The sequence below is a fragment of the Streptomyces sp. NRRL F-5630 genome (assembly GCF_000719475.1).
Lineage (GTDB): Bacteria > Actinomycetota > Actinomycetes > Streptomycetales > Streptomycetaceae > Streptomyces.
The window spans coordinates 1-114,162 of the sequence record NZ_JOGO01000004.1 but is presented as its reverse complement, the minus strand read 5'-3'; the positions used below and the strand labels follow the sequence as shown (position 1 = coordinate 114,162).

General features: G+C 73.5%; 93 protein-coding genes and 1 pseudogene (1 of these 94 only partly in view). 54 read left to right on the top strand and 40 right to left on the bottom strand.

Features of this window, described 5'->3' with window-relative positions:
- The 4 genes from IF99_RS0103055 to IF99_RS0103040 all read left to right on the top strand — a co-directional run.
- Positions 1-791 carry the 3' portion of a DMT family transporter gene (locus IF99_RS0103055; RefSeq protein ID WP_030994730.1) on the top strand. 160 nt of this gene lie to the left of the window's left edge, so only the last 791 of its 951 coding nucleotides appear in the window; its start codon lies off the left edge, out of view; its stop codon occupies positions 789-791.
- 92 nt (positions 792-883) lie between these two features.
- Positions 884-1,735 carry a class II fructose-bisphosphate aldolase gene (locus tag IF99_RS0103050; protein ID WP_030994729.1) on the top strand — a complete coding sequence of 284 codons (852 nt, stop codon included), beginning with the start codon at positions 884-886 and terminating at the stop codon, positions 1,733-1,735.
- A gap of 562 nt (positions 1,736-2,297) precedes the next feature.
- Positions 2,298-2,540, top strand: a complete 243-nt coding sequence (locus IF99_RS0103045) for a hypothetical protein (protein ID WP_030994728.1) — start codon at positions 2,298-2,300, stop codon at positions 2,538-2,540.
- Between the two features lie 490 nt (positions 2,541-3,030).
- The gene (locus IF99_RS0103040) at positions 3,031-3,717 is read left to right on the top strand and encodes a DUF2238 domain-containing protein (RefSeq protein ID WP_030994727.1); all 687 of its coding nucleotides are present in this window, start codon (positions 3,031-3,033) and stop codon (positions 3,715-3,717) included.
- A gap of 40 nt (positions 3,718-3,757) precedes the next feature.
- Here the strand turns inward: IF99_RS0103040 and IF99_RS0103035 are convergent, their stop codons facing one another.
- On the bottom strand, positions 3,758-5,086 hold the full coding sequence (locus IF99_RS0103035) for a cation:proton antiporter (protein ID WP_051703338.1): 1,329 nt from the start codon (positions 5,084-5,086) through the stop codon (positions 3,758-3,760).
- A gap of 441 nt (positions 5,087-5,527) precedes the next feature.
- Here IF99_RS0103035 and IF99_RS0103030 point away from each other — a divergent pair, with 441 nt between their 5' ends.
- The 6 genes from IF99_RS0103030 to IF99_RS0103005 all read left to right on the top strand — a co-directional run bounded on the left by IF99_RS0103030 (position 5,528) and on the right by IF99_RS0103005 (position 13,998).
- Entirely contained in the window at positions 5,528-7,252 is a 1,725-nt protein-coding gene (locus tag IF99_RS0103030) for a diacylglycerol kinase family protein (RefSeq protein WP_030994725.1), read from the top strand.
- Positions 7,253-8,206, top strand: coding sequence for a YihY/virulence factor BrkB family protein (locus IF99_RS0103025; RefSeq protein WP_030994724.1), 954 nt, complete (start codon positions 7,253-7,255; stop codon positions 8,204-8,206).
- Between the two features lie 3 nt (positions 8,207-8,209).
- Positions 8,210-9,001, top strand: coding sequence for a phosphatase PAP2 family protein (locus IF99_RS0103020; protein ID WP_030994723.1), 792 nt, complete (start codon positions 8,210-8,212; stop codon positions 8,999-9,001).
- A 319-nt stretch (positions 9,002-9,320) separates the two neighbouring features.
- Positions 9,321-10,838 carry a catalase gene (locus IF99_RS0103015; protein WP_030994722.1) on the top strand — a complete coding sequence of 506 codons (1,518 nt, stop codon included), beginning with the start codon at positions 9,321-9,323 and terminating at the stop codon, positions 10,836-10,838.
- Between the two features lie 212 nt (positions 10,839-11,050).
- The gene (locus tag IF99_RS0103010; protein WP_030994721.1) at positions 11,051-12,058 is read left to right on the top strand and encodes a YdcF family protein; all 1,008 of its coding nucleotides are present in this window, start codon (positions 11,051-11,053) and stop codon (positions 12,056-12,058) included.
- A gap of 212 nt (positions 12,059-12,270) precedes the next feature.
- Complete coding sequence (locus IF99_RS0103005) at positions 12,271-13,998, top strand: RecQ family ATP-dependent DNA helicase (protein WP_030994720.1); 1,728 nt, start codon at positions 12,271-12,273, stop codon at positions 13,996-13,998.
- Between the two features lie 96 nt (positions 13,999-14,094).
- Here the strand turns inward: IF99_RS0103005 and IF99_RS0103000 are convergent, their stop codons facing one another.
- The 3 genes from IF99_RS0103000 to IF99_RS0102990 all read right to left on the bottom strand — a co-directional run bounded on the left by IF99_RS0103000 (position 14,095) and on the right by IF99_RS0102990 (position 17,879).
- On the bottom strand, positions 14,095-14,961 hold the full coding sequence (locus IF99_RS0103000) for a DeoR/GlpR family DNA-binding transcription regulator (protein ID WP_051703337.1): 867 nt from the start codon (positions 14,959-14,961) through the stop codon (positions 14,095-14,097).
- 147 nt (positions 14,962-15,108) lie between these two features.
- Complete coding sequence (locus IF99_RS0102995) at positions 15,109-16,467, bottom strand: gluconate:H+ symporter (RefSeq protein ID WP_030994718.1); 1,359 nt, start codon at positions 16,465-16,467, stop codon at positions 15,109-15,111.
- Entirely contained in the window at positions 16,464-17,879 is a 1,416-nt protein-coding gene (locus IF99_RS0102990) for a homoserine dehydrogenase (RefSeq protein ID WP_030994717.1), read from the bottom strand. The genes IF99_RS0102995 and IF99_RS0102990 overlap by 4 nt, the downstream gene beginning before the upstream one ends.
- Positions 17,880-18,143: 264 nt before the next feature.
- Here IF99_RS0102990 and otnK point away from each other — a divergent pair, with 264 nt between their 5' ends.
- Positions 18,144-19,490 (top strand): 3-oxo-tetronate kinase, encoded by a 1,347-nt coding sequence (otnK, locus tag IF99_RS0102985; protein WP_030994716.1) that lies wholly within the window; start codon positions 18,144-18,146, stop codon positions 19,488-19,490.
- Complete coding sequence (locus tag IF99_RS0102980; protein WP_030994715.1) at positions 19,487-20,125, top strand: class II aldolase/adducin family protein; 639 nt, start codon at positions 19,487-19,489, stop codon at positions 20,123-20,125. The genes otnK and IF99_RS0102980 overlap by 4 nt, the downstream gene beginning before the upstream one ends.
- A gap of 112 nt (positions 20,126-20,237) precedes the next feature.
- On the opposite strand, the gene IF99_RS0102975 is transcribed toward IF99_RS0102980, so the two are convergent.
- On the bottom strand, positions 20,238-20,639 hold the full coding sequence (locus IF99_RS0102975; RefSeq protein ID WP_030994714.1) for a VOC family protein: 402 nt from the start codon (positions 20,637-20,639) through the stop codon (positions 20,238-20,240).
- Positions 20,640-20,769: 130 nt separating this feature from the next.
- Positions 20,770-22,809: a glycosyltransferase gene (locus IF99_RS0102970; RefSeq protein WP_030994713.1), complete on the bottom strand. Its 2,040-nt coding sequence runs from the start codon at positions 22,807-22,809 to the stop codon at positions 20,770-20,772.
- A gap of 275 nt (positions 22,810-23,084) precedes the next feature.
- On the opposite strand from IF99_RS0102970, the pseudogene IF99_RS30515 reads away from it, so the two are divergent.
- Positions 23,085-23,923 (top strand): annotated as a pseudogene (locus IF99_RS30515) (TIGR03084 family metal-binding protein).
- 208 nt (positions 23,924-24,131) lie between these two features.
- On the opposite strand, the gene IF99_RS0102960 reads toward IF99_RS30515, so the two are convergent.
- The 6 genes from IF99_RS0102960 to IF99_RS0102935 all read right to left on the bottom strand — a co-directional run bounded on the left by IF99_RS0102960 (position 24,132) and on the right by IF99_RS0102935 (position 31,015).
- Complete coding sequence (locus IF99_RS0102960) at positions 24,132-25,736, bottom strand: sensor histidine kinase (RefSeq protein ID WP_030994712.1); 1,605 nt, start codon at positions 25,734-25,736, stop codon at positions 24,132-24,134.
- Positions 25,733-26,476 (bottom strand): response regulator transcription factor, encoded by a 744-nt coding sequence (locus tag IF99_RS0102955; protein WP_030994711.1) that lies wholly within the window; start codon positions 26,474-26,476, stop codon positions 25,733-25,735. The genes IF99_RS0102960 and IF99_RS0102955 overlap by 4 nt, the downstream gene beginning before the upstream one ends.
- An 89-nt stretch (positions 26,477-26,565) precedes the next feature.
- On the bottom strand, positions 26,566-28,266 hold the full coding sequence (locus IF99_RS0102950) for a CotH kinase family protein (protein ID WP_030994710.1): 1,701 nt from the start codon (positions 28,264-28,266) through the stop codon (positions 26,566-26,568).
- The gene (locus IF99_RS0102945) at positions 28,266-28,949 is read right to left on the bottom strand and encodes a DUF4956 domain-containing protein (RefSeq protein ID WP_030994709.1); all 684 of its coding nucleotides are present in this window, start codon (positions 28,947-28,949) and stop codon (positions 28,266-28,268) included. Before IF99_RS0102945 ends, IF99_RS0102950 begins: the two co-directional genes overlap by 1 nt.
- Entirely contained in the window at positions 28,946-29,929 is a 984-nt protein-coding gene (locus IF99_RS0102940; RefSeq protein ID WP_030994708.1) for a polyphosphate polymerase domain-containing protein, read from the bottom strand. The genes IF99_RS0102945 and IF99_RS0102940 overlap by 4 nt, the downstream gene beginning before the upstream one ends.
- A gap of 291 nt (positions 29,930-30,220) precedes the next feature.
- The gene (locus IF99_RS0102935; RefSeq protein WP_030994707.1) at positions 30,221-31,015 is read right to left on the bottom strand and encodes a DeoR/GlpR family DNA-binding transcription regulator; all 795 of its coding nucleotides are present in this window, start codon (positions 31,013-31,015) and stop codon (positions 30,221-30,223) included.
- A 94-nt stretch (positions 31,016-31,109) separates the two neighbouring features.
- Here IF99_RS0102935 and IF99_RS0102930 point away from each other — a divergent pair, with 94 nt between their 5' ends.
- Positions 31,110-32,351, top strand: a complete 1,242-nt coding sequence (locus tag IF99_RS0102930) for an MFS transporter (protein ID WP_030994706.1) — start codon at positions 31,110-31,112, stop codon at positions 32,349-32,351.
- 222 nt (positions 32,352-32,573) lie between these two features.
- Here IF99_RS0102930 and IF99_RS0102925 read toward each other — a convergent pair whose 3' ends face one another.
- Positions 32,574-33,242: an enoyl-CoA hydratase/isomerase family protein gene (locus IF99_RS0102925; RefSeq protein WP_030994705.1), complete on the bottom strand. Its 669-nt coding sequence runs from the start codon at positions 33,240-33,242 to the stop codon at positions 32,574-32,576.
- Between the two features lie 228 nt (positions 33,243-33,470).
- On the opposite strand from IF99_RS0102925, the gene IF99_RS0102920 reads away from it, so the two are divergent.
- Positions 33,471-34,679, top strand: a complete 1,209-nt coding sequence (locus IF99_RS0102920; protein ID WP_030994704.1) for an FAD-dependent monooxygenase — start codon at positions 33,471-33,473, stop codon at positions 34,677-34,679.
- A 177-nt stretch (positions 34,680-34,856) separates the two neighbouring features.
- On the opposite strand, the gene IF99_RS0102915 is transcribed toward IF99_RS0102920, so the two are convergent.
- From IF99_RS0102915 to IF99_RS31575, 8 genes are all read right to left on the bottom strand, one after another.
- The gene (locus tag IF99_RS0102915) at positions 34,857-35,123 is read right to left on the bottom strand and encodes a hypothetical protein (protein ID WP_078654967.1); all 267 of its coding nucleotides are present in this window, start codon (positions 35,121-35,123) and stop codon (positions 34,857-34,859) included.
- On the bottom strand, positions 35,107-35,766 hold the full coding sequence (locus IF99_RS0102910) for a TNT domain-containing protein (protein ID WP_030994702.1): 660 nt from the start codon (positions 35,764-35,766) through the stop codon (positions 35,107-35,109). The genes IF99_RS0102915 and IF99_RS0102910 overlap by 17 nt, the downstream gene beginning before the upstream one ends.
- A gap of 144 nt (positions 35,767-35,910) precedes the next feature.
- The gene (locus tag IF99_RS0102905) at positions 35,911-36,555 is read right to left on the bottom strand and encodes a peptide deformylase (RefSeq protein ID WP_030994701.1); all 645 of its coding nucleotides are present in this window, start codon (positions 36,553-36,555) and stop codon (positions 35,911-35,913) included.
- 31 nt (positions 36,556-36,586) lie between these two features.
- The gene (locus IF99_RS0102900; protein WP_030994700.1) at positions 36,587-37,762 is read right to left on the bottom strand and encodes a cytochrome P450; all 1,176 of its coding nucleotides are present in this window, start codon (positions 37,760-37,762) and stop codon (positions 36,587-36,589) included.
- Positions 37,763-38,013: 251 nt separating this feature from the next.
- Complete coding sequence (locus tag IF99_RS0102895; protein WP_199806445.1) at positions 38,014-38,712, bottom strand: GTP-binding protein; 699 nt, start codon at positions 38,710-38,712, stop codon at positions 38,014-38,016.
- Positions 38,693-39,061 (bottom strand): DUF742 domain-containing protein, encoded by a 369-nt coding sequence (locus tag IF99_RS0102890; RefSeq protein WP_030994698.1) that lies wholly within the window; start codon positions 39,059-39,061, stop codon positions 38,693-38,695. The genes IF99_RS0102895 and IF99_RS0102890 overlap by 20 nt, the downstream gene beginning before the upstream one ends.
- Positions 39,058-39,477, bottom strand: a complete 420-nt coding sequence (locus IF99_RS0102885) for a roadblock/LC7 domain-containing protein (protein ID WP_030994697.1) — start codon at positions 39,475-39,477, stop codon at positions 39,058-39,060. The genes IF99_RS0102890 and IF99_RS0102885 overlap by 4 nt, the downstream gene beginning before the upstream one ends.
- A gap of 133 nt (positions 39,478-39,610) precedes the next feature.
- A complete protein-coding gene (locus IF99_RS31575) occupies positions 39,611-42,208 on the bottom strand; it encodes an ATP-binding protein (RefSeq protein WP_030994696.1) in 2,598 nt (865 codons plus the stop codon).
- A gap of 429 nt (positions 42,209-42,637) precedes the next feature.
- Between IF99_RS31575 and IF99_RS0102875 the strand changes: the two genes are divergently transcribed.
- Positions 42,638-43,363: a CDP-alcohol phosphatidyltransferase family protein gene (locus IF99_RS0102875; protein WP_030994695.1), complete on the top strand. Its 726-nt coding sequence runs from the start codon at positions 42,638-42,640 to the stop codon at positions 43,361-43,363.
- On the opposite strand, the gene IF99_RS0102870 is transcribed toward IF99_RS0102875, so the two are convergent.
- Positions 43,344-43,817, bottom strand: coding sequence for an adenylyltransferase/cytidyltransferase family protein (locus IF99_RS0102870; protein ID WP_030994694.1), 474 nt, complete (start codon positions 43,815-43,817; stop codon positions 43,344-43,346). The genes IF99_RS0102875 and IF99_RS0102870 overlap by 20 nt on opposite strands.
- Before the next feature lie 237 nt (positions 43,818-44,054).
- Between IF99_RS0102870 and IF99_RS0102865 the strand changes: the two genes are divergently transcribed.
- The 3 genes from IF99_RS0102865 to IF99_RS0102855 are packed head-to-tail and all read left to right on the top strand — an operon-like array spanning position 44,055 to position 48,192.
- On the top strand, positions 44,055-45,260 hold the full coding sequence (locus IF99_RS0102865; protein ID WP_030994693.1) for a glycosyltransferase family 4 protein: 1,206 nt from the start codon (positions 44,055-44,057) through the stop codon (positions 45,258-45,260).
- Complete coding sequence (locus tag IF99_RS0102860; protein ID WP_030994692.1) at positions 45,257-46,951, top strand: tyrosine-protein kinase domain-containing protein; 1,695 nt, start codon at positions 45,257-45,259, stop codon at positions 46,949-46,951. Before IF99_RS0102865 ends, IF99_RS0102860 begins: the two co-directional genes overlap by 4 nt.
- Complete coding sequence (locus IF99_RS0102855) at positions 46,948-48,192, top strand: hypothetical protein (RefSeq protein ID WP_030994691.1); 1,245 nt, start codon at positions 46,948-46,950, stop codon at positions 48,190-48,192. The genes IF99_RS0102860 and IF99_RS0102855 overlap by 4 nt, the downstream gene beginning before the upstream one ends.
- A gap of 301 nt (positions 48,193-48,493) precedes the next feature.
- Here the strand turns inward: IF99_RS0102855 and IF99_RS0102850 are convergent, their stop codons facing one another.
- Positions 48,494-50,008 carry a hypothetical protein gene (locus tag IF99_RS0102850; protein WP_030994690.1) on the bottom strand — a complete coding sequence of 505 codons (1,515 nt, stop codon included), beginning with the start codon at positions 50,006-50,008 and terminating at the stop codon, positions 48,494-48,496.
- 186 nt (positions 50,009-50,194) lie between these two features.
- Here IF99_RS0102850 and IF99_RS0102845 point away from each other — a divergent pair, with 186 nt between their 5' ends.
- Positions 50,195-50,734 (top strand): WcaF family extracellular polysaccharide biosynthesis acetyltransferase, encoded by a 540-nt coding sequence (locus IF99_RS0102845; RefSeq protein ID WP_030994689.1) that lies wholly within the window; start codon positions 50,195-50,197, stop codon positions 50,732-50,734.
- Positions 50,731-51,843, top strand: a complete 1,113-nt coding sequence (locus tag IF99_RS0102840; protein ID WP_030994688.1) for a glycosyltransferase — start codon at positions 50,731-50,733, stop codon at positions 51,841-51,843. Before IF99_RS0102845 ends, IF99_RS0102840 begins: the two co-directional genes overlap by 4 nt.
- Before the next feature lie 67 nt (positions 51,844-51,910).
- Here the strand turns inward: IF99_RS0102840 and IF99_RS0102835 are convergent, their stop codons facing one another.
- The 3 genes from IF99_RS0102835 to gmd all read right to left on the bottom strand — a co-directional run bounded on the left by IF99_RS0102835 (position 51,911) and on the right by gmd (position 56,674).
- The gene (locus IF99_RS0102835) at positions 51,911-52,609 is read right to left on the bottom strand and encodes a hypothetical protein (RefSeq protein ID WP_030994687.1); all 699 of its coding nucleotides are present in this window, start codon (positions 52,607-52,609) and stop codon (positions 51,911-51,913) included.
- Positions 52,610-52,703: 94 nt separating this feature from the next.
- Complete coding sequence (locus IF99_RS0102830; protein ID WP_234340564.1) at positions 52,704-55,436, bottom strand: LamG-like jellyroll fold domain-containing protein; 2,733 nt, start codon at positions 55,434-55,436, stop codon at positions 52,704-52,706.
- 224 nt (positions 55,437-55,660) lie between these two features.
- The gene (gmd, locus tag IF99_RS0102825) at positions 55,661-56,674 is read right to left on the bottom strand and encodes a GDP-mannose 4,6-dehydratase (protein WP_030994685.1); all 1,014 of its coding nucleotides are present in this window, start codon (positions 56,672-56,674) and stop codon (positions 55,661-55,663) included.
- A gap of 158 nt (positions 56,675-56,832) precedes the next feature.
- Between gmd and IF99_RS0102820 the strand changes: the two genes are divergently transcribed.
- Entirely contained in the window at positions 56,833-57,774 is a 942-nt protein-coding gene (locus tag IF99_RS0102820) for a GDP-L-fucose synthase family protein (protein WP_030994684.1), read from the top strand.
- 58 nt (positions 57,775-57,832) lie between these two features.
- On the opposite strand, the gene IF99_RS0102815 is transcribed toward IF99_RS0102820, so the two are convergent.
- On the bottom strand, positions 57,833-59,302 hold the full coding sequence (locus tag IF99_RS0102815; protein WP_234340563.1) for a sugar transferase: 1,470 nt from the start codon (positions 59,300-59,302) through the stop codon (positions 57,833-57,835).
- Between the two features lie 415 nt (positions 59,303-59,717).
- Between IF99_RS0102815 and IF99_RS0102810 the strand changes: the two genes are divergently transcribed.
- The gene (locus IF99_RS0102810; protein ID WP_030994682.1) at positions 59,718-61,295 is read left to right on the top strand and encodes a glycoside hydrolase family 71 protein; all 1,578 of its coding nucleotides are present in this window, start codon (positions 59,718-59,720) and stop codon (positions 61,293-61,295) included.
- Between the two features lie 172 nt (positions 61,296-61,467).
- Positions 61,468-63,375, top strand: coding sequence for an ABC transporter ATP-binding protein (locus tag IF99_RS0102805; protein WP_030994681.1), 1,908 nt, complete (start codon positions 61,468-61,470; stop codon positions 63,373-63,375).
- A gap of 601 nt (positions 63,376-63,976) precedes the next feature.
- On the opposite strand, the gene gndA is transcribed toward IF99_RS0102805, so the two are convergent.
- Positions 63,977-65,416: an NADP-dependent phosphogluconate dehydrogenase gene (gene gndA, locus IF99_RS0102800; protein WP_030994680.1), complete on the bottom strand. Its 1,440-nt coding sequence runs from the start codon at positions 65,414-65,416 to the stop codon at positions 63,977-63,979.
- 291 nt (positions 65,417-65,707) lie between these two features.
- Here gndA and IF99_RS0102795 point away from each other — a divergent pair, with 291 nt between their 5' ends.
- Positions 65,708-67,024, top strand: a complete 1,317-nt coding sequence (locus tag IF99_RS0102795; RefSeq protein ID WP_030994679.1) for a transglycosylase family protein — start codon at positions 65,708-65,710, stop codon at positions 67,022-67,024.
- 108 nt (positions 67,025-67,132) lie between these two features.
- Here the strand turns inward: IF99_RS0102795 and IF99_RS0102790 are convergent, their stop codons facing one another.
- The gene (locus IF99_RS0102790) at positions 67,133-68,017 is read right to left on the bottom strand and encodes a DMT family transporter (RefSeq protein WP_030994678.1); all 885 of its coding nucleotides are present in this window, start codon (positions 68,015-68,017) and stop codon (positions 67,133-67,135) included.
- A gap of 446 nt (positions 68,018-68,463) precedes the next feature.
- Between IF99_RS0102790 and glgA the strand changes: the two genes are divergently transcribed.
- From glgA to IF99_RS33875, 5 genes are all read left to right on the top strand, one after another.
- Positions 68,464-69,636 carry a glycogen synthase gene (gene glgA, locus IF99_RS0102785; protein WP_030994677.1) on the top strand — a complete coding sequence of 391 codons (1,173 nt, stop codon included), beginning with the start codon at positions 68,464-68,466 and terminating at the stop codon, positions 69,634-69,636.
- Between the two features lie 147 nt (positions 69,637-69,783).
- Entirely contained in the window at positions 69,784-71,010 is a 1,227-nt protein-coding gene (locus IF99_RS0102780; RefSeq protein WP_030994676.1) for a glucose-1-phosphate adenylyltransferase, read from the top strand.
- 368 nt (positions 71,011-71,378) lie between these two features.
- The gene (locus IF99_RS0102775) at positions 71,379-72,866 is read left to right on the top strand and encodes an SDR family NAD(P)-dependent oxidoreductase (protein ID WP_030994675.1); all 1,488 of its coding nucleotides are present in this window, start codon (positions 71,379-71,381) and stop codon (positions 72,864-72,866) included.
- 333 nt (positions 72,867-73,199) lie between these two features.
- A complete protein-coding gene (locus IF99_RS33880; protein WP_158716575.1) occupies positions 73,200-73,373 on the top strand; it encodes a hypothetical protein in 174 nt (57 codons plus the stop codon).
- A gap of 126 nt (positions 73,374-73,499) precedes the next feature.
- The gene (locus IF99_RS33875) at positions 73,500-74,021 is read left to right on the top strand and encodes a hypothetical protein (RefSeq protein WP_030994674.1); all 522 of its coding nucleotides are present in this window, start codon (positions 73,500-73,502) and stop codon (positions 74,019-74,021) included.
- Positions 74,022-74,129: 108 nt separating this feature from the next.
- Here IF99_RS33875 and IF99_RS31965 read toward each other — a convergent pair whose 3' ends face one another.
- Both IF99_RS31965 and IF99_RS0102760 read right to left on the bottom strand, forming a co-directional pair.
- Positions 74,130-74,354 (bottom strand): hypothetical protein, encoded by a 225-nt coding sequence (locus IF99_RS31965; protein ID WP_199806443.1) that lies wholly within the window; start codon positions 74,352-74,354, stop codon positions 74,130-74,132.
- Between the two features lie 44 nt (positions 74,355-74,398).
- Positions 74,399-75,388 (bottom strand): helix-turn-helix transcriptional regulator, encoded by a 990-nt coding sequence (locus IF99_RS0102760; protein WP_030994673.1) that lies wholly within the window; start codon positions 75,386-75,388, stop codon positions 74,399-74,401.
- 157 nt (positions 75,389-75,545) lie between these two features.
- On the opposite strand from IF99_RS0102760, the gene IF99_RS0102755 reads away from it, so the two are divergent.
- The 3 genes from IF99_RS0102755 to IF99_RS0102745 all read left to right on the top strand — a co-directional run bounded on the left by IF99_RS0102755 (position 75,546) and on the right by IF99_RS0102745 (position 78,213).
- A complete protein-coding gene (locus IF99_RS0102755) occupies positions 75,546-75,968 on the top strand; it encodes a VOC family protein (RefSeq protein ID WP_030994672.1) in 423 nt (140 codons plus the stop codon).
- A gap of 111 nt (positions 75,969-76,079) precedes the next feature.
- Positions 76,080-77,111 (top strand): aldo/keto reductase, encoded by a 1,032-nt coding sequence (locus tag IF99_RS0102750; RefSeq protein ID WP_030994671.1) that lies wholly within the window; start codon positions 76,080-76,082, stop codon positions 77,109-77,111.
- A gap of 7 nt (positions 77,112-77,118) precedes the next feature.
- Complete coding sequence (locus IF99_RS0102745) at positions 77,119-78,213, top strand: winged helix DNA-binding domain-containing protein (RefSeq protein WP_030994670.1); 1,095 nt, start codon at positions 77,119-77,121, stop codon at positions 78,211-78,213.
- A 215-nt stretch (positions 78,214-78,428) separates the two neighbouring features.
- On the opposite strand, the gene IF99_RS34245 is transcribed toward IF99_RS0102745, so the two are convergent.
- On the bottom strand, positions 78,429-79,757 hold the full coding sequence (locus IF99_RS34245) for a hypothetical protein (protein WP_030994669.1): 1,329 nt from the start codon (positions 79,755-79,757) through the stop codon (positions 78,429-78,431).
- A 309-nt stretch (positions 79,758-80,066) separates the two neighbouring features.
- The gene (locus tag IF99_RS0102735; protein ID WP_030994668.1) at positions 80,067-81,155 is read right to left on the bottom strand and encodes a LacI family DNA-binding transcriptional regulator; all 1,089 of its coding nucleotides are present in this window, start codon (positions 81,153-81,155) and stop codon (positions 80,067-80,069) included.
- Between the two features lie 341 nt (positions 81,156-81,496).
- On the opposite strand from IF99_RS0102735, the gene IF99_RS0102730 reads away from it, so the two are divergent.
- From IF99_RS0102730 to IF99_RS0102680, 11 genes are all read left to right on the top strand, one after another.
- The gene (locus IF99_RS0102730) at positions 81,497-82,774 is read left to right on the top strand and encodes an extracellular solute-binding protein (RefSeq protein WP_030994667.1); all 1,278 of its coding nucleotides are present in this window, start codon (positions 81,497-81,499) and stop codon (positions 82,772-82,774) included.
- 95 nt (positions 82,775-82,869) lie between these two features.
- Positions 82,870-83,880, top strand: coding sequence for a carbohydrate ABC transporter permease (locus tag IF99_RS0102725; protein WP_030994666.1), 1,011 nt, complete (start codon positions 82,870-82,872; stop codon positions 83,878-83,880).
- A 22-nt stretch (positions 83,881-83,902) separates the two neighbouring features.
- The gene (locus tag IF99_RS0102720; protein ID WP_030994665.1) at positions 83,903-84,820 is read left to right on the top strand and encodes a sugar ABC transporter permease; all 918 of its coding nucleotides are present in this window, start codon (positions 83,903-83,905) and stop codon (positions 84,818-84,820) included.
- 94 nt (positions 84,821-84,914) lie between these two features.
- Complete coding sequence (locus IF99_RS0102715) at positions 84,915-86,627, top strand: glycoside hydrolase family 13 protein (protein WP_030994664.1); 1,713 nt, start codon at positions 84,915-84,917, stop codon at positions 86,625-86,627.
- 400 nt (positions 86,628-87,027) lie between these two features.
- Entirely contained in the window at positions 87,028-87,969 is a 942-nt protein-coding gene (locus IF99_RS0102710) for a DUF6777 domain-containing protein (RefSeq protein WP_234340562.1), read from the top strand.
- Positions 87,970-88,138: 169 nt separating this feature from the next.
- A complete protein-coding gene (locus IF99_RS0102705; protein ID WP_030994662.1) occupies positions 88,139-90,298 on the top strand; it encodes a SpoIIE family protein phosphatase in 2,160 nt (719 codons plus the stop codon).
- A 90-nt stretch (positions 90,299-90,388) separates the two neighbouring features.
- Positions 90,389-91,252: an Fpg/Nei family DNA glycosylase gene (locus IF99_RS0102700; RefSeq protein ID WP_030994661.1), complete on the top strand. Its 864-nt coding sequence runs from the start codon at positions 90,389-90,391 to the stop codon at positions 91,250-91,252.
- Positions 91,253-91,516: 264 nt separating this feature from the next.
- A complete protein-coding gene (locus IF99_RS0102695) occupies positions 91,517-92,275 on the top strand; it encodes a LytR/AlgR family response regulator transcription factor (RefSeq protein ID WP_030994660.1) in 759 nt (252 codons plus the stop codon).
- Between the two features lie 254 nt (positions 92,276-92,529).
- Positions 92,530-93,000, top strand: coding sequence for a hypothetical protein (locus tag IF99_RS0102690; RefSeq protein ID WP_030994659.1), 471 nt, complete (start codon positions 92,530-92,532; stop codon positions 92,998-93,000).
- A complete protein-coding gene (locus tag IF99_RS0102685) occupies positions 92,997-94,526 on the top strand; it encodes a cation acetate symporter (protein ID WP_030994658.1) in 1,530 nt (509 codons plus the stop codon). The genes IF99_RS0102690 and IF99_RS0102685 overlap by 4 nt, the downstream gene beginning before the upstream one ends.
- Complete coding sequence (locus IF99_RS0102680; protein ID WP_030994657.1) at positions 94,523-95,737, top strand: histidine kinase; 1,215 nt, start codon at positions 94,523-94,525, stop codon at positions 95,735-95,737. The genes IF99_RS0102685 and IF99_RS0102680 overlap by 4 nt, the downstream gene beginning before the upstream one ends.
- Before the next feature lie 52 nt (positions 95,738-95,789).
- On the opposite strand, the gene IF99_RS0102675 is transcribed toward IF99_RS0102680, so the two are convergent.
- Positions 95,790-96,290, bottom strand: a complete 501-nt coding sequence (locus tag IF99_RS0102675) for a hypothetical protein (protein WP_030994656.1) — start codon at positions 96,288-96,290, stop codon at positions 95,790-95,792.
- Between the two features lie 94 nt (positions 96,291-96,384).
- The gene (locus IF99_RS0102670; RefSeq protein ID WP_078654974.1) at positions 96,385-97,008 is read right to left on the bottom strand and encodes a sigma-70 family RNA polymerase sigma factor; all 624 of its coding nucleotides are present in this window, start codon (positions 97,006-97,008) and stop codon (positions 96,385-96,387) included.
- Positions 97,009-97,294: 286 nt separating this feature from the next.
- On the opposite strand from IF99_RS0102670, the gene IF99_RS0102665 reads away from it, so the two are divergent.
- Positions 97,295-98,536, top strand: a complete 1,242-nt coding sequence (locus tag IF99_RS0102665; RefSeq protein WP_030994654.1) for a CapA family protein — start codon at positions 97,295-97,297, stop codon at positions 98,534-98,536.
- A gap of 89 nt (positions 98,537-98,625) precedes the next feature.
- On the opposite strand, the gene IF99_RS0102660 is transcribed toward IF99_RS0102665, so the two are convergent.
- Positions 98,626-99,087 carry a universal stress protein gene (locus IF99_RS0102660; protein WP_030994653.1) on the bottom strand — a complete coding sequence of 154 codons (462 nt, stop codon included), beginning with the start codon at positions 99,085-99,087 and terminating at the stop codon, positions 98,626-98,628.
- Between the two features lie 119 nt (positions 99,088-99,206).
- Here IF99_RS0102660 and IF99_RS0102655 point away from each other — a divergent pair, with 119 nt between their 5' ends.
- Positions 99,207-100,103, top strand: coding sequence for a polysaccharide deacetylase family protein (locus tag IF99_RS0102655; protein WP_051703336.1), 897 nt, complete (start codon positions 99,207-99,209; stop codon positions 100,101-100,103).
- Between the two features lie 51 nt (positions 100,104-100,154).
- Here the strand turns inward: IF99_RS0102655 and IF99_RS0102650 are convergent, their stop codons facing one another.
- Entirely contained in the window at positions 100,155-101,087 is a 933-nt protein-coding gene (locus tag IF99_RS0102650; protein ID WP_030994651.1) for an alpha/beta hydrolase family protein, read from the bottom strand.
- Between the two features lie 121 nt (positions 101,088-101,208).
- On the opposite strand from IF99_RS0102650, the gene IF99_RS0102645 reads away from it, so the two are divergent.
- Entirely contained in the window at positions 101,209-101,670 is a 462-nt protein-coding gene (locus tag IF99_RS0102645) for a MarR family winged helix-turn-helix transcriptional regulator (protein ID WP_030994650.1), read from the top strand.
- A gap of 6 nt (positions 101,671-101,676) precedes the next feature.
- Here IF99_RS0102645 and IF99_RS0102640 read toward each other — a convergent pair whose 3' ends face one another.
- On the bottom strand, positions 101,677-102,324 hold the full coding sequence (locus IF99_RS0102640) for a class F sortase (protein ID WP_030994649.1): 648 nt from the start codon (positions 102,322-102,324) through the stop codon (positions 101,677-101,679).
- Positions 102,325-102,781: 457 nt separating this feature from the next.
- On the opposite strand from IF99_RS0102640, the gene IF99_RS0102635 reads away from it, so the two are divergent.
- The 3 genes from IF99_RS0102635 (at position 102,782) to IF99_RS0102625 (ending at position 107,115) form a co-directional block, all read left to right on the top strand.
- On the top strand, positions 102,782-103,327 hold the full coding sequence (locus IF99_RS0102635) for a hypothetical protein (protein WP_030994648.1): 546 nt from the start codon (positions 102,782-102,784) through the stop codon (positions 103,325-103,327).
- A gap of 819 nt (positions 103,328-104,146) precedes the next feature.
- Positions 104,147-104,959 (top strand): SAM-dependent methyltransferase, encoded by an 813-nt coding sequence (locus tag IF99_RS0102630; RefSeq protein ID WP_030994647.1) that lies wholly within the window; start codon positions 104,147-104,149, stop codon positions 104,957-104,959.
- Positions 104,956-107,115 carry a putative bifunctional diguanylate cyclase/phosphodiesterase gene (locus IF99_RS0102625; RefSeq protein WP_030994646.1) on the top strand — a complete coding sequence of 720 codons (2,160 nt, stop codon included), beginning with the start codon at positions 104,956-104,958 and terminating at the stop codon, positions 107,113-107,115. Before IF99_RS0102630 ends, IF99_RS0102625 begins: the two co-directional genes overlap by 4 nt.
- Before the next feature lie 133 nt (positions 107,116-107,248).
- Here the strand turns inward: IF99_RS0102625 and IF99_RS0102620 are convergent, their stop codons facing one another.
- Positions 107,249-108,163 carry a LysR family transcriptional regulator gene (locus tag IF99_RS0102620; RefSeq protein WP_030994645.1) on the bottom strand — a complete coding sequence of 305 codons (915 nt, stop codon included), beginning with the start codon at positions 108,161-108,163 and terminating at the stop codon, positions 107,249-107,251.
- A gap of 83 nt (positions 108,164-108,246) precedes the next feature.
- Here IF99_RS0102620 and IF99_RS0102615 point away from each other — a divergent pair, with 83 nt between their 5' ends.
- Genes IF99_RS0102615 through IF99_RS0102605 form a run of 3 tightly spaced genes read left to right on the top strand, consistent with a single transcriptional unit; the run spans position 108,247 to position 111,654 of the window.
- Complete coding sequence (locus tag IF99_RS0102615) at positions 108,247-108,954, top strand: succinate dehydrogenase (protein WP_051703335.1); 708 nt, start codon at positions 108,247-108,249, stop codon at positions 108,952-108,954.
- Position 108,955: 1 nt separating this feature from the next.
- Positions 108,956-110,908, top strand: coding sequence for a fumarate reductase/succinate dehydrogenase flavoprotein subunit (locus tag IF99_RS0102610; protein WP_030994643.1), 1,953 nt, complete (start codon positions 108,956-108,958; stop codon positions 110,906-110,908).
- Complete coding sequence (locus IF99_RS0102605; protein ID WP_030994642.1) at positions 110,905-111,654, top strand: succinate dehydrogenase/fumarate reductase iron-sulfur subunit; 750 nt, start codon at positions 110,905-110,907, stop codon at positions 111,652-111,654. The genes IF99_RS0102610 and IF99_RS0102605 overlap by 4 nt, the downstream gene beginning before the upstream one ends.
- Positions 111,655-111,885: 231 nt before the next feature.
- Here the strand turns inward: IF99_RS0102605 and IF99_RS0102600 are convergent, their stop codons facing one another.
- Positions 111,886-112,899: an alpha/beta fold hydrolase gene (locus IF99_RS0102600; protein WP_420705638.1), complete on the bottom strand. Its 1,014-nt coding sequence runs from the start codon at positions 112,897-112,899 to the stop codon at positions 111,886-111,888.
- Positions 112,900-113,140: 241 nt separating this feature from the next.
- Here IF99_RS0102600 and IF99_RS0102595 point away from each other — a divergent pair, with 241 nt between their 5' ends.
- Positions 113,141-114,037 carry an IclR family transcriptional regulator gene (locus IF99_RS0102595; protein ID WP_078654965.1) on the top strand — a complete coding sequence of 299 codons (897 nt, stop codon included), beginning with the start codon at positions 113,141-113,143 and terminating at the stop codon, positions 114,035-114,037.
- Positions 114,038-114,162: the final 125 nt, after the last annotated feature.

Sequence of the window (114,162 nt, the reverse complement as noted above, 5' to 3'; positions counted from 1 at the left end):
TCGCGATGCGCGGCAACAGGTTCGACCGCCGGCCGATCGCCGCCGTGTACGGACTGATCGCGGGACTGACCGGTGCGGGCGGGCAGTTGCTGCTGTTCCACGCGCTCGCCAACGGCCCGGCGTACCTGATCTTCCCCCTCGTCTCGCTCTCCCCGGTGGTCACCGTCCTCATGGCGATGGTGCTGCTGCGCGAGCGGATCAACCGGCTCGCCCTCGTGGGTGTCGTCGCGGCGCTCGCGGCGATCGTGCTGCTCAGCATTCCCAGCGGCAAGGACGACGCGAACTCGCACGGCCCGTGGCTGCTGATGGCCATCCTGATCTGCGTCGCCTGGGGCGTGCAGGCGTTCTGCATGCGCAAGGCCGCGGTGGTCGGGGTCAACGACGCGACGACCTTCGGCTGGATGACCATCAGTGGACTGCTGCTGGTGCCGGTGGCGTTCGTGATGATGGGCGATTTCCCCTCTGGTGCCCCGTGGCAGGCGCCCGCGCTCACCGCGGTGACGCAGGTCCTCAACGCGGTCGGCGCGCTGTTCCTGGTCATGGCGTTCAGCCGGGGCAAGGCCACGGTGGTCGCCCCCGTCACCAACGCGCTGGCACCCGTGCTGACCATCGTGCTGTCCCTCGCGGTCTACCAGACGCTCCCCAACGTATGGGGCACCCTCGGCATCGTGCTGGCCCTCGCGGGCTCGACCCTGATGGTCTACAGCGACGAGAAGAGCGGCGAGAACACCGTGGCCCCGGGGGCGGTGGACGACGGCGCGGACGTGACTCCGGCCCCGCAGAAGTCCTGACCCCCTGGCCGTACCGGCCGCACGACGCAGTGGTACGGGCCGCCCACCGGCCCGTACCCACCGAACCGACATGAAAGCGAGGGGACTCCCTCATGCCCCTGGTTCCCACGCGCGAACTCGTCTCGAAGGCCGCAGCCGCGGGCCGGGCCGTCGCGGCGTTCAACGTGATCACGCTGGAGCACGCCGAGGCGATCACCGCCGGTGCCGCCGCCGCGGGCGCCCCGGGGGTGATCCTGCAGATCAGCGAGAACGCCGTACGGTTCCACGGCGGCCGGGTCGAGCCGATCGCGCGGGCAGCGGCCGAGGTCGGCAAGGGCTGCGACGTGGATGTCGCACTGCACATGGACCATGTGACGGACATGCGGCTGCTGCGCACGGCGGCCGACGCGGGGTTCTCCTCCGCGATGTTCGACGCCGGGGCGCAGCCGTACGCCGAGAACCTCGCCGCCACCCGCGCCGCGGCCGAGTGGGCCCACGGGGCGGGACTGTGGCTGGAGGCCGAACTCGGCTATGTGGGCGGCAAGCCCGACGCCCCCGCGAGCGCCCACGCGGCCGGGGTGCGCACCGACCCGCGGGAGGCGGCGCGCTATGTCGCGGACACCGGCGTGGACGCCCTGGCCGTCGCTGTCGGCAGCAGCCACGCGATGACCCAGCGCTCCGCGACCCTGGACCACGCGCTCATCGAACGCCTGAGGGAGGCCGTGCCCGTGCCTCTGGTGCTGCACGGTTCGTCGGGCGTCGGGGACGAAGAGCTGCGACAAGCCGTCCGGGCGGGCATCGTGAAGATCAACATCGGTACCGCGCTCAACGTCGCGTTCACCGGCGCGGTCCGCGAGGCGCTGGCGGCCCGGCCCGACCTGACCGACCCCCGCCCCTACGTCGCCCAGGGCCGGGACGCGATGGCGGAGACGGTCCGGGTCCTCCTCGGTGTGGTGAGTGGCTGAGCGGGCCGGCTTTCCCTGGTGCGGGAGCTGCCGCGCCGCGCCACGAAGGACGCCTTGCTGATCGGGGAAGAGGTTTCCGCCAGTCCTGCGGCGGCTGGAGCGAGACCTTCACCGACACACGGCCGCAGGGTGTCCAGCTCCGGCAGCGATGACCATGACACCGGCGACCCCCCGCGTTCGGGGTGAACGTCCCCTGTGCAGTCGTGCGGGCTCTCGTGAGCCGCACGACTGCTTCCGTCGAGCGGAGGGCGCTATGGGCCGTGCCGGACGGCGTCGCCTCCTTGGTTGTGCCCGCGATGTGACAGCCGTCAGGGGTGTGTAACAAGCCTTCGCCGCCTCTGGGGTGGAGGTTCGCAGGTGTGATCGACTGCGAACGCCTCGGGGATCCCCGTGCGCACACCACATGGGGTCGCACACGTGTGACCGTGTCGGGCGCGAGGCGTGCACGCACACCGTGCCGCACAGGACCGCACCACCGCCGCGCGAACGCGTGGTGGCTCGCGCTCACCCCCCACGGGCAGGTGCCTCCGGGCACGCACCCCCAGACGAAACGGAGCGAAGAATGCGCAAGTCCCTTCAGAAGATGGCAGTCGTCGGGGCCGGCCTCCTGGCGTTCTCCGGCATAGCTGTCGGCGTGGCGCAGGCGACACCGCGTCAGGGCGCCGACATCCCGGGCAAGGGCACGATCCAGGACTGCATCAACTGGGGCAACGCCCTGCAGGCCAACGGAACGATCGTGGGCTTCGCCTGCATGGAGGACGAAGGCGGCAACTCCTGGATGCTGACCCCTGACTACGCCAACTGACCTAGCCGCGCGCGGCGTCGGGTCAGGTGGAAAGGTGAACGCGCTGTCTCGGGGCTGGGCGGTCGCCCTCCGGCATCCGCCTCCGTGAGGTAGCGGTTCGGCTTTCTCCGCCGTCCGGTCCGGCTGGATTCGTGCCGGACCGGACGGGCTCCCCGACCGTCCGTGTCCACGGGCAGGCCCGGTTCCGGAGAGAACGGGCCGGCAGGTCGTCGGCGGGGAGGGGCAGGGGCCAGTCCTCGACGTGGCGCCCTTCCGCCTGCGCCGGTAGAAGCTCGCGTCGCGCCCTCAAGCAAGAGCGGGCGCACGGTGAGGTACGGGAGCCCCCGGGGATCGCGCGCCTGTGCGCGGCGGGCGCGGGAACGCTCCTGGCTTCCGCTCTCACTCACTCCGACCGGGCGGTGCGACGCGGTGGTCTGAGTGCGCGTACTCATGAGGCCGGTGGGCGCGGGACCCGAGAGTGGGGGTCCGCCCCGAACACGAGGAGTTGGCGATGACCGCCACCCGCCCCGCCGCCGCCCCCGTTTCGACGCCGGAGGCGAGTCCGTCGCCTCGGCGCCGCCTGCCGGCCGTCCTCGCCGTCGCGGTGAGCGCGGCGCTCCTCGCGTCGCGGTTCGGCGCGGCCGATCCGGCCACCTGGGCGCTGGAGACGGTGTGGGTGATGGCGGGCCTGCCACTGGCGGTCCTGACGCGCCGTCGCTTCCCGCTGAGCGACCTGCTCTGCGGGCTGCTGGCGGCGCACGCGCTGGTCCTCATCGTGGGGGGCCACTACACCTACGCGGAGGTGCCGGCGGGGGACTGGGTGCGTGACTGGCTCGGATGGGAGCGCAACCCGTACGATCGCTTCGGCCACCTCGTGCAGGGTTTCGTCCCGGCCATCCTGGTGCGCGAACTCCTCGTCAGGACCTCCCCGTTGCGTGGCAGCCGCTGGCTGGCGCCGCTCACCGTCTGCGCCTGCCTGGCGTTCAGCGCGGTCTTCGAGATGCTGGAATGGCTCGCCGCGGTCACCGGAGGCGAGGCCGCCGACGCCTTCCTGGGCACACAGGGGGACGTCTGGGACACGCAGTGGGACATGTTCTGCGCTCTGATCGGGGCCACCGGTGCCCTGCTGCTCCTGAGCCGTGTCCACGACCGGGCCCTCGTCCGTCTGCGCCGGGACAGGCCGGGCGCCGCCTCCTGAGCGAGGCCGTCGCGTCGCCCGGCCGGTTCCGGCTGCCTTCTCACCGCCGCTGCTCGTGCGGCGTGAGGCTCCGGTCCGCGGAGTCCGGCGCGGCCTCGGACGTGCCCCGCGAGGCCCGCGCATCACGGCGGTCGAGGTAGCGCACCACCGGCGTCGCGAGGACACCGTGGAGCAGTACGGACACCACCACCGTGAAGGTCACCGTCGCCCACAGCTCCGCGGCGGGGGCCGCCACGTGCGCGTGCCCGAGGGCGTAGGAGAGGTAGAAGAACGAGCCGATACCGCGAATGCCGAAGAAGGCGGTGACGATTCGTTCGCGCCGCTCGGCAGCGGTGGAGCGCAGCGAGAGGTAGCCGGTGACCGGACGGATGACGAGAAGCAGGAGCAGGCCGAACACCGCGCCGCGCCAGGTGAGAGCGGCGAGGCCGCCCTGGGCGAGGAATCCGCCGACGAGGAAGAGGACGAGGGCGGTCAGCAGTCGCTCGATCTGGTCCATGAACGAGTGCATGACGCGGTGGTAGCCGTGGGTGCGCTCCGCGGCCCGCAGGCTGAGGGCGGTGGCGAAGACGGCGAGGAAGCCGTAACCGTGCAGCACTTCGGTCAGGCCGTAGGAGACGAAAGCCACGGCGAGCGCGACGAAGCCCTCGCTGCGCTCGGAGACGCGCAGGGAGGCCGGGCGGGCCCGGAAGATGAGCCGGCCGAGGAGGACCCCGATCCCCGTTCCCACGAGCGCGCCGACGGTGATCCGCAGGAGCACGTCGTAGCCGACCCAGTGCGCCGTCCAGCTCCAGGACCAGCCGGTGGCCGAAGCGGCGGACAGGGCCAGCGCCGCCATGACGAAGGGGAAGGCCAGCCCGTCGTTGAGCCCGGCCTCGCTCGTGAGCGCGAAGCGGGTCTCGTCCTCGTCGAACTCGGCGTCGGTCGGCTCGCCCACCCGCACCTCCCCGGCGAGCACGGGGTCGGTGGGGGCGAGGACACCCGCGAGCAGGAGCGCCACGGCGGGCGCCCAGCCGAGCAGCCCCCAGCCGGCCACGGTGGCGGCCAGGACGGTCACGGGCATGGCCACGCCCAGGAGCCGCCACGTCGTGGCCCAAGTACGCCTGCCGAACGGCCGGTTGATGGCAAGCCCCGCGCCCATGAGGGCCACGAGGACACACACCTCCGTGAAGTGCTCGACCACGGGGCCGGAAGCGACGGGGTCCAGCGTGGGCAGCGGGTCGAGCGGCAGCAGGAAGACCACGAAGCCCAGACCGAGGAAGACCATGGGCATCGATATCGCCCACCGTCTCAGCAGCGTGGGCAGCATCGCCGCCCCGAGGGCGCCGAGACCGAGCAGTCCGTAGGTCAGGTCTGTGCCCGAGAGATCCATGCGCGTACCCACCTGATGTGTCGACAGCGGAACGAGAGCGAGCGGCCCGCGTCCTCGCGCGTACGCGCCCGGGCCGAGGGATGATCACCCAGGCACCCGGTACCCCTGGTGGTGTGACGCACGCCCGCCGCGGCCGATGACCCGCTCGCGCGACCGGACGACAACTGGGCCTCCCCGCTCGGCGAGCCGACGACGGGTGCCCGTGGGCGCGGGTGCGACGGGCCGGGGGAGGGGCACGGAGGGCGGCGGCGCCCCCACCTGGGCCCCGGCGTCCCCGCGAACCCGCCCGTCACACGGCGCGGCCCCCTCCCGCGCCCCTCAGCGCCCTTCCTGCGAACCGGTCGGCCTGAACCGGCCCCGGCAGGGGCAAACGGCTGAGGACCGGCGGAAGAGAGCCGGCCGGGAGCGCGCCCGGACGGGCGCCGAATGTGGGGGGTACCGATGTCCGTATCCGTGCCGGCGAGACCGGCCGACGAGCGCACACCTCGCGCGGGGTTCACGCTGCCGCGCGGCAGCGCGGGTGCCCTGGGCCGTCTCGGGGTGCTGACCGCCACCCAGGCGGGGCTGCTCGTCGGCGCCGGGCTGCTCATCACCGGACCGGCGAAGCACGTGTGGCCGATGACCGCCGAGGACGCGATCGACGAGGGGCTGGAGGAGATACGCACCAGCACTCTCACCACCGTCTCCTCGGTCGCCTCGGAGGGCGGCAACACGCTCACCGTGATCATCGGCACGCTGCTCGTGTGCCTCGGGCTGCTGCTGATCCCCCGGCTGCCGCGGTGGCGCCAGGCGGTCTTCCTCGCCGTCGCCGTCTCCACCCAGGCGCTCGTCTTCCTCGTCATCACGCTCTGCGTGGACCGCGAGCGGCCCGACGTGCACCGCCTCGACGCCTCACCCCCCACCTCCTCCTACACCTCCGGGCACACCGGGGCGGCCACCGCGCTCTACACCGGTCTGGCCGTCCTCGTGCTGACCCGGATGCGGTCGCCCTGGCGCCGGGTGCTCGCCGGTCTCCTCGTGCTGCTGCCGCTCCTCGTGGCCCTGGCCCGGCTCTACCGCGGTATGCACCACCCGACCGACGTCGTCGGCGGGCTCGTCAACGGCCTGATCTCGGTGGCCGTCGCCGCCCGGCTCCTGCTCGTGGACGCCACCGTGGCCGCCGCGCCGCACGCGGCGACCGAGGCCCCCACCGGCACGCCCGCCCTCGCCGAGGGCACGGTCTTCGTCGTTCACAACCCCTCCGTGACCGGCGCGGGCGCCCGCGAGGAACTGCGCGCCCTGCTCGGGCGGCACGGCAGGAATGACGTCGAGTTCCTGGAGACCACCCCCGAGGACCCCGGCCCCGGCCAGGCGCGCGAGGCGGTCCGCCGGGGGGCGGCGCTCGTCGTCGTGTGCGGCGGCGACGGGACGATACGGGCCGTCGCCGGGGAACTCGCCGACACCGGTGTGCCGCTGGCCCTCGTACCGAGCGGCACGGGCAACCTCCTCGCCCGCAACCTCGGTCTGCCCCTCGACCCCGCCAAGGCCCTGGAGTCCGCCCTGACCGGGCGCACCCGCCGGGTCGACCTCGGCCGCGTCGAGGGCGACGGGCTGCCTCCCACCGGCTTCGCCGTCATGGCCGGAGCCGGGCTCGACGCCGCCGTCATGGAACGCACCGGGGACCGCGCCAAGTCCGCCCTCGGCTGGCCCGCCTACGTCCTCGCGGGGATGGAGGAGATCGGCGGCGGCCGTACCGAGGTGACGCTGCGCCTGGACGGCGGCCCGGCGCTGCGCCGCGAGGCGCGCATGGTCCTCGTCGCCAACGTCGGCACCCTCCAGGGCGGCGTCCGGCTCCTCCCGCAGGCCAGCCCCGAGGACGGCCACCTCGACCTGCTGGTCCTCGACCCGCGCGGCGCCGGCGGCTGGCTGCGCGCCCTGCGCACCCTGCTGAGCCACAAGGACGGCGCGGCGGCGGGGCAGGAACTGCCGCCCGTCGAGTACTTCCGCTTCCGGCACGCCGAACTCACCTTCGCCACCCCGCAGCCGCGCGAGTACGACGGCGAGAGCGCCGCGCGCGGCACCCGGCTGACGGTCTCCGTGCTCCCCGGCGCGCTCACCGTCCTCGTCCCGCGCGAGAAAGGGGCCGCGCCGGACACGCCCCCGGCGACGCGGGTGGTGACCGAGTAGATGGGCACCGTCTCGAAGGTCCCGGTGACACGGGACATGACCGGTGAGGAGCTGTCCGCCGACGAGGCGCTGGCCGCGCTGCGCCGCTACGGACGCTGGCAGCTCGTCAGGGACTCCTTCGTCCGCTTCCGGTACGCGGACGGCTTCACCAACGCGCGCGCCCTCGCGCTCCAGACCGTGCTCGCCGTCATCCCGCTCGTCATCGCCTTCGTCGGCCTCTCCACCTCGCTGCACACCGAGAACCTGGGGCGGCTCGCGCAGCTCACCCTCCACAGCGTCGCGGCCGGGCCCAGCACCCAGGTCGTCGACGAGGCGCTGGAACGCGGCGAGCACGCGGCGGGCGACGGCGACGAGATCGCCCTGTGGTTCGGCGCGATCTTCTCGCTCGTCAACGTCACCACCGCGATGTGCCAGATCGAGCGCGGCGCCAACCGCATCTACGGCAACGAGCGCGACCGCCCCTTCCACCTCAAGTACGGGCGCGGCCTCGTCATGGCCCTCACCGCGGGCCTCCCGCTCGGCCTCGGCTTCGTCGTCATGATCGCGGGCGGCGACCTCGCCGCCGCGGCGAGCACCGTCTACGGGCTCGGCGGGCAGGCCCGCACCGTGTGGGAGTACGGGCGCTGGCCCGTCGGGCTGCTGCTCGCCCTCATCGCCGCGAGCGTCGTCTTCCGCAGCGCGCCGCGCCGCAAGCAACCCGGGTACACCTGGCTCGCGTTCGGGGCCGGCGTGTACCTGAGCCTGTGGACCCTGCTGACCTGGCTGCTGAGCCTGTACCTGCGCCTCAGCGGCTCCTTCGACACCGTGTACGGGCCGCTCAGCGCCTTCATGTCGCTGCTCCTGTGGGCGTACCTCACCTCGGTGGCCCTCTTCCTCGGCCTCTCCTTCGCCGCCCAGCTCGAAGCCTCCCGCGCCCATGTGCCCGGACCCGTGCAACCAGATCCCGGAGTGTGACCCGTGTCCTTGCCGCGCCGCCTCGCCGACCGCTACCGGCGGCCCGCCGACCGCAGATTCGGTGTCCGGCTGCTCGGCGCCGCCGCCGTCACCGCGCTCGCCGCCGTGCCCTTCGGGCTGCTCGTGGTGCTCGTGGAGACCAAGTGGCAACCGCTGCACAGGGTCGACGCCGGTGCGGCCGGCCGGCTCAACCGCCTCGCGCTCGACCACCCGGCGTGGACCTCGGCACTGCGCTTCCTGTCGGACCACGTGTGGGACCCGGTGACGCTGCGCCTCGCCGTCGCCGTCCTGACCTGCTGGCTGCTGTACCGGCGGGCGTGGCGGCTCGCCGCCTGGTCGGGGGTCACGGCGGTGGCCGGGGGGGTCGTGGGACTGCTCGTGAAGCTCGCCGTGGAGCGGGCCCGCCCCGTCTTCCAGGACCCGGTGGCGCACGCGCCCGGCTACTCCTTCCCCTCCGGCCACGCGATGACGGCCACGACCTCCTTCGCCGTCCTCGTTCTCGTCCTGCTGCCCTTGGTGCCGCGCGCGTGGCGGCCCGTGTGCTGGGCGGTCGGCGTCGTCTCCGTCGTCGGAGTGTCCTTCACGCGGGTCGCGCTCGGCGTGCACTGGTTCAGCGACGTCGTCGGCGGCTGCCTGCTCGGCCTCGTGGTCGTCGCGGCGACCGCCTGGGCCTTCCGGAGCTGGCGCGCCGACACCGGGCACACCGGCGAAGCGCTCAGGGAGGGCCTGGAACCCGAGCTCACCGAGCCGCACCCGGAGCCGGACCCGCACGAGAGCAGGCCCGTCGGCTCCTGAGCGCGGCGGCCGGGGGCTTCACCCGTCCTCGCCGAGCGGCCGCTCCCCGCCTGCGGCGCCGTGCACGCTCCGCCCCTGGCGTGCGGCGCGGTGCTCACGGCCCGCCGCGCGGCCGTCAGGCAGGGTGGGCGACCGCGCGGCCTCCTCGTCCCGTCCTTCCGGAGCGCCCCCGGCCGTCCCTCCCCGCTCCGCCCCGTCCGGGTGAACACATGGGCCCCGGATGTTTCGCTTCCGCTCCCGGCGGATACCCGCTCGGAGCGGCCTCCACCGCCTCCGGCGGAGCGGAGCGCCGCGCACGACAGCGAGGAGAGGCGGCCACATGTCCGACATCCCGGCGACGACCACGGACTCGGGTGCGCCCGTCGAGAGCGACGAGCACTCCCTCACCGTGGGAGCGGGCGGGCCGCTGCTGCTTCAGGACGGGTATCTGATCGAGCAGATGGCCCAGTTCAACCGGGAGCGCATCCCGGAGCGGCAGCCGCACGCCAAGGGCAGCGGCGCCTTCGGCCACTTCGAGGTGACCGGGGACGTGACGGCGTACACGAAGGCGGAGGTGTTCCAACCCGGGACGCGCACGGAACTGCTCGCCCGGTTCTCGACCGTGGCGGGGGAGCGGGGCAGCCCGGACACGTGGCGCGACCCGCGCGGTTTCGCCCTGAAGTTCTACACCTCGCAGGGCAACTACGACCTCGTCGGCAACAACACCCCGGTCTTCTTCATCAAGGACCCGATGAAGTTCCAGCACTTCATCCGCTCCCAGAAGCGCCGCGCGGACAACAACCTGCGTGACCACGACATGCAGTGGGACTTCTGGACGCTCTCGCCCGAGTCCGCGCACCAGGTGGCCTGGCTCATGGGCGACCGGGGCATTCCGCGCACGTGGCGGCACATGAACGGCTACGGCTCGCACACCTACCAGTGGAGCAACGCGAGCGGCGAGCGGTTCTGGGTCAAGTACCACTTCAAGACCGACCAGGGTCTTGAGTACTTCACCCAGGACGAGGCCGACCAGATGGCCTCGGCGGACACCGACTACCACACGCGGGACCTCTTCGAGCACATCAGGGACGGCGAGTTCCCGAGCTGGACGCTGTACGTGCAGGTCATGCCGTACGCGGACGCCGAGGGCTACCGCTTCAACCCCTTCGACCTCACGAAGGTGTGGCCGCACGGCGACTACCCGCTCATCGAGGTCGGCCGCATGACGCTCGACCGCAACCCCACCGACCACCACGCCGAGATCGAGCAGGCGGCCTTCCAGCCGAACAACTTCGTGCCGGGCATCGGCCCGAGCCCGGACCGGATGCTCCTGGGCCGCCTGTTCTCCTACGCGGACGCCCACCGCTACCGCATCGGCGCCAACTATCAGCAGCTTCCCGTCAACGCCCCGGTCGTCCCCGTCCACTCGTACTCCAAGGACGGCCAGATGGCCTTCCGCAAGACGACGGACCCGGTCTACGCGCCCAACTCCAAGGGCGGCCCGGCGGCCGACACCGAGCGCTTCGGCACCCCGCCGAGCTGGCACGCGGACGGCGAGATCACCCGCGCCGCCTATGTGAGCCATGCCGAGGACGACGACTGGGGGCAGGCGCACAAGCTGGTACGGGAGGTCATGGACGAGGCCGCGCGCGAGCGGCTCGTCGAGAACGTCGTCGGCCACCTGCTCAACGGCGTCACGGAACCGGTCCTGGAGCGCGCCTTCGCCTACTGGCGGAACATCGACGAGGAGACCGGCACCCGCATCGAGGAGGGCGTCCGCGCGAAGGCGGGGGAACGCGACCCCAAGGCGGAGAAGCAGGCCAACCCGGCCCGCGAGTCCATGCAGCACAAGGCCTGAGCCCACGCCCCTCCGGCCCCGCCACCCGCTCCGGGCGGCGGGGCCGTCCCACGCCCGGCCGCTGTGCCGCCCCGCGCCCGCTCGGCCCGTGTGAGCCATCGCGCGCCCGGCACCGCTGTGGTGCCCCCGGTCCGTGTCCGGTTGCCGCCCCCGGGGTCCGTGACCGGCCCCGGGCGGCTTACGCGACCGGCCGGCTTGCTTAGAATCTCCGCATGTTGGCCTACGCCCCCGCGGCCGTGACGTTCCTCGTGTTCTGCGTGGGGGTGCTCAGGGACCGTCGCCGCTTCAGCAACGCCGTCCTCCTCGGCCTGTCCGTCGTCTTCGCCCTCGCCGCCTGGTGCTTCACGCTCATACGCGACGACACCCTCGCCGGGCGGGACGTGGCGGTGGCGGCTGTCGTCGTCGGCGCGCTGTGCGTCCTCGTCCCCGCCCCCTTCCTCCTCGCCAACGGCGTCACGATGGTCCGCAAGGAGGGCCGCGGCCCGGCCAACCTGCTCTCCCTCCTCGCCGGGCTCGGGCTGCTCGCGCTCGCCGCGCTGCTCGTCACCGCCTTCGTCCTGCACGCCCGCACCCTGCTCGTCCTCGCCGGTACGGTCACCGCGATCGCCGGGTACTTCGGCTTCCTCTTCGCCTGCATGCTCGCCTACGCCTTCCTCTACGGGCACGTCCGCGTCCGCCGCAGGACCGACTACGTCGTGGTGCTCGGCGCGGGCCTGCTCGGCGGCGAACGCGTCTCGCCGCTGCTCGCCGCCCGGCTCGACCGGGGACTCGCCGCGCACCGCACGCTCACGAAACGAGGGCGTGAACCACTCCTGCTCCTCTCCGGCGGCAAGGGCGGCGACGAGGCCGTCTCCGAGGCGGAGGCGATGGCACGGTACGTGCGGGAGAAGGGCTTCCCCGAACGGCTGCTCGTGCGCGAGGAGCACTCCGCGACGACCGGCGAGAACCTCCGCAACAGCCACGCGCTCATGGCGAAGGCGAAGCCCGGCTACCGCTGCGTCGTCGTGACGAGCAACTACCACGTCTTCCGCACCGCCGTCACCGCCCGCCGCGCCGGTGTGCGCGGCCACGTCGTCGGGGCGCCGACGGCCTCGTACTTCTGGCCCAGCGCCACGATCCGCGAGTTCGTCGCCCTGCTCGTCGACTACCGGCGCACCAACGCGGCCCTGTGCCTCCTCCTCGTCCTCGGCGGGACGCTCGTGTGGTGGCTGAGCCGGTAGCGGGCGCGCGAGGACGAGCGACGCCCGCGAGACCGGCCGCCGCCGGAAGGCGGCCTCCGGCACCGAGGAGCGGCCGGCGGGCCGGACGGCGGGGACGCCCGGGAAATTTCCGCCGCGCGCGTCGTGCGCGGCCCGCCACCGGGTACACGCTCGGCGTCCTCGCCGGGGCTCACCGGACGGGGTCCTCGCCGCACCCGTACCAGGAGGCCCCGATGCCCCGCACCGCCCACCGCCCCTCCGTCCGCTCCCGGCTGAGCGCCGCCGCCCGTGAGGTCTTCGGCTGGGAGGAGTTGCGGCCCGCCCAACTCGGCGCCATGGAAGCCGTGATGGCGGGCGAGGACACCATCGTCGTGATGCCGACCGGCGCGGGCAAATCCGCGGTCTACCAGGTCCCGGGTCTCCTCCTGGACGGCCCCGTACTCGTCGTCAGCCCGCTCATCGCGCTCCAGCGCGACCAGGTCTCCGCCCTCGGCCGCAGCGCCGGGGCCCGCGCCTCGGCCGTCAACTCGGCGCAGCGGGCACGCGAGAACGCCCAGACCTGGGAGCGGGTACGCGAGGGCGCGCTCGACTTCCTCTTCGTCTCGCCCGAACAACTCGCCAAGCCCGACGTGCTCGCCATGGTCGGTGGCGCGGAACCGGCCCTCATGGTCGTGGACGAGGCCCACTGCGTGTCCAGTTGGGGCCACGACTTCCGCCCCGACTACCTCGCTCTCGGCCGCGTGCGCGAGCGGATCGGGCATCCGCCGCTCCTCGCCCTCACCGCGAGCGCCGCGCCGCCCGTGCGCGCCGACATCCTCCGCCACCTCCACATGCCCGGCGCCCGTGAGATCGTGGCCGGCTTCGACCGCCCCGAGATCCACCTCGAAGTCGTCCGGCACCAGGACGAGGAGGCCAAGCACCGCTGGGTCGTCGAGCGCGCGGCCGCCGAGGCGAAGCCCGGCATCGTCTACGCCGGGACCCGCAAGGAGACCGAGCGGTACGCGGAGGAACTCTCCGCGCTCGGCTTCTCCGGCGCCGCCTACCACGCCGGGATGACCGGCGCGGCCCGCTCCGCCGTCCACGACGCCTTCCACGCCGGGGAACTCGATGTCGTCGTGGCCACCTCGGCCTTCGGCATGGGCATCGACAAGACCGACGTGCGCTTCGTGCTGCACGCCTCCGTACCGGGCTCGCTCGACGCGTACTACCAGGAACTCGGCCGCGCGGGCCGCGACGGGCGCCCCGCCCGCGCGATCCTCGGCTACCGCCCCGAGGACCTCGGCGTCCAGCGCTACCGCGCTTCCGGCCACCCCGACGAGGCCGCGCTCGCCGCGTTCATGGACCGGGTCCGCGCCCACACGGGCCCCGTCCCGGCCACGGTGCTGCGGGAGGAGACCGGGCTGACCCACTCCGCACTCACCTCGCTCGTCCACCTGCTCGCCGAGGCCGGAGGGCTCCTCCTGGAGGAGGCGGGGATACGCGCGGTGCCCGGTGCGCGGAGGGACACCTGCGCGCGGGAGGCGGTGCGCCTCGCCGAGGCCCGTACCCGCCTGGAGCGCAGCCGCGTGGAGATGATGCGCGGCTACGCGGAGAGCGAGGGCTGCCGGCGACGGGTGCTGCTCGGCTACTTCGGCGAGGACCTCCCGGCGGGGGAGTGCGCGGGCTGCGACAACTGCGAGGCGCACGAGCGCGAGGACGAGACGCGGGGGCCCGCCGTCCTCGCCGGGACCGGCGGGCACCTCGCACAGGCCGACGAGAGCACCGCACCGGCCGACGAGACCGCCGCGGGCCCCGAGTTCCCGCCCGGCACCCGCGTCAGCCACCGCACCTGGGGCGAGGGCGAGGTCATGAGCGGCGAAGCGGACCGGCTCACCGTGCTCTTCGCCGAGGCCGGTTACCGGACCCTGTCGCTCGACGCGGTGCGGGAGCAGTCGCTGCTGACTCCGCTCGTCGGGGCCTGAGCGGCGGGCGCGCCCCGCGCGGGAAGACGGCGGCGAAGGGGGTGTCCGCGCCTGCCCGGACGGGCGGGGCGGTGCCGGTGGCCCCCTGGATCGTCCTCAGACGCTCTGTTCCGCGGAGGGCCGTTCGGCGGCTCCGCGCGGAGCAGCGGCCGGTGTGGACGGGTGCGGTTCCTCCGGCCGGACCAGGAGGAGTTCGGTGCCGCCCGCCCGGATGCCCTCGGCGGCGGCCTCCGCCAGGTCCTCGTCGGTGATGACCACGTCGAACGAGGTGAGGGGGGCGACGCGGTACTTGCCGAAGGTGCCGTACTTCGAGGAACCCGCCACGAGGACGGAGCTGCCCGCGCACTCCATGGCCGCCTCCTTGACCTCGACCTTCAGCTCGGAGGGGGTGGTCACCCCTCGCAGCCGGTCCCAGGAGCTGGTGCTGATGAAGGCCAGGTCGAGGGCGAGCTGGCGCAGGGTGCGGGCGGCGAGGCGGCCGACGCTGGAGCGGTTGGCCGGTTCGACCCTGCCTCCGACGTGGATGACGTCGAGGTGGGGGGAGGCCATGAGCAGGCCGGCGGTGGTGAAGTCGTTGGTCACCACTGTGAGCGACTCGCGGCGGGCGAGAAGCGGCACCATCGCCGACAGGGTGGTGCCCGCGTCCAGGTAGACGGTCATCCCGTCCCGGACGAGTTCCGCGGCGCGGGCCGCCATGGCCTGCTTCTGCGGTTGCTCGACGGCGGTCTTCGTCTGGTAACTGGGCTCGGTCTGCACCGGACTGGCGATGCGGACCCCGCCGGGGACGGAGAACACCAGTCCCTGGCGCTCCAGTTCCGCGATGTCGCGGCGGACCGTCATGTGGGAGACGCCGAAGAGCTGGGTGATCTGCTGGACGCTGAGCACCCCCTCCCGCCGCAGGTGCCGCACCAGCAGTTCGCGCCGTTGATCGGGGATCAGGGACGGGGCTGCCTCTTCGGCCATGGTGTTCTTTCCTCCTGTCGGCCGGACCCGGCCGGTGCCGGTCCTGATCGATTGTGCCGCCTCGGCCGGGCTGCCGTGCCCGGACGAGGCGGCGCGGGCCCCCGCGGTGGGGTGCGCCGTGGGGAGGGGGCCCGGGGCCGGGTCTCCTCAGCCGCCCACGAAGGTACTCAGGAGCAGGACACCGCCCAGGCTCAGCAGCGACTGGAGGGAGAGCATGAGGGTCCAGGTGCGGAAGGTCTGCGGCACGGTCAGCTGGAAGTACTCCTTGAAGAGCCAGAACCCGGAGTCGTTGACGTGCGACAGCATCACCGCGCCGGAGGAGGTGGCGAGCACCAGGAGCTCGGGCGAGAGCCCGGGGTAGGCGCCGATGAGCGGAGCGACGATCCCCGTGGCCGCCGCGACGGCGACCGTGGCCGAGCCGAGGCAGACGCGCAGCAGCGCGGCGACGAGCCAGGCCAGGATCAGCGGCGGGATCGACCAGTGGACCGCGTAGTCGGAGATGAGCTTGTCGATCCCCGTGGCGGTGAGCATGGCCTTGAGGCCGCCACCGGCTCCGAGGATGAGCACGATCCCGCCGACCGGCCCCAGCCCCTTGCCGGCCATCTTCTGGAGCTGGCCCAGGCCGAAGCCGGAGCGCAGGCCCAGCGCGAAGAAGGCGAAGACGACCGCGACCAGCAGGGAGATCACGGGGGAGTCGCACGCCTCGAAGAGCGCGTACGGGGCGGTGCCCTTGGCCGTGTGGGAGGTCCCCACGGTGCCTATCAGCATGAGCACCGGCGGCAGCAGCACGGTGATGAGCGCGAGCGTGAACGAGGCCGGGCGGCGGCGGTTCTCCGGCGCCGGGTCGGGCTCCGGCACCGGGCCACGGTCCAGGTCGGGGGCGGGGCCGAACCAGCGGCCGGCGACCTTGGTGAGCAGCGGACCGCTGAGGACGGCGATCGGGATGCCGATGATCAGGCCGTACATGATCGTCAGCCCGGTGCTCGCGTGGTACGCGGAGACGGCGAGTGTGGGGGAGGGATGCGGAGGCAGCAGCCCGTGCGAGATGTAGAGCCCGGCCGCCATCGGCAGCCCGACGTACAGCAGGTGGGTCTTGGTGCGCTTGGCGACCGCGTACACCAGCGGGACGAGCATGACGAAGCTGACGTCGAACAGGTGCGGCATCCCGATCAGCAGGGCCGCCGCGGTGATCGCCGTGGGCACCCACTTCACGGGCCGGGAGCCGATGAAGGCGGTCGCGATGCGGTCCGCGCCGCCGGAACCGAGAAGGATGCCGCCCAGGATGGTGCCGAGCCCGATGGTGGGGCCGGTGCTCTTGAGCGCGTCCCCGAAGCCGTCCTGGAAGTGCCCGACCGTGTCGGCGGGGCCGATGCCGGCCGCCAGCCCGAGGCCCAGCGCGGAGAGCATCAGCGCGAGGAAGGGGTGCAGCTTGGCCTTGGTGATGAGCAGGATGAGGACGACGACTGCCGCCGCGCCGAGGAGGAGGTGTTGCAGGTCCGTGCTCATGGCAGGGTCACCGTCGCCGTCGTGGCGGCGTGCGCGGACCGGGAGGCCAGGCCTTCGGTCCAGGCGGTGAGCAGGTCCGGCTCGGGGTCGGCGAGGTCCGCGATGCCGATCAGCTCACCGGCCGGCACGTCCCGCGCGAGGGTGGTGCCGGCGGCCAGGTAGAGAGGCGCGACACCGGCCGGCACCTCCTCGTCCCGCAGCAGGACGGCCTGCACCCCGGTCACGTCGTGGTGGTGGCCGCCCATGTCCAGGACGGTCCCGGCGGGCAGCTCGCGCCGCGCGCGCCCCGCGAGGACCGCGTGGGCGCGCGGGTCGGTGCCGCCGGAGGGCCGGTGGTGCAGGACGGCCGAGAGGAGGGAGACGGGGGTCTCGACGCCCATGAGGTGGTACGGCAGGTAGATCGCGGCGTAGCGGCCGTCACGGCTGAGCACGTGCCCCTTGCCCCGCAGGATCTCCCACGTCTCCGGATCGGTGGTGCGCACCACCACGAAGACGCCGCCGGCGAAGGACGCCTCGCCGGGCAGCCGCAGCGCCCGGAAGACATCGACGGCACCGGTCCGCTCCAGGACCCCGCCGTCCTCGCGCGGTGCGTAGATGTCGGCCAGCTCCGCGATGCGGGCCACGGGGTAGTGCAGCAGCTCCGTGTCGGGGCGGAAGCCGGTCTGGGTGGCGACGACCGCCATCTCGCAGTAGTCGGCGGTGGCACCCACCGGCAGAGCGGACACGGCCTCGGCCCGTGCGGCCAGCGTGGCGGGTACGTCCTCCCCCAGCTCCAGCAGGCCGTTCAGGCCGGGCGCGGGCACGGTGGTGTCCAGCTGGGTGACGGTCTCGGCGGCGGGGTCGAGGACGAGGTCGTACTCGCTCGACTTGCCCACGGCCACGATGTCCAGGCCCAGCAGCCGCGCCCAGGTGATCAGGCCGATCAGGTTCGCCGGCTGGTCGCCGTCCGCCGTCGTGCAGACGACGCCGTTCTCCTCGGCCAGGTCCGCCAGCTTGAGCCCCGCGACCGAGTCGACCTCCTTGCTGACCAGCGCCACGTGCCGCTTCGAGGTCAGCGCCGCACGCGCCATCGCGTACCCGTGCGCCGGGCTGCCGGTCGCCTCGACCAGGATGTCCCACTCACCGGCGCCCAGCAGCGCGCCGTCCGCGACGAGGGCGAGGGCGCCTTCGCGGCCCGCGGCCGCCACCTCGTCCTCGTCCTCGCACACCCGCAGCGTGTCCCGCTCGTAGCCCAGCTCGATCAGCATGTCCTTGAGCCGCGCCACCTCCCGGTCGCACAACACGGCGGGGACCAAGCGGTCGACGCGAAGGGTCTGGGACAGCAGGGTCCTCGCGAAGCCGCCACCGGCGCCGGACAGTGCGTAGCGCACTGTCCGGTCGCTGTCTTCGGCGAACAGATGGCGCAGGTTCATAGGGGTTTCTCCTCAGTGGTCGCGCTCGCGCACGGCGCAGGTGGCGCGTGGCGCGATGGCTCTGCTCCCGGTGACCGCTGAGCACCTCCGTCCCTGGGGCGGGCGAGTGCGGGCGTCACAGCCGAGCTGATTAACAACATGTATCAGGAGATCCCATACACGTAAAGACTGGTAACATAAATTCACATCACGCTGTTGGGGTGCCCTCTCTCCGGAGGGAGGCCGTCCTGCGACAGCACCTGTCCGCCCACGCAAGGAGCCCCGATGCCGACCCTCGGAGCCATCGCCGACGACTTCACCGGAGCGACGGACCTCGCCACCACGCTGGTGGCGCGCGGCTTCCGCACGGTGGTGACGGTCGGTGCCGCGCCTCTCGCCCCGCCCCCGGCGGGCGGCGGAGGCGCGGCGGACGCGGTCGGCCGCGCGGTGCGCGACGCGGACGCGGTGGTGGTGGCCCTCAAGTCGCGCTCGGCCCCCGCCGAGGAGGCCGTGAGCGACTCCCTGGCCGCGCTGGAGGGCTTGCGGGCCGCCGGGTGCGCACGCTTCTACTTCAAATACTGCTCCACCTTCGACTCGACCCCCCGGGGAAACATCGGTCCTGTGACGGACGCCCTTCTCGACGCCCTCGGGGTGACGGGTCCCACCGTCGTCGTCCCGTCCTTCCCCGCCACGGGGCGCACCGTCGTGGACGGGCTGCTGTACGTCCACGGCGAGCCGCTGGAGGACAGCCCGATGCGGCACCACCCGCTGACCCCCATGCGGGACTCCGACGTGGGCCGGCTCCTGCGTCCGCAGACCCGCCGTCCCGTCTCCCTGATCGCGCTGGGGAAGGTCCGCGAGGGCCCGGCGGCCCTGCGGGACGCCCTCGGCGTGCCGGAACTGTCCGGATCGCTCGTGGTGGTCGACGCCGTCACCGAGGAGGACCTGGGCACGATCGCCGCCGCGACCCCGGACCACCCGCTGGTCACCGGTGCCGCCGGTCTCGCCGCGGGACTTCGGGGCCCGCGCGTCACGGCGGCGGCACCGGGCCCGGACACGGCGAGAGCCCCGGCCGCGTCACGGCCCGGCGATCCGGCGCTCATCCTCTCCGGGAGCGCGAGCGCGGCGACCCGGGCGCAGGTGGCCCACGCGCGCGACGCCGGTCTCCCGTGCCGCAAGCTGGACCTGGACGCTCTGCGGGGGGACTTCGAGGCGGCCGTGGAGGACCTCGTCGCCTTCGCCCGGTCCTGCTGGGAGGAGTCCACCGACCGGCCGCCACTGATCTACGCGGTGGCCGACCTGGCCGACCTGGAGACGGGGGACCGTGACGCGGGGCCCGGAGGCGTTCCCGCCTCGGCGCTGGTGGAGAAGGCGCTCGCCGCCTGCGCGGAACGCCTCGTCGCCGCGGGGGCGCGCAGAGTCCTGGTGGCCGGCGGCGAGACCTCGGGAGCGGTCGTGACCGCCCTGGCGGTGCGGGCCCTGTCGATCGGGGCGCCGATCGCCCCCGGCGTCACCTGGGCGAGCGCGCGGAGCCGCGTGGACGGCCGGGAACACGGCGTGGACCTGGCCCTGAAATCCGGCAACTTCGGCGCCACCGAGATCTTCACAGAAGCATGGAGCACCCTCGCATGACCTCCCAGCGCGCCGCGCTCGCGGCAGCCGGCGCCCACCTCGCGGCGCTCGGGCTGAGCCCGGGCTCCTCCGGCAACCTCAGCGTCCGCGAGGGAGACCGCGTCTACATCACGCCCACCGGGACGGACCTGTCGCGCATCGACCCCGACGCGCTCACCGTCCTCGACCTCGACGGCGGCCTCGTGTCCGGCCCGCGCCCCTCCAAGGAGTTCCCGCTCCACACGGCCTTCTACCAGCGCGACGCGGAGGCGCGGGCCGTGGTGCACCTCCACTCCCGGCAGGCGACGGGAGTCTCCTGCTTGGAACCCTGGTCGGACAAGAGCGCCCTGCCGCCCCTGACCCCCTACTTCGTGATGCGCGTGGGCCAGACACCCCTGCTGCCCTACGCGCCGCCCGGGGACCGTGAGCAGGCCGCGCGGATGCGCGCGCTGCCCTTCCCCTTCCGCGCGGCGCTCCTCCAGAACCACGGCCCCGTCGTGACGGGCACGAGCGTGCGGGCGGCCGTCGAGACGATCGTGGAACTGGAGGAGACGGCTGGGCTCCTCCTCTCCCTGGGCACCCGTCCCGCGCGCTCGCTGACCACCGAGGAGGCCCGGACCCTGGCCCACCGCTACGGCTCCCCCTGGGAAGGCTGACCCCGGCCCCCGGCCGGCCGAGGCCGCGTGCTCCCCTCGCCGCTCGCACCACCGGAAGGCGCTCGGGACATGGGCCCTCGCCGCGCCCGCACCGCTCTCCCCGCGCCCGGATTCAGCCGGTGGCGACGAGTTCGACCTCGAAGCCGTCGCGGTTCTCCAGGTAGGCGGCGTACTGGTCGGGACCGCCCGCGTGAGGGTGGCGGTCGGGGAAGAGGAGGGTCCAGCCGTGCGTGAGCGCCTTGTCGGTGAGGGCGTCGACGGCGGTGCGCGGGCCCGCGTGGAAGGCAAGGTGGTTGAGACCGGGGGCGAGGCGGTCGTGACGCGGGCCGGAGAGGGCGGGGGACTGCTCGAAGACCAGGTACGTGCCGTCGAGACGCCAGCTCCGGCCGGCCTCCCACTCCTGATGGGGCGTGTAGCCGAGCGCTTCGAGGAGCCAGGCCCAGTCCGCGACGGCACGGGGCAGGTCGGGAACCCAGATCTCGACGTGGTGCAGGCTTCCGGGAGTGGGCGGCACGGCGGGCTCCTGTGACGGCTCGGGGAAGAAGTACGGGAACTGTACGGGCCGGGGCGGCACCCTGTCAGGGCGCCGCCCGCTCCGGCGATGCGACGCCCTCCGGACCCTCGACCGCCGCCCCCCGCCTGCGCTACGGCGTGCGCACCTCGAAGGCCAGGTTGTGCGCGCCCGTGAAGAAGACGCGGGACTCCGCCGTTTCGTCGTGGCGGGCCGCCGGGATGATGTCCGTCTTGTTGCGGTCGATGATGTCGCCGCCGATGCGGCCGAGCGAGACCGGCACGTCGTGGGCCGGGACGCGGAGGTAGAGGTCCCAGCGGGTGTGCGGGGCCGCCGCGGGTCTCGCGGGCGGGAGCGTGAAGACGAGGCCCGCGCCGTCCGGGCTCACGGGGAGACTGAAGTCACCGGATTCGCCCTGGCGCGAGACCGCCACGACGACCGCGCCCGTCGCGGGCACGGGCAGTGCGGCGCGTACTGTCGTCCCCTCCTCGCCCACCGTGATCCGGGTGACCTCCGCGTGCGCGGGGCGCCGCCAGGCGCGTACGGCGAGGAAGCCGTCCACCGTCGCGTACGGCAGCGCGCTCACCGTCTCGCCGTCCGCCGCCGTGAGCGGCGGGCGCCCCACGCGCCGGGCGCGCTCGGCGACCTCGCACACGAGCCGCTTGCGCCCCCGCGTCGCTCCGCGCGGCACGAGGTAGCAGTCCCAACGCCCCTCGGCGAGCGGGTGCGTGAGCGGGTCGAGCGTGACGCGGACCTCGCTCGCGCGCCCGGCCGGCAGCGGGACGCGCACCTCGCGGCCCTTCGGGTCGCGGCGCAGCCGGACGAGCAGGTCGAGTTCGCCCCAGGGGAGGGAAGTGGCGGGGAAGCGGAACACGATCTCGCCGTCCGCTCCCGAGCGCGCCGAGGCGAGCGGGCGGGTGTCCGCCGCGCGGCGGGGCGGTGTCGTCCGTACGGGGCGGAGAGCGGCACGCAGCCTGCGCCACCACGGGACGGGGGCGGCCTTGGCGGGGGCGCGGCGTCCGGCGCCCAGCGCGTGGAAGAGGTCCTCGTACCGCTCGGCGACCCGCTCCGGCGCGAAGTCCGCCGCGCGCCGCAGTGCCCCGGCCGCGAGCCGCCCGCGCAGCTCGCGGTCGCTCATGAGCCGGTCGAGCGCGAGCGCGTAGCCCTCGACGCCGGAGTCGAGCGGGACGAGGACACCGTCGCGGTCGTGCGTGATGATCTCGCCGGGGCCGTGCGGGCAGTCGGTGGCGATCACGGGGACGCCGCAGTGCATCGCCTCGACGATCGTCATCCCGAAGGACTCCTTGTCCGAGGAGACCGCCGCGATCGAGCCCTTGGCCCACTCCGTCTCGATCGGTGCGACGGACCCCATGAGCAGGACCCGCTCGTAGAGGCCGAGGCGGTCGATCTGCTCGCGCAGTCGCGCCAGCTTCGGGCCGCGCCCGTAGAGCCGCAGCGTCCACGTCGGGTGCGCGTCGGCGACGCGCGCGAAGGCGTCGACGAGGCGGTCGTACCGCTTGACGGGAATGAGCCGCCCGGCCGCCACGATCACGTCCGCGTCCCGCGCCGAGCCCTCGACGACGGGCGCGGGCACGCCGTTGGGGATGCAGCGGATGCGGGTGGGCACGTCGGGGAGCGCGGCGCGGTAGGCGGCGGCGTCGGCCTCGGAGACGGTGACGAAGGCGTCGAGTTGCCCGATGACGCCGTTCTGCGCCGCACGGACCGCGTCGCTGTGCCCCGCGAGGCTCAGGTGCTCCTGCCCGACGCGTACGCAACGGCTCTGCCCGTCGCGCGCGAGGTAACCGTTGAGGTCGGGCCTTGTCGCGATCACGACGTCCGCCCCGGTCGTGCGGAGCCAGTGGCCGATGCGCTCGTCGTGCAGCGCGGAGTAGGGGGTCCCGGCGGAGACGCGGGGCGCGGCGGGCCCGGGGAACATCGTGGTGGGGCGCTGCGCGAGGGGACCCGTGGTGAGGGCCCGCGAGCCGGGACGCGTGTCGATGAGCGTCGTCATCCGCACGCGGGGGTCGAAGGGGATCGCCGGGGCGTCCTTCGAGCGGTGGACGCTCACGACCTCGACCTCGTGGCGGTCGGCGAACGCGCGGGAGAGGTTGGCGGTGGAGCGGATCGTGCCGCCGATGCCGTAGGCGTTGTTGATCAGGAAGGCGATCTTCACGTGGCTTCTCCTGGCACGGAAGGGCGGGACGGGGGGAGGGGAGCGGGGGAGTGGACGCCGGGGGAACAGCGGGGGTCCTGCGGGGGGAGCCACGGCGAATTCACATATCAGCACAAAACGGGCATAACGCGAAGGTGAGGGGGCGGCGGGCGTGTCCCCGCCGACCCCGGACCGGCTCCGTCTCGTGGCGCGGACCCTGGTCAGGCGCGGCGGGTGGCGGGACGCTGTCCGGCCCGTGCCCGTATCGCGGGCTGGGATCGACGAAGGAGCACACCGTGGTGGACCTGACCGCTCTGCTGACCGACCTGGCCGAGGAGTCGGCCGCGCTGGACCGGGTGGTCGCTCGCCTGCCCGCTCTCGCCTGGGAGCGCGAAACGCCGTCGCCCGGCTGGACCGTCGCCCACCAGATCGCCCACCTCGCCTGGACCGACTACGTGGCCCTCCTCGCCGTGACGGAGCCCGAGGAGTTCGCCTCGCGTCTGGCCCGCGTCCGTCCGGAGCGGCTCGCCGACGAGGGCGTGGAGGAGTTCCGTACCGCTCCCGCCGCCCTCTTGGAGGGCTGGCGCACGGGACGTGCCGCGCTCGCCGAAGCCCTCGCGCGTGTCCCCGGGGGGACGAGGATCGCGTGGATCGGCACCCGCATGGCCCCCGCCTCCATGGTCACGGCGCGGCTCATGGAGACCTGGGCGCACGGGCAGGACGTCCACGACGCGCTCTGCCTCCCCCGTCCTGCGACCGCTCGCCTGCGCCACATCGCGCACCTCGGCTTCCGCACCCTCGGCCACGGCTTCGCGACGTACGGCCGCCCCTGCCCACCGCTCCGGTGCGGGTCGAACTGGCCGCGCCCGACGGGGACACGTGGTCCTACGGCCCCGTCGACGCCGCGGACCGCGTGACGGGTCCCGCGCTCGACTTCTGCCTCCTCGTCACCCAGCGCCGCCACCGCGCGGACCTCGCGCTGACGGCGACAGGCCCGGTCGCCACGGAATGGCTCGACGTGGCCCAGGCGTTCGCGGGCCCACCCGGCAGGGGACGCCCGGTGGGCGGGCGTGCGGAGCGTCTTCCCGGCGGGAGCACGGGACAGGGGCCCGCCGGGGCCGGGGCCGGGGACTGAGGGCCCGGGACACCCGGGAGGCGGGTGCGGGATACCGCGCTGGCAGCGGGCCGTGACGTGACCGACCCGGGGGTGCTCGGCGAGGTCGCGCGCGTCGGTGGGGACGGCCCCGGCTCAGTCGGCGCACTCGAAGCACGTGTGCGGCTCAGGCGGCGAGAACGTGTCTTCCGTCAGGGGGCGCACCCCGGGGGGGCGTGCGGACGGGGTGTCACCGGGGCTCCCCGGCGCCCGGCCCCGGCGTTGCGGGCTCTTCCGACTCCGGCAGCACGAGGCGGAAGACGCAGCCCGCGCCCGGCCGGTTGTCGAGCGTGAGGCGGCCCCCGTGAGCCGTCGCGATGGCGGAGGCGATGGCGAGGCCGAGCCCGGAACCGGGTTCGGCCCCTCCCTCGGGTCCGGCTCCGGCCTCGGGGCCCGCTCCGGGAGGTCGCGCACGGTAGAAGCGGTCGAAGACGTACGGGGCCGCTTCCGGCGCGATACCGGGGCCGTTGTCCTCGACCTCCACGACGCAGACGGCGGCCGCCGCTTCGTGGCGCGCACCGACCCGCACCGTGACCGCGCGGTCCGGCGGGGTGTGCACGCACGCGTTGGCGAGGAGATTGCCGAGGACCTGGGCGAGTTGGTGGGGGTCGCCGGGCGCCTCGATGACGGCGAGGTCGTGTGCGGGGGACGCGGTGAGGGGCTCCAGCGTGATCGGGCGGTGCGGGTGGCGGATCGCGGTCGTGGCGATGGCGTCGGCCGCGAGCGAGAGCAGGTCCACGGGCTCGCGGTGCGCAGCGGGCGTGTCACCGAGTTTCGCGAGGAGGAACAGGTCGTCGACGAGGCGGCTCATGCGGTCGGCGTTGCCCGCGACGAGTGCGAGTGCCTCGGCACGCCGCTCCGGTGCCATCGCGGGCTCAGCGAGGAGCAGTTCGGCGAACCCCTGCACGGCCGTGAGCGGCGTGCGCAGTTCGTGGCCCGCGTCCGCCATGAAGCGCCGCAGCCGGGTCTCGGAGGCCTCGGTGCGGCGCAGCGCGTGGCGCAGCCGGTCGAGCATCGTGTTGAGAGCGAGACCGAGCCTGCCGACTTCCGTGTCCGGGTCCGCGACCGGCACGCTGAGCCCGAGCGCGCCTTTCGTGATGTGGCGTGCCGTGTGCTCGACGCGCGTGAGCGGGCGCAGCCCGAGGCGCACCGCGGCGCCGCCGAGGACGACGACACCCACGGAGACGGCGAGGCCCAGCCCGAGGCTCAGCCACAGGAGCTTCGCCGTCGCGCCGTCGACGGTGTCGAGGGGCAGCGCGACGACGGTCCGGATTCCGCCGGGGCCGGTGAAGGCGACGGCCCGCCACGCGGAACCGTCCTCGTCCTCGGCGGAGAGCGTGCGGGGGTGCCCGGTGAGCCGCAGCGCGGCGGCCTGCCGTGGGAGCTTCGGCCCGGGACTGTCGTCGGTTCCGAGGCGCACCCGGGACAGACGGCCGTTCTCGTCGTAGAAGAACACCCGGTAGTCGCTGGGCAGGGCGTCCTCGGTGCCGGGGCCGTGCGGCTCCCTGCCGCTGCTGAGGTCCTCGTAGACGCCCGGCGGCGGCCGGAAGTGCGAGAGCCGTTCGTCGACCTGGTCGGTGAGCCAGCCGCGCAGCACCAGCAGCCCCGCGAGCTGGCACAGGAGGACGGCGCTCGTGGCGAGCAGGGTCGCGATGAGGACGAGGCGGGCGCGCAGGGACCGGGGCCGCAAGCGGCGCGCGACCGCACCGGCGCGGGATGCGGAGCGGCGGACGCGGGAAACGGCGCTACGGAGGCGGGGCGCGGCGGCGAGTCGCGCGCGGTCGCGCGGGCTCATCGCGTACCGGCCCCCGGCTCCTCGCGCGGCAGCCGCAGGCAGTACCCGACGCCGCGCACGGTGTGCAGGAGCGCGGGCGCGCCGTCGTGGTCGAGCTTGCGGCGCAGGTTCTTCACGTACGTGTCGACGATCCGCGTGTCGCCCGAGAAGCCGTACCGCCACACCTGCTGGAGGATCTCCGCCTTCTCCAGCACGCGTTCGGGGTGCGCGAGGAAGCACGCGAGGAGGCGGAACTCGGTGGGGGACAGGCGCAGCGGACTGCCCGCGTGCCACACCTCGTGGGTGCTCTCGTCCAGCGCGAGACCGGCGTACCGCAGTGGTGGCCGCACCGGCGCGGTGGAGGTGGGCGCGCCCGCGCGGCGCAGGATGGCACGGACGCGGAGCAGCACCTCCTGGACGTGGAAGGGCTTGGTGACGTAGTCGTCGCCGCCCGAACTGAGTCCCGTGATGCGGTCCTCGACCCCGGCCCGCGCGGTGAGGAAGAGCACCGGTGTGTAGACGCCCTGGGCGCGCAGTTCACGGGTGAGCCGGAAGCCGTCCATGTCGGGCAGCATGACGTCGAGCACGATGAGGTCGGGCCTGCGGCTGCCCGCCTGGAACATGGCTGCCCGGCCGTCCACCGCGCTCGCCACGGTGTAACCGGCCGCGCCCAGCGCGGTCGTGAGCAGGGTGCGGATGCTGGCGTCGTCCTCGACGACCAGGACGGTGTGCCCCGTGGCGGGGGGACGGGGGACGGTCATGGACGGCACCTCGGCGTAGGCGAAAGGACGGGGAACGGGGACAGCCCCGGACGGCCGCGCGTCGCGGCCGTCCGGGACTCGGGCGGGTCTCAGCCCGTCACCTCCTTGTCCTCGCCGAGGGCGGAGGCCCGGTCGGTGACTGTCTCGCGCAGCTTCGCCACGGCGCTGTCCAGCGCCTTCGACGCGCCGCCCGCCGCCCGGGCCTGCCCGGCGATCGACGTGAGGTACTCCGCGGCGGTGCCGGAGCCGTAGAACTTCTCGTACAGCTCCCGGTAGGCGTCGTGGTAGACGTCGTCGAACGCGTCGGACGCGAGGAACCTCGTCTTCAGGACGTGTCCCATCCGGCCGCCCGCGCCGCCCTTGGCGTCCTCGCCCGCCTTGCCGGCACGGGCGCCGTCCCCGCCGGGCGCGTCCCGGGGGAGGTCCGTGGGCATCCCCTCGGGCATGTCCCCGGGCGCTCCCTCCGGCCCCCCGGCAGCCGCGCCGCCGCCCGCCGGCGCGCCGCCCGGACCGCCCATGCCGACCGAGTCGTCGGGGCCGGTCGACGCGTCCCCGCTGAACGTGAGGTTGTAGTCCCAGCCGAGCACGGAGAACTTCTTCGTGTCGAGGTCGTACCACAGCAGGTAGTTCTTGCCGGGGCCCGCCATGTCGTCGAAGTTCAGCAGGAGGTTCTGCGCGGCGAGGTAGTGGGCGAGCGAGTCGACGTCCACGTACCGGTGCAGGTCGCGGGCGAACTCCTTGTCGGACGCCTTGTTCGCCCATTTGATGAGTTTCATGACCGGTTCGAGGTCCTGACTGCCCACCTTGTTGAGCTGCTTGAAGGAGTCCTCGTAGTCGGTCGGGTCGTCGCCCTGGTAGGCGAAGCTCCCGCCCGCCTTCGCCTTGTACAGCACGCCGTTCCCGTCCGCGACGTCCTCGGCGTAGTCGGTGTCGGGTGCCTCGACCATGAGCCGTGTCACCGCTGGGCGGTTGTTGACCTTGAGTTCCGTGAACCCGTACCGCTCGGCCTTCTGCCCGCTCTTCGCCGTGAGCGACAGAGCGAGGGCTTCGTTGAGCGGGACCTGGTCGTCGCTCCCCGGGCGCAGTGAGATCTCCCGCTCCCCCTGGTAGGCCCGGCCCTCGACGAACTCGTCGATCTTGACGAGCCAGGGCAGTTCCTCGGGCTTGGCGGCGGAGAGGTCGTACTGGACCATGCCGCCCATCCCGCCACCGGCCTTCGGGCCGTCACCGCCGGTCTTCGCGCCGTCGGCCTTCGCCTCGTCACCGGCCTTCGCGCCGCCCGCGTCCGGTGCTCCGGAGGGGGCCGCGCCCCGGTCCGTCCGCCCGCCGCCGGGGAACCCGCGCCCTCCGCCGGGCGCTCGCTTCGACGTGCGCAGGGACGAGAGCGTGGAGTTGCCCTTCAGCCGGATCCCGACGTCGTTGAGGTAGACGCCGTCGATGGTGAGATCGGCCTTGATGTAGTCCTTCGTCCCGTCCTTCTCGAACTCCTTCATCATCTTGTCGAAGTCGGTCTGCTCGTACGTCAGCTGGATCGCGTGCTTCGCCGAGGTGTCGTAGAGCCCGACCGTCCCCTTGACGTCCTCCGTGACGGGGTCCGCCTCGGCGCGCGAGGCGGAGGTGACGTACGGGGAGATCCTGGCGTCACCGAGGAAGGCGACCATCGCGGCGAGCCCGACACCGAGCGCGGCGGCCGGCTTCCAGTGGTGCCGCAGCCGGACGGGCACCCGGTCGCGCAGTCGCGGCCGACGCCGCTCGCGCGCGGGGAACTCCCCTTCCGTGCCGCCGCCCATCACAGGTCCGTCGTGTCGTAACCGGTCAGGACCGTGACCCGCTGTCCTGAGGTCCGCTCCTGGAGGGCGCCGACCAGGTCAGCGGGCTCGGCGCCCTTCTTGAGCCGCACCGTGTAGAAGACCTCGCTGAGCGCGCCACCGCGAATCGTCTCGGTGCTCACCAGCTCGAACTCCGTCGTGTACTTGATGAGGACGTCACGGATCTGCGGCGTGTAGTCGTCACCCGCGGGGACCTGCACCTTGACGACCTGGCGCTGCACGTTGAGCGCGAACCAGTCGAACTTGAACATGACGAGGACGACGGCGCAGACGACCACCGCGCCGACCGCCGCCAGCGTGTAGAAGCGAGCGCCGCAGGCCATGCCGATGGCCATCGCCAGGAAGATGAAGCCGACGTCCCTGGTCTCCTTGACCGCGTTGCGGAAACGGACCACGGACAGCGCTCCGACGAGGGAGAAGGCGCGTGCGAGGTTCGAGCCCACGACCAGCATGATCAGGGCGACGATCATCCCGACGACGACGAGCGTCTGCACGTAGGACTGGCTGTACGAGACGTTGCGGTGCGTGTAGCGGTACACGAAGCCGATGAGCGCGGACAGGACGAAGGACAAGGCCATCGCCGCCACGACGTCGGCGACGCTGAACGTGCCGCTCAGTTCCTGGAGATCGAGATCGAAGTTCACTGTGCTCCTGCTTTCGACGGCGCGTCGTGCCGCGCCGGCCGCTGTGCGAGCGGCTGCTTCTCGGTGGGGGTGGTGCCGTCGGCCACGGGCTCGACGGGGGGAGGGCAGTCCGCCTCGTGGACGTGGAAGACCGAGCGCGGGGCGAGCCCGAAGGCCTCGATGGACTGCACGTACTTCGAGATGCGGACGAGGTGGAGATCGCGCCGGGCCGCGAGGTCCGTGACCCAGTGCGGCGTGCGTTCGTTCACCTTGATCTCCATGACCGTCATGTGCGGGGGGAGGGTGAAGCGGTTCTCCGGGGTGGTGGTGCCGAAGTGGAAATCGCGGTCCCGGCCGCGGACGCGCCGGTCGAAGGTGACGCGCAGACCGGTGTCGGCGTCGCGGCCGACAAGCGCCTCGCGCTGGTAACCGGTGATCGCCGTGGGCCGCAGATCGAGCCGCACGACGAGGTCGAGCACCTCCTGCACGAAGGCGCTCTCGCCGGGCGCGTGGTCGACCAGCTCACGCCCGTCGCACAGGCGCCGCGCCTCGCCGTACGGCAGCGTGATGCGGCGCTTCTGCGTGACGCGGTTGACCCGCTGCTTGATCTCGACGCACACCGGGGAGCTGTCGTTCACGCCGACGAGATCCCCGTAGTGGCGGATGCGCAGCTTGCGCCGGAACTTGAGACCTTCGATCTTCTCCCAGTAGAAGCGGAGCTGCGGCGTGTCGTAGTAGAGGCTCCACACGCCGTACCCGCCCACCGGGCTGTGCGCGTCGGTGTCCATCCGCTCGGAGAGTTCCTCGCGGATCTCGGCGGCTTGCTCGACCGGGACGAGGTACTTCAGCTCGAACCGGTTGAACGCGTGCAACCGGCCGGTGGCGTGCGAGGGTTCCGCCGCGCCGGGGGCCGCGGTGCCGGCGGTGAGCGCTGTGGCCCCCGGGGGCCGCGCCCCCCGCTCCGCTTCCGTTCTCGTGGCCGCCTTCGACAGGAACACCATGCGCCTCCTCGCTCGTACGTCGTGGTCCGACCGGCCACGGCCACGTAACCAGCGGCGTATGAGGAGGCAATGAGAATGGCGGGTGCATCGCGGGTGAACCCTGGAGGGCGGTGCGGTGAACGGGAGGTGCCGGGAGGGCGGTTGAGGGCGGAGAGCGAGGCGCGCCTCAGAGGGCCCCGGACACGCGCCCCTCGGCGGCCCCCGGTTCCGCGCGACCCACCGGCGTCCGGTCCCGCGCTACTCACGGGGGGCCAGGTCCCGGCCCCCGGTTGTCACCTGGTGCCGCGCCGCTCAGTCGTTCCCCGCCGCCCGCACCGTCAGCACCGTGACCCCGGCCGCCGTGAGTGCGTCGACCTCCTCGGGCGGGGCGTCCTCGTCGGTGACCACCGTGTGGAGCGTGGTCGCGGGGACGACGTGGGCGAGGGCGGTGCGGGTGAGCTTGGCTCCCTCGGTGACGGCGACGACGCGGCGGGCCGAGGCGATCGCGGCGCGTTTGACGGCGGCGTCCGCGAGGTCGTACGCGGTGAGCCCGTCCGCCGCCGTGAGGCCGCAGCAGCCGAGTACCGCCGTGTCGAAGCGGAGCGCGGCGAGCGAGGCTTCGGTCAGTGGTCCCGTGAGGGCCAGTTCGCCGGGGCGCGGCTCGCCGCCGGCGAGGAGGAGCCGGGTCGCGGGGGGCTCCACCCCCTCGTACCGCTCGGTGAGGACGTGCACCGCGTGCAGCGAGAGCGGCATCACGGTCAGGCGGCGGCCCGCGAGCGCGCGGGCGACCTTGACGCACGTCGTACCGCTGTCGAGGACGACCGACTCGCCGTCCGCGAGCAGCGCGGCGGCCTCGGCGGCGATACGGAGCTTCGCCGCGCTGCCTTCGCGGGCGCGCGCGGCGAAGGGCTCCTCCTCGCCGCGCAGCACGAGGCTGCGCGCCCCGCCCCGGTAGCGTTCGAGGACTCCCTGGCGCGCGAGCGCGTCGAGGTCGCGGCGGATCGTCATCTCCGAGGCGCCGGTGAGCGCGGCGAGTTCCGCGACGCCCAGCCGCCCGGCCTCACGCACCGCGTGCGTGATCAGCTTCCATCGTTCGGTCCCAGACACACCCCCAGTAAACACGCCACGTGTGAGAAACGCGGTCCTGAGGTGGCTTGGGTTTGTCTTTACGCACATAAACGATGTGCGCTATGTTCGCAACATGAACAAAGTGCTGCGGGCCGGACGCCGCGCGACCTTCGCCGTCTTCCTGCTCAACGGCTTCGTCATGGGCATGTGGGTCGTCCATATCCCCGCCGTCGAGGACCGTGCCGGAATCGACCACGCCCTGCTCGGCTGGCTCCTGCTGCTGCTCGGGGGCGGTGCCTTCGCCGGGATGCAGGCCGCGGGCCCGCTGAGCGACCGCTTCGGTCCGCGCCGCACGGTCCCCGCCGGGCTCGCGCTGTGTGCCGCCGCGCTCGTCCTGCCCGGCCTCGCGACGAACGCGTGGACGCTGGCGGCGGCGCTGCTCGTCCTCGGCTTCGGCAACGGCTGCCTCGACGTGAGCATGAACACGCACGCCGTGCAGGTCGAGCGCGGGTACGGGCGGCCGATCATGTCCGCGTTCCACGCGGTCTTCTCGGTCGGCGGTGTCCTCGCGGCCCTTGTCGGCTCGCAGACCCGGCGCCTGGACTGGTCCCCGGTGGCGGTCTTCGCGGTGACGGCCGCCGCGGGCGTCGTACTGGCGGTGGTGGTGACGCCGATGCTGCTGCGGCCGGAGAGCGGAGAGGCCGCTTCGGACACGGGCGCGTCCGCAGGGACCGGCCAGGCGGACGCGGGGGCGCTCCCCGGGCAGAAGGCCAGGCCCCGGACCCGGACACCCGGCCGCATCTGGCTCCTGGCCGCGCTCGCTCTGATGCTGATGCTGAGCGAGGGCGTCGCGAACGACTGGAGCACGCTGCACCTCAAGGACGTCCTCGACGCCCCCGAGTCCACCGCCGCCTTCGCCTACGGCGCCTTCGCGACCGCGATGACCGCCGGGCGCTTCCTCACGGACCGCGTCGCCGCGCGCTTCGGCTCCTTTGCGGTGCTGCGGTACGGGGCCGCTCTCGCGGCGGCCGGGATGACCCTCGCCGCGCTGTCCCCCTCCGTCTGGGCGGCACTCGTCGGCTGGACCGTTTTCGGCGCGGGCCTCTCGGGCTGCATCCCGCAGCTCTTCAGCGCCGCGGGCCACGCCGACCCGGCGGGCGCGGGCGCCAACGTCTCCCGCGTCGCGGGCCTCGGCTACCTCGGGATGCTCGCGGGCCCCGCCGTCATCGGTCCCCTGACCCACCTCATGCCCCTCAACCTCGCCTTCTTCCTCCCGGTCGCCTTCTGCGTGATCGCGGCGGTGGCGGCGGGAGTGCTGCGGACACCGGAAGGGGCCCCGGCGGAGGAACCGCGTGCCGCGCTGAGCGAGAGCTGATCCGGACGGCCGCGTACGTGCCGCCCACGGCGGGGCCCGGCCTTCCCGCCGTGGGGGGCGACGCACCCGGGCCCCGCCGGGCATGGCGGCCTGACGGGCCACGGCGTCCCCTCGCCCCTGCCGAACGGCGTCCCCTCGCCCCTGCCGAGGGGACAACGGCGTCACCCGCCCGGCACGGACCCGACCTCGAAAGCCGTGCGGACTGCGGGGGCCGGAGCGGCGCTACGCCTTCGTCGCCGTCCGCAGGGCGGCAAGGGCCTCCGCGTACAGCCCTTCCTTGATCTCGGCCCGGACCGGTACGGCCTTCGGGGCGAGGGCGCGGGCGCGCTCCACGGCCTCGGCGACGACCTGGTCCGCCTCCGCCACGGCGTCCACCAGGCCGGAGGCCAGGGCCTCCGGGGCGGGGTAGCGGCGGCCCGTCGTCATCGCCTCGTGCGCCGTCGCGGGTGTCAGGCGCGAGCGGATGAGGGCGGTCATGCCCGGCTGGAAGGGGAGGCCCAGGTCGACCTCGGGCAGGCAGAACCAGCCCCGGTCCGCGCGCATCACGCGGACGTCGTGCGCCAGCGCCCACATCGCCCCCGCGGCGAAGGTGTGCCCCGTGAGCGCCGCGATCGTCACGACGCGCGAGGCGAGGGTACGGGCCAGCAGGGCGTGCACCCGGTCGAGATACGCCGCCTGCTGGTCCCCGTGCGCCATGAGCCACGCGAGATCGAGCCCGTTCGACCAGTACTTGCCCTCGCCCGCCGTCACCAGCGCGCACGGCCCCTTCGCCGCCTCCACCTCGTCGAGCGCCCGCTCCACGGCGCCGAGCCAGTCGGGGTGGAACAGGTTCTCGCTCCCCGCGTCCAGGCGCAGGACGAAGACGTCCCCGTCACGGGTGAGTTCGGGCATGGCGCGTTCCTTCCACGGGGCGGCCGGCGGGATGGCCGGGACGGCGCCCACATGTTAACTGGCCGGTAACTTATGGGGAAGCGGTGCCGACCGGCCGAGTGGACCCGGCCCGCCGCCCCCCTGTCGCACCCGGCGCCGCCCGTAACTCCTGCTACCTTCCTGCCGATTACGACGGTTTTGCCACCGTCTGCCGAGAGCAGTGACAGAAGCGACAGAGCGGGAGCGCACGTGAAGATCGTCTGTGCCGGAGGCGGCCCCGGGGGGCTGTACTTCTCGATCCTGATGAAACTCCAGGACCCCGCGCACGAGATCACCGTGCACGAACGCAACCCGGCGGGCTCCACCTACGGCTGGGGCGTCACCTACTGGGAAGACCTCCTCGACCGGCTCCGCGCCCACGACGAGCCCAGTGCCCACGCCGTCCACGCCGCCTCGCTCCCCTGGAGGAACGGCCGCGCCCGCGTCCGCGAGGAGGTCACCGAGCACCACGGCGACCAGGGCTACGGCATCGGCCGCCACCGCCTCCTCGCCCTCCTCGCCGCCCGCGCCCGCGACCTCGGCGTCGATGTCCGCCACGGCAGCGCGATCGACCCCGCCGCGCCCCCGGCCGCCGACCTCCTCGTCGCCGCCGACGGCGTCGGCAGCACCCTGCGCCGCCACCACGCGCACCACTTCGGCCCGCGCCTCACCGAAGGCCGCAACGTCTACGTCTGGCTCGGCACCCCCCGGGTCTTCACGAGCTTCAGCTTCGCCTTCGTCGACACCCCGCACGGCTGGATCTGGTGCTACGCCTACGGGTACGGGCCCGAGGGCAGCACCTGCGTCATCGAGTGCGCCCCCGCCACCTGGCGCGGTCTCGGCCTCGACACCGCCAAGGAGGACGCGCAACTCCGCACCCTCGAAGGGCTCTTCGCGGGCCTCCTCGACGGAGCCCCGCTCCTCGGCCAGGACGCCACGCACCCCGCCCCCGACTGGCGCCCCTTCCGCACCCTCACCACCCGCCGCTGGCACCACGAGAACCTCGTGCTCCTCGGCGACGCGGCCCACACCACCCACTACTCCATCGGCGCCGGCACCACACTCGCCCTCGAAGACGCCATGGCCCTCGCCCAGGCCCTCGGCGAGGGCGGCCCGCGCGAGACTGCCCTCGCCACGTACGAACGCCGCCGTCGCAGGGAACTCCTCTCCGTCCAGAGCGCCGCGCGCCACAGCGCCCACTGGTACGAGAACCTGCCCCGCTACATCGACCTGCCGCCCGAGCAGATGTTCGCACTCCTCGGCCAGCGTCACTCCCCGCTCCTGCCCTACATCCCGCCCCAGCTCTACTACCGCGTCGACCGCGCCGCCGAACGCCTCGAAGCCCTCCGCCGCCTCAAGCGCTGGCTCGGGCCGCGCCTCGCCCGCGGCCTCCAGGCCCGCGACACGGAACGCCGCTGACAGCGCCGGGAGGGCTGCCCGGAGGGACGGCTCGGACGGACGGCCCCGCCGTGGACGTGACGGGGCGTCGGAAGCCCCGAGCGCCTCGTCCTCGGGTGCGCGCCGCCGCCCGCGCGCACGTCGCGTCCTCGCGTGCGCGGCGCGGGGACGCACCCGTCACCGGCTGGAGCCCTCGCTTCAGCCCAGGAGCAGGTGACGCAGGTGCGCGCACGCCTCCGACTCCTCGGCGTGACGCGCGTACGGGGTCCAGCGGCCCCGCTCGTAGCCGCCCGTCTCCCACCGCTTCGGCTCGCCCGGCGCGCGGCGCAGGTAGAGGAAGTCGCCGGGCAGCGGGGCCGGTTGGTGGGCCTCCTCGATCCAGTAGACGGACGCGGGCAGGCCCGCCGCGCGCAGTGCGGCGGCGAGCGCGGCCCGCGGGCCCGCGGCCTCAGCCGACAAGGGCACGCAGGTAGTCGTGGTCGAGGAGCCACTTCACGTTGAGGCCCTCGCCCTCGCCCGGGTCGAGCAGCGCCGGGTCCAGCTTGATCTGATGGCCGCCGCCCGGCTGACCGAACCACGGCGCGATGCGCCCCTGCCACACCGTGAACCGCTTCGTCACCTCGTACACGTGGTAGCCGCACGGCGCGTCGGCCTCACGGGTGCCGAGGTTCTGCGGCGGCAGCGCGCGCTTGGCGTAGGCGTCCCCTGCGGGGGCGAGGAACGCTCCGTACACCGAGCCGAAGCGGTCCAGGCGCTCACCGCGACGCAGCCGCGTCGCCGTGCGGTCCGGCGCGCCGTTCGTCTCCGTGAAGCCGTCGTTCGGCGGGTACTTCCAGCTCCCGCCCGCGGCGTCGCCCTCCCAGTACTTCTTCAGGAAGGCGTGCTCACCGAGCCCGCCCGTGCGCTTCCAGCCCTTGAGGAGCGGGCCCACCGGCTTCTGGCGAGGCCCCGGCAGATGGCGCGGGCCGAGTCGCGCGTCGCCGCGGAACTCACCCGTGCACAGGGCGGGAGCGGCGGCCCCGGCCGGTCCGGTCGCCTCGGCGGGAGCGGTGGCGAGCGCTGCGGTGGTGAGCGCGGCGAGCAGCAGCGCGAGCGGCTTGGCGATCACGAAGGGGTACCTCCGGGCTGTGCGGGAGCCCGCGCGGACCAGCCGCGCGGACGGTGACCTGCCGCAAGCTAGCCGGGCGCCGACCGCGTGCCCGCCGCGCGGGACCCGTACCCGCCCGAGTTCCCCCGAACGAGTGAGGCGGCCTCAGTCCCGCCCGAACCCCAGTGCCGCGGCGGCCCGTTCGGGCGCCGGCTCGTTCCAGTACCGCAGCAGGTTCTCGTTCGAGGTGAGCGAGCGCGGCAGCGCGCGGTCCACGTACAGCGTCCCGTCGAGGTGATCGGTCTCGTGCTGCGCGATGCGTGCCGCCCAGCCCCGTACCTCCTCGTCGAACGCCGTCCCGCGCTCGTCCTCGGCCCGCAGCCGCACCACCGCGTGCCGCGCCACGACGGCCTGCCAGCCCGGCACGCTCAAGCAGCCCTCGTAGAAGGCCGCGCGCCGCTCGCCGACGCCCTCGTACACCGGATTGACCAGCACGCGGTACGGGAGCGGTTCGCGCTCGCGCACGCGGCGCACCTCCTCGGTCACCGTCGCCGGGTCCTCCAGGACCGCGAGCCTGAGCGGCACACCGATCTGCGGCGCCGCGAGACCGACCCCGGGGGCCTCGCGCATCGTGCGCCGCATCGCCGCGAGCAGCCGGGCGAGCAGCGCCTCGGGGAGCTGGCCCTCGTACGGCGCGGCGGGCGTGCGCAGGACGGGGTCGCCCGCCGCGACGATCGGAAGGGGGTCCTCGGTGGCGAGCAGGCGCTCGACCCGCTCGGGCAGGGGCGGCAGGGTGCCGGGAGTGGTCATCGGGCCAGTCTCGCAAAAGGCCCCGCGCCGGTCAGTCCCGCAGGAGGCCGGTCTCGCGGGAGCGCGCCCGCCCGGCGCCGCGGTCCGTCCACTCCCGCACCCCGCCCGCCGAGAAGACCACCGGCAACTCCTCCAGACCCCGCTTCCACAGCGAGCGGCGCCAGCGCAACTCGTCGGCCTCGACCGCCACGGCGAGGTCGGGAAGCCGGGCGAGCAGCGTGTCGATCGCCGTCCGGGCGATGACGCGGGCCATCTGCGGGGAGGGGTGCGGGCAGCGGTGCTCGCCCATGCTGAACGACAGGTGCGCCGTGCTGCCCTCGCCCATGCCACCGTGCGGCCACAGCTCCGGGTCGGTGTTCGCGGCGGCGAGACCGAGGAGCACGCAGTCGCCCTGTTTGACGGGCCGCCCGCCGAGTTCCGTGTCCCGCGTCGCCCAGCGGCCCAGGAAGTTCTGCACCGGAGTGTCGAGCCACAGCGTCTCGGTGAGCGCCTCCGGGACCCCGACGCGACCGCCCGCGACCTTGTCGGCGAAGCGCTCGTCGAGCAGGAGGAGGCGCAGCGCGTTGCAGATCCAGTTCGCCGTGGGCTGCTGACCGGCCAGGATGAGCACCGTGAGGTCGTGCACCGCCTCCGTGTCGGTCAGGGCGGCGGGGTCCGCGACGAGGTACGAGGTGAGGTCCCGCTCGGGCCGTTCCCGGCGCGAGGCGATGAGCGCGCCGAGTTGCCTGGCGACCCGCCGGTAGGCCTCGACCGGGTTCTCGCCGCGCTCGGCGTCGAGAGTGATCCGCAGGTCCTCGGCGAGATTCTCGGTGATCTCCTCACCCGCGGGCATCCCGCACAGCTCGATCATCACGCGCACGGGGAGCGCGTGCACGTACGCCTCAAGAAGCTCCGCGTGCCCGTCGTGCACGAACCGGTCGGTGAGCCGCCGTCCGACCGACTCGCAGACGAGCGAGACGTCGTACATGTCCATGGCCTCCAGCGCGCGCGTGAGGGCGCCCGCGCGGCGCCTGTGCTCCTCGCCCTCGGCGAAGAACACCGAGGGCTGGTAGCCCGCGTAGGCGAGCAGCGGCCAGTCGCCCGGGATGTTCTCCCACTGGTGCCAGCGCCGCGAGTCGCGCCCGAACTCCTCGTCGTGGCTCGTCACATAGGCGACCTCGGGGTAGCCGAGGGCGAGCCAGGCGGGGATGTCGTCGTCGAGCAGCACGGGCGCGACGGGCCCGAAGCGTGAGCGCAGTTCGCGGTACAGCTCGGCGGGCGGCCGGTCCGAGTCGAGCGTCGAGAGGCGTACGGGCTCGTCCTCCCAGCGGTCCCCGTGCGCGGGGCAGGCGAGCGGGGGACCGCCGGCCGCGCTGGGGCCCCGCAGCGGCGGCGCCGAGGACTCCTTCGGGCGGTGGTCCCAGGGCCGCAGCGGTTCGGGGCCGTAGTCGTCCGAGGGGGGCGGGAAGAGCGGGTTCTTCATACGCCAGCCTCCTGCGCGAGGGCGCGGTGGTAGAGGTGGTCGACGAGGGTGAGCAGGACCTCCTTGCTGGAGGCCCGTTCGCGCGCGTCGCAGTCGAGGACGGGGACGTGCGCGGAGAGGTTGAGCGCGGCGCGGATCTCGGCGAGGCCGTAGCGGCGAGGGTCGTTCTCGAAACGGTTGACGGCGACGACGAAGGGCGTGTGGTGGGCTTCGAGGCGGTCGACGGCGTACCAGGAGTCGGCGACCTTGCGGGTGTCGACGAGGACGACCGCGCCGAGGCTCCCGGCGAAGAGCTGGTCCCACAGGAACCAGAAGCGCTCCTGCCCCGGGGCGCCGAAGAGGTAGAGCACGGTGCGCTCGTTGAGCGTGATGCGGCCGAAGTCGAAGGCGACCGTCGTGGTGGTCTTCGACTCGACGCCCGCGAGGTCGTCGACGCCCTCGCCCGCCTCCGTCATGACCTCTTCGGTGCTCAGCGGGCGGATCTCGCTCACGGCGCGCACCATCGTCGTCTTGCCGACGGCGAAGCCGCCGACCACGACGATCTTCACGCCCTGCTCCGCGGTCGCGGGCAGCGGCGTGCGGGCCCCCGGTGGCGCGGTCGCCTGGGCGGGTACGGCCTCGGACGGGGGAGCCGACGAGGCGGCGGGCTCCGCCGCTGTCGTCGGGGTGGTGGATTCAGAGTCTGCGCAGCGCATGGAGCACCTCTTCGAGTACGGCGGTGTCCGGCCCCGTCGTCCCCGCCGCGCGGGCGGCGGGGCGCGGGGAGCGGACGCGGATGTGCCCGGCGGCGAGCAGGTCCTCCAGCAGAATGCGCGTCACCACCACGGGGAGGCCCAGTTCGGCGGAGAGTTCGACGACCGCCACCGGGCGCTGGCACAGGTCCAGGACGCGCTGGTGCTCGGGGCCGAGGTCCCGGGCCCGGTCCGTCTCGCGCACGACCAGGGTGACGAGGTCGAAGACGCGCGAGCCGGCCGCGGTCCTGCCGCCGGTGACGAGGAAGATCCGGTCGGGTTCGCCCACGTCGGCCGGACCGCGTGGCGTCACGGGGTACCGGCGTTCGGTGCGGGGCTGCGCGGTTCGGCGCGCAGGTGGGCGCCGATCGCTCCGACCAGGTGGCTCATCTCCTGTCCCACGTACTCGGGGTCGGCGCTCTCCTCGGCGACCACCGCGAGGTGCGCGCCGTCGCCCGCGTCCACGATGAAGAGCTGTCCGCCGTAGTACGCGGTCATCGAGTGCCGGACGCCACCGCGCCGGTCGCCGAACTCGACGGACGCGCCCTGGGCGAGCGCCTGGATACCGGAACAGATCGCGGCGAGCTGGTCGGCCTGGTCGAGGGGGAGGTCGGGGGTCCAGCAGAGCTTGAGGCCGTCGCGGGAGAGGACGAGGGCATGGCGGGTTCCCGGGGTGTGGTCCAGGAGTTTTTCGAGGAGCCAGCCGAGGCTGTTGTCGGTGGTGGGCATGGTGTGCGCGGGCGGGGTCCGGGCGGGGGCACGGACACCGGCCCTTGTCTCCAATCACGTGCGCCGGTCCGGGGCCGCCGCGAGGGCGGCCGGGGGCGGGGCGGGGGGAACTGGGGGGCGGCCCTGCCGGGGCTCAGGGGGTCTCGCGCTCCGGCAGGTCAGTGGGGGACGGGGTGGACTCGGTGGGCGGCGCGCCGTGTGGGCGCCGGCCCTCGTCGGGTGCGGGGCCCGGTGGCGCGGCGGGGGCCGCTGGGGCGGGCACCGGGGCGGTGGAGGATGCCGACCGTCCGCTGGTGACCGTATGACCGGTCGCGGTCGCCTGATCGGTCGTGGCTGCCTCGCGGGCGGCGCGGCCCGCGCGCATCGCGCGGTCGAAGCCGCCGAAGCTGCGGCCCACGTCCTGCTGCGGCGTCGGCACGGAAGGCTCACCGGCGAGGAGTTCGGCGATCATCTGGTCCACGGCGGCCATCGTCCGGCCCGGCGGGCGGACGGGAAGGCCGTTCTCCGTGGAGACGAGCGGCCCGAGCCCCTGCAAGGGATCGAAGAACAACTCGCCGCTGTCGTCCCCGAAGAAGCGCGCCCGCGCCCCCTCAGGGTCGGCGCGGAAGCGCTCGCGCTCCATGAAGCCGGGCACCGGGTCCTCGCTGTCCGGCTCGCCCGGCAGCTCCCGGGAGTACGGGGCGGAGCCCGGCGCGGTGGCTTGGTGGCGCGGGGAGGGGAGCGGCCCGTGCGTGCCGGGGCCGCGGGTGGGGAGCGGGGGCGGGGCGGGGGCGTGCGGGGCGGAGTTCGGCACGGGGGAGCCCGCGGGGACGGCCCCGGCGGGAGGGGTGCCGGGCCCGGCGGGACGCGCCGGTGCGAGACCCGTACCTCCCGGCTCCGTCACGCCCGGACCGTACGCGCCCGTCGGGCTGGTGCCGTACGCGTCCGTCGCGCCCGTGCCTCCGGCCTGCGTTCCCCGCGCCGTGGCGGTCTTCTCCGCTTCCGGGGCCGGTCCGTCGCGGTAGGGGTCCCGCCCCGTCACCTCCTCGTACGCGCCCGGCGGTTCGCTGTCGTAGGGGTCCGCGCCCTCGGGCAGGTAGGGGGCGCGCCTCCTGGGGGCGGGCGGCTCCTGCTCCGGGGCCTCGTTCCGGTGTTCCCCGGCTTCGGGCGCGGGCCGGGCGATCCAGGGGGCCGTCAGGCGTTCCAGCTCGGACGGCGGTCCGGGCGGGGGCAGCGGCGTGCCCGCCTCGGCGGCGGCGCGTGCGCGCTCCTCCTTGTGCGCCTGGACCCATGCCCGGTGCTTGGCGAGGGCCTCGGCGGGCGGGAGATCGCGGTCGAGCGGCGGGGCGACGGGAGCGGTGATCTCGGGGAGCTTCTGCTCGACGACGAGCGCGGGGTGCTGGGGGTTGCGCTCGGAGATGTGCACCGAGGGGAGCAGGACGACGAAGCCCGTACCGCCGCGCGAGGAGGGCCGGATGCTGACCTCGATCTCGAAGCGCTGGGCGATCATGCCGACGACGTTGAAGCCGTAGTGGTGGTTCTTGAAGTCCGCGAGGTCGAGCACCTTGCCCGCGAGACAGTCCTCGACGTATTCGCGCATCGCCCAGGGGATCTTCATGCCGCTGTCCTCGATCGTCACGACGATGCCCGCGGGGCGTTCCTCGGCGTAGACGTGCACCTCGGCGGTGGGAGGCGAGAACTGGGTCGCGTTGTCGATGAGTTCGGCGAGGAGGTGCATGATCGCCTCGGCCGAGCGGCCGACGATCGACAGTTCGGTGTCGCAGTGCAGCACGACCCTGCGGTACGCCTCGATCTTGCCGATCGCGCCGCGCAGGATGCGGTACATGACGATGGGACGGGTCCAGATCCGGCTGCCCCGGCCGCCGACCATCCAGGCGATGCGGTCGGCGGCGAGGGCGAGCCGCGAGGCCGTCTCGTCGAGGAAGAAGAGGTCCTTGAACGCCTCCTGGCCGTACCGGAACTGCATGTCCTGGAGGCGGTGCAGGATGGTGGCGTTGCGCGCCTGCACGCGGGTGAGGCTGTGCCTGACCATGCCGTACGCGACCTTGGCGCGCCGCATCCCGTAGTGCGCGGACCAGGCGAACTCGTCGAGCGCGGCGCGCAGCCGCTCGTCCTCGGGGAGCGGGACGCGGTGCAGGGCGTCGCCGTGGTTGCGCAGTTCGGCGAAGCGGGCCACGACGAGCGGCACCGTCTCGTGCGCGAAGGTCTCGATGTCCTGGTCGAGCCGCTCGGCGCGGTGGGCCGCCTCGACGCTCAGCGCGCGGGCGTCGCGCGCCGCCCTGTGCGCGGTGGCGAGCGCGGTCGCGACGGAGTGGAGGGCCGCGCGGAGCGAGGGATCGGACGGCAGCGAGAGGGCGTCGAGCGCGCGCGTCGCGTCCTCGCCGTCGGCGAGCCGCGCGCCGAGGTCGGGCAGGAGGACGCGGACGAGCCGGGCGATCTCCGCCGTGTGCCCGGAGAGCGCCTCGCGGGCGTCGGTACGGGCCTGTTCGGCCCGCTCCGCGCGGCGGCGGTGCACCCGGAGGAGCAGGGTGGCCCACGTCGTGGCGAGGGCGAGGAGCAGCCAGCAGATCCCTGCCGTCGTGCCCGTCCAGACCTGGGCGGCCGGCGGCGCGGCGGTCGTCGCGGCCATGGCGCCGACGGCCGTGAGCGCGAGCAGGAGCAGGGGCGGCGCCGCCCGGGGCAGCCGCCCGGGGCGGCCCGCGCGGCGCGGGTGGTGAGCGGTCACTGGCATTCCGCGGTTCCCTCGGTCTCGATGGTGGGGGAGGGGAGTACGGGGGGACGTACGAGACGCGGACCGGGGCCGCGTGCGGGTCATGCTAACCGTGCCGAAGCGGACCGTTGGGGTGCTGTACGGGCATAGCGCCCGATGGGGGTGTTTACCGTCGAATCCCTTTCAGGGATGGGGTGATTGTGGTAGACGAGGTCGATTTGCCGTACGGGGTCAGCCGGTCCGGCTGTGGCGGTGCCCTGGGGGAGGGCGAGGGGCGTGCCCGGCGCGGCGCGCGGGGGAACGTGCCTCGTTGTCGGTGGGGCGTGCGACAGTCCCGTACGTGCGGGAGCTGAGGGCGTGCGGGCTGTACGAGCCGTACCGGCCGCCGGGCCGGGCGGAGCGCCTGACATCATTGACCGGCACGTGAACGAAAAACATCCCGGGGGGGCCATGGGAACGATCAACACCGCGCTCGGTGAACTGAGAACCGCGCAGAAGTCCTCGAAAGGCGTCTCGCTCTACTCGCGCTTCGTCAACCGCCCGGCCGGGCGCGTCCTCGCCGCCTGTGCCTACGCGCTGCGCCTGACGCCGAACCAGGTGACGGTCATCAGCGCGCTCTTCAGCTTCGCCGCCGTGGTCGGCCTCGCGACCGGCACCCCGACGGCGGGCCTCGGCATCCTCGTGTGGCTGGGCCTCGCGATCGGCTTCGCCTTCGACTCGGCGGACGGCCAGCTCGCCCGGCTGCGCGGCGGCGGCAGCGCCGCGGGGGAGTGGCTCGACCACGTGGTCGACTGCGCCAAGATCACCGCCCTGCACGCGGCGGTGCTCCTTTCCTTCTACCGCCACCCCGACGCCTACGGCATCGACGGCGAGGACGCCTGGCTGCTGCTCCCGCTCGTCTTCCAGTTCGCCGCGGTCGTCACCTTCTTCGGTGGACTGCTCACCGAGAAGCTCACCCCGCGCCCGGCCCCGGGCACGCCCGCCGCGGCCCCCTCGACGCTGCGGGCGATCGCGCTGCTCCCCGTCGACCACGGCATCTTCTGCCTGGTCTTCCTCTTCCTCGGCGCGGGGAGCGGATTCCGCTGGGCCTACGCGGCCCTCGGCCTCGCCGCCGTGCTCTTCCTGCTCGCGTTCCTCGTGAAGTGGTTCAGGGAACTCAGCGCAGTTCGGCGCTGAGCGGCCCGGCGGGCCGCTCGTCCCCCGTGAGCACGTCCAGCGCGCGCCGCAGTTGCGTGCTGGACGTGTGGACGGTGTACGGGAAGTACACGATGTCCACGCCGACCGCGGCGAAATCGCGCTCCAGCTTGTCGCCCTTGGGCGTGCCCCGCCAGTCGTCGCCCTTGAAGAGCACGTCGAAGCGGACCTGCTTCCAGGTCTCCACCTTGTCCGGCACCGTCTCCACGAAGGCAGCGTCCACGTACTTGACGCTGCGCACGATCTCCAGGCGCTCCACCAGCGGGATCACCGGCCGGCGGCCCTTGGCGCCCTCCACCATCTCGTCCGAGACGACCCCCGCGACGAGGTAGTCGCACCGACTCCGCGCGTGCCGGAGGATGTTGAGGTGCCCGATATGGAAGAGGTCGTAGGCGCCCGGGGCATAACCGACTCGATACGGTCTGTGCTCCGTCATGAAAGAAACCCCCCTGGTCTCGTTCGCACCCCTCGCGGGGTGCGGGTCCGACGATAGCGTGCGCGTTCACTTCGGTGTGAGTGAACGTTTAGGCTAGGAAAGCTTCGCCAGGAGGCCCGAGAGGGGCTGTATCCGCGCGAACACCGGGGGAATTGCAGCGAAATGCTGGGGGAAGGGGAGCGCTGCGTGAGCGCGAATGATCAGAACGGGGACATAGCCGGGCGACGCACCCTGCTCATGGTCTCCACCAACTACGCGCCCGAGCACGCCGGGATCGGCCCGTACGCGACACAGATCGCCGAGCACTGGGCCGCCTCGGGACACGAGACGCACGTGCTCGCCGGGATGCCGCACTACCCCTCGTGGAGCCTCGACCCCGAGTACGCGGGAGCCTGGCGGCGCACCGAAGAGCGTGCCGGGGTCACCGTGCACCGCCGCAGGCACACCGTGCCGCCCCGTCAGACCGCCGTCCGCCGGGCCCTCTTCGAGGGTTCGATCCTCCTGCACGGCGCGGTCGCCCCGCCCCGGATGCCGCGTCCCGACGCCGTGCACGCGCAGATGCCGAGCCTCGCCGGCGGCGTGCTCGCCGCGCGCCTCGCGCGCCGCTGGAAGGTCCCCTACGTCCCCGTCGTCCAGGACCTCATGGGCGCCGCCGCCGCGCAGAGCGGCATCAGCGGCGGGGACCGCGCCGCCAAGGTCGCCGCGCGCGCCGAGTCGTTCGCGCTGCGCCGCGCGACCCTCGTCGGCATCATCCACGAGACCTTCCGCGCCAAGGTCGAGGCCCTCGGCGTCGACCCCGGGCGCATCCGTCTCGTGCCCAACTGGTCCCACGTCACGAGCCCCACGGGCGACCGCGGGGCGACCCGCGCGCGGCTCGGCTGGAAGCCGGACGAGACGGTCGTCGTGCACTCGGGGAACATGGGCCTCAAGCAGGGGCTCGACGTCCTCGTCGAGTCCGCGCGCCGCGACCCCGCCGTCCGCTTCGTGCTCATGGGCGACGGCAACCAGCGCGACCACCTCGCGGAACTCGGCCGCGGCGTGCCGAACCTGCACTTCCTGCCGCCCGCCGACGACGCCGACTTCATGGACGTCCTCGCCGCGGCGGACGTCCTCGCGGTCACCCAGCGCGCCTCCGTCCTCGACATGAGCGTGCCGTCGAAGCTGACCTCGTACTTCGCCGCCGGGCGGCCCGTACTCGCCTCGGTCGCCGCCGAGGGCGGCACCGCGCACGAGGTGCTGCGCTCGGGCGCGGGCGTCCTCGTCGCGCCCGAGAACCCCGATGCACTGCTCAGGGAAGTGCGTAGACTCGCCGACGACCCGGAGCAGGCCCGGGCACTGGGGGAGGCGGGACCGCGCCACGTCGCGGCCCATCTGACGCGTGCGGCGGGACTCGCCCGCATCGACGCACTCATCGAAGAGGCTCTGGGGGTTTGGCGCACATGACCGACTCGCATGTCAGTCCGGCGGGGGACGAACCGGAACTGCTGCGCGACCAGTTCCGCCAGCTTCTGCGCTACCGCTGGCTGATCGGCGGGGGCATCGGGATCGGCCTGATCGGCGGTGCCTACCTCGGCATCACCTCGGCGGACTCGTACGCGGCCAACAGCGACATCGTCGTCCGCACCCCCACCACCAACCCCTTCGACAGCACCACCGCGCCCGACAAGAGCGTCAACATGAACACCGAGCGCCAAACGGCGCTCTCCTCCAACGTCGCCCAGATCGCCGCGAAGAAGCTCAAGGACGGCACCTCGGCACGCACGCTCAAGAAGGGGCTCCAGGTCACCACGCCCCCGCAGAGCCTCACCCTGCGCTTCACGTACACCGCGGACTCGCCCGAGGCGGCGGCGCGCGGTGCCAACGCGCTCGCCGACGCGTACCTGACCGCGAGCGAGAAGAAGTGGTCCGACCTGCGCGACACCATGGTCGCCCGGCTCAAGCGGCAGATCGACCCGCTCGGGAGGCAGCAGAACGAGCTGGCGCAGCAACTGGACGCGATGACGAAGGGCACCTCCGCCTACGACGCCCAGCAGACCGCGAACGTCAACCTCAAGAGCCGCATCAGCACGCTCCAGAACCAGCGCGACACCCTCATGGGTCTCGACATGGCCGCCGGCTCCGTCACGCAGGAGGCCACCCCGCCGACCAGCTCGGACGGCCTCGGCCTCGTCATATCCCTCGCGCTCGGCGGCGCCTTCGGCATCGCCTTCGGTCTCCTCGCCGCCTGGGTGCGGCTCGTCTTCGACCCCTCGCCGCGCTCCACGGGCGACGTCGCCCGCGCGGTACGCGCCCCTGTGCTCGGCACGCTGCCGCGCGGCGCCGCGAAGGGCCTCCTCGCCGTCGACCAGACCGGCTCGCGCACCGCCGAGGAGTACCGCTCGATCGCCTTCCGGCTCGCCTACGACGCGCGCTTCGCCGACCGCCGCCGCCTCCTCGTCGTCGCCGCCCGCGACGCGAGCGCCCAGGCCGCGACCTCCGTCGCCACCAACCTCGCCGCCTCCTTCGCCGAGACCGGCAAGGACGTCCTGCTCGTCGAGGCGGACCTGCGCGCCCCCGGGCTCTCCGCGCGCCTGCACACGAGCGCGGGGCGCCCCGGCTGGACCCTGCCCGCCGACAACGACGACAACGGCTGGCCCGGCAGCCGCCCGCTCACCGTCGACGCGGGCGAGGCCGGTTCCTTCGACCTCGTCGCGGGCCAGCGCGTGCGCAACGTGGCCCGCGCGCTCACGTCGAGCCGCACCACACGGCTCATCGAGGACGCCGACGAGAACGGCGCGACGGTCGTCGTCCTCGCCCCGCCGCTCCTCTCCTACGCGGACGCGCTCGCCCTCGTCGACCGCGTCGACGGCGTCCTCATCGTCTGCGACCTGCGCAGCGTGCACCGCACCGAACTCGTCCGCATCCGCGAACTCGTCGTCGGCGCGGGCGGCACGGTGCTCGGCGCGGTCACCCACGACGAGGGCGGGCACGCGGCCAAGGGCGGCGGACGCCGCGCGGCGGGCAGCGAACCGCCGCCCCCCGCCCCGCCCCGCCCGGCGGCCCCCTTCGCCGAACAGCGCCTCGGCGACGGCACCGAGACCGTGACGCTGCGCCAGCTGCGGCCCGAGGACCTGCGGACGGGCGACAAGAGATGAGACGCTCGGCCACGGTCGCCGCCTCCGTGCTCGACCAGGCGGCGTCCAGCCTGACCAACATCCTGGTCCTGGTGATCGTGGCCCGTGTCTCGACGGCCGCCGGCTTCGCCGCCTTCTCGATGGTCTACGTGACCTTCACGGTGCTGCTCGGCCTCAACATGTCGTACGTCGGGCAGGTCGTCGTCCTGGAGAAGGGCGGCGAGCGCGCGCTCGCCGCCGCCTGCCGCTCCGCGACCGCCTTCACCGCGCTCGCCTCGCTGCTTGCCGGAGCCCTGCTCGTGGCAGGGGGCGCGACGGTCGGCGGCACCTCGGGCACGGCCTTCGCCGCGCTCGGCGCCGTCCTCCCGCTCGCGCTGCTCCAGGACGGAGTGCGCTACTCCTTCTCCGCGCTGCGCGTCCCGCACCGCGCGCTCGCGGCGGACACGCTGCGCCTCGTGTGCGTCGTGCCCGCGCTCGCCCTCCAGCCGCACCACGCAAGCCCCGCCCGGATGGTCCTGGCCTGGGGCCTGTCGGCGCTCCCCGCGCTGCTGCTCGCGCTCGCGCTGCTGCGCCCGTACGTGCGCGACACCCGCGCCCGCCTGTCCACCTACCTCGGGCGCGGCCACCTCGGGCGGCGCTTCGTCGTCGAGTTCGCCGTCGGCAACGCCTCCAGCCAGCTCGCCGTCCTCGGCCTCGGCCTCTTCGCGAACCCCCTCGCGGTCGGGGCGCTGCGCGGGGCGACGACCCTCTTCGGGCCGCTCAACGTCCTGTTCACCTCCGTCAACGCCTTCGGCCCGCCGGTCCTCGGCCGCTTCGGCGGCCGTCGCGCGACCGCCCGCGCCGCCGCGCTGCTCGGCGTCGTGCTCGGCTGCGTCGCGCTGGGCTGGGCGCTGCTCCTGTACGCGCTCCCGGCGAGCGCGGGCCAGCACCTGCTGGGGGCCACGTGGGAGGCGACGGCGAAGCTCCTGCCCGCGACGGGCGCCCAGTACGCGGTCATGGCGCTCGGTACCTGCGCGCTCGTCACGCTCCGCGTGCTCAGCCCCCGGGCGACGCTCTCCCTCCAGGTCGTCTTCTCGCTCCTGTCGGTCGCCTTCATGCTCGGCGGCTACGCCCTCATGGGCGTCCAGGGCGCCGCGTGGGGACTCGCGCTCGGCTCCGCCCTCAAGGCCCTCGGCGCCTGGAACCGCGTACGCGGACTCCCCGAGCACCCGCCGGCGGCGGCCCCGGACCCGGACGACCGGCAGGAGACCGCTCCGGCCTGACCGCGCGCACCGGCGGAACGGGGGACTCGACCCGGCGCGCTCCGGCTCCGGGCACGGCCGTCAGGAGCCCCACGCCCGGAACGCTCTGGGCACCCTGGACTTCGGCACGCGTGGCCGCCGAACGCGTGCCTCCGCCGTCCTCCACGCTTTTCGTCGCGGAGGACGGCGTCCGGCGCGGCCGTACCCGCGCCCGTCCCGCCGCCGCGCGGGAGCACCGACGTCCCGTCGAGAGAGCCATGACGCTCCCGGCGCCCGCGCGCCTGAGCCCGCCTCCGCCCGTCACCTCAGCCCGCGTCCGCCCTCACTTCATCCACGCGCGTCCGCCCCGGCTCCGCGTCGAGATGAGCGCCACGCACACCGCCGCGATCGCCACACGGCCCGTCGCCTGGAGCAGGGGGCCGCGCAGCAGGATGAAGGAATAGCCCGCGACGAGCGGGACGAGGACGGAGACGAGCGCCCCCGGCGGGGTGCGGCGCACCGCCCTGCGCGCGTAGCTCCTGTCGACGCGCGCCGCGAGGAAGCCGACGCCGAGGAGGCCGCCGAAGACGCCGAGCGGTCCGAAGTCGATCCACAACTCGGCCCACACGGGCGAGGACAGGTTGGTGTTCTTGTTGTCCATCCACTCGCCGACGACGACGCCCGTGTCCTTCGGCTTGCTGTCCCACACCGAGCGCGGCACCGCGAAGAACACGTCCCCGAGCAACTGGAGGCCGAAGGTGTGGCCCTCGCCGGAGTGCACGTACGTGATGGTGTTGGAGAACATCGCCGTCTGGTCGTAGTCCTTGAGCGCCAGCGGCTCCAGGACCGACGTCGTCTGCATCGGCTTGTAGTTCTTCTCGTCGTACCGGAAGCGGTCGGCGAAGGGGAAGACGACGAGCGCCACGACGACCCCGAGGCTCAGCGCCGAGCGGTACATCGCGGCGCTGCGCGGGAAGACCGTGAAGAGCAGCGAGAACATCACCGTCAGGAACCAGTAGCGCGGGTTCGAGATCGGATTGTTCACGACGCAGTTCAGGAGCGCGAGCGCGAGCCACGTCGCGAGGATCACCGGGGAGCGCCTGGCCCGCTTCGACGTCACGACCCAGCGCGTGTAGATGAGCAGCGAGAGCAGGGCGGGCACCGTGCCGAGGCCGCGCAGGATCGCCTGCCCCGCCTGCGAGCCGTCCTGCGAGAGCCCCGCGTCCTCGATCCCGGCGATGATCTCCTGACGGCTGCTGAAGAAGACCGAGGGGCCGCCCAGCTTCTGCACGAACAGCGCGCTCGCCACGAAGGAGAAGGCCACGAGCGCGTACAGGCGCCTGCGGTGCACGAGCCGCAGCGCGTTCTCGTCCCGGCCGGGCCGCTCCGGACGGGTACGGCCCAGGAGCGCGCCCAGGTCGAAGGCGATGCACCCGGCGAGGATCAGCGCCGTCGCCTCAACGAGGTCACCGCGCGCCCCCACCACGACGGTCGGCGTCTGCCCGAGGACGACCTGCGCGAGCGGGGCGACGCCCATCGCCATGTAGACGAAGAGCCAGAAGGAGCCCTGGAGCAGCTTCCGCTTGTTCGTGAGGATCATCGCGGCCAGCCGCGCCCCCGAGTAGACGGTGAGCGCGAGTTGCAGCCAGAAGACCGTGTCCTTGACCCCCGCGCCGCGCTGCGCGCACACCCACAGCGGGAAGAACACGGCGAGCCCGAGCACCAGGGGCACCGAGAGCGCGCGCGAGAGCAGGGTGCGGGGCGAAGTCGGCTTCCCCCACTCGGCGTCCACCGGGCCCGGAACGGGCAGCGGCCTCTCCTCGGCGCGTGCCCCGGCCTGCTCCGTGTCCGTCGCCATCCAGCGACCCCCGCCCCCACTCGTGCCCCGACCACGGCCGGTGGTCACCGGTCCGCGCCACTCACCCGGTACGACCACCGGAAGAGATCCCCCGCGGCAGTCTACCGACGGCCCTCGGTCACATCGCGTCAACCATTAGGCTGAGCACCGAGGGCGCCAGGGGAGGCGCCGGTGGGGGTTACACACATGCGCGATCTCCCGGCCTTCACGCTGGCCGGTTACGACAAGGGACGCGGGAAACTCGTCCAGGCCCTGTGGTTCGCCGTCATGAACACGGTCTTCATGGCGTGGTTCACCCCGGCCCGGGTCCGCACCATGCTTCTGCGCGCGTTCGGCGCGAAGATCGGCGAAGGGGTGCTCATCCGGCACCGGGTGCGCGTCCTGTGGCCGTGGAAGCTGGAGATAGGCGACCACAGCTGGATAGGCGAGGGCGCCTTCCTGCTCAACCTGGAGCCCATCCGGATCGGCGCCCACGTCTGCGTCTCGCAGGAGGCCATGCTCTGCACGGGCAGCCACGACCACCGCAAGGCCGACTTCCGCTACCGCAACGCCCCGATCACCGTCGAGGACGGCGCCTGGATCGCCACCCGCGCCACGGTACTCGCGGGCGTGCGGGTCGGCGCCCAGTCCGTCCTCGCGGCCGGCACGGTGCTCCACCGCGACCTGCCCGCCCTGACCCTGCACGCCGTCGACGGCAGCCGCAGGCCCGTACCGGAGCCCGTATGAGAGTCCTGCACGCCGTCACGCTGCACAGCCCGACACACGCCTTCGGCGGCCCGGTCCGCGTCGCGCTCAACCTCGCCAAGGGCCTCAAAGAGCGCGGCCACGAGGCCGGTCTCCTCGCCCTCGGCGACGGCTTCGACAGCGCCCTGCCCACCGAGGTCGAAGGGGTGCCCGCGCGCCTCTACCAGGCCCGCAGGCTCGCCCCGCTCGGCTTCAGCGGCATCACCTCGCCCGCGCTGCTCGGCTCCGCCCGCCGCCTCGTGCGCGAGGCCGACGTCGTCCACGTGCACCTCGCGCGCGACCTCGTGACCCTCCCGGTCGCGCTCGCCGCGCTGCGCGCCGGGCGCCCGCTCGTGCTCCAGACGCACGGCATGGTCGACCCGAGCGGCAAGGCGCTCGCGAAGGTGCTCGACGCGCTCGCCGTGCGCCGCCTGCTGCGCGGCGCGGGCGCGGTGCTCTACCTCACGGACCACGAACGCGCGGGACTCGACGCCGTCGTGGGCGCCCCGCCGCTGGCCCAGGCGGTACGGCTCGTCAACGGCGTGCCCGCCCAGGAGCCGCGCAGGCCCTGGGACGGCACCGCGCCGCACCTCGTGTACGCGGCCCGCCTCCAGGCCCGCAAACGGCCCACCGACTTCGTCGCCGCGATCCCGGAGATCCTCGCCGCGCACCCGGAGGCCCGCTTCACCGTCGCGGGGCCCGACGAGGGCGAACGCGAGGCCGTCCACGCCCTCGTGGACATGCTCGGGCTGCGCGACAAGGTCGCCCTGCCCGGACCGCTGAGCGGCGAGGACATGCTCCGCACCCTGCGCGAGGCCACCGTCTACGTCCTCCCGGCCGTCGACGAGCCCTTCCCGATGTCCGTGCTCGAAGCCCTCTCGGTCGGCACCCCGGCCGTCGTCACGACATCGAACGGCCTCGCCAAGGACATCGCCCGCGCGGGCGCGGGCCGCGTCGTCACCACGGCGGACGGACTCGCCCCCGCCATCGGCGACCTCCTCGACCCGGCCCACCACGCCGAGGCATCCCGCGCCGCGCACACCCTCGCGAGCGAGACCTTCGCGATGGACGCGGTCGTGGACCGGCTCCTGACGGTGTACGAGGGGCTGTAGAGACGCGGACGGGCCCGGGGTGCCGCGCGCGTGAGCGGCACCCCGGACCCGTCCTCTCGGCCGCGGCTCAGGCGGGCAGCCAGGCGTAGCACCCCTGCGAGACGAACTTCTCCGTGCCCGCCGGGATCTTCGCCGTCACCTTCTCGGGCTTCGTGCCCTGCGGCGGTCCGGAGGCGAGCGACGTGCCGCCCGCGCCGAGCGCCTGCCACGTGCACGTGCTCGCGTCCGCCGTGAGGGCGCGGTACGTACCGGGCGAGGGGTTCTTCTTCGTGCCCTCCGTGAACCCCTGCCGGGCCCGGTCCAGGAGCGGCTGCTGCTCGGGGCAGAGCCGGCCGATCGCGGCGACGGCGTCGGGGATCTCGCCCGCGATGAGGGCGCCCACGGCGGCGTCCTTGTCGCGCGAGGCCGTCAGCTTCAGCCGGTCGCACGCCTCCTGCCCGGTCTGGAGCACCGCGGCGGGGTCCATGTTCTTGGGCACCCGGCCGCTGAGGTACTGCTTCTCCTTCTTCGTGAAGGACCCCGTCGCGGGCTTGAGCTTGTCGTCCGACTCGACGGGCCCGCTCGGCTTCGCCTCCTTCGCGGCCTCGTTGCGGGCCGGGGCCTTGGACCCCGAGGGGCTCGCGGAGACCGGCGCCGAGGCCGCGGGGCGCCCGGCGGCCGCGTCGTCCTTGTCCCCGTCGTCCGAGGAACCGCAGGCGCTCAGCGCGAGCAGCGCCGTGCCGAGCACGAGCACGCCCGCGAGGGGCCTGCGAGGGGTGGTGCGCATGGAACTACTCCTGTGCGGAAGGGGGCGTGGGCGGTACGAGGCGGGGCCGGACCCGTGAAGGCGTCCGGCCCCGCGTGCGTCAGCCGACCCGGGTCTACGGCGCGCCGAAGGTGAGGATGAGCTGCGGGGTCTGGGCCCCCGCCGCCGCCTCGCTCGACCACAGCCACAGCGGGTCCGTGCCCTCGCTCGTCATCGCCATGCTGTACTCGCCGCCGAGCGCCGCCTTCATCGCGGTCGTGTCGAGCAGCGCCGAGTACACCGTCGAGCCCTCGGTCGCGCCGCTGAGCGTGCCGAGCGTGGTGTTCGCGAGCGAGGGACGGTTCTTGTACGTGACGCCGTCCTCCGTCCAGTCCCCGGTGACCGGCTGGATGCGCTGGTCATCGGTCGAGCCGGCACCCGACTGCGTGGAGGTCTTCACCGCGAGCCGCGCGCTCTTGAGCACGGTCCCCGCGGGCGCCTTCGGCAGCGTGAAGCGCAGGTAGCTCTCGTACGCGGAGGTGCCGCGCACGGCGAGCGAGCTGGAGGAGCCGTAGTTGGTGCTCGGCGCGCCCGCGTTGGCGTAGGCGTCCTCGCTCGCCGTCACCTTGACGACGCTGTCGGCGGGCGGGGGGTTGGTCGCGAGCTGGTAGTGGTTGTTGACCTGCTGGGGCGTCAGCGCCTTGCCGTAGACGGCCGTCTCGTCGATCTGGCCGTTGAAGAACTGGCTCGACGGGGCCTCGGGCCAGCCGCTGATGTTGTCCCCACCGACGTGCCAGTACCCGGAGTACTCCTGGTTGCCGGTGACGTCGTTGCTCGACTGGAGCTTGCCGTCCACGTACAGCTTCATGCCGGAGCCGTCCTGCGTGCCGACGGCGTGGTGCCACTTGCCGTCGTTGAGGCCGGCGCTGGACGCGACCGTCTTCGGGGCGCCCGGGTGGGCCCCGAAGACGACCTTCCCGGAGTTGGTCATGTACAGGTGCTTGTCGTAGTTGCCGCTGCCCCGGGTGCCGGTCTGGTCACCGAAGCCGAGCAGCTTCCCGCCCTGCGTCGTGGTCGTCTTGAACCACGTCTCCAGCGTGTACGCGCCCTTGACGGTCGTCCTGCGGTCGGAGTTGACCTGCTGGTCCGTCCCGTTGAGACTCAGCGCCTTCGAGTCGTTCAGGACGCCGTCGGCGGAGCCCGTCGACGGGGCGTTGCGGCCGAGGCCGTGCAAGTCGCCGGAGGAGAGGTCGCCGACGAAGGGGCCGTTCTTCTCGTCGTAGCGCCAGTACATCGAGGCGCCGTCGTCGAGGACCGCGTTGGGGTACGCCTGCGGGGACTCGGGCACCGTCACGCTCACGGCGTTCGACTGGGCGCTCGTGTTCCCGGCCGCGTCGGTGGCGGTGACCCGGTACGTGTAGGTCTCGCCCGCCTTCGCCGTGGTGTCCGTGAAGGAGAGCTGAGGACGTGACCACTCCAGCGAGTCGCCCGTCATGGTGTGGATCGGCGTGGCCGAGCCGTTGCGGTACACCTTGTACGTCAGACGGCTGTCGTCGAGGTCGAGCGCCGTGCGCCACCGCACCTGCACCGCGCCGGGCTTGACGCTCGCCGCGCTCGCCTGCGGCGCTCCTGGCGCCCCGGTGTCCGGGCCGGTCGCGAAGCGGGTCAGGCCCTGCGCGGCACCGCCGTTGACGGTGGTGAACTCGCCGCCCACCCACAGGTACTTCGTCGAGCCGGTGCCGGATATGGACATCGCGCGCGGGCCGATGCCCTCGCCGAGGCCGTCGTTGGTGTCCGGCATCCAGCCGAGCTTGTGCACGTCGTCCACCGGCTGCGCGAGCAGGTGGTGGCGGCGCCCGTCGGGGAACTCGCCGACGCTGGAGCAGTCGTGCGCGTGCGAGGCGCTGTAGAGCACGCCCTCGTAGGGGAGGACCGACTGCGTGGCGCCGAGGCACGTGTCGCGCCAGCGCTGCGCGTAGGTGTCGAGGTCCACGGCGATCCGGCCGTCGAAGACGCCGCCGCCGGTGCCCTCGTTGCCCGTGTAGAACCCGGTGCCGTCCGTCGCGATCGACTTCACGACCGAGTTCTGCGGCACGAAGTTGTTCGGGTACGTCTTGACGTTGGCGCCCGTCGTCGCGTCGACCACGCCGAGTGCGTGCGAGTCCGCGCCGTTGACGGTGAAGAAGTCCCCGCCGAGCAGGACATGGCGGTGGTCGGGGGTGACCGCGATGGCCCGGCCCGGCTGGTCCGCGTCGGCCTGCCAGGGCAGCACCGCGCCCGTCGTGCCGTTCACGGCGGCGAAGCGCTTGTGGGACTGGCCGCCGACGCTGGTGAAGTCGCCACCCGCGTACACCGTGTTCCCGGCCACCGCGAGGGCCCGCACGGTCGCGGGGAAGCTCGCCTTGAAGTCCGTCTTCGGCTTGCATGTCGCGACGTCGATCGCGGCGAGACTGCTCGCCGGGACGCCGTTGACCGCGCCGAAGTAACCGCCGACGTAGAGCGTCTTGCCGTCCTCGGAGACCGCCATCGAGCGCACCGTGGCGGTGCCGCTGCCGACGGTGAAGGAGAGGTCGCAGTCGATCGGCGCGCCCGTCGCCGCGTCCATGGCAACGAAGTTGACCGCGCTCTTCGGTGTCCCGGCCTGCCCGTCCGGCGGGCGCACCTGCGAGAAGGTCCCGCCGACGAAGACCGTGTCACCGGCCTGGGCGAGAGCCCAGACGATGCCGTTGGTCTGCCAGGTCGGCAGGTCGTCCGCGGTGAAGGCGACCGGCGCGGTGAGCGCGGCGGCCTGGGGAGCGGCGAGCGCCCCCAGCCCCATGACGGAAGCGGAGAGGACAAGGGCAGCGGACAGCCCCTTGGATCTTTGCATCTATCCCCCAAGGCATTGGGCCCGGCGAGCGGCCTGCTTTGGCCGAAGTGGTCGTATCTTCGCAGGAGATACACAGTCACATGAGCCCGGGGTGCGGTCTCATGGGGCTTCCTTGACCTGATTGGTATGAAAGAGCGCGAGGCCCCCCGGGAAAGCTGTTGTCCCCGGGGGCGCCCGGCGCGTCGGGGGGCGCGTCGCACCCCCCGACGGTGCCCGTTCCCGCCTCAGCGGTCGATGCGCACCGTGGCTCCCGCGAGCTGGTCCTCCACCTGGCGCACATCGGCGTCGACCATGATCCGGGCCAGCTCCTCGACCAGCACCGAGGGCTTCCAACCGAGCAGTTCACGGGCCTTGCTCGCGTCGCCGATGAGGGCGTCCACCTCGCTCGGGCGCTCGTACTTCGCGTCGTAGCGCACGTGCGCGTTCCAGTCGAGCCCGGCGTGCGCGAAGGCCGTCTCGGTGAACTGGCGGACCGTGGCGGGCACGCCGGTGGCCACGACGTAGTCGGTCGGCTCGTCGTGCTGGAGCATCCGCCACATCGCCTCGACGTACTCGGGCGCGTAACCCCAGTCCCGGACCGCGTCGAGGTTGCCGAGGTACAGGTGCTCCTGGAGCCCGGCCCTGATCCGGGCCACGGCACGGGTGATCTTGCGGGTCACGAAGGTCTCGCCGCGGCGCGGGGACTCGTGGTTGAACAGGATGCCGTTGACCGCGAACATGTCGTACGCCTCGCGGTAGTTGACCGTCGCCCAGTAGGCGAAGACCTTCGCGGCGCCGTACGGGCTGCGCGGGTGGAAGGGCGTGCCCTCGTTCTGCGGGGGCGGCGTGGCGCCGAACATCTCCGAGGAACTGGCCTGGTAGATACGGGTGTCCACACCCGAGGCCCGGATCGCCTCCAGGAGCCGCAGCGCGCCGAGCCCCGTGACGTCGCCCGTGTACAGCGGGGCGTCGAAGGAGACGCGGACGTGCGACTGGGCGCCGAGGTTGTAGACCTCGCCGGGGCGTATCTCGCGCAGCAGGTTCACCAGCGCGACCCCGTCGCCGAGGTCCGCGTGGTGCAGCACGAGGCGGCGGTCGTCCTCCTGCGGACCCTGGTAGATGTGGTCGATGCGCTCGGTGTTGAAGCTCGACGAGCGGCGCAGCAGCCCGTGCACCTCGTAGCCCTTCGCGAGCAGCAGCTCCGCGAGGTACGAGCCGTCCTGCCCGGTGATGCCGGTGATCAACGCGGTCTTGCTCATGGGTGGTTCCCCTCCTGAACCGGCCGGCCGGAGGGGCCGCCTTGGTGGTTCTGACGTCTGCTGTGGCTGTACTGGTTCTGTGGTGTTCTGTGCCGGTCCGCGCGGGAACATCCCTCCCGGCTGCCCGCGAGGCCCCTTGTCCTGGCATGATCCGGTCCATGACGCAATCGCAGCTCCTGCCCGAGCGGGCCCGCATATTCGTCGCCGGGCACCGCGGCCTCGTGGGCTCCGCCGTCGCCCGCAGACTCGGCGCCGACGGCCACGAGGTGCTCACCAGGACCCGTACCGAACTCGACCTGCGCGACGCCGCGGCGACGGCCGCGTACCTCCGCGAAGCCCGCCCCGACGCCGTCGTGCTCGCCGCCGCCAAGGTCGGCGGGATCATGGCGAACTCGACGTACCCCGTGCAGTTCCTGGAGGAGAACCTCCAGATCCAGCTCTCGGTCATCGCGGGCGCCCACGCGGCCGGGGTCGCGCGGCTGCTCTTCCTCGGCTCCTCGTGCATCTACCCCAAGCACGCCCCGCAGCCCATCTCCGAGGACGCGCTCCTGACCGGGCCCCTGGAGCCCACGAACCAGGCCTACGCGCTCGCGAAGATCGCCGGCATCACGCAGGTGCAGTCCTACCGCAGCCAGTACGGCGCCGCGTACATCTCGGCCATGCCGACGAACCTCTACGGGCCCGGCGACAACTTCGACCTGGAGACCTCGCACGTCCTGCCCGCCCTCGTCCGCCGCTTCCACGAGGCGAAGGCGGAGGGCCGCGAGGAGGTCGTGCTGTGGGGCTCGGGCAGCCCCCGGCGCGAGTTCCTGCACGTCGACGACCTCGCCGCCGCGTGCGCCCTGCTGCTGCGCTCCTACGACGGCGCCGAGCCCGTCAACGTCGGCTGCGGCGAGGACCTGACGATCCGCGAACTGGCCGAGACCGTCCGCGACGTCGTCGGCTACGAGGGGCGGATCGCCTGGGACACGAGCAAGCCCGACGGCACCCCGCGCAAGCTGCTCGACATCTCGCGGCTCGCCTCGCTCGGCTGGAAGCCGCGCATCGGCCTGCGCGAGGGCATCGCCGGCACCTACGAGGCGTGGCGCGCGACGGCCTGAGAGGCGGGCGGCACGGACGGGACGGGGCGCGCCGCGGCTAAGGACGGCCCGCCCCGGGTCAGTACGCACCGCGCCCGTCGACGACGGCGCGGAGCGTACGGGCCATGACGTCCACGTCGCTCGTGAAGGACCAGTTGTCGACGTAGCTCAGGTCGAGCGCGACCGTCTCGTCCCAGGACAGGTCCGAGCGCCCGCTGATCTGCCACAGCCCCGTCATCCCCGGACGCACCGCGAGGCGGCGGCGCTCGGTCTCCGAGTACGTGGCGACCTCGTCCGGCAGCGGCGGGCGCGGCCCCACGAGGGACATCTGCCCGCTCACGACGTTGAGGAGCTGCGGCAGTTCGTCGAGCGAGGTACGGCGCAGGAGGCGTCCCACCCGGGTGACCCGGGGGTCCCTGCGCATCTTGAACATGGCGCCGTCGTTCTCGTTCTCGCTCGCCAGCTCGGCCTTCATCGCGTCGGCGCCGACCTTCATCGAGCGGAACTTCCACATCATGAACGGCACGCCGTTCTGCCCGACGCGCTCACTGCGGTAGAAGACCGGGCCGCGCGAGGTGAGCTTGACGGCGAGCGCGATGGCGAGCAGGAGCGGCGAGACGACGGCGATGCCGAGCACGGCGAGCACGCGGTCCAGGACGGTCTTGAGCACCGGCTGCATCCCGCGCCGCACGGGCGGCGCTATGCGCAGCAGCGCCATCCCGGCGGCCGAGGTCGTCTCGACGCGCTTCGGCGCGACCTCGACGAGCCCCGGCGCGACGGCGAGTTCGAGGCCCGCGTCGTGCAGGCCCCAGGACAACTGGCGCAGCCGCGCCCCGGACATGACACGTCCGGCGACGACGAGGACCAGGTCGACGCGGAGTTCGGTGGACGCGGCGAGGACGAGCGTCGTGTCGGCCCCCGGCGTCGTCTCCGCCTCGTCGGGCAGCCGCGCCGCGAGCCTGAGGCCCGCGTCGAGCGGCGCGGAGCCGAGCGCGACGACGCCGACGACGACGTACGGGTGGTTGGTGTGCCCCGCGAGGTGCCCGGCGACCGATTCCACGGCCGAGGGCTCGCCGAGCAGGAGCACCCGCACCACGCCCTGCGCGGCCCTGCGGGTCTTCGCGAGGTGGCGGAAGGTCAGCTTGCGGCAGGCGAGCGTGAGGACGAGGGCGGGCAGGAGCGCGCCGAGGCTCACGAGCTGGCTGTGGTGCAGGTCGACGGCGACGTAGACGAAGGCGAGGACGCCGAGCAGGATCAGCCAGTCGTGCAGGACGGGCAGCGCCCCGCGCGACTCGCCGATCGCGCGGCGCGTGTACCGCTGCCGGAACGCCTGGACGAGCAGCCAGGCGAGCGCGGCGACGGCGGCGCTGATCAGCGGGTGCGGCTGGCCGTCGTGACGGAACAGCAGAGCGACCGGCACGGCCGTACCGGCGAGGTCGACGAAGAGCGCCACCGGCTGGTACCAGCGCGGCTTGCTGCCCGGGGGCAGCCCCCTGGGCAGCCGGCTGACAGCGGACGCACTGGTCTCAGGCGACTGGACATGCCACATGTACCCCCCCGGCACGTGTTGACGAACCACGGCCCGTCGGCCGAACCCCCGAACGGCGAACAAGCGTGGCAAGGGAGAACACTAAGCCACGCACCGGGCCGCGTGTAGCTCCGTTTACAGGAAAGTCCGCATCCGGTGACCCGCGGTTAACCCCCCGTTGCGGGGGTGGCGGCAGGGCGTGCCGACGCCTGTTCGCGCGGGTGTTCGTTGAGCGAACGAAGTGGCCTCAGTATGCCCGAGCTGTGCGCAGGGCGTGTACGGCGGGCGAGCTTGATCGCCTTTGGCCGGAAGTGACGTGAGTGGCGGAGTTTCGGCCTCTTGTTGTGGGATGGCCTCCGATCCGCTGTACTACAGGCGCCCGTACCACCACCGACGCCGCCCCGTGCCCGGGCGCCCGTGACCGAGGGGGACAGCCGTGCCGCTGCCGCCGCACCGCCGCATCCCGCCGGTACGCCGCCTGCGGCTGCCGCTCGCCGTCCTGCTCGGTCTCGCCCTGCTCGGCCTCGTCGCCGGGACAGGGCTCGCCCTCGGCGGCAGGGACGACGGCGGGCAGAGCACCGCCGCACGCCCGCTGCCCCAGGGCGCCGCCGCCTCGCCGCTCCCGAAGGCCGTCCGTCCCGCCGCCGAGGCGCTGCCGTTCGACCTGCCCGCGGTCAGGACCCTGCACGCGAGCGGCAAGAAGGTCTACGCCCACTACTTCACGCCGTATCCGCTCTCGCTCGACAACCAGCCCCCCGGGGCCGACTACTACGCCCGCAACTACCTGCGCCCCGAGGGCGAGAGAGGCAAGCACGCCGCGTACGGCGGCCTCCTGCGCGACCGCCCGCGCCCCGTCGCCCCGGGCAGGGGCGACTGGCAGCGCGCCAACCTGGAACAGGAGGTGCGCACGGCGCGCGACGCCGGGCTCGACGGCTTCACCGTCGACCTCCTCGCGCTCTCCGGGCCCAACTGGGACCGCGCCAAACTGCTCATGACGGCGGCCCACGCCGTCGATCCCGGGTTCCGGATCGTCCTCATGCCGGACATGGTCGCCCTCGCCGGGACCGACCCCGGCACGCTCGCCGCTCGCCTCGCCGAACTCGCCGCCTCGCCCGCCGCCGGGCGCTTCGCCGACGGCCGCCTCGTCGTCTCGCCGTTCAAGGCCGAGGCGAAGGACCCCGCCTGGTGGCGCCAGGTCCTCGACGCCCTCCGCACGGAGCACGGCACCGACGCCGCCCTCCTGCCGGTCTTCCTCGACTTCCCCGCCCACGCGGAGCGCTTCGCGCCGCTCAGCGAGGGGTTCAGCGAGTGGGGCAACCGCAGCTACACCGCGCAGGACGGCGCCGCCGCCGACGTCGCGCGCGCCAAGGGGCTCGGCAAGCTGTGGATGCAGCCCGTCTCGGTCCAGGACGCGCGGCCCAACCAGGGCGTCTACGACGAGGCGGGCAACACGGCGACCCTGCGGGCGAGCTGGCAGGCCGCCATCGACACGGACGCCGACTGGGTCCAGCTCACGACCTGGAACGACTACAGCGAAGGCACCCAGTTCGCCCCCTCGCTCCACAACGGCTACACCTACCTCGACCTCGCCTCGTACTACCTGACCCGCTTCAAGACCGGTGACTGGCCGAAGATCGTCCGCGACACCGTGTACGTCACCTCGCGCACCCAGTTCGCCGCCGCCTCGCCCGCCCAGGGCGCCGCCAGGACGATGCGGCTGCGGGACAACTCGGCCCCGGCCCGCGACACCGTCGAGGCGCTCGCCTTCCTCAGCGCCCCCGCGGCGGTCCGGGTCCTCCAGGACGGCGCCACGAAGGAGGAGCGCCTCAACACCGGCGTCCACCCCCTCGTCGTCCCGCTCCGCACGGGCACGGCCACCGGCGAGATCTGGCGGGACGGCACCCGCACGGCCTCGGTCCGCACCGAGTACCCCGTCCAGGCGAAACCGAAGGTCCAGGACCTCCAGTACTACGGGGTGTCCTCGGGGCGGACGGGGACGACGGCGGGGGAGTGAGGGGCCGCCAGGGGAGGGGCTGTCGCACGGCTCCGGGGCTCGCCCGTGCGTCCTCGCCCACGCCGCTCAGAACCCTCGCCCACGTCGTGTCGCCGTCACCCACGCGGTAGCGCTCTTCCCCGTCGGAGCCGCGCTTGACCTCGACATTGCTTGAGCTCCTAGCGTCCCGTGCATGAGCCTCGACATGACCGCTTGGTCCCAACTCCAGGCATTCCGCCAGGAACAGGCCGCCCGCCCGCTCGCCCGCGCGACCCTGCGCCGTATCTCCGTCTTCGCGCACCCCCATCGCCGCGCGCTGCTCGCCTACCTGCTCACCGGCGTCGGTGCCGCGTTCCTCACCGTCGCGACGCCGCTCCTGGCGGGCGACGTCGTCGACACGATCGGTTCGGGCGGCACTCGCGCCCGCGTCGTGGCCCTCGCCGGGCTCATCGCCCTCGCCGCGCTCGCCGAGGCCGCGCTCACCCTCGTCGGCCGCCGCCTCTCCGCCACGATCGGCGAAGGACTCATCCTCGACCTGCGCACCGCCGTCTTCGACCACGTCCAGAAACTGCCCGTCGCCTTCTTCACGCGCACGCGCACCGGAGCGCTCGTCAGCCGGCTCAACAACGACGTCATCGGCGCCCAGCGCGCCTTCAGCAGCACGCTCTCCGGGATCGCCACCAACCTCGTCACGCTCCTGCTGACCCTCGCCGTCATGCTCGCCCTCTCGTGGCGCATCACGCTCCTCGCCCTCGTCCTCCTGCCCGTCTTCGTCGTCCCCGCCCGCCGCACGGGCCGCCGCATGGCCGCGCTCAGCCGCGAGGCGGCCGAGCACAACGCCGCCATGGGCTCCCGCATGACGGAGCGTTTCTCCGCGCCCGGCGCGACGCTCGTCAAGCTGTACGGGGACCCGCGCGCCGAGTCGGCCGAGTTCGCGGCCCGCGCCGCCCGCGTGCGCGACGTCGGCGTCCGCGTCGCGATGACGCAGACCGTCTTCCTGACCCTCCTCACCCTCGTCTCCGCCCTCGCGCTCGCCCTCGTCTACGGACTCGGCGGCTCCCTCGCACTCGCCGGGAGCCTCGACACCGGCACCGTCGTCTCGCTCGCGCTCCTCCTCACCCGCCTCTACACCCCGCTCACCGCGCTGGCCGGGGCCCGCGTCGAGATCATGGGCGCGCTCGTGAGCTTCGAGCGGGTCTTCGAGGTCCTGGACCTCGTTCCCCTCGTGCGCGAGCGTCCGGGCGCGAAGGACATACCCGAGGGCCCTGTCGGCATCGCCTTCGACGACGTCCGCTTCGCCTACCCGGCCGCCGACGCCGTCTCGCTCGCCTCGCTCGAAGAGGTCGCGACGCTCGACGACCGGGGCGGCGAGGAGGTCCTGCACGGCGTCAGCTTCCGCGCCGAGCCCGGGCAGACCGTCGCCCTCGTCGGCCCCTCGGGCGCCGGGAAGTCCACCCTCGCCCAACTGCTGCCGCGCCTGTACGACGTGGGGGCGGGCGCCGTGCGGGTCGGCGGGGTGGACGTACGGGAGCTGAACGCCGCCTCGTTGCGGGCCACCGTCGGCATGGTCACGCAGGACGGCCACCTCTTCCACGACACCGTCCGCGCCAACCTCCTCATCGCCCGCCCCGGCGCCACCGAGCGCGAGGTGTGGGAGGCGCTGCGCCGCGCCCGCATCGACGCCCTCGTCGCGCGCCTCCCGGACGGGCTGGACACCGTCGTGGGGGAGCGCGGCTACCGGCTCTCGGGCGGCGAACGCCAGCGGCTCACGCTCGCGCGGCTGCTCCTCGCGGGGCAGCGCGTCGTCATCCTCGACGAGGCGACCGCGCACCTCGACAACTCCTCCGAGGCCGCCGTGCGCGAGGCACTCGCCGAAGCCCTCGCGGACCGCACGGCACTCGTCATCGCCCACCGGCTGAGCACCATCCGCGCCGCCGACCTCATCCTCGTCGTCGAGGACGGCCGCGTCACCGAGCGCGGCACCCACGAGGAGCTCCTCGCGCTCGGGGGCCGGTACACGGCGCTGCACGAGGCGCGGGTGACGGAGGCGGGGAGCGGGGCGGGCGAAGGCGCCAGGGAGGCGGGTATCGCGGTCGGGTGACGGGCCGGGGCACGGGCGCCGCGTCCCGTGGCCCGGCCGCCGCGCGACCGTCCGGGCTGGTCCATCCGGCTCAGGCGGGCCGCGTGGCCGCGACGCGGGTGGGTAGGCGGGGGAGGACTCCGAAAGCCGCAGTCGTCACAGGCCGGAAGGAGACCCGTCATGACCGCCACCGCTCCGGGCAGCGCCCCGGGCACGGGGCCGGAGTTCACGAGCCCGCCCGATCCCATGCCGCCCGCGCCGACGCCGGGCCCGACGCCCACGCCGCCGGACCCCGTACCCGACCCCGAGCCGCCGCGCCCGACCCCGCCCCCCGGCCCGGGGCCCTCGCCCACGCCGGACCCCGTGCCGCCCTCGCCGACGCCGGTCCCCGGCCCGGGGCCGGGGGTCCCGGACCCGCAGCCGCAGCCCCCGCTGCCGGGCCCGGCGCCGTCCCCCGTGCCACCGTCGCCCGGTCCCGACCCGGAACCCCAGCCGGGACCGGTGTAGGCAGCCGGGAGCGCGACCGGGCGCCCACGGAGGAGGGCGGCCACCTTCGCGGTGGCCGCCCTCCTCCTTCTCGCCCCTGCCGCCGTCTCAGCGCGGCGGTTTCACCGGCACCCCGTCAGGACTCCGCCTCGGAACGGTCCCCGCCCCACAGCGTGTGGAAGGTGCCGTCCCGGTCCACCCGGTGGTACGTGTGCGCCCCGAAGTAGTCCCGCTGTGCCTGCGTCAGCGCGGCCGGGAGCCGGGGGGCGCGCAGGGCGTCGTAGTACGCGAGCGCTGTCGAGAAGCCCGGCGTCGGGACGCCCTGGCGCACCGCCGTGCCGATGACGTCCCGCCAGTCGCCCTGCGCCCCCTCGACCTCGCTCGCGAAGCGCGGGTCCGAGAGCAGGCTCGGCAGCTCGGGCTGCTGGGCATAGGCGGCCGTGATGCGGTCGAGGAACGCGGCGCGGATGATGCACCCGGCGCGCCAGATCGACGCGACCGCGCCGAGGTCGATGTCCCAGCCGTACTCGGCGCTGCCCGCCGCGATCTCGTGGAAGCCCTGCGTGTACGAGACGATCTTCGAGGCGTAGAGCGCCTGCTCCACCTGGTCGGCGAAGCGTGCCGCCTCGGCCTCCTCCAGCGGCTTCGGGGACGGTCCGCTCAGGTGCCCCGACGCCTCGCGCAGCGCCGTGTGCCCGCTGAGGCCGCGCGCGAAGACCGCCTCGGCGATGCCCGAGACGGGGACGCCGAGGTCGAGGGCGATCTGCACCGTCCACCGCCCCGTCCCCTTCTGCTCCGCCGCGTCCGCGACGATGTCCACGAAGGGCTTGCCCGTGCTCGGGTCGGTGTGCTTGAGGACCTCGGCGGTGATCTCGATGAGGTAGGAGTCCAGGCGGCCCGTGTTCCAGGTGCGGAAGACGTCGGCGATACGCGCGGGCGAGTACCCGGCGACGTCGCGCAGGAGCTGGTACGCCTCGCCGATGAGCTGCATATCGGCGTACTCGATGCCGTTGTGCACCATCTTGACGAAGTGCCCGGCGCCGTCCGGGCCGATGTGCGTCACGCAGGGCGCGCCGTCCTCGGCCTTCGCGGCGACCTTCTCCAGCATCGGCCCGAGGGCCTCGTACGACTCCTTCGAGCCGCCCGGCATGATGCTCGGCCCGTTGAGCGCGCCCTCCTCGCCGCCCGAGATACCGGTCCCCACGAAGTGGATGCCCCGCTCGCGGAGCTTGCGCTCGCGGCGGCGGGTGTCGGCGAAGTGGGCGTTGCCCCCGTCGACGATCATGTCGCCCTCTTCGAGGAGCGGGGCGAACTCGTCGATCACCGCGTCCGTCGCCTCGCCCGCCTTGACCATGACGACGAGCCGACGCGGCCGTTCCAGGGCCGCCACGAACTCCTCGGCACTCTCGGTGGGTATGAAGGAGCCCTCGTCGCCGAACTCCTCGACGAGGGCGTGGGTCTTCGCCGCGGTGCGGTTGTGCAGGGCGACGGTGTAACCGTGACGCGCGAAATTGCGCGCCAGGTTGCGGCCCATGACCGCGAGTCCGGTCACGCCGATCTGAGCGGAAGCGCTCATGTGTGTCACTCCTTGTCACTGACCGGCGGGGAGCCGCCGGTGTCAGGCGTCACAACACCGATGCGCACACCAGTATGTCCGGGGCGGTGCGGAATCTCCTGGGGAAGGGCGGGCGCCTCCTCCTGGGGAAGGGGGCGCCGCCGGTCGCGCCCTCCGCCCGGGGGGACTCGCGCGGCCCGCCGTGCGCCCGCTCCGAGGCCCCTCCTGAGCTGCGTCTTGTCGCCAACCGCTTGTCGCGCAGGGTGCGCGCCCCTTAACTTTGCGGAGCTGCCGTCGTACGAGGGAGTCCTCATGGCGTTACGTGGCCGTCACCGGCGTCCCCAGCCGCCCCGCATCCAGCGCGCCTCGCTCACGGTCACGGCGGGCGGTGCGGGTCTCGCCCTGCCGCTCGTCGCCGCGGGCGGGGCCACCGCCGCCACCGAACAGACCTGGGACAAGGTCGCCCGCTGCGAGTCCGGCGGGGACTGGGACATCAACACGGGGAACGGCTTCTACGGCGGGCTCCAGTTCACCACCAGCACGTGGAAGGCGTTCGGCGGCAGCGCGTACGCCACGCGTGCCGACCAGGCGACGCGGGCAGAGCAGATCGTCGTCGCCGAGAAGGTGCTCAAGAGCCAGGGGCCCCACGCCTGGCCCACCTGCGCGCCCCGCGCCGGGCTCGCGCGGGGTGGCGAGGCTCCCGCCGTGAACCCGGCGAGCGCGCCGGTGAAGCCGCGGACGCAGACGAAGGCGGCTCCCGCGGCCCAGCCGGAGGAGAAGGCCGCCGCCGAGCGCCTGGCGCCCCGCAAGCCCCCCGCCGGTCACGGACCCGAGAAGACACCGCAGTCCCGCGCGGGCACCGCTCGGCTGTACACGGTCGTCCCCGGGGACAGCCTCTCGGGCATCGCGGCCGAGCGGCACGTCGAGGGCGGCTGGGAACAGCTGTACGCGCTGAACCGGGGCACGGTGGGCGCCGACCCCGACCTGATCCTGCCGGGCCAGCACCTCGCGCTCTCCGGGAAGCCGGGACCCCGTACGGCCGAGCGGGTGCCGGAGAAGAAGGCGGAGCCCCGGCGGGCCGCCCCGAAGCAGGTCACGCCGAAGAAGACCGAGCCGAAAAAGGCCGAGCCGAAGAAGACCGCGCCCACGAAGGCCGCGCCGAAAAAAGCCGAGCCGAAGAAGGCCGAGAAGGCCGCCGTTCCCCGGAAGACCGCGAGCACGGGCCACCGGCTCACCGCCCCCGTCGCGGCGGGCACGGGCACGCAGTACCGGGCGGCCGGTTCCTCCTGGTCGAAGGGGTACCACACGGGCGTCGACTTCCCGGTCCCCACCGGCACGACCGTCAAGGCGATCGGAGCCGGGACGGTGGTCTCGGCTGGCTGGGGCGGCTCGTACGGCTACCAGGTCGTCCTCCACCACGCGGACGGCCGCTACAGCCAGTACGCGCACCTCTCCGCGCTCAACGTCCGCGCGGGCCAGCACGTGGCCGAGGGCCAGCGCATCGCCCGCTCCGGCGCGACGGGCAACGTGACGGGCCCCCACCTGCACTTCGAGGTCCGCACGGGCCCCGGCTTCGGCTCCGACATCGACCCCCTGGCCTACCTCCGCGCCGGGGGCGTCCCCATCTGACCGAACCGCGAGCCGCCCGGGACCGGAACACACCGGCCGGGGCGGCTCGGCGGCGTGGCGGGCGCGGGGGCGGACGGCAGCGCCCGGGTCCGGCCTCCCGTCCGGCCCTCACACGCCCGACGGGCTCGACTCCGTGACCGCCGCGGGCGGCTCCGGGGCCGACGGCGATGCCGTTCTGCCCACCGTCAGCCGGACGAGGCCCACCGCGGCGATCGCGCCCGCCACCGCCGCCCCCGCCTCGCCCAGGACGCCGAATCTCATGTGCTCGCCGAAGAGCGCGAAGCCCACCGCCGCCGCCGTCACCGGGTTCACGACCGTCTGGGTCGCGAGAGGGGCCGTGAGGCCCGCGCCCCGGTAGCTCGCCTGGGACAGGAGCATCCCGGCGCACGCGAGCACGCCCACCGCGCCGAGCAGCGGCAGCATCTCCAAGGGACTCTCGTGCGCGATCCGGTCGGTGACGGTCTTCGTGTAGACCGACGCCATCCCGAAGGCCACCCCGGCCGCCGCCGCGACGAAACCGCCGCGCGCCGCCGGATAGTGGTGCACCCCGCGCGCCACGAGCAGCAGCGTGAGCACCGTGCCGAGCGTCACGAGGCCGAGCACGCCGAGCGCCTGCCCCGCCGGAACCCGCTCGCCGCCGCTCCCGGTGAGCGCGAGCAGCCCCGCGAGCCCGGCCGCGGCGAGCAGTGCCCCGCGCCAGGCCGCCGCGCTCGCCCGCTGCCGCACGAGCAGCGCCGCCAGCGGCAGCGCGAAGACGATGGTCAGCGCGCCGAGCGGCTGGACGAGGCTCAGCGGCCCGAAGGCGAGCGCCCCGACGTGCAGCAGCGCGCCCAGCCCGTTGAGCGCCACCGCGCCCCACCACGCGGGCCGCCGCCACGGCGCGTGTCCCGCGGGCCCCTGCTGGACCGCCACCCGCTCCTGGACGATGGCCCCGGCCGCGTAGGCGACGGCGGAGGCCAGCGCGAAGAGCACGGACAGCGGGACGTCGCTCATGAAGCACTCCGGCGCTGCGGGAGTCGATCGGCACTCATACGGTTCACCCTTCCCCGCCGGACGGCATCCCGTCGTCATCCCCCGGCACCCGCATCGACGTACTGCTGTGGGAGTACACCCGGGGGCGTGTCGGGCGGGGGACGGGCGCGGGCGAGGCGGCACGCGCCCCCGCGACGTACGACTCCCGTACGACGACGGCGCCCGAGCGGCGTGCCGGCCGGCGCACGGACTCCGCGGGCCCGCCGCCTGGCCCCTCGCGCGCACCGCGCGGGGGCTCCGCGAGATCTTCGCGCGGCCTCCGCACGGGTGAACAGGCCGTGCGGGGGCATCCGGGGGACGAGAGACGTCCCGCCCCGGCGCGGGCACGCGGTCTTCCACCGGCCGCCCCGGTGGGCGAGCATGGACGGTGCCGCAGGGACGCCAGGGACGACGCGGACGGGGGACGCATGCGCCTAGGACTACTGACCAGGGAGTACCCGCCGCATGTCTACGGCGGTGCGGGGGTGCACGTCGAATTCCTCGCCCGCGAGCTGCGCATCCTCACCGACCTCGTCGTGCACGCCTGGGACGCCCCGGAGACGGAGGCCCGTCCCGGGGTCGTACGGCACCGGGCGGCACCGCTGCCCGACGGGGCCGGCGAGGCGCTGCGGGCCTTCTCGACCGGGCTCGGCATGACCGCCTCCCTCGCGGACCGCGACCTCGTCCACTCGCACACCTGGTACACCGCGCTCGCGGGCCGCCTCGCCCAGCTGCAGTACGGCATCCCGCACGTCCTCACGGCACACTCGCTCGAACCGCTGCGCCCCTGGAAGGCCGAACAGCTCGGCGGCGGCTACGCGCTCTCCTCCTGGGCGGAGCGCACCGCCGTCGAGACCGCCGACGCCGTGATCGCCGTCTCGCACGGGATGCGTGCCGACCTGCTCGGCTGCTACCCGGACCTCGACCCCGAGCGGGTCCACGTTGTCCACAACGGCATCGACACCGACCTCTACCGCGCGAGCCCCGACACCGCGGCGCTCGACCGCGCCGGCATCGACCCCGACCGCCCCTACGTCCTCTTCGTCGGCCGCGTCACCCGCCAGAAGGGCGTGCCGCACCTCCTGCGCGCCGCCCGCCTCCTCGACCCCGCCGCGCAGCTCGTGCTCTGCGCCGGAGCGCCCGACACCCCCGAACTCGACGCCGAGTTCCGCGCCCTGGTCGCCGAACTGCGCGCCGCGCGGGACGGGGTGCACTGGATACCCGAGCCGCTGCCGCGCCCCGACATCGTCCAACTGCTCAGTCACGCCAGGGCCTTCGTCTGCCCCTCGGTCTACGAACCGCTCGGCATCGTCAACCTGGAGGCGATGGCCTGCGGCACCGCCGTCGTCGCCTCGGCCGTCGGGGGTATCCCCGAGGTGGTGCGCGACGGCGTGACCGGGCTGCTCGTCCCGTACGACCCGGACGACACGGCCGCCTTCGAGCGGGGCCTCGCGCACGCGCTCAACGGCCTCGTCGCCGACTCGCGCACGGCGGCGCTCATGGGCGCGGCCGGGCGCGACGTCGCTGTCCGCGACTTCGGCTGGGACCGCATCGCCCGGCGCACCGTCGAGGTGTACGAGCACGTCCTGGCCCGCATCTGAGGACGCCACGCACCACCCGCGACACGCACCACCGCACGGACCCGCACCACCAGCACCACAAGAGCACCACCCGCACCACACGAGGCATCGCACCCGCCCTGCGGCGGGACGGCACGGCGGCGAAGGAGCCGCCGGGAGGGGGGCGTCATGCGCGGCGGACCTTCGGTTCTGGGGATCGTCCTGGCGGGCGGGGAGGGCAAGCGGCTCATGCCGCTCACCGCCGACCGCGCGAAACCCGCTGTCACCTTCGGCGGCACGTACCGGCTCGTCGACTTCGTCCTGTCGAACCTCGTCAACGCCGACATCCTGCGGATCTGCGTCCTGACCCAGTACAAGTCGCACTCGCTCGACCGGCACGTCACCACCACGTGGCGCATGTCGAGCCTGCTCGGCAACTACGTGACGCCCGTGCCCGCGCAACAGCGGCTCGGCCCGCGCTGGTACCTCGGCAGCGCCGACGCGATCCTCCAGTCCCTCAACCTCGTCCACGACGAACAGCCGGACTACGTCGCCGTGTTCGGTGCCGACCATGTCTACCGCATGGACCCCCGCCAGATGCTTCAGGCCCACATCGAGGGCGGCGCCGGGGTCACCGTCGCGGGGCTGAAGGTGCCGCGCGCCGAGTCCTCCGCCTTCGGCGTCATCGTCCCGGGCCCGGACGGCCGGCACATCACCTCCTTCCTGGAGAAGCCCGCCGACCCGCCCGGACTGCCGGGTGACCCCGACCACGTCCACGCCTCGATGGGCAACTACCTCTTCAGCACGAAGGTCCTGATCGACGCCCTCCAGCAGGACGCCGCCGACCCCGCCTCCGCGCACGACATGGGCGGCTCGATCCTCCCGCTGCTCACCGGTCGCGGCGAGGCGCAGCTCTACGACTTCGACGACAACCGCGTCCCGGGCGAGGCCCCGCACGAGCACGGCTACTGGCGCGACGTCGGCACCCTCGACGCCTATTACGAGGCCCACATGGACCTCGTCAAGGACCGGCCGGCCTTCAGCCTCGACAACCGCCAATGGCCCATCTACACCTACAACGACGCCCTGCCGCCGGCGAAGTTCTGCGCGGGCGGCTTCGCGGGCGAGTCCGTCGTGAGCCCCGGGTGCGTCATCCGCGGCCAGGTCACGGGCTCCGTGCTCTCACCCGGAGTCGTCATCGAGCCGGGCGCCGTCGTGCAGGGCTCGGTGCTGCACGCGGGGGTACGGGTCGGGCGCGGCGCGGTGGTGCGCGGCGCCGTCCTGGACAAGAACATCGAGGTCCCGCCGGGAGCCACGATCGGCGTGAACCCGGACAGGGACGCCGAGTTGTACACCATCTCGCCGGGCGGCGTCGTCGCGCTGGGCAAGGGGGCGCGGGTGGGGGAGCGGGGGTGAGCCGGTGCGGTGAGGGCCTCGGCCTCGTCACGGCCCCGCGCCCTCGCCGCCAGTGCGCCCGTCCTCGCCGGACACGCCGCCTCGTCCGCGCCCCCATCGCCCCGTCCCGTGCGGCCGGGGCGATGGCCGCCCACTCACCCGCGGCCTGGAGCGCCGACTGAGGCGCCGGGCTCCGGCGGATCGGTCACCCCCGCCGCCCGGTCCTCGCCTCCCCTTCGCGGCGGGCGGTTTGTCGGGTCGGCGAGCCGCCACGTACCCTCGGGAGCTGCCCCGCTCCCCTGCCCCGGTCCCGCGCCGTGGTGCGCGCCGGAGCGCACAGGGGGCCACGCCCGGTGGCGTGCGGCCTTCAGGACCACAAGGAAACAGCGATGACGGTGCCCACCCTCCCGAGCGACGAGACAGCGCCCGAGACCCCCGAGCACGTGTACGGACCAGGGATCGACCCCGAACGGCTCGCCATCTGCCTCGACGTCCTCGCCGAACTCGACCAGCTCGATGTCGACCACCCCGACGCCGTGACGGTCCGCCGCGCCACCGCCGGTATCTACCGCACCGTGAAGCAGCGCCGCCGCCAGGACCGCCGCGCCGCCAAGACCGCCCACGACCGCGCCGTGACCGAGGCCACCGCGACCGGCTCCGCCGAGCGCATCGACGACGAGACGCGCGGCGCCCTGCCCAGCTCGCGCTCCGAGGGCCGCCTCGCCGGAATACTCAAGCGGCCTCGCTCCTGCTACGTGTGCAAGGCCAGGTACACCGAGGTCGACGCCTTCTACCACCAGCTGTGCCCGAAGTGCGCCGAGGAGAACCGCGCCCGCCGCGAGGCCCGCGCCGACCTCAGCGGCAAGCGCGCCCTGCTCACCGGGGGCCGCGCCAAGATCGGCATGTACATCGCCCTGCGCCTGCTGCGCGACGGCGCCCACACCACGATCACGACGCGCTTCCCGCAGGACGCCGTGCGCCGCTTCGCGGCGATGGACGACAGCGCCGAGTGGATGCACCGCCTCAAGATCGTCGGCATCGACCTGCGCGACCCCGCCCAGGTGCTCGCCCTCGCCGACTCGGTGAGCGCGGCCGGGCCGCTCGACATCCTCATCAACAACGCGGCCCAGACCGTCCGCCGCTCGCCCGGCGCCTACCGCGAACTCCTCGCCGCCGAATCCGCCGAGCCGCCGCGCGGCGAACTCCCCGCCACCGAGGTCATCGGCACCTTCGGCTCCGGCGCCGTCGCCGCCCTCCCGGGACCCCGCCTCGGCGAGGGCCTCAGCGCCCGCGAGGTCACCGACCTCGCCCTCGTGAGCGGTTCCGCGAGCCCCGCCCGCATCGCCGCGGGGACCGCGATCGACGCCGGGGGCCTCGTCCCCGACCTGCACGACAGCAACAGCTGGGTGCAGACCGTCGAGACCGTCGACCCGGTCGAACTCCTGGAGGTGCAGCTCTGCAACTCCACCGCCCCGTTCCTCCTCATCAGCCGGCTGCGCCCCGCGATGGCGGCGAGCGGTGCCCGCCGTACGTACATCGTCAACGTCTCCGCCATGGAGGGCGTGTTCGCGCGCGGCTACAAGGGCGCCGGGCACCCCCACACGAACATGGCCAAGGCCGCGCTCAACATGCTCACCCGCACCAGCGCGCAGGAGATGTTCGAGCAGGACCGCATCCTCATGACCGCCGTCGACACCGGCTGGATCACCGACGAGCGCCCGCACCCCGACAAGATGCGCCTCGCCGAGGCCGGGTTCCACGCCCCGCTCGACCTCATCGACGGCGCGGCCCGCGTCTACGACCCGATCGTGCGCGGCGAGGCCGGTGAGGACCTGTACGGCGTCTTCCTCAAGGACTACGGCGTCTCGCGCTGGTGACACGCGGGGCCGCCGGGACGGGTGCGGCCTGATCCGGATGGCTGAATCGCGGAGGTTCCCCCGCGGCACGGGGTGCCGATTTCCGCGCCATCGAGCGCGCCCGCGCTCATGTGGTTAGGCTGTTGCAACGGACAGCAGACACGGGTGGACACCCTCACCCGACGTCCGTCCCCGGACGAAGGGCGCACCTCGCCCCGCCCCGTACGAACCACCGGCGCCACCGCGCCCGTACCGCCCCAGACGCGAATTCCGGCGGCGGCCCGGTGCCAGGTCCCGGTGACAGGGAGCGGCCGGTGCCGTACCGGGGGTTACCCGACACATGAGGAGTGCGCGGTGACACAGGAGACGAAGCACATGGAGCAGCGGAGCCAGGGGACGACTTCCCCGCCCCGCCGCCGTCACCAGGAGATCGGCTCGCTGGAGGTGTGGGCCCGCTCGGCGCCCATCCGCCTCGCCGGGTACGAGGACGACCTCGCCGAACCGCACATCCTGCCCAGCGTGGACTGACAGCCCCTCCCGCACGGTCCGCGCAGGCCCCCGCCCCTTCCGGGAGGCGGGGCCTGCGCGTCGCGCATCCCGGGGCCGCGGTGGGCCCCTGCACGCCCATCGCCCCGGGCACCCCTGGAACCCGCCGTGGGGCGCCAGTTGGTTCAAGGTCACCGGCACAGCGCCCGCCGCGTGGGCCGCACCGTCGAGGCGGTCCTCGACCTCGGCTTCGGCCGGCACGTCCCCGGCTTCCGGTGCGAGGGACTCGTCCACACCCCCGAGGGCACCCCCGTCATGGGCATCCACCCGCGCAACCGCTGCATGCGCGTCGGGGACCCGGTCCGCACGGACTTGGGCGATCCGGCCACGGCGGGGAGTGCCTCGCAGTACGTTCCCGGCCGGATGGATCAGGCCGTTTTCGACGACAACGTTTTCCCGCTGATCATCCACCTGGAAGCCTTCGGCGAGATGATGCCGGAACCTCCCACCGGCTCCGCCCGCCGCTGCGAGATCCTGCGCACGATCGGCCGCGCGCTCGACGCCCTGGACCTCCAGGACATCGCGGGCACGGCCCCCACCGCACGCGAAATCCTCTTTCGGCCGGTCCATAGCGTTCCGGCAGGTCACGCCAGGAGAGACCGGTGCGGATCTTGTAGACCATCCCGTTGATGTTCTGGCGTCCGACACACGCGGACGTCCCGCCAGGGTGCGGATCGAATGCTCGCGAGTCGCAGAATTCAGTCGTGCTGTGCGACGCCCCTTCCGGATGGGGCCGCCTCAGCGGCTTTCCGTCCTTGACGCTGCCAGCCGTCTCGCGAAGTGCTCGTAGCTTGTGGGCTTGCGACCCAAGAGGTTGGGCAGGTCGGCCATGTTGCCGGCAGGCAGACCATTGGCGTCGTAGTAGGTCATCATCCCCACGTAGGCGCTGCGCGCCTCGGGCGGCCAGCTTCGGATGCCCCGCGCATTTGACGAGTCACGGATGCCGCGAACAAGGTGCGGCAACGCGTTGAGCTTGGTGTTGAGCAGTGACTGGCCAACGGCGGCACCTAGCGCCGGTGCGGCCTTGTGGTGCGTGCGGCGTGGGCGTAGCGGGCGGCGAGGTCGGTGAACGCGGTGGCCAGTCGGGGCGGGCCGATGACTTCGATATCGGTGTCGAAGCGGCCGATGGTGGCGGCGAGTCCGGTCCATGACCAGGAGCCGAGGGTGAGTCGGCAGTGATCGGGGCCGAGTTCCTCGACGATTCCGTCCTGGGCGAAGGGTGCGACGTCGGCGGCCGGGAGATGGAGGATGACTTCGCCTTGGCAGGGCCAGTCGGTGGTGGTGCCGTCGTTGCCGCGGAACCGGCTGGTGAGGAAGGCGGAGACGTTGCCGCCGGGGAGTTCGCGGGGGGTGAAGCGGGGGCCGGTGGGGGTGCGGGGCCGGATGCGGTCCACGCGGAAGGTGCGCCAGTCCTCGCGGTGGAGGTCCCAGGCCACGAGGTACCAGCGATGGCGCCAGGTGACCAGGTGGTGGGGCTGTACGCGGCGCACGTCATCGGCCGAGGTGCTCGGGCCCGGGGCGTAGTCGAAGCGCAGTTCCTCGCGGGCGTGGATGGCGCGGCTCAGGTCCACCAGGACCTGAGCGTCGACCTGAGGGGTGTCGTCGGCCGCGGGCGGCTGGACGGCGGTGATGCGCAGCAGGTCGATGCGGTGGCGCAGGCGAGGTGGCATGACCTGGCGGAGGGTGGCCAGGGCGCGGGTGGCGTCTTCGGCGACGGTGGTGCCGGTGGCCGCGGTCTGCAGTGCGACGGCCAGGGCGACGGCCTGGTCGTCGTCGAACAGCATGGGTGGCAGGTGAGCGCCGGCCTCCAGGCGGTAGCCGCCGGCCGGTCCCTTGACGGTCGTGATCGGGTAGCCGAGTTCGCGCAGCCGGTCGATGTCACGCCGCACGGTGCGCGAGGTGATGCCGAGACGCTCGGCGAGAGCCTCGCCGGACCAGTCACGGTGCGCCTGAAGCAGCGAGAGCAGAGCGAGCAGCCGAGAGGAGGTCTTCTGCATGAGATCCATTCTTCCCGCAATACAGGACACAACCTGTCCTGTACCTCCGCCATGGTGGCACACGAGCTGTTCGGGAGGCACCGCTCCTGGTCGGCAGCCGCCACTGGGACTTCGGCAGTCGGCGGCGTATCTGTCACATCGAGGCAAGGAGCAGGTCATGTCCGTCACGACCACCACTCACCTGAACTTCCGGGGCGCCGCACGTGAGGCGCTGGACTTCTACCAGTCCGTCTTCGGCGGACGCGCGGTCGCGGTCACCTACAAGGACGCGGGCGCCGTGCAGAACGAGAGCGAGGCGGACTGGGTGATGTGGGGCGAGGTGGCCGGCGACAACGGCTTCCACGTCATGGCCTACGACGTGCCGTCGCAACTGCCCTGGAACCAGGGCGAGAACCCGTTCTTCGTCTCCGTACGCGGTGACGACGCCGAGGAGATCAGTGCTCTGTGGGGCAAGCTCGCCGAGGGCTCGGCCGTCGTGCGTCCGCTGGAGCCCGCGCAGTGGGCGCCGCTGTACGGCATGCTCACCGACCGCTTCGGCGTCACCTGGGTCCTGGACGTCGCCGCCCCGTACAACGGCTGAGCCGGCCGACTGACACGCCTGCGCCGTCCGGGCCGCCACAGCCCACACGGGCGGCCCGGACGGCGCGGGCGCCGAACACGTACGTACAGCAGTGGAAGGAAACAGGTCACCGTGCGGATGCGGAAGCTGGGGCGGACCGGCATCGAAGTCAGCGCCTACTGCCTGGGCACCATGGTGTTCGGCAAGATGGGCAACCCGGATCACGACGACTGCGCGCGCATGATCCACCGGGCGCTCGACGCCGGTATCAATCTCGTCGACACCGCCGACGTCTACGGGTACAGCGAGACCGAGGAGATCGTCGGGAAAGCCCTCGCAGGACGCCGCGACGAGGTCGTGCTGGCGACCAAGTTCAACGGACCGATGGGCGAGGGCCCCAACCGCGGCGGCAGCTCCCGGCGCTGGATCATCCAGGCGGTCGAGGGCTCGCTGAAGCGGCTGCGGACCGACTACATCGACCTCTACCAGATCCACCACCCCGACCCGCACACCGATGTCGAGGAGACCCTCTCCGCGCTCACCGACCTCGTGCGTGCCGGGAAGGTCCGCGCGATCGGCTCCTCCAACCTGCCGGCCTCGGACATCGTCGAAGCCCAGTGGGTGTCCCAGCAGCGCGGCCTGCACCGCCTGAGAACCGAGCAGCCGACCTACTCCCTGCTCAACCGCGGCATCGAGCGCGAGGTACTGCCCGTCTGCCGGCGCTACGGCCTGGGCGTTCTGGTGTGGAGCCCACTGGCCATGGGCCTGCTCACCGGCCGCTACCGCAAGAACACCCCGCGGCCCGGCAATCCCCGCATGCGGTGGGTCCCCCGGCATCTCACCGACGAACACAAGCTGGATGCCGTCGAGAGGCTGCTCACCCTCGCCGAAGAAGCCGGCCACTCCCTCACGCACCTGGCCATGGCCTTCGCGACCAGCCACCCCGACGTCACCGCCGCCATCATCGGCCCGCGCACCATGGGCCAGCTGGACGACCTGCTCGCCGGCGCCACCATCACCCTGGGCGACGACATCCTCGACAAGATCGACGCGATCGTCCCGCCCGGCACCGACATCGGCCCTCTGGACGTCTCCCACACACCCCCCTCCCTCACCAGCACTGACCTGCGCCGACGCCCGCCCCACGAGCGGGCCGCAGCCTGAGAACGCCATGACCGTCCTCGACAGCCGCGCCCTCAACCGCGCCACCCTCGCCCGCCAGCACCTGCTCACGCGCAGCGACACCTCTGTGTCCGAGGCGGTGGCCCACCTGTGCGGCCTTCAGGCGCAGGAGCCCCAGGAACCCTTCACCGGGCTGTGGTCCCGCCTGGCCGACTTCAAGCCCGAGCGACTGGACGAGGCGCTGACCGGCCGCACGGTGGTGCGCACCCACCTGATGCGCCGCACCGTCCACCTCGTCACCTCCGACGACGCGCTCGCCTGGCGAGCCCGCCACGACACCATGCTGCGCCAGCGAGTGCTGGGCACCTACCGGCGTGAACTGGCCGGCATCGACCTGGACGAGGTCGCCGCCGCCGGCCGCGCGGTCATGGCCGACCAGCAGCCCCGCACCATGAGAGAGCTCGTACGGGCCCTCGAAGACCGCTGGCCCGGCCCACCACCCCGTGTCCTGGGCGAGTTGCTCGTCGCAGCCCTCCTCCCCATGGCCCAACTCCCGCCCCGCGGCCTCTGGCAGCAGACCGGCGGCGTACGCAACCTGCCGTTGGCCACCTGGCTGGCACGGGACATCGACCCCGTGCCCGCCGGGGACGGCGATCCCGTCGGGCAGCAGCTGTTGCGCCGCTACCTTGCCGCCTACGGGCCCGCCGCCAGCGCGGACCTACGCGCCTGGTGCGGCCTCGCCGGACTTCCCGCCGCCGTCAAAGCCGCCCGGGAAGAACTCGTCGTCTTCCGTGACGAACGCGGCCGCGAACTGCTCGACCTGCCCGACGCACCCCGCCCTCACCCCGACACCCCGGCCCCCGTCCGGTTCCTCCCGGCCTTCGACAACGCCGTCCTCGGCTACCACGACCGCAGCCGCATCATCGACGCCCCCCACCTCGGCCTGTCCGTCGCGGGCCACCGCACCGTCCTTGTCGACGGCCGCGTCACCGCCACCTGGACCGTGCGCAACCACCAACTCCGCATCAGCTCCCTGCGCCCCCTCACCGCCCCGGAACAAGAAGCCGTTCACGCCGAAGCCCAGGACCTGGCCACCTTCCTGGACAACGACATCGAGCACATCCAACTCGGCACCGAGAACTGACAGTGATGATTGCTGTGGCTCCGCCCGAGGGTTTGACTCAAGAACTGACTGGCGTTTCGACTGTCCGTGATGGGAAGCGTCGGCCTGCTGGGCGGAGCCACCGGTTCGTCCCCACCACCCCTATCTCCCGGCGCCGCACCGCGTCCCGCAGCGCCACCAGCGCACACAGCTCGTACGGAATGCGCTTGCCCGGCCAGTTGATCAGCAGGACCGGCCTACTTTCCCAGCTGCTCGGCGCACGCCGACCGGATGTCCTCCAGCAACTCTGGGTAGCGCTCGCCATACGTATGCACCGCGTGCCACACCGCGTCCAGTGCCGCCCTCAGCGGGTCGGGCTCGGCAGCGGCCAATACGGCAGGAAGGGCGAAGTGCCGCTGCGGGATTTGCTCGGGTACGCGCGGAGGGCCGGAGGCGTGCACCACCGCGGCAGCACCTTGCCCCACGTCTGCTGTCGGTGTGGGGCCATGACTGGCGGGCCCGGTCGGTATGCGCGCTCTCAGTCGCCGGCCGAGGCCCGGCCGCCTCGCCTCGTTCTCCGGCTCCGCGGCCGGGACTCGCGTGCACTCGGCCGCCACCGGGGGCGTGGGTGAGCGATATGGCGGTAGCCCGGGAGGTAGCGCCTCGAACACCGACCGCCTCGGGACCTGTGGATCGGACCGCAGAAGCTCCCGCAGCCGGGCCGGGTCGTCGAACGGCGGCGGCAGCGGACGTCCCCGACTCAACGCGGTGAGCGCCTGGGCGACCCACGGAACGTCCCAGAGGTCCGCTTCCGCGCAGGCCCGCCAGGCGGCATGGACCGCTGTCGCACGCTGGACCTCCGGATCCGCGGCGTCGAGGGCGTGCACCAGGTCGCTGTCGAAGCAGAGCAGACCGCGGACATGGCCGCCGACGCCGCGCAGCCCCTCGCTCGGCAGCCGACCGCTCCACTGCCATCGCTCATGGTGCAGTCGCCGCTCCTCGGCGACCCGCTCGTCCGCCTGGCGGGCCAGGCGTTCGGCCTCGGCGCGCTGCTCCGGTGTGGGAGGTGGTGGAAGTGCGCGCGTGTAGCGGTGCCGGGAGGCGGCGTGCTGCGAGGTCTGGCGGACCACGCGGTCCGCACGAGGCGGCGCGGGCCAGAACTGCAGAAGGTAGCTGTCCGCCTGTGGCTCCTCGGACCCTCTGGTGTCGAGCTGCCGTCCCTCGTCCATCCGCTGAGCGCAGTACCGCACGCGGTAGTCGGTCTGGTCGAGATCCAGGTCCCACGCGGCCTCGCCCGCCCACTGCACCAAACTGGTGCGTTCCGACACCGGGCGGAAGGGCACCTCCACCACGTCCTCCCAGACCGGGTCCAGCGGAGGATCCTGGTCGTGGACCTCCACGGTGAAGCCGACGTTGCCCGTGTGCAGCCCGGTGTTCAGCCAGAGCGCACCTGGGACCGCCGCCCCGCACAGCCCCGAGCTCTGGCCTGCGAACGCCCCGAGGAGGTCCGGGACCTTGTGTGGATCGCTCTCCACGTAGATCTGACCGTAGTGAACGTGCACCTCGCCTTCGACCGGCCTGCGCACAGCATCCCTCCCCTTGATAGCCGACGGCCTCGAAAGCCCTTCGTCGGACGGGCCGCCACATGCCCCGCATCCTGCCGTAAGCCGCTGACAACCGGTCCGCCCACAAGACGGACTTGCCGCAGAGCCTGTCTGTCCCGCTGCCGGGAAGGGCCCCGGGCGTGAGAGGCCGGCAGCACCACGAACACCACCGCGAAGACAGCCCTCCACGTCATGACCGTCACCCTCACGGATGTGCTCTGGGACGAGGTGGTGACGTTGGACGACCGAGACAGCCGTGCGCGCCGGCGAACACGGGGCGCGCTCGGGCGGTTATCTGCTCGGCGCCGAAGCCGTCGAGCCCCGGACCACCAGTTCCGGCATGAAGACGAACTCGCTCGGCGGGGCCGGGGTGCCGCCGATCTCCTCCAGGAGGGCGCGGACCGCCGCCTGGCCCATCGCCGGGACGGGTTTGCGGACGGTGGTCAGGGGCGGGTCCGTGAAAGCGATCAACGGGGAGTCGTCGAAGCCGACGACGGAGACCTCCTCCGGGACCGCGAGGCCGCGGGCGCGGGCCGCGCGAATCGCGCCGAGCGCCATCATGTCGCTCGCGCACACGAGCGCCGTGCAGCCTCGTTCCAGGAGTGCCGTCGCGGCGGCCTGTCCGCCTTCGAGCGTGAACAGCGAGTGCTCCACGTACCGGCTCCGCACCTCGGCGGGGTCCAGTCCCCACTCCTCGCGCAGCGCCGTCATGAACCCCTCGACCTTGCGCTGCACGGGAACGAAGCGCTCCGGGCCGAGCACGAGCCCGATCTCGCGGTGGCCGAGCGCCCGCAGGTGGGTGACCGCGAGGCCCATCGCCGCCCGGTCGTCCGGTGAGACGAAGACGGCGCGGACCTTGGGGGAGTAGCCGTCGACCAGGACGAACGGGACGTCCTGCGCGTGCAGTCGCTCGTAGCGTCCCGTGTCCGCCGTGGTGTCGGCGTGCAGCCCCGAGACGAAGATGATCCCGGCGACACCCCGGTCCACGAGCATCTCGGTCAGCTCGTCCTCGGTGGACCCGCCGGGCGTCTGCGTCGCGAGGACCGGGGTGTAGCCCTGACGGGTCAGGGCCTGCCCGATGACCTGCGCGAGGGCCGGGAAGATCGGGTTCTCCAGCTCGGGCGTGATGAGCCCGACCAGCCCCTCGCTGCGCCTGCGCAGGCGCACCGGGCGCTCGTAGCCGAGCACATCGAGCGCGGCGAGCACCGATTGCCGGGTCGCGTCGGCCACGCCCGGTTTGCCGTTGAGCACCCGGCTCACCGTCGCCTCGCTCACCCCCGCCTGCGCGGCGAGATCGGCGAGGCGGGCCGTGCCCTGGGGCTCCGGGCGCGTCCCCGCACGACGGGGTGCCGCGGGCCTGCGCCCGTACTGCTGTGTCATGGGGTCCCCTCGACTGGGTCGGTGTCCGGCGCTGACCAGGTCACGGGTCCCTGACGGCCCCTCCGATGATTCCCGTTCGGACGCGGACTGACAAGGGCCTGAGGATTCTTGCACAAGCCTTGCAAGCAAGAACTCCCCGGGTCCGCACGGAAGGAGTGCGCCGCAGGTGCAGGCGGTGGACTGACGTTCCGGGTGCGGAGAAGGTTTCTTGCAGATTCTTGCTGCAAGGTCTTTCGGAACGGCTGCGGCGCTGTTACTTTCACGTTCGCCCGGCCATCGCGATGGTGCGGTCGGCGGCGGCCTTCCGCCGTGAACGGGCTCACACACCTCAAGGAGTACTCATGCGGCGTGGCATAGCGGCCACCGCACTGCTCGCCTCGCTCGCCCTCGCGGCGACGGCCTGCGGCGGGGACGACGGCGACGACGGCGCCTCGGGCGGCGGACCGGTCACCCTCACCTGGTGGGACACCTCCAACGCCACCAACGAGGCCCCGACCTACAAGGCCCTGGTCGAGCAGTTCGAGAAGTCGCACAAGGGCATCAAGGTCAAGTACGTCAACGTGCCCTTCGACCAGGCGCAGAACAAGTTCGACACCGCCGCCGGGGCCAAGGGCGCGCCCGACATCCTGCGCGCCGAGGTCGGCTGGACGCCCGCCTTCGCGAAGAAGGGCTACCTCGCGCCGCTCGACGGCACGGACGCGCTCGCCGAGAAGGACTCCTTCCAGCCCAACCTGCTCCAGCAGGCCCAGTACGAGGGCAAGACCTACGGCGTGCCGCTCGTCACCGACACGCTCGCACTCGTCTACAACAAGAAGCTCTTCGCCGAGGCCGGCATCAAGGAAGCGCCCACCACCTGGGAGCAGCTCAAGAAGGACGCCGCGACGATCAAGTCCAAGACCGGCGTGGACGGTTACTGGGGCTCGACGGCCGGGTACTACGCGCAGCCCCACCTCCTCGGCGAGGGCACCGACACGGTCGACGCGAAGGCGAAGAAGCTCACGATCGAGAGCCCCGCCGCCGTCAAGGGACTCAAGGAGTGGCAGAGCCTCTTCTCCGGCAAGGGCCTGCACAAGGCCGACATCACCGCCGACAGCTACGCCCACATCCAGGACGCCTTCGCGGGCGGCAAGGTCGCGGCCACCCTCCAGGGCCCCTGGGAGCTGACCAACTACTACAAGGGCAGCGCCTTCAAGGACAGGAAGAACCTCGGCGTCGCCGTCGTCCCGGCGGGATCCGCGGGCAAGCCCGGCGCCCCGACCGGCGGCCACAACCTGTCCGTCTACGCGGGCGCCGACAAGGCCCACCAGGAGGCCGCCTTCACCTTCGTCGAGTTCATGACCTCGGCGAAGACGCAGGAGCGGATCGCGCTCAAGAACGGCACCCTGCCGACCCGCCAGGACGCCTACACCGCGGCGGTCAAGGCCGACCCGGGCGTCGCGGGCTTCCAGCAGGTCCTGGACGCCGCCCGGCCGCGCCCCGCGCTGCCGGAGTACAGCTCCCTGTGGGGCCCGATGGACACCGAACTGCCGCGCGTCGCGAGCGGGAAGGAGTCGCTGAGCGACGGCATCCGCAAGGCCGGGGACGCGATGCAGAAGCTCCTCCCCGACTACAAGCGCTGACCGGCGCGGGAGCGGGGCCGGCCACCTGACGGGCCGCCCCGCCCCCGTACCGCCGCCTCCCCTCGTACACCACCCCCGCCCCTGGAAGGGCCGCCATGACCGTCGCCGTCGACACCGAGACCGCGCCCCCGCGGCAGCAGCGGGCCCCGGGCCGCAAGGCAGGCCCGCTCGCCCGGCTGCGCCGCGGCAGCCAGAAGCACTGGTACGCGTACGCGATGATCGCCCCGGTCGTCATCGTGCTCGGCGTCCTCGTCGCGTATCCCCTGGCCCGCGGCTTCTACCTCACCCTCACCGACGCCACCAGCCTCAACTCGGCGCGCACCATCGGCGTCAACCACATCGACGCGACCTACGAGTTCATCGGCCTGCACAACTACGCCGACATCCTGTGGGGGCCCACCGCCTACGAGCGCTTCTGGTCGCACTTCCTGTGGACGGTCGGCTGGACCGTCGCCTGTGTCGCGCTGCACTACTGCATCGGGCTCGGCCTCGCGCTGCTGCTCAACCAGAAGTTCCGCGGCCGGGTCGTCTACCGGATGCTGCTCATCCTGCCGTGGGCGGTGCCCGCCTTCGTCACCGTGTTCTCGTGGCGGATCATGCTCGCCGACGGCGGCCTCGTGAACACCGTCCTCGGCCACCTGAGCCTGCCGCAGCCGGCCTGGCTGGAGGACACCTCCTGGCAGCGTGTGGCCGCGATCCTCGTCAACACCTGGTGCGGCGTGCCGTTCATGATGGTCTCGCTGCTCGGCGGGCTCCAGTCCATCGACGCGAACCTCTACGAGGCCGCCGAGATGGACGGCGCGAGCGCCTGGCAGCGCTTCCGGCACGTCACCCTGCCGGGCCTGCGCCCGGTGAGCGCCACCGTCGTCCTGCTCGGCGTGATCTGGACGTTCAACCAGTTCGCCATCATCTTCCTGCTCTTCGGCGGCACCAGCGCCCCCGACGCGCAGATCCTCGTGACCTGGGCCTACCGCCTCGGCTTCGGCCAGCAGCCGCGCGACTTCGCCCAGTCGGCCACCTACGGCGTCCTGCTCCTGTCGATCCTCGTCGTCTTCACCACCTTCTACCGCGGGTGGCTGAAGCGCAGCGAGCAGTCCACCCTCTGATCCCGCCGCCAGGAGCCACGCCATGAGCACCGAGTCCACCACGCTGCCCGCCGCGCCCGTCGCGGCGGCCCCCGCGCGCACCGCGGCCCGCCCCGCGCGCGTCCGCCGCCGGGACGAGCGGGGCCCGCTCGCCACTGTCCTCACCCACGCCGTCCTCGTCCTCGCGAGCCTCGTCGCGCTCGTGCCCGTCGTCTGGCTCGGCTTCCTCTCGCTCGGGCCCGGCAAGGACGACTACCTCCATCCGGGCCGCATCCTCGGCCGCCTCACCTTCGAGAACTACGCGTACGTCCTCGAACACACCAAGTTCTGGGACTGGCTCCAGTCCACCCTGATCGTCTCGCTCGGCACCACTCTGCTCGGCGTCGCCTTCGCCGCGACCACCGGCTACGCGGTCTCGCGCATGCGCTTCCCCGGCCAACGCTCCCTCATGTGGGTGCTGTTGCTCACGCAGGCGTTCCCGATCGCCGTGCTCATCGTGCCGATGTACGAGATCTTCTCCGAACTCGGCCTCATCGACAGCTACTTCGGCGTGATCCTGCTCAACTGCACGACCGCCATCCCGTACAGCGCCTGGCTGCTCAAGGGCTACTTCGACACGATCCCCTTCGAGATCGACGAGGCCGGGCGCATCGACGGGCTCAGTCCCTTCGGCACCTTCTGGCGGCTCATTCTGCCGCTCGCCAGGCCCGGTCTCGCCGTCGCCGCCTTCTACACCTTCATCACCGCGTGGGCCGAGGTGGCCTTCGCCTCGACTTTCCTCCTCGACGACGAGAAGTACACCTTCGCCGTCGGTTTGCAGACCTTCGTCAGCGAACACGATGCCCAGTGGAACCTCATGGCCGCGACCGCCGTGCTCATCGCGGTGCCGGTCACGATCTTCTTCTACCTCGTGCAGCGCCACCTCGTCACCGGGCTCACGGCAGGCGCGGCGAAGGGCTGAGCCGCACGCCCGAGGCCGTGCGGGCGCCGGGCCGGCCCCGCTCCCGTGCCGCACGACGCACCACCCGTACGCACACGTCACCAGCAAGGACCCCATGAGCCAGCACCACGCCGACTCCATCGCCGCCGTCGCCCCCGCTGTCCTCCGCGCCCAGGCCGGGCCCGCCTCCGCGGCGCCCGGCGCGGACTGGTGGCGCGAGGCGGTCATCTACCAGGTCTACCCGCGCAGTTTCGCCGACGCGAACGGTGACGGCATGGGGGACCTGGCCGGTATCCGCGCCCGTCTGCCGCACCTGCGCGACCTCGGCGTCGACGCCGTGTGGCTGAGCCCCTTCTACGCCTCGCCGCAGGCCGACGCCGGTTACGACGTCGCCGACTACCGGGCCGTGGACCCGATGTTCGGCGATCTGCACGACGCGGACGGGCTGCTGCGCGAGGCGCACGCGCTCGGGCTGCGCGTCATCGTCGACCTCGTGCCCAACCACTCCTCCGACCAGCACGAGTGGTTCAAGCGCGCCCTCGCCGAGGGCCCCGGCTCGCCGTCGCGCGAGCGCTACCACTTCCGTCCCGGGCGCGGCGAGAGCGGCGAACTCCCGCCCAACGACTGGGAGTCCGTCTTCGGCGGACCCGCCTGGACCCGTACCGCCGACGGCGAGTGGTACCTGCACCTCTTCGCGCCCGAGCAGCCCGACTTCAACTGGGACCACCCGGCGGTCCACGACGAGTTCCGCTCCGTGCTGCGCTTCTGGCTCGACATGGGCGTCGACGGCTTCCGTGTCGACGTGGCCCACGGGCTCGTCAAGGCGCCCGGACTGCCCGACGTCGGCGGCGCGGGGCAGGTCAAGCTCCTCGGCAACGGGGCGACGCCGTACTTCGACCAGGACGGCGTCCACGAGATCTACCGCTCCTGGCGGCGCGTCCTCGACGAGTACGACGGCGCCCGTATCTTCGTCGCCGAGGCGTGGACCCCCACCGTCGAGCGCACCGCCCACTACGTGCGCCCCGACGAACTCCACCAGGCGTTCAACTTCCAGTACCTCAGCACCGACTGGTCGGCGCCCGCGCTGCGGGAGGTCATCGACCGCACCCTCGCGGCGATGCGCCCGGTCGGCGCCCCCGCCACCTGGGTGCTCTCCAACCACGACGTCACGCGGCACACCACCCGCTTCGGCAACCCGCCCGGCCTCGGCACCCAGCTCCGCACCCCCGGCGACCGCGCGCTCGGCCTGCGGCGCGCGCGTGCCGCGACCCTCCTCATGCTCGGGCTGCCCGGCTCCGCGTACCTCTACCAGGGCGAGGAACTGGGCCTCCCGGACGTCGTGGACCTCTCCGACGAGGTGCGCCAGGACCCCTCCTACTTCCGCGCGGCGGGCCAGGACGGCTTCCGCGACGGGTGCAGGGTGCCCCTTCCCTGGACGCGCGAGGGGAGTTCGTACGGATTCGGGCCCGGCGGGAGCTGGCTGCCGCAGCCCGAGGAGTGGGGCGGCCTGAGCGTCGAGGCGCAGACCGGCGTCGCGGGCTCCACGCTGGAGTTCTACCGCGCGGCGCTCGCCCTGCGCCGGGCGCAGCCCGCGCTCGGCGCGGGCACCGAGGTGACGTGGCTCGACGCGCCCGAGGGCGTCCTGGCGCTGCGCCGCGAGACGGCCGACGGGCGGGCCGTCGTCATCACCGCCCACACGGGGAGCGCCCCGGTCACCGTCCCGAGCCCCGGTGAGGCGCTGCTGAGCAGCGGGGACGCGCTCCCGGTCGCGGACGCGGCGGGGAACGTGGTGCTCACCCCGGACACCACGGTGTGGTGGCTCGGCTGAGAGTCGCTGCGGGCTGAGGGGCCGGGGCGGGCGGCGGGCCCGGGGGCCAGGCGCGCGGGATGGGGGCTGAGGCGGGTGCGCTCAATGGGTGCGCACCCACCAGGGCGCGAGCGGCCCACCACGGCGCGAGCGGCCCGCCTCGGCGGGAGGGCCCGCCCCTCGGCGCGAGCGACGCCCCCCGCCCCCCGCCGCGGGACGCGTGGGGGAGTGGCGCCGGAAGTGAGTGCTCGTGCCTCCGTGTCCGGAAGCCCCCGGGTCGTCGCCCGATGATTCCTCCCGTTTGCGCCGTTCCGTCCCGCGCGGCACACAATGGCGCAGCACCCGGCGCGGCCCCGCGCGGTCCGTGCCGGGTCCGAGCGGTCGTGCCCACCGGGGGCGCCGCCCGAGCCGGGAGGACACCGTGCGCACAGCTCTTGGGACGACCCCCGCCGTCCTCGCGTCCGCCGCGCTGGCACTGCTCGCCCTCGGGGTCGCCGGGTGCGGCACCGGGGGCCTGCGCGCCGTCGCGTCCGCGGACGCCGTTCTGGAGCGGGCGGGGGCGCGCGGGCCCGATCCCTTCACGGCCTCGGCGACGCGCGCGGCGCCCACGCCGCTCACCCGGACGGAGCAGCCGCTCCCCGAGGGCGAGGGCGGCAAGGACGGCAGACCGCGCCTCGTCGCGGGGGACACCCCCGGGCTCTACGCGGGCCTGCCGGCCCGTACCGGCTGCGACGCCCGCGCCCAGTCCCGGTTGCTCACGGCCGATCGCCCGCGCGCCACCGCCTTCGCCCGCGCGGCCGGGACGCCCGCCGCCGGGCTCGACCGCTGGCTCGACGACCTCACCCCCGTCGTCCTGCGCGCCGACACCGTCGTCACGGCGCACGGCTACGCGAAGGGCGACGTCACCACCTACCGCGCCGTCCTCCAGTCGGGCACCGCCGTCCTCGTCGACGCGCGCGGCGTCCCCAGGGTGCGCTGCGCCTGCGGGAACCCGCTCGGGCCCGCGGGCGGCGGCAGTGTCGGCGCGCCGCGCGGCGAGCGCTGGAAGGGGTACGAGGCGGACGAGGTCCGTGCCGTCGCCCCCGCCGCGCGCCCGCTCTCCGCGCTCACCCTCGCCGACCCGGTGCACGGCCACTGGCTGGAGCGGCCCGTGGGCGACGACGGCGGTCACGACCGCGCGGTACGGGAGCCGAGCGCGTCGCCCAGCGCACCCCCCTCCGAGCCGCCCGACGAGGAACCGAGCCCCGAGTCCTCCGGGCCCTGGGAGACCGTGCCGCCCTCAACTGACCCCGGCGAGACCCCGACGGAGGGCGGCCAGGAGACGGCCCGCAGCGTGCGGCTGGCACCGGGAGCGGGCGGGTGAGGCAGGAGCCCCCGGGCGGGGCGGGGCGGATTTTCCAGGGGCCCTCGCGTCGGGCGCCGGGGCTGTTCCCGGCCGCCACAGCAGAGCAAAATGGTATAAAACCTACCTTTCGAGGGGCTCGGAGCGGAGTCCACCGCCGGCGGAACCGGACGAGGGCCGAAGGAGCTTCATGGCAGAACGGGGAGCGAGGCGCCACCGCGCGGCCACCGGCCCCCCGCCGGAGGCCGCGCCACGCCGCGCGCCCGCACCCGCCGCCCCGGAGGAAGCGGACGAGGCCGCCCCGTGGCCCGAGGAGTGGCCGGCCCGGCCCGACCCGATCCTCGCCATGAACCGCATGGGCGGCTTCGACTGGGACCTCGACAGCGGCCACATGCACATGGACCAGCAGGCCCTCGCCGTCTTCGGGCTGCGCCCCGAGCGCTTCGACGGCATGGCCGCCACCGCCGCCGCGCGGTTGCCCCGCGCCGAACGCGACCGCATGAGCGCCCTCGTCAAGGACGCCCTCACCGCGGGCCACGAGACCTACGCCGGCTACTTCCGTGTCCGCCTCGCGGACGGTTCCCTGCGCTGGACCCACACCCAGGGCTACATCCGGCGCGACGAGAACGGCCGGGCCCGCCGCGTCTTCGGCATCCTCCGCGACGCCACGCAGGAGCTGAGCGACACCACCGCCCGCCGCCAGGAGGCGTCCGAACGGCGCCGCCGCACGACCGTCGTCGAGCGGACGACGGCAGCCCTGGCCGCCGCCCACACGGTGGGCGACGTCCTCGCGGTGCTGCGCGAGCAGGACGGGCTCGTCCGGCTCGGCGCCGACTCGCTCGTCGTCGGTCTCCTCGAACAGGGCCGCATCCGCCTCGTACCGGACGGGCCCACCGGCGGCATCATCCACGACGGGCGCCACACCCGCCTCGACGACCCGTACCCGATGGCCGACGTCGTGCGGACCATGCGGCCCGTGTACCTGGAGGACGCCGAGAGCTTCGCCGCCGCCTACCCCGAGCTGTGGAAGCAGATCGCCCACCTGCGGCCCGGCGCCGCCGCGTACCTGCCCCTCGTCGCCCAGGGCCGCCCCATCGGCTCCCTCGGCCTCTTCTACGGCGGGTCGCACCTCTTCGCCCCCGAGGAGCGCAACGTCCTCGTCGCCCTCGGCAGCAGCCTCGCCCAGAGCCTCCAGCGCGCCATGCTCTACGAGCAGGAGAAGGACCTCGCGCAGGGCCTCCAGCAGGCGATGCTCCCGCGCGCCATCCCGGACGTGCCCGGCGCCGAGGTCGCGGTGCGCTACCGGGCCGCGAGCGCGGGCCGCGACGTCGGCGGCGACTGGTACGACCTCGTGCCGCTGCCCGGCGGCCGCACGGGGGCCGTCATCGGCGACGTCCAGGGCCACGACACGCACGCCGCCGCCGTCATGGGCCAGCTCCGCATCGCGCTGCGCGCCTACGCGGCCGAGGGCCATCCGCCCGCGACCGTCATGGCCCGCACCTCGTTCTTCCTCGACGCACTGGACACCGACCGCTTCGCGACCTGCCTCTACGCCGAGGCCGACCTCAGCACCGGTGTGCTCCAGCTCGTGCGCGCCGGGCACCTCGACCCCTTCCTCATGGCCCCGGACGGCTCCACCCGGCGCGTGCCCGTGCCCGGCGGGCTGCCGCTCGGCCTCTCCTCCCAGTTCGGCGCGCTCGACTACCCCGTCTCGACCCTGGAACTGGACCCCGGCGCGACGCTGCTGCTGTGCACCGACGGGCTCGTCGAAGTCCCCGGTGCCGACCTCGACGACGGCTTCGCGAAGCTCGCGACGCGGCTGCGCACCGGACCGCGCGACCTGCGGCTGCTCGCCGACCTCCTCACCACGGCGGTCGAGCGGCGCGGCGGCGAGGACGACGTCGCCGTGCTCCTCCTGCGGCGCCGCGCCACCGCGAGCGCCCCGCTCTACGGCGGCAGGCTCCAGCAGCACGTCTCGCCGGGCGACCCGCGCGACCTCGCCGAGGCCCGCCGCATGATCCGCTCCGCCGTCCGCTCCTGGGGCGCGGGCTCCCGCTCCGACGACATCGAACTCGCCACGGACGAGCTCGTCGTCAACGCGCTCACCCACACGGAGGGCCCCTCCCTCGTCACCTTGCGCGTGCTCACCGGGGCCGTGCGCCGCCTCCGCGTCGAGGTCGAGGACATGTCGAGCGCCCTGCCGAGGCGACGCGAGGCCGACGCCGAGGGCCAGTCGGGGCGAGGGCTCATGCTCGTCGACATGCTCGCGGACGCGTGGGGCGTGGAGGCACGGGGCGCGGGCAAGTGCGTGTGGTGCGAGTTCGAGGTGCGCAGGCCGGGCGAGGAGTGAGCGGAGGCGACGCCGGGAGCGCGTCCGCGCCGGTCCGTGCCCCCAGCCGGGCGCTGGCTTTCACGCCGCCGGGGAGGCAGTCTGGGAGCTATGCCCGAACTGCCCGAGGTCGAGGCCCTGCGGGACTTCCTCGACGACCACCTCGTCGGACGCACCCCCGCGCGCGTCCTGCCCGTCGCGGTCAACGTCCTCAAGACCTACGACCCGCCGCCCAGCGCCCTCGTGGGGCACGAGGTCACGGACGTGCGCCGGTACGGGAAGTTCCTCGACCTCGTCACGGCCGGCGGCCCCCACTTCGTCACGCACCTCGCCCGCGCGGGCTGGCTGCGCTGGCAGGACAAGATGCCCGAGACGCCGCCGAAGCCCGGACGCGGCCCGCTCGCGCTCCGCCTCGTCCTCGACGACGGCTCCGGCTTCGACCTCACGGAGGCCGGTACCCAGAAGCGCCTCGCCGTCTATGTGGTGGACGACCCGGACAGGGTTCCCGGCATCGCCCGCCTCGGCCCCGACCCGCTCGCCCCGGAGTTCGACCGGGCGGTCTTCGCCGGGCTCCTGCACGGCGAGCGCCGCCGGCTCAAGGGCGCGCTGCGCGACCAGAGCCTCATCGCCGGGGTCGGCAACGCCTACAGCGACGAGATCCTGCACGCCGCGAAGCTCTCCCCGTTCAAGAGCGCGGGCCGCCTCACCGAGGAGGAGACGGGCCGCCTGTACGAGGCCCTGCGCACGACCCTCACCGAGGCCGTCGCGCGCTCCCGGGGCATCGCGGCCGGCCGCCTGAAGGCCGAGAAGAAGAGCGGTCTGCGCGTCCACGGCCGCACGGGCGAGCCCTGCCCCGTGTGCGGCGACACGATCCGCGAGGTCTCGTTCGCCGACTCCTCGCTCCAGTACTGCCCGACCTGCCAGACCGGCGGCAAACCCCTCGCCGACCGCCGCCTCTCCCGGCTCATCAAGTAACCGTCGTCGCCCAGAGGTACGCAGTGGCCCACCCGCCGACACCGGCACATGCCCGCTTCGCCTCAACGAGCTGGTGCGCACCCCCGCACCCGCTCCGCCCCGGCGGACGAGGTGACGGTGGAGCTGACGGCTCGCGTCCGAGGCGCGACCCCCCTCCCGGGAACGGGCGCCGGATTCACTCGTACGAGGGAAACGCCGCGTTGACGCGAGAAGGTGGCTCCGCTCCCGGGCCGCCCGGGCCCGTACCGCCTAGACTCCAGCGCCATGCTGCGCGTACTGGCCGTGGACGACGAGGAACCCGCGCTCGCGGAACTGCTCTACCTGCTGCGGGCCGATCCGCGTGTCACGAGCGCCGAGGGTGCCACCGACGCGACCGAGGCGCTGCGCAGGCTCGGACAGGGGATGGAGGACGGGGGCGACGCGGAGCCCGTCGACGTGCTCTTCCTCGACATCCGCATGGCCGGGCTCTCCGGGCTCGACGTGGCGCGGCTGCTCGCCGGGTTCGCGCGTCCCCCGCTCGTCGTCTTCGTCACCGCGCACGAGGACTTCGCCGTCACCGCCTTCGACCTCAAGGCCGTCGACTATGTCCTCAAACCGGTCCGCAGGGACCGCCTCGCCGAGGCCGTGCGCCGCGTCGCCGAACGCGTCCGGGCCCAGGAGCCGCGCCCGGCCCTCCCCGCCACCACCACCTCCGCGCACATCCCCGTCGAACTCGGCGGCGTGACCCGCCTCGTGCCCGTCGCCGACATCGCCTACGTCGAGGCCCAGGGCGACTACGCGCGCCTGCACACCGCCGAGGGCAGCCACCTCGTGCGCGTCCCGCTCACCACGCTGGAGGAGCGCTGGCAGCCGCACGGCTTCGTCCGCATCCACCGCAGCCACCTCGTCGCCCTCCACCGCGTCGAGGAACTGCGCCTGGACGGGGGCGGCATGAGCGTCCGCATCGGCACGGCGGTCCTCGCCGTCTCGCGCCGCCACGCGAGCCGCCTGCGCGAGTCGCTCCTCAAGCGGGCGGGAGGCTGAACCGGGACGCCCGGCCACCCACCGCGCCCGGTCCCGCTCCGGTACGAGCCGCTCGTCCCCGGACGTCCTCACGGCGCCCGCCCTCCCCAGCCACAGGGGCGGCGGCCCCGCTCCCGCCGCGCACGTGCCGCCGACCACCGGGTGCTCCTGCTGGCCGAGGAGGCCCCGGAGCACCTACGCCGCGTGGCCCCCGGCCGACCCTGAGCGACCACGCCACTTTCCCGCGGGGCTCCCGCCCCCCTACACTCCGCCCCGTGCCCGCAGAGCAAGCTCCCCGCCGTGAGGTCGTGACGGGGGACCGCAAGGCAGTGCGCCGGCCCGCCGGGCGGCGCACGCAACTGGAGATCCACGAGCAGACCCCGCTCGGCGCCGCCTACGTGCGCTCCCTCATGCGCAGTCAGCTGCGCACCGGCCTCGCCGCGCTCGCCGTGCTCGCGCTGCCCGTCGTCACGCTCCCGCTCTTCCTCGGCGCCCTGCGCAGCCCGGCCACGACCTGGGCTGTCCTCGGCTTCGCCTGCTACCCGGTGCTCGTCGCCCTCGCGTGGGCGTACGTGCGCAGAGCCGAGCGCAACGAACGCGACTTCGCCCGCCTCGTACGCGGCGCCGAGCACCCCCACGAGCCCCCGCGCCGCGCCCCCCTGCCGCCGCCCCGCGCCGACGAGGCGCCGCACTCCGCCCGGCAGCCCGCCCGTCCTGACGCCCCCGACCGGCACGGTGCCGCGTGAACCAGGCGTACGCCATCCCCGCCGTCGCCGTCGTCGTCCTCGCGACCGTCCTCATCGGCGGCTTCGGCCTGCGCGTCTCGCGCACCACCTCGGACTTCTACGTCGCCTCGCGCACCGTGGGCCCCGGGCTCAACGCCGCCGCGATCAGCGGCGAGTACCTCTCCGCCGCCTCCTTCCTCGGCATCGCCGGGCTCGTCCTCCTGCACGGCCCCGACATGCTGTGGTACCCCGTCGGCTACACCGCCGGCTACCTCGTCCTGCTCCTCCTGGTCGCCGCGCCCCTGCGCCGCTCCGGCGCGTACACGCTCCCCGACTTCGCGGAGGGCCGCCTCGAATCGGCCACCGTGCGGCGCGCCGTGAGCGGCTGCGTCGTCGGCGTCGGCTGGCTCTACCTGCTGCCCCAGCTCCAGGGCGCGGGGCTCACGCTCTCGATCCTCACCGGCGCGCCGCGCTGGTTCGGCGGCGCGCTCGTGGCGGCCGTCGTCGTCCTCGCCGTCGCGGCCGGCGGGATGCGCAGCATCACCTTCGTGCAGGCGTTCCAGTACTGGCTGAAACTCACCGCGCTGCTCGTCCCCGCCTTCTTCCTGCTCCTAGCCGCGCACGGCGACCCCGCCGTGCCCGCCGGGCTCCCCGCCGAGAGCGGCTACCTCGGCGGCGCCGGCTCCGGGCAGCCGCTCGCCACGAGCCGCGCCGACCACCCGCTCTACGCCACGTACGGGCTCATCGTCGCGACGTTCCTCGGCACGATGGGCCTCCCGCACGTCGTCGTCCGCTTCTACACGAGCCCCGACGGGCGCACCGCGCGCCGCACGACCGTCGTCGTGCTCGCCCTCCTCGGTGCCTTCTACCTCCTCCCGCCCCTCTACGGCTGGCTCGGCACCCACTACGCGCCCGAGCTGAGCCGTACCCAGGACGCGGACGCCGCCGTGCTGCTGCTCCCGGGCCGCGTCGTCGGGGGCCTCGCGGGCGACCTGCTCGGGGCGCTCGTCGCGGGCGGCGCCTTCGCCGCGTTCCTCTCCACCGCCTCCGGGCTCACGATGGCCGTCACCGGGGTCCTCACGCAGGACGTCCTGCCGCCGCGCGGGCTGCGCCACTTCCGGCTCGCAGCCGTCCTCTCGGTCGGCGTGCCGCTCGCGGGCTCGCTGCTCGTCGCCGGGGTCCCCGTCGCCGACGCGGTCGGCATGGCCTTCGCCGTCTCCGCCTCCTCCTTCTGCCCCCTGCTCGTGCTCGGCATCTGGTGGCGCCGCCTCACCCCGCCCGGCGCCCTCGCGGGCCTGCTCGCGGGCGGCGGCAGCGCGCTCCTCGCCGTCACGCTCACCGTCGCGGGCGTCGTCCGCACCGGCTGGCTGCACACGCTGCTCGCCTGGCCCGCCGTGTGGAGCGTCCCCGTCGGCTTCCTCGCGATGGTCCTCGTCTCGCTCGCGACCCCGAGGAGCCTCCCGCCGCACGCCGGCGCCACGATGGCCCGCCTCCACCTGCCCGAGGCGCTGCGCGCCGACGACGAACCCCTCGGGGAGCGCCCGTGACCGCGACCGCGCTGCTGCTCGCCCTGTGCCCGCTCCTCCTCGCGGGCGGCTTCCTCCTCGGCCGCCGCACCGCCCACCCGGCGGGCCGCAGCGACCTCGGAACGCCCGTCGAGCGCGCCCCCTTCGAGACGCTGCACACCGCCTCGCTCGCCGCGCCCCCGCTGCGCGCCGGGCTCGCCGACCTCGACGAGGAGAGCGCGCGCAAGGCGTTGCGCAGGCTCCGCACCCTCCTGGGCACCGAGTCCCTGTGCCTGACCGATGAGGACCGCGTGCTCGCGTGGGCCGGGCACGGCGAGCACCACGCGGCGCACCTGCCCGCGCGCCTCGAAGGGGTGCTCGCGCACGGGCGCAGCGCGGCCTTCGACTGCGGCTGCGCGCCCGAGGCGGGCTGCACGTCCCGCTGGGCGGTGGCCGCGCCCGTCGTGGCCGAGGACCGCGTCCTCGGCGCGCTCGTCACGTACGCTCCGCGCGAGTCCGCCGTCCTCGCGCGCGCCCTCGACGAGGTCGCCCGCTGGGTCTCGGTGCAGCTCGAACTCGCCGAGCTGGACCATTCGCGTACGCGTCTGATCGAGGCCGAGATCAAGGCGCTGCGCGCGCAGATATCCCCGCACTTCCTCTTCAACTCGCTCGCCGCGATCGCCTCGTTCGTGCGCACCGACCCCGAGCGGGCCCGCGAACTGCTCCTCCAGTTCGCCGACTTCGCGCGCTACTCGTTCCGCAGCCACGGGGACTTCACGACACTCGCCGACGAGCTGCACTCGATCGACCAGTACCTCGCCCTGGTCCGGGCCCGTTTCGGCGAACGGCTCTCGGTGACGCTCCAGATCGCGCCCGAGGTGCTCCCCGTCTCGCTCCCGTACCTGTGCCTGCAACCGCTCGTCGAGAACGCCGTGAAGCACGGGTTGGAGGGCGCCGTGACGCGCAGCCGCATCACGATCGGGGCGCGGGACGCGGGCGCGGAGGCCGAGGTCGTCATCGAGGACGACGGCGTCGGTATGGACCCCGAGCGGCTGCGTCGCGTCCTGCGCGGCGAGGGCGGTCCACAGGCGGGCATCGGGCTGCTCAATGTGGACGAGCGCCTGCGGCAGGTCTTCGGCGAGGACCACGGCCTGGTGATCGAGACGGGCGTGGGCGCGGGCACGCGGATCACGGTCCGGCTCCCGAAGTACCACCCGGGGGTCCACTCGACCCCGATGCCGCACCGCGCGTGAGGCGAGCGGCAGGCCGGAGCGCGGCGCCCCTCGTGACTCGCCCCGGGCGGCCTCAGAAGAGGTGGATCGCCAGGTGCCCGAGCGGCAGCCCGAGGCGCCAGGCCGCCGTCCACACCTTCGGCCGCTCCTCCTCGGACACCGCGGCCCCGCCCGGTACCGCGTCCAGGTCCGGGGCCAGCAATTCCGTCTCGCGCAGCCACTGCCAGGCCCCGCGCGCGAGCCGCAGCTCGGCGCGGCGGCGCGGTCCCGGCCGGGAGGCGGTCGCCTCCGCCAGCCGCTCGGCGACCCAGTCCTGCCAGGGCTGGTCGTGCGCGGTGAGCGCGAGCCAGGTCTCCAGTTGCGTGATGACCCGGATGCCGCTCAGCTCGTCCTCGGTGTCCGCCAGGTAGACCGTGAGCGCGAGCGCCTCACGTCCGGCGCGGAACTCGAAGGAGTCCGGGGGCATCAGGTCCCCGCTGCGCAGCAGTTCCTCGGCGATGTACTCGGCGTACAGCCAGCCCATCGGAACCACGAGTGTCCCGGTGCCGGCCGTCTCCCCGCTCCCGTTGCCCATCGCGTACGTCCTCCTCAGATCGACGAGTACAGCCGATTACCCGAGGGGTGGTCACGGCAAGCCTCTTTGCGAAGACTTGACCGAGTGTCCGGTTTCAATGCGCCACGGGGGTGTAACCGGGCAGCACGTTCCGCAGGGAGCGCAGCGCGTAGTACGCGCGGGACTTGACGGTTCCGGCGGGGATGCCGAGCGCCGCCGCCGCCTCCGCGACGCTCGCGCCGCGGAAGTACACCTCGACGAGGACGTCTCGGTGCTCGGGGCTCAGCCCGCGCAGCGCCTCGCGCACGTCGAGAGCGGCGGCCGAGCGGTCGGCGTGGTCCGCGCACGGCGGCGCGTGGTCGAGCAGTACCTCGCCGACCTCGGCGGGGCGCGCCCTGCGGGCCCGGCGCGCGTCGATCGCGAGCCGCCGCCCGACGGTGAAGAGCCAGGGCCGCACCGAGGCGTAGTCGGCACGCCGCAGCGCCTCGGGGTGCTGCCAGGCCCGTACGAAGGTCTCCTGCACGAGGTCCTCGGCACGCTGCCGGTCGCCGTCGCTCAGCCGCAGCAGCAGCGCGAAGAGCGCGTGGCCGTGCGCCCGCTGGAGCTCGGCGAGTTCGCGTTCCCCGGTGACCTCACGGGGTCGCTCCCGGGTGGCGTCGAGGGCCCCCGCGCGGCGCGGGGAGCGCTGGCGCGGGATGGCGGCGAGGGCGGCAGGCATCGTCGTCGTCGGCGGTGTCATGGCGGTATGCCAGCGCAGCCCGCGCCGGACGCACATACGCCGTACGTGGCTGTGCGACGGGCGGTCGAAGCGCTCGACGAGCGGTGCGACGAACGGTCGGCACCGGCGCGTACGGAGGGGCGGGGGAGTGCGGGGTGGCGCGAACGGGCGAGCGCGCGCCGGGGATCGGGGCCGTTGCGGTGGCATTCGCCCGCTGCCGGGGATGGGGACTTGCGCACCGATGGCGTGGCTATGTCTTGTCGGTTTGTCATATTTACGCCCGTGTGTCGCTCCTCCGGAGGTCGCCATGCCCCGTCCCGCCCTTCCCCGCCCCGTCCGGCCCCGGCTGCCCGGACTGCGGACCGGCCTGCTGCTCGCCGGTCTCGCCTCGACCGCCACCGCGTGCGCCGGACTGACCGGCTCGGAGGGTGCCCCGGCCGTCCACGCCCGGCCGCACGGCGTGGGCGGAGCCCCCGCCTCACCGGCGTCCCCCTCGCCCTCCCCGTCCGACAACCGCCACGCCTTCACGCTCCTCGCCTCGGGCGACGTCCTCCCGCACGACTCGGTCATCAAGCAGGCGCACGCCGACGCGGGCGGCAAGGGTTACGACTTCCGCCCGATGCTCTCGGGCGTCAAACCCGTCGTCTCCCGCGCCGACCTGGCGATCTGCCACATGGAGACGGTGTACGGCGACGACGACGGCCCCTACACCGGCTACCCGGCCTTCGTCTCTCCGCCGCAGATCGCCACCGCCCTCGCCACCACGGGCTACGACTCCTGCTCGACCGCGTCGAACCACAGCCTCGACGACGGCACCGCCGGCGTCGCGCGCACCCTCGGGGCGCTCGACCGCGCGGGCGTCGCGCACGCGGGCACGGGACGCAGCGAGGCGGAGGCGCACCGGCCCGCGTGGCTCACGGCGGGCGGCGCGAAGGTCGCCCACCTCAGCTACACGTACGGGACCAACGACATCCCGCTGCCGAAGGAGGCGCCCTGGACCGTCCGGCTCATCGACGAGGGCCGTGTCGTCCAGGACGCGCGCGCCGCGCGCGAGGCCGGGGCCGATGTCGTCGTCGTGAGCATGCACTGGGGAACCGAGTGGCAGACCGCCCCCGACGCCCAGCAGCGGCAGCTCGCCCAGGCGCTCACCGCCTCGCGCACGGGCGAGCGCCCCGACATCGACCTCGTCATCGGCACGCACGCGCACGTCCCGCAGGCGTACGAGAAGGTCAACGGCACCTGGGTCGTCTACGGCATGGGCGACCAGATCGCCGGCCGGATGATCAACGACGAGGGCGTGCACGACCCGCGCGGCAACGAGGGCACACTCGGCCGCTTCACCTTCAGCCCGCCCACGAAGCCCGGTGACCGCTGGCAGGTCACGAAGGCCGAGTTCCTGCCGCAGTGGTACGACCTCGCCGTGAACCGCGTCGTCGACGTGGACGACGCGATCGCCAAGGGCCGCGACCTGACCGCCGTCCGCGACCGCCTGCGGAAGGTCGTCCTGAGCCGGGGCGCGGCGAAGGACGGCCTGGTGGAGGGCCGCTGACGCCGTTTCCAGGGGGCGGGGAGGCCGCGCCGGGGCGCGTGCCCTAGCGTCCCGCGCACCGGTACCGGGCGGCCCCGGACCTTCGCTCCCTACGGCACCACCGTCACGGGCCAGCGGCCCGTCTTGACGAGGCGGACCGCCACCGAGCCCACAAAGCGGTGCCCGGCCTGCTCCGAGGCGCCGACCACCACCGCGTCCGCCTTGAGTTCGTCCGCCGCCGTGACCAGGCCCGTGTACGGGTCGCCGCGGAAGGTGTGGAACTCCCAGCGCAGATCGAAGATGCCCTTGAAGAGTTCGGTGCCGTGGCGCAGTTCCTCCATGAGGGACTCGGCGATCTCGTCGGTCGTCTCGGCCACGGGCGCGCCCATCGCGGCCCCGGCGGCGAGCAGGGGCTGCACGTACACGAAGGCCAGGAGTGAGCCCTGCCGCCTGGCCAGTCCGCCTCCGTACGCCGCCGCGCGGAAGGAGGAAGCGGAACCGTCGACGCCGACCACGATCACCTTCGGTCCGTCGGTGCCGCGTTCGAACTGGGATGGCTTTTGTTCGGTCACGCAGTGAGGTTAGTGCCTGGCCTCGGCCGGTCACAGGGCTGGTCCGGCCGGGTGTACCCCACACCTTGTGACGGCGTTGCGCCGGTGCCCGAGGTGTCCCGAGTGCGTGGGATCGGCCCATGGACGCGGTACGAAGCACCGTCGCGGCTCCCCGCGAACCGGACCCCGGGCCAGGCGCCCCCTCGCGCCGCGCGCTGCTGCGCACGGCCGGGCTCCTCGCCCTCGCCCCCGTCGCCGCCTGCGCGGGCGACGCGGAGCCTCCCCGGGCGGCGATCCCGTCCCGCCGCCTCCTCTCGCCCCGCGCCCACCGGGCCCTGCTCCCCGAGGCGCCCGACGCCAAGCCCACGGAACCGGCCCCGGGGCCCCGCACTCCTGCCCCCGCGCCTCCGCCCCCGGTCCGTACCGCGCCCTTCACCCGGCTCCCCCGCGCCGGGCACGCCCTGGCGCTCACCTTCGACGACGGGCCCGACCCGCGCTGGACCCCCGAAGTCCTCGCCGTACTCGCGGCCCACGAGGTGCGCGCGACCTTCTTCGTGTGCGGGAGACAGGCCGCGCGTCACCCGGCGCTGCTGCGCCGCATCACCGAGGCGGGCCACCTCATCGGCAACCACACCTGGGACCACCGCAGGCTCACCGGCCTCGGGCGCGCGGCGGTGGAGGAGCAACTCGCCCGGACCAGCGAGACCGTCCGCCGTGCCACGGGCCGCGCGCCCGCCTGGTTCCGCGCCCCCTACGGCGAGTGGGACCGCACCGTGTACGCGCTCGGCGCCCGCCACGGCATGGAACCGCTCGCCTGGAACGTCGACACGGAGGACTGGTCCCGGCCCGGCGCCGCCGCGATCACCCGCCGCGCCCTCGCCGGGGCGAGCCCCGGGGCCGTCGTCCTGTGCCATGACGGCGGCGGCGACCGCGCCCAGACGGTCGCCGCGCTGCGGCGCCTCCTGCCCCGGCTGAGGGCGGGCGGCTGGGACCTGGTCCAGCCCGACCGGCGGCTGACGCGGGGCGGTACGGCGTAGGCAGGCCGCTGCGACAGGGATCGCCCCCACGGGGCGCTGCGATGTGGAGCGCTACGACGCCACGGCCTCCTTCGATTCCAGGCGCCCCAAGGGGTGTGCCGTGGCCGCCAGTTCCGCGCGCGCCGTCGCCCATGCCGTGCCGTCCGTGCCGAGGACGTCGTGCAGGTAGGCCGTGGTGACGTCCTGGACGAGCGAGAGGCGGGCCGGGTGCTCGTCGGTGGTCTCGGCGGACCCGTACCCCGGTATCCCGCCGAGGGAGTGCTCCCCGCCGTGGACCGTGAGCAGGCACTTCGGCCCCGGGCTCAGCGTGTACGGGTCCTTCGTCCACTCCGCTCCCCGCACCGAGAGCGGCAGGTCGTCCGCGTCCCCCGCCACCACGAGCGCGGGGCGGCGCAGCGCCGAGAAGTCCTGGTCGCGAAGCCACGGCAGGTGCGTGGTGGCGAAGGGTGTGAGATCCGCGCCGCCACTGCCCGCCGTGGCGAGCAGCACGCCCGCCGAGACGCGCGGGTCCGACAGGTCCTGCTGTGTGCCGGTCTCCGGGTCGGTCACCCGCAGGCCGAGCAGCACGCCCGCCGTCTGGCCCCCGAAGGAGTGCCCCGCCGCCGCGATCCGCGCGGTGTCGACGCGCCCCGCGAGCCCCGGCACCGCCGCCACGATCTCGCCGAGGTGGTCCAGGACGCGCTTCATGTCCTCGACGCGGTGCCGCCAGAAGCGGGGCCGGCGCGGATCGTCCGCCGCGAGGCCCAGCGCCTTCGCGTCCAGGTGGGTCGGCTGGATCACGACGAGGCCGCGAGCGGCCCAGTGATCGGTCAGCGGCCCGTACCCCTCCAGCGAGGAGCCGAAGCCATGCGCGAACAGCACGACGGGCAGCCGCTCGCCGTTCGCGGGCGCGGAGACCCGTATCCGCAGCGCGGTGCCGCGACCGGGCGCGGGCACGTCGAGGGGCTTGAGGGAGAGGACGGGGGAGGGGGCGAGGAGGGGCATGGGGAGTGCTTCTTTCCGGCGGTCGTCGACGCTCTACTTGAGCGTTCAAGTGCTACCGTAAAGACGCGGCACTTGAACGGTCAAGTGCGGACGCCGACCCCGGGAACGCGAAGGGAACGCCATGGCCCACAGGCCCGTGCTCACCGCCGAGGAGGAGGACGCCTGGACGCAGTTGCACCTGGTGGCGCAGCTCCTGCCCGCCGTCATGGACCAGCGCCTGCGACGGGACGCGGGGCTCGGGCACTACGACTACGCCGTGCTGCTCACGCTGTACCGCGCGCCCGAACGCACCGCCGCGATGACCGGGCTCGTCGAGATCACCTCGGGTTCGTTCTCGCGGCTGTCGCACACCGTCACGCGCCTGGAGGGGCGCGGCCTCGTCACACGGGAGCGGCGCGGCTCGCACCGCTACGTCTCGCTCACGGACGAGGGGCGCCGGGTCTTCCTGACGGCCGCCGCCGGGCACATGGACGAGATCCGGGCCCAGGTCCTCGACCACCTGCCCCCCGAGGGGGCCCGCGCGCTCGGCGAGCTGCTGCGGCCGATCGCCACGCGGCTGCGGGCGAACGCGCCGCGAGGCTGAGCGGGGTCAGCGCGCCGAGCCCACCATCCGCGCGAACACGACGACGTTGCCGTCGTACCCCGTGCCCCTGTGGTACGTCCCGCCGCAGGTGATGACCCGTAGTTCGGGGCCCGCCGTCGCCCCGTACACGCGCTCGCCGGGGAAGTCGTCCTGGGCGAAGACCTCGACCCCGTACACCTCGAAGAGCACGGTCCGCCCGTCCGCCCGCTCGACCGCGATGTGCCGGCCCTTGCGCAGCGCCCCGAGGCCGTAGAAGACGGCCGGGCCCTCCTTGTTGTCGACGTGCCCGACGAGCACGGCCGGGCCGCGTTCGCCGGGCGAGACGCTGCCCGTGAACCAGCCCACGAGATTGCGCTCGGCGGGCGGCGGCGCCTGCACCCAGCCCTGGGCGTCCAGCCCCACGGGCCGCACGGGCGCGTCCACCCGGATGTCCGCCACGCGCACCCGCCGGGGCCGCGAGAAGCTGAGATCCCGCGCCTCGCCGGCGGCCGGAGAGGCGCTCCCGGGCGCGGCGGCGCGGGCGGGCTGCGGCGGCGCGCTCAGGTGCTCGCCCGAGCCGTCCCTGAGCAGCGCGATCCCCGCCAGCAGCACGAGCGCGAGCGCGCCCCACGCCGCCCGCCCCCGCACTCCGCCCCGCCGGGTCCGCGCCTCCATCCGCTCCTCCTCCCGCGCCCTCGCTCCACGGGCCGCACGCTAGGGCCTGTCTTCCATCTCGCCTCTGCCGCGCGACGCCCGGTACGCACTCTCGCCGCACCGGCCGAAATCCCAAGTACGCCCAGTACGAGGGGTTCCGGCCAGCACGCCGAGAGCACGCACCGGACGCCGCGTGGCCGCCCTGCGGGCGACGAGGCGAGATTGCAGACAGACCCTAGGCGCGGGGGCCGGGAGCGGCGACGGGTGATGGGCGAACGGGTGGCCCGCCCGGGAACGCGGGCGGGCGGCCAGACGATCCACCGCGCCGCCCCCGCTCGACCGACGGGGCGAAAGGTGCACCGGGGCGGCGTACCCCGGGGTGCGGCGCGGTGCGCGGCGCCGAAGGCTCGCGCTGCGGGGGCCGCCATCGACCGCCGGGGAAGGACCCCGGGGGCGCCCGCTTCCCCGGAGGGCTTCCATGCGCACCATCCCCGCCGCCCTGGCCGCAGGCTGTGCCGTCGTCGTCGCCCTGGGAGGTGGTGCGACGCCCGCCTGGGCGCGTCAGGACAGCCCGGGCCCGCAGGAGATCGTGGTGACGCCCACGTCCGTGCCGCTCGGCGGCAGGGTGACCGTCGTCGTACGGGCCTGCGCGGGCGGCACCGTCGACTCGCCCGGCTTCCCCTCCGCCCGGCTGCGTCCGGTCGACGGCGGGGACAGCGCGACCGCCGCCTTCACGCTCGGCCCGGCCGCCGTACCGGGCCGCTACGACGTGACGGCTCATTGCCCCGGCGGGGAGCTGACCCGCCCCGCCGCCCTCACCGCCTTCCGCGGCACGGTCCACGGCGGAGTCGGGGGCGCCTCCGCCCACCGGGCGAGCCCGGCGGACATGGCGGTCGGCGGCGGTCTCGTCGTCGCGGCGGTCCTCGGCGGCGGCGTCCTGTGGCTCCGCCGCCGCACCGAGGACCGCGCGGACCGCGCGGCGGCGACGCGCCCGGGACGCGGGGCGGCGCCGCACGGGCGGTGAGCGGGGAAGAGGAGAAAGGCGCGGGACGCCCCTGCCCCGCCGGGTGGCCGGGGGACGTTCCTGCCCCCGGCCGGATGGCCCGGCGTGGACCGGATGTGCTCCCCGGTGAGCGGCGCGGCGCCCTCGTCGTCCTCGCCGTCTACGTCGTCCTCGCCGCCGCGCCCGCTGTCGCGCGGGCGGGGCACGCCACGACGCCCGGGGGAGCATCCGCCGACACCGTGCGCCGAAGCGGACGCTTCGACCGCGAGCGTCATGAACCCGCTGGAACCCGCTGGAAACCGTTCCGTCGACGCCGTTAAAGTCAGACGAATTCCGTCGGCAAGCGAACGGCACCGGAAGTGAACGCTCAGTTCCCCGATAACGTCCCCCGTCGCTCTCCGGCCGGTTTTCGCCCCAGACCCGCCCGGACGAACCGGATGAATTCCCGCTAATTCGCCGCTCCTTGTCAAACGCGATCGTCGCCGACGTCAAGTCGGCTTGTACGGAACGCAGTTCGGCGGGGTGTGCCGCACCGGCCCCGTTTTCCGTGCGGGCCCCGGGGACGTAAAGTGCCAGCGGGCCGCCGGTGGGCGGGGGAGAAAGAGGAGGGTGTCGTCGCCGCCCAGGTGATGACCGGGAACGGACGGTCATTTTCCGTTTCTGCTCGCTCTTCTGGCGCCTGATCAGTAGCCTCTGCGCAGGCGACCCCACCCGCGCGCGACCGCCCCGGCGCCCGGGACAGCACGCGCGAGGGGGCGCCGCACCCGGAGAGACGAGCACCGCACCCCACCACCGGCTTCGGCCACCCCGGCCCCCCACCCGCAGCGACTTGGAGCACCGATGGAGCGACCCGCCTGGGCACCGCAGGGAATCGACATAACGGTTCCGAGCGTCTCCCGGATCTACGACTACTACCTGGGCGGCTCGCACAACTTCGAGGTGGACCGGGAGGCCGCGCGGCGCGCGATGGCCCACCTGCCGGGGCTGCCGAAGATCATGCAGGCGAATCGTGCCTTCATGCGGCGCGCGGTGCGCTACGCGGTCTCCGAGGGCGTCACGCAGTTCCTCGACATCGGCTCCGGCATCCCCACCTTCGGCAGCGTCCACGAGGTCGCCCGCGCCCTCGCCCCCGAGGCGCGCGTCCTCTACGTCGACCACGACCCCGTCGCCGTGGCGCACAGCGAGGCCGTGCTGGAGGGCGACCCGCTCGCCGGCGTCGTCGCCGCCGATCTCCGCAAGCCCGCCGAGATCCTCCGCGCCCACGCCTTCCGCGCACTCATCGACACGGAACGGCCCGTGGCGCTCCTCCTCGTCGCGGTGCTCCACTTCATCGAGGACAGCGAAGACCCGGCGGCAGCCGTCGCCGAACTCCTCGACGCGCTCGCTCCCGGCAGCGTTCTGATCCTCACGCACGCCGCGTACGAGCACATCCCCTCGCGGCAGGACGCGAGCGGCGTCGTCGGCGTCTACCGCGACATCCGCAAACCGCTCGTCATGCGCACCGCCGAGGAGATCGCCGGCTTCTTCGCGGGCACCGAACTCGTCGACCCCGGGCTCGTGCCGATGGCGGAGTGGCGGCCCGAGCAGGGACCGGGCGAGGAAGCGGAGCCGTACGCGAACTCTGGGTACGCGGGCGTGGGGCGCAAAGCGTGAGCGAGGCAAGCGCGACGAGCGGGACACGGGACGAGCCGGCCGACCGGGTCGGCAGGTTCGCGACCATCTGGAGCCGCGCACTCTTCCCGCTCACCGCGACCTCACTGACCCGCCCCGAGTTCGAGAAGCTGCTCCTGCCGCTCGCGCACCGGCTGCGCGCCGCGCTGCACGCCCGCGTCTTCGACGCTGCGGAGGCGCGCGACCTCGGCGCCGCGCTCGTCGCCGCGCACTGCACCGACCCGGAGACGCTCAGCCGCACCCTCGACGTCGTCGAGGCGTACCTCGTCCTCTACTGCGGGGACGACGGCCGCCACGAGGACCTCGCCGCGCGCGGCGCCCGCATCCAGCACGCCATGGCGGCGGGCTTCGCGGGGGCGCTGCGCGAGCGGACCCGTACCGAGCAGGAGGCGATCTCACGGGCCGCGCTCGGCGCGCGGGCCGCCGTCGAACGGGCCCTGCACGTGAGCGAGGCGCGTTTCCGGGCCGTCTTCGAGGGCGCCGCGCTCGGCATCAGCATCGCCGACATGGACGGCGTCATCGTCGAGGCGAACGACGCGCTCGCCGGGATGTTCGGCGGCCTCGTCAGCTCGCTGCGCGGCACCAACGTCCGCGAGTGGGCCCACCCCGACGACTCACCGACCGTCTGGCGCCTGTACGAGGAGCTGGTCACGGGAACGCGTGAGTACTTCCGTGCCGAGAAGCCCTTCTACCGCCACGACGGCACCGTCCTGTGGACCAACCTCACCGTCTCGCTCCTGCGCGACGACCGGGGCGAACCGCTCTACCAGCTCGCGCTCCTGGAGGACACCACCGAGCGGCGCCTGCTGAACCTGCGGCTGCGCTACGAGGCGACGCACGACGCGCTCACCGGGCTGCCCAACCGCACGCTCTTCTTCGAGCGCCTCGACAAGGCGCTCCAGGCGGGCGAGAAGGATCGCTTCGGACTCTGCTACCTCGACCTCGACGGCTTCAAGACGGTCAACGACAGCCTCGGCCACGACGCCGGCGACCGGCTCCTCGTCGAGGTCGCCGACCGGCTCCAGGGCTGCGCGGGCGGCGCCGGGGAGATCGTGGCGCGCATCGGCGGCGACGAGTTCGTGGCGCTCACGACCGGCCCCCGCGCCCGCGAGGAGGTCCACGAGCTGGCCGGGCGCATGATGCAGGCCCTCGCCGCGCCGGTACGCGTGGACGGGCGGGCGCTGACCGTGCGCGGCAGCATCGGCATCGTGGAAGGCCCCGGGGGCGGCAAGCGCGGGTCCGCCGAGGTGCTGCGCAGCGCCGACATCACGATGTACCGGGCCAAGGCGGCGGGCGGCAACCGCTACGAGGTCGCCGACCCCGAGGCGGACGCGCGCGCGATCACCCGGCACGGGCTGACGACCTCGCTGCCCGCCGCGCTGGAGCGCGGCGAGTTCTTCATCGAGTACCAGCCGCTCGTCGATCTCGGCGACGGCACGGTGCACGGAGCGGAGGCGCTGGTGCGGTGGTCGCACCCGCAGCACGGCACGATCGGCCCCGACCGCTTCATCCCGCTCGCCGAGCACACCGGTCTCATCGTGCCGCTCGGCCGCTGGGTGCTCGACGAGTCGGCGCGGCAGGCCCGGCTGTGGCAGGAGGAACACGGCGGCCCCGCGCCGCTGCGCGTCAACGTCAACCTCTCGCCGTGCCAGCTCCAGCACCCGCGACTCGTCGCCGACACCATCGAGATCCTGGAACGCACGGGGCTCCCGCCGGGCGCGCTGTGCCTGGAGGTCACCGAGTCCGCGCTCATCGGCGCCGACGACGACCTCCTCGAGCCGCTGCGGCGGCTCGCCGAGATGGGCGTGGACATCGCGCTCGACGACTTCGGCACCGGCTACTCGAACCTCGCCAATCTGCGCCGCCTCCCGGTGAGCGTCCTCAAGCTCGACCGCGCCTTCACGCGGGGGATGCAGCAGTTCCCCGCCGATCCCGTGGACCTCAAGATCGTCGAGGGCATCGTCGCTCTCGCCCACAGCCTCGACCTCGCGGTCACGGTCGAGGGCGTCGAGACGAGCGCCCAGGCCGACCAGCTCCGCGAACTCGGCTGCGACACGGCCCAGGGCTGGTACTACGCCCGTCCGGGCCCGGCGGCGAGAGTCAGGGAGCTGGCGCTGGTGGACGCGGTGAGCGGCTGAGGGGCCAGGGAGCGGGCACGAGGGCGCTCGCGGGAGCGGCGCCCCGTGCCGTCGGTCTGGTCCCCGGCCCGGGAGCGGCCGCGTGCCCGTCGGTCTCGTCCCCGGCTCGGCAGCGCAGCCCCCGTACCGGCGCTCACTCCGCCCGCAAGCGCGCCGCCTCCCGCACCAGAATCTCCTGGAGTTCGCGTGCCGCCCGGGGCGGGGCCACGTCGCTGCGGTGGGCGAGGGCGATCGTGCGGTGCAGGCCGGGGGAGGCGAGAGGGGTGACGCGCAGGCCCGAGCCGGGGCGCTCGGCGACCATGCGCGGGACGACGGCCGCCCCGAGCCCGGCGCGGACGAAGCCGAGCACCGCGTCCATCTCGCCTCCCTCGACGGCGAAGGACGGCTCGAAGCCCTCGTTGCGGCACGCGGCGACGGTCAGTTCGCGCAGGTCGTAGCCGTGCCGGAACATCACGAGGCGCTCCTCGCGCAGGTCGGCGATGCGGACCCTGCGCCCGCGTCCGCCGCCCGAGCCGGGGGCGCCGCGCAGCAGGGAGGAGACGACCACGAGGTCCTCGTGGAGCAGCTCCACCGTCTCCAGCGCGGGTGAAGCGGTCGGCAGCGGGAGGACGACGAGCGCGAGGTCGAGCGCGCCGCGCGCCAGCTCCCGGACGAGGTCGTGCGAGCCGCCCTCCTCGATGAGGAGCTGGATCCCCGGATAACGATCGTGATACGTCCGCAGGACGTCGGGGAGCAGTCCCGTGCACAGACTGGGGGTCGCGCCGAGCCGCACCCGCCCCCTGCGCAGCTGCGCGATTTCGCCCACTTCGTGGTGTGCGGTCTCGGCGTCCTCCAGGATGCGCCTGGCCAGCGGGAGCAGGGCCTCACCCGCGTCGGTGAGCGTGATGTTTCCCCTTGCCCGGCTGAAGAGTTCGGCTCCCAGCTCGCGCTCCAGCGCCTTGATCTGCTGCGAGAGCGAGGGCTGCGCGACGTGCACGATCTCGGCGGCGCGGGTGAAGTGCCGGGTCTCCGCCACGGCCACGAAATACTGGAGCTGCTGGAACTGCATAGTGCAACGATAGGCCAGGGCTATGGAAATGAGGCCAGTGATCTCTTGGACCTCTTGGGTCGTTCGGCCCTACCTTGCTTGACATGGCTCTGGCACCAGGGACGGACCGACGGCCGTCCAGGACTCGACTGATCTGGGATTCCTCCGTCGGCAAGAAGACAGTGATGGCCGTCTCCGGCCTTCTCATGCTGCTGTACTTGATCGCCCACATGTACGGCAACCTGAAGATCTTCTTCGGACCCGGAACCTTCGACGAGTACGCCCACTGGCTGCGGACCCTCGGCGAACCGTTCATGCACTACGAGTGGACGCTCTGGGTCGTCCGCGTCGTCCTGGTGGTCGCCGTCGTGGCGCACGCCGTCTCCGCGTACCAGCTCAGCCGGCGCGACCAGAAGGCGCGCCCGGTCAAGTACGCGCACCCGCGCCGCCGCGCCTCGTACGCGACCCACACCATGCGCTACGGCGGGATCATCCTCGCCCTCTTCATCGTGTGGCACATCCTGGACCTCACCACCGGCACCGTGCACAGCGGCGGCTTCCAGAACGGTCACCCCTACGCCAACGTGGTGGACACCTTCTCCACCTGGTACGGCAACGTGATCTACCTCGTCGCGATGCTCGCCCTCGGCCTCCACATCCAGCACGGCTTCTACAGCGCGGCCCAGACCCTCGGGGTCGGCAGCCGCAGCCGGGACCTGGTGCTCAAGACCCTCGCGAACGTGCTCGCCGTCGTGATCACGCTCGGCTTCATCGCCGTCCCGGTCGGCGTCATGACCGGATTGGTGGACTGACATGACTGACTTCGTCCAGTACCGGACGGCCGAAGAGCCCCTCGTCGACGCCTCCGCCCCCCAGGGCCCCGTCGCCGAGCGCTGGAGCGACTACCGCTTCCACGCCAAGCTCGTGAACCCCGCCAACCGCCGCAAGCACCGCGTCATCGTCGTCGGCACGGGCCTCGCGGGCGGCTCCGCGGGCGCCACCCTCGCCGAGCAGGGCTACCACGTCATCCAGTTCTGCTTCCAGGACTCCCCGCGCCGCGCCCACTCGGTCGCCGCGCAGGGCGGCATCAACGCCGCGAAGAACTACCGCAACGACGGCGACTCCGTGCACCGCCTGTTCTACGACACGGTCAAGGGCGGCGACTTCCGCGCCCGCGAGTCGAACGTGCACCGCCTCGCCGAGATCTCCGTCGAGATCATCGACCAATGCGTCGCCCAGGGCGTCCCCTTCGCCCGCGAGTACGGCGGCCTCCTCGACAACCGCTCCTTCGGCGGCGTCCAGGTCTCCCGCACCTTCTACGCCCGCGGCCAGACGGGCCAGCAGCTCCTGCTCGGCGCCTACCAGGCGCTCTCGCGGCAGGTCGCCGCCGGCAACATCGAGCTGCACGCGCGCACCGAGATGCTCGAACTGATCATGGTGGACGGGCGCGCCCGCGGCATCGTCGCCCGCGACCTGGTCACCGGCGCGATCGAGACGCACTTCGCGGACGCCGTCGTCCTCGCCTCGGGCGGCTACGGCAACGTCTTCTACCTCTCGACCAACGCGATGAACTCCAACGCGACCGCCATCTGGCGGGCGCACCGCAAGGGCGCGTACTTCGCCAACCCCTGCTTCACGCAGATCCACCCGACCTGCATCCCGCGCACCGGGGACCACCAGTCCAAGCTCACGCTCATGAGCGAGTCGCTGCGCAACGACGGCCGCATCTGGGTGCCCAAGGCCAAGGGCGACCAGCGTCCGCCGAACCAGATCCCCGAGGACGAGCGCGACTACTACCTGGAGCGCATCTACCCGTCCTTCGGCAACCTCGTGCCCCGCGACATCGCCTCGCGCGCAGCGAAGAACGTGTGCGACGAGGGCCGCGGCGTCGGCCCCGGCGGTCAGGGCGTCTACCTCGACTTCGCCGAGGCGATCGCGCGCATGGGCCGCAAGGCCGTCGAGGCCAAGTACGGCAACCTCTTCGACATGTACCAGCGGATCACCGACGAGGACCCCTACCAGGTCCCGATGCGGATCTACCCCGCCGTGCACTACACGATGGGCGGCCTCTGGGTCGGCTACGACCTCCAGACCACCATCCCCGGCCTCTTCGCGATCGGCGAGGCGAACTTCTCCGACCACGGCGCCAACCGCCTCGGCGCCTCCGCGCTGATGCAGGGCCTCGCGGACGGCTACTTCGTCCTCCCGGCCACCATCAACGACTACATCGCGAAGAACCCCAAGCCGGCCGAGGTCACCGCCGAGCACCCGGCGGCCGTCGAGGCCGTCAAGGAGACCACGGACCGCCTGGAGCGCCTCCTCGCCGTCGACGGCGACCGCACCCCCGACAGCTTCCACCGCGAGATCGGTGAGCTGATGTGGGAGTACTGCGGCATGGCCCGCACCGACGAGGGCCTGCGCAAGGCCCTGGCCCGCATCCCCCAGATCCGCGAGGAGTTCTGGAAGCGGATCAAGGTCCCCGGCGAGGGCGCCGAGTTCAACCAGTCCCTGGAGCGCGCCAACCGCGTCGTGGACTACCTCGAACTCGCCGAGCTGATGTGCCTCGACGCGCTGCACCGCGCCGAGTCCTGCGGCGGCCACTTCCGCGAGGAATCGCAGACCCCGGACGGCGAGGCCGCCCGCAGGGACGAGGAGTTCTCCTACGCCGCCGCCTGGGAGTACACCGGCACCGGCGAGGCCCCCGTCCTGCACAAGGAAGACCTGGTCTTCGAGTACGTCCACCCCACCCAGCGGAGCTACGCATGAAGCTCACCCTGCGCGTTTGGCGCCAGAAGAACGCGGACGCCCCGGGCGCCATGGTCACCTACGAGGTGGACAGCATCTCCGAGGACATGTCCTTCCTCGAAATGCTCGACACCCTCAACGAGGAACTCACCCTCAAGGGCGAGGACCCGGTCGCCTTCGACCACGACTGCCGCGAGGGCATCTGCGGGGCCTGCTCGCTCGTCATCAACGGTGACGCGCACGGCCCCGAACGCACCACGACCTGCCAGCTCCACATGCGGTCCTTCAAGGACGGCGACACGATCGACATCGAGCCGTGGCGCGCGGCGGCCTTCCCGGTCATCAAGGACCTCGCGGTGAACCGCTCGGCCTTCGACCGGATCATCCAGTCCGGCGGGTACATCTCCGCCGCGACCGGTACCGCCCCCGAGGCCCACTCCACGCCGGTCCCCAAGCCCGACGCGGACTACGCCTTCGAGCACGCCGAGTGCATCGGCTGCGGCGCCTGCGTCGCGGCCTGCCCCAACGGCTCCGCGATGCTCTTCACCTCGGCGAAGATCAACCACCTCAACGTCCTGCCGCAGGGCGCCCCCGAGCGCGAGACCCGCGTCCTCGACATGGTCGCCCAGATGGACGCCGAGGGCTTCGGCGGCTGCACGCTCACCGGTGAGTGCGCCACCGCCTGCCCGAAGGGCATCCCGCTCATGTCCATCACGAACATGAACCGCGAGTGGCTGCGCGCCCAGCGCAAGGCCGGCAAGCGCTGACCCTCGCGGGGGCGGGCCGACCCGCCCCCCGTCCGCCCCGGGCATCCCGTCCTGACGAGGGGATGCCCGGGGCGGACGCGCGTCCGGGGCGCCGCGCCCCTCCCTCCGCGAGATCCGCCGCCGTCCGGGGTCGAAGCGGGTGGCGGTCGCGGCATGGAGGGCTGGGCGGGGCGAGGGCCCGGACGGCACGGGCGGAGGACGCCTGGCACCCGTGCCGACGCGGGCGTGCGGTCACCGGGCCAGGCCGTCCAGCCACTCCACGAGCAGCGCGCCGACCTCCTCGGGCCGCTCCTGCTGCACCCAGTGCCCGCAGTCGTCCAGCAGGTGGGTGCCCCGGAGCCCCGGCAGGGTGCGGGGGAAGGCGTCCACGGCCTCGGAGAGCCAGGCGAGCGAGGCGTCCTCGCGGCCCGCGAGGAAGAGCGAGGGCTGCCGGAGCGGTTCGCCCTCCCAGGCCGCGAGGTCTTCCCAGTCACGGTCCATGGCGCGGTAGCGCGCGAGCGCGCCGCCGAAGCCCGTACGCTCGAACTCCCCGGCGTAGAAGTCGAGTTCGGCCTCGCTCAGCCAGGAGGGAAGCGGGCCGTCCACGAACCGCTCCCGCATCGCGTGCCCGCGCGGGACGAAGAACGGTCCGGGCGGCGCGACGCCGCTCCGCCCGGAGAGCGTGGTGTAGAACCCGGCGAGCCAGCCCCGTACGTCCCGCTCCATCTCGGCCTCGGCGCCGGGGCGTTGGAGGAACGGCACGTAGAACTCCTCGTCGCCGCCCATCGAGGCGAAGACCTCCGAGGGGCGGGGTCCGCCCGGCGGCGTGTACGGGACGCCGAGCAGCGCGATCGCCGAGAACACCTCGGGCCGCAGCAGCCCCGCCTGCCCGGCCAGTGTGGCCCCCCAGTCGTGCCCCGCGAGCACCGCCCGCTCCTCGCCCAAAGCCCGGACGAGAGCGACGAGTTCACCGACCAGCGCGACAGCCCGGTACGCCTCGGTGCCCTCCGGTCGCGAAGACCGCCCGTACCCCCGCGCGTCGACGGCCACCGCGCGGTACCCGGCGGCGGCGAGCACGGGCAACTGGTGCCGCCAGGCGTACCACGACTCGGGGAAGCCGTGGAGGAGCAGCACGAGCGGTCCCTCGCCCTGCTCGACGACATGCACCCGCCCCCCGGGGAGGGCGAACAGGCGGTGGCGGGCGGACGGAGCGGGCGGGGTCACGTGAACCTCCGGGAGACGCGCGGATCGGACACCTCCGAGCATTCGCCCAGGTCGCACATGGGCCAAGCGGACTTGCCGGGTCGGCAAAACGCCCTTTCCCCCGCTGCGCGAAAGACGCCGGGAAACCCTTGACACCCCCGGCCCGCCCCATCGATAGTTCTCGCCCCTGAGCGCAACGGCGTAGCGCTCAGCGCACCATCGGCACGGTGGCCCGGCCACGGGACGGCACAGCCGCACCAGGGCCCCGCCACGACGGTCAGCCGCAGGACGAGAGGACGAAGCGATGTTCGAGGCGCACGGCACCACTGCCGAGGACAGCGCGACGCGGCCGGACGTGCCGGGACCCGCGCGAAGCGATGAGTCGGGACCCGCGCGAAGCACCGGGGGTCCGGCGGCGGAGGCGTCCGCCGACGAGGCTCCCGCCCCGGCCCGTCCCGGCGTCCTCCAGGGCGCGGACCGGGCCCTGCTCGCGCTGCTCTCCTTCACGGAGCGCCGCCCGGAGTGGGGTGTGAGCGAGATGGCGCGCCGGCACGGCTGGGACAAGGCCGTCGCGCAGCGCGTCCTCACGACGCTCGTCTCCCGGTCCTTCCTCAGCTGCGACCCCGCGACGCGCCGCTACCGCCTCGGCCCCGCCGTCTCACGCCTCGCCCGGGTCGGCGAGCACAGCGGCGTGCTCCCCTCGCTCGTCCGCCCGATCCTCGCCGGGCTCCTGCGCGAGACGGGCGAGAGCGTCGTGCTCAACGTCCCGCAGGGCGCGGGATACCGCTGCGCCGCCGCCGTGGACGGCACCGGGCCGGTGCGGTACACCGCGATCATCGGGGCCGTCATCCCCGGTCACGCGGGCGCGTCGGGTCACGCCATCTTCGCCCAGTACCCGGAGGCGGAGCTGCGGCTCCTCTTCGGCGCGGCACCGCTCCAGTCCTTCAACGACCGCACCGTCACCGACATCGACACCCTCCTCGGCATCTACGGGGAGGTCCGCGAGCGCGGCTACAGCGTGAGCCACGGCGAGTACGACGAGGCCGTCACCGCCGTCTCCGCGCCCGTCTTCCAGGCGGGCTCCGTCGCCGCCTCGCTCACCGTCATCGGCCCCGCCCACCGCGTCACCCGCGAGGCCGGGCGCCTCACCGCACTCGTCCTGGAAGGTGCCGCACAGGCCACCGCCGCCTTCGGCTCCTGACCGGACCACCCGCCCCACCGGACCACCGGCCCCACCGGACCACCGGCCCCACCGGACCACCGGCCCCACCGGACCACCGGCCCCACCGGACCACCCGTCCCACCGGACCACCCGCCCCACCGGAC

Excerpts from the sequence above, each read along its gene's own strand:
- IF99_RS0102595 (WP_078654965.1), top strand. The coding sequence starts at position 113,141 with ATGTTCGAGGCGCACGGCACCACTGCCGAGGACAGCGCGACGCGGCCG.
- IF99_RS0102835 (WP_030994687.1), bottom strand. The coding sequence starts at position 52,609 with ATGCGCACCACCCCTCGCAGGCCCCTCGCGGGCGTGCTCGTGCTCGGC.
- IF99_RS0102755 (WP_030994672.1), top strand. The coding sequence starts at position 75,546 with ATGTCCGTCACGACCACCACTCACCTGAACTTCCGGGGCGCCGCACGT.
- IF99_RS0102925 (WP_030994705.1), bottom strand. The coding sequence starts at position 33,242 with ATGCCCGAACTCACCCGTGACGGGGACGTCTTCGTCCTGCGCCTGGAC.
- IF99_RS0103005 (WP_030994720.1), top strand. The coding sequence starts at position 12,271 with ATGCCCCGCACCGCCCACCGCCCCTCCGTCCGCTCCCGGCTGAGCGCC.
- IF99_RS0102980 (WP_030994715.1), top strand. The coding sequence starts at position 19,487 with ATGACCTCCCAGCGCGCCGCGCTCGCGGCAGCCGGCGCCCACCTCGCG.
- IF99_RS0102870 (WP_030994694.1), bottom strand. The coding sequence starts at position 43,817 with ATGACGGAGCACAGACCGTATCGAGTCGGTTATGCCCCGGGCGCCTAC.
- IF99_RS0102940 (WP_030994708.1), bottom strand. The coding sequence starts at position 29,929 with ATGGTGTTCCTGTCGAAGGCGGCCACGAGAACGGAAGCGGAGCGGGGG.
- IF99_RS0102905 (WP_030994701.1), bottom strand. The coding sequence starts at position 36,555 with ATGACCACTCCCGGCACCCTGCCGCCCCTGCCCGAGCGGGTCGAGCGC.
- IF99_RS0102760 (WP_030994673.1), bottom strand. The coding sequence starts at position 75,388 with ATGCAGAAGACCTCCTCTCGGCTGCTCGCTCTGCTCTCGCTGCTTCAG.
- IF99_RS0102665 (WP_030994654.1), top strand. The coding sequence starts at position 97,295 with ATGCCCCGTCCCGCCCTTCCCCGCCCCGTCCGGCCCCGGCTGCCCGGA.
- IF99_RS0102700 (WP_030994661.1), top strand. The coding sequence starts at position 90,389 with ATGCCCGAACTGCCCGAGGTCGAGGCCCTGCGGGACTTCCTCGACGAC.
- IF99_RS0103050 (WP_030994729.1), top strand. The coding sequence starts at position 884 with ATGCCCCTGGTTCCCACGCGCGAACTCGTCTCGAAGGCCGCAGCCGCG.
- IF99_RS0102605 (WP_030994642.1), top strand. The coding sequence starts at position 110,905 with ATGAAGCTCACCCTGCGCGTTTGGCGCCAGAAGAACGCGGACGCCCCG.
- IF99_RS0103010 (WP_030994721.1), top strand. The coding sequence starts at position 11,051 with ATGTTGGCCTACGCCCCCGCGGCCGTGACGTTCCTCGTGTTCTGCGTG.
- IF99_RS0102695 (WP_030994660.1), top strand. The coding sequence starts at position 91,517 with ATGCTGCGCGTACTGGCCGTGGACGACGAGGAACCCGCGCTCGCGGAA.
- IF99_RS0102830 (WP_234340564.1), bottom strand. The coding sequence starts at position 55,436 with ATGCAAAGATCCAAGGGGCTGTCCGCTGCCCTTGTCCTCTCCGCTTCC.
- IF99_RS0102615 (WP_051703335.1), top strand. The coding sequence starts at position 108,247 with ATGGCTCTGGCACCAGGGACGGACCGACGGCCGTCCAGGACTCGACTG.
- IF99_RS0102860 (WP_030994692.1), top strand. The coding sequence starts at position 45,257 with ATGACCGACTCGCATGTCAGTCCGGCGGGGGACGAACCGGAACTGCTG.
- IF99_RS0102645 (WP_030994650.1), top strand. The coding sequence starts at position 101,209 with ATGGCCCACAGGCCCGTGCTCACCGCCGAGGAGGAGGACGCCTGGACG.
- glgA (WP_030994677.1), top strand. The coding sequence starts at position 68,464 with ATGCGCCTAGGACTACTGACCAGGGAGTACCCGCCGCATGTCTACGGC.
- IF99_RS0102730 (WP_030994667.1), top strand. The coding sequence starts at position 81,497 with ATGCGGCGTGGCATAGCGGCCACCGCACTGCTCGCCTCGCTCGCCCTC.
- IF99_RS0102995 (WP_030994718.1), bottom strand. The coding sequence starts at position 16,467 with ATGAGCACGGACCTGCAACACCTCCTCCTCGGCGCGGCGGCAGTCGTC.
- IF99_RS0102895 (WP_199806445.1), bottom strand. The coding sequence starts at position 38,712 with ATGCGCTGCGCAGACTCTGAATCCACCACCCCGACGACAGCGGCGGAG.
- IF99_RS0103040 (WP_030994727.1), top strand. The coding sequence starts at position 3,031 with ATGACCGCCACCCGCCCCGCCGCCGCCCCCGTTTCGACGCCGGAGGCG.
- IF99_RS0102805 (WP_030994681.1), top strand. The coding sequence starts at position 61,468 with ATGAGCCTCGACATGACCGCTTGGTCCCAACTCCAGGCATTCCGCCAG.
- IF99_RS0102745 (WP_030994670.1), top strand. The coding sequence starts at position 77,119 with ATGACCGTCCTCGACAGCCGCGCCCTCAACCGCGCCACCCTCGCCCGC.
- IF99_RS0102725 (WP_030994666.1), top strand. The coding sequence starts at position 82,870 with ATGACCGTCGCCGTCGACACCGAGACCGCGCCCCCGCGGCAGCAGCGG.
- IF99_RS0102820 (WP_030994684.1), top strand. The coding sequence starts at position 56,833 with ATGACGCAATCGCAGCTCCTGCCCGAGCGGGCCCGCATATTCGTCGCC.
- IF99_RS0102795 (WP_030994679.1), top strand. The coding sequence starts at position 65,708 with ATGGCGTTACGTGGCCGTCACCGGCGTCCCCAGCCGCCCCGCATCCAG.
- IF99_RS0102845 (WP_030994689.1), top strand. The coding sequence starts at position 50,195 with ATGCGCGATCTCCCGGCCTTCACGCTGGCCGGTTACGACAAGGGACGC.
- IF99_RS0102990 (WP_030994717.1), bottom strand. The coding sequence starts at position 17,879 with ATGAACCTGCGCCATCTGTTCGCCGAAGACAGCGACCGGACAGTGCGC.
- IF99_RS0102930 (WP_030994706.1), top strand. The coding sequence starts at position 31,110 with ATGAACAAAGTGCTGCGGGCCGGACGCCGCGCGACCTTCGCCGTCTTC.
- IF99_RS0102715 (WP_030994664.1), top strand. The coding sequence starts at position 84,915 with ATGAGCCAGCACCACGCCGACTCCATCGCCGCCGTCGCCCCCGCTGTC.
- IF99_RS0103030 (WP_030994725.1), top strand. The coding sequence starts at position 5,528 with ATGTCCGTATCCGTGCCGGCGAGACCGGCCGACGAGCGCACACCTCGC.
- IF99_RS0103000 (WP_051703337.1), bottom strand. The coding sequence starts at position 14,961 with ATGGCCGAAGAGGCAGCCCCGTCCCTGATCCCCGATCAACGGCGCGAA.
- IF99_RS0102620 (WP_030994645.1), bottom strand. The coding sequence starts at position 108,163 with ATGCAGTTCCAGCAGCTCCAGTATTTCGTGGCCGTGGCGGAGACCCGG.
- IF99_RS0102735 (WP_030994668.1), bottom strand. The coding sequence starts at position 81,155 with ATGACACAGCAGTACGGGCGCAGGCCCGCGGCACCCCGTCGTGCGGGG.
- IF99_RS31575 (WP_030994696.1), bottom strand. The coding sequence starts at position 42,208 with ATGCCAGTGACCGCTCACCACCCGCGCCGCGCGGGCCGCCCCGGGCGG.
- IF99_RS0103035 (WP_051703338.1), bottom strand. The coding sequence starts at position 5,086 with ATGGATCTCTCGGGCACAGACCTGACCTACGGACTGCTCGGTCTCGGC.
- IF99_RS0102775 (WP_030994675.1), top strand. The coding sequence starts at position 71,379 with ATGACGGTGCCCACCCTCCCGAGCGACGAGACAGCGCCCGAGACCCCC.
- IF99_RS0102635 (WP_030994648.1), top strand. The coding sequence starts at position 102,782 with ATGCGCACCATCCCCGCCGCCCTGGCCGCAGGCTGTGCCGTCGTCGTC.
- otnK (WP_030994716.1), top strand. The coding sequence starts at position 18,144 with ATGCCGACCCTCGGAGCCATCGCCGACGACTTCACCGGAGCGACGGAC.
- IF99_RS0102815 (WP_234340563.1), bottom strand. The coding sequence starts at position 59,302 with ATGTGGCATGTCCAGTCGCCTGAGACCAGTGCGTCCGCTGTCAGCCGG.
- IF99_RS0102675 (WP_030994656.1), bottom strand. The coding sequence starts at position 96,290 with ATGGGCAACGGGAGCGGGGAGACGGCCGGCACCGGGACACTCGTGGTT.
- IF99_RS0102720 (WP_030994665.1), top strand. The coding sequence starts at position 83,903 with ATGAGCACCGAGTCCACCACGCTGCCCGCCGCGCCCGTCGCGGCGGCC.
- IF99_RS0102670 (WP_078654974.1), bottom strand. The coding sequence starts at position 97,008 with ATGACACCGCCGACGACGACGATGCCTGCCGCCCTCGCCGCCATCCCG.
- IF99_RS0102840 (WP_030994688.1), top strand. The coding sequence starts at position 50,731 with ATGAGAGTCCTGCACGCCGTCACGCTGCACAGCCCGACACACGCCTTC.
- IF99_RS0102600 (WP_420705638.1), bottom strand. The coding sequence starts at position 112,899 with ATGCTCGGAGGTGTCCGATCCGCGCGTCTCCCGGAGGTTCACGTGACC.
- IF99_RS0102885 (WP_030994697.1), bottom strand. The coding sequence starts at position 39,477 with ATGCCCACCACCGACAACAGCCTCGGCTGGCTCCTCGAAAAACTCCTG.
- IF99_RS0102640 (WP_030994649.1), bottom strand. The coding sequence starts at position 102,324 with ATGGAGGCGCGGACCCGGCGGGGCGGAGTGCGGGGGCGGGCGGCGTGG.
- IF99_RS0102655 (WP_051703336.1), top strand. The coding sequence starts at position 99,207 with ATGGACGCGGTACGAAGCACCGTCGCGGCTCCCCGCGAACCGGACCCC.
- IF99_RS0102780 (WP_030994676.1), top strand. The coding sequence starts at position 69,784 with ATGCGCGGCGGACCTTCGGTTCTGGGGATCGTCCTGGCGGGCGGGGAG.
- IF99_RS0102875 (WP_030994695.1), top strand. The coding sequence starts at position 42,638 with ATGGGAACGATCAACACCGCGCTCGGTGAACTGAGAACCGCGCAGAAG.
- IF99_RS0102610 (WP_030994643.1), top strand. The coding sequence starts at position 108,956 with ATGACTGACTTCGTCCAGTACCGGACGGCCGAAGAGCCCCTCGTCGAC.
- IF99_RS0102650 (WP_030994651.1), bottom strand. The coding sequence starts at position 101,087 with ATGCCCCTCCTCGCCCCCTCCCCCGTCCTCTCCCTCAAGCCCCTCGAC.
- IF99_RS0103025 (WP_030994724.1), top strand. The coding sequence starts at position 7,253 with ATGGGCACCGTCTCGAAGGTCCCGGTGACACGGGACATGACCGGTGAG.
- gndA (WP_030994680.1), bottom strand. The coding sequence starts at position 65,416 with ATGAGCGCTTCCGCTCAGATCGGCGTGACCGGACTCGCGGTCATGGGC.
- IF99_RS0102705 (WP_030994662.1), top strand. The coding sequence starts at position 88,139 with ATGGCAGAACGGGGAGCGAGGCGCCACCGCGCGGCCACCGGCCCCCCG.
- IF99_RS0102850 (WP_030994690.1), bottom strand. The coding sequence starts at position 50,008 with ATGGCGACGGACACGGAGCAGGCCGGGGCACGCGCCGAGGAGAGGCCG.
- IF99_RS0103015 (WP_030994722.1), top strand. The coding sequence starts at position 9,321 with ATGTCCGACATCCCGGCGACGACCACGGACTCGGGTGCGCCCGTCGAG.
- IF99_RS0102960 (WP_030994712.1), bottom strand. The coding sequence starts at position 25,736 with ATGAGCCCGCGCGACCGCGCGCGACTCGCCGCCGCGCCCCGCCTCCGT.
- IF99_RS0102790 (WP_030994678.1), bottom strand. The coding sequence starts at position 68,017 with ATGAGCGACGTCCCGCTGTCCGTGCTCTTCGCGCTGGCCTCCGCCGTC.
- IF99_RS0102865 (WP_030994693.1), top strand. The coding sequence starts at position 44,055 with ATGGTCTCCACCAACTACGCGCCCGAGCACGCCGGGATCGGCCCGTAC.
- IF99_RS0103045 (WP_030994728.1), top strand. The coding sequence starts at position 2,298 with ATGCGCAAGTCCCTTCAGAAGATGGCAGTCGTCGGGGCCGGCCTCCTG.
- IF99_RS0102630 (WP_030994647.1), top strand. The coding sequence starts at position 104,147 with ATGGAGCGACCCGCCTGGGCACCGCAGGGAATCGACATAACGGTTCCG.
- gmd (WP_030994685.1), bottom strand. The coding sequence starts at position 56,674 with ATGAGCAAGACCGCGTTGATCACCGGCATCACCGGGCAGGACGGCTCG.
- IF99_RS0102950 (WP_030994710.1), bottom strand. The coding sequence starts at position 28,266 with ATGGGCGGCGGCACGGAAGGGGAGTTCCCCGCGCGCGAGCGGCGTCGG.
- IF99_RS0102955 (WP_030994711.1), bottom strand. The coding sequence starts at position 26,476 with ATGACCGTCCCCCGTCCCCCCGCCACGGGGCACACCGTCCTGGTCGTC.
- IF99_RS0102855 (WP_030994691.1), top strand. The coding sequence starts at position 46,948 with ATGAGACGCTCGGCCACGGTCGCCGCCTCCGTGCTCGACCAGGCGGCG.